The 115,343-nt window shown below is 72.0% G+C and carries 88 protein-coding genes, 6 pseudogenes and 1 riboswitch (2 of these 95 cut by a window edge); of the genes and pseudogenes, 61 read left to right on the plus strand and 33 right to left on the minus strand.

Annotated features, from left to right (window positions below; all coding sequences use genetic code 11):
• Positions 1 to 1,502, plus strand: partial view of a glycerol-3-phosphate dehydrogenase/oxidase gene (locus tag ACZ4UV_RS16010; protein ID WP_451019490.1) — the 3' portion only. Its footprint begins 205 nt before the window's first position; the window shows 1,502 of its 1,707 coding nt (coding positions 206–1,707); its start codon lies off the left edge, out of view; the stop codon is at positions 1,500 to 1,502.
• A gap of 226 nt (positions 1,503 to 1,728) precedes the next feature.
• Here the strand turns inward: ACZ4UV_RS16010 and ACZ4UV_RS16015 are convergent, their stop codons facing one another.
• Complete coding sequence (locus ACZ4UV_RS16015) at positions 1,729 to 2,772, minus strand: serine hydrolase domain-containing protein (protein ID WP_467838433.1); 1,044 nt, start codon at positions 2,770 to 2,772, stop codon at positions 1,729 to 1,731.
• A gap of 169 nt (positions 2,773 to 2,941) precedes the next feature.
• On the opposite strand from ACZ4UV_RS16015, the gene ACZ4UV_RS16020 reads away from it, so the two are divergent.
• A complete protein-coding gene (locus tag ACZ4UV_RS16020) occupies positions 2,942 to 5,023 on the plus strand; it encodes a serine/threonine-protein kinase (RefSeq protein WP_451019492.1) in 2,082 nt (693 codons plus the stop codon).
• Positions 5,024 to 5,057: 34 nt separating this feature from the next.
• On the opposite strand, the gene ACZ4UV_RS16025 is transcribed toward ACZ4UV_RS16020, so the two are convergent.
• Positions 5,058 to 6,278 (minus strand): RNA-guided endonuclease InsQ/TnpB family protein, encoded by a 1,221-nt coding sequence (locus ACZ4UV_RS16025; protein WP_467838435.1) that lies wholly within the window; start codon positions 6,276 to 6,278, stop codon positions 5,058 to 5,060.
• 423 nt (positions 6,279 to 6,701) lie between these two features.
• On the opposite strand from ACZ4UV_RS16025, the gene ACZ4UV_RS16030 reads away from it, so the two are divergent.
• Both ACZ4UV_RS16030 and ACZ4UV_RS16035 read left to right on the plus strand, forming a co-directional pair.
• Positions 6,702 to 9,587 carry a protein kinase gene (locus ACZ4UV_RS16030; protein ID WP_467838437.1) on the plus strand — a complete coding sequence of 962 codons (2,886 nt, stop codon included), beginning with the start codon at positions 6,702 to 6,704 and terminating at the stop codon, positions 9,585 to 9,587.
• A 222-nt stretch (positions 9,588 to 9,809) separates the two neighbouring features.
• Complete coding sequence (locus tag ACZ4UV_RS16035; RefSeq protein WP_451019495.1) at positions 9,810 to 11,525, plus strand: serine/threonine-protein kinase; 1,716 nt, start codon at positions 9,810 to 9,812, stop codon at positions 11,523 to 11,525.
• Between the two features lie 16 nt (positions 11,526 to 11,541).
• On the opposite strand, the gene ACZ4UV_RS16040 is transcribed toward ACZ4UV_RS16035, so the two are convergent.
• Positions 11,542 to 11,958 (minus strand): hypothetical protein, encoded by a 417-nt coding sequence (locus ACZ4UV_RS16040; RefSeq protein WP_451019496.1) that lies wholly within the window; start codon positions 11,956 to 11,958, stop codon positions 11,542 to 11,544.
• Between the two features lie 215 nt (positions 11,959 to 12,173).
• On the opposite strand from ACZ4UV_RS16040, the gene ACZ4UV_RS16045 reads away from it, so the two are divergent.
• The 9 genes from ACZ4UV_RS16045 to ACZ4UV_RS16085 all read left to right on the plus strand — a co-directional run bounded on the left by ACZ4UV_RS16045 (position 12,174) and on the right by ACZ4UV_RS16085 (position 32,684).
• Entirely contained in the window at positions 12,174 to 13,805 is a 1,632-nt protein-coding gene (locus ACZ4UV_RS16045) for a serine/threonine-protein kinase (protein WP_451019497.1), read from the plus strand.
• 500 nt (positions 13,806 to 14,305) lie between these two features.
• Entirely contained in the window at positions 14,306 to 15,862 is a 1,557-nt protein-coding gene (locus ACZ4UV_RS16050; RefSeq protein WP_390044084.1) for a VCBS repeat-containing protein, read from the plus strand.
• A 32-nt stretch (positions 15,863 to 15,894) separates the two neighbouring features.
• Positions 15,895 to 19,527, plus strand: coding sequence for a LamG-like jellyroll fold domain-containing protein (locus tag ACZ4UV_RS16055; RefSeq protein WP_467838442.1), 3,633 nt, complete (start codon positions 15,895 to 15,897; stop codon positions 19,525 to 19,527).
• Positions 19,528 to 19,676: 149 nt separating this feature from the next.
• Positions 19,677 to 26,039, plus strand: a complete 6,363-nt coding sequence (locus tag ACZ4UV_RS16060; protein WP_467838445.1) for an RHS repeat-associated core domain-containing protein — start codon at positions 19,677 to 19,679, stop codon at positions 26,037 to 26,039.
• A complete protein-coding gene (locus ACZ4UV_RS16065; protein WP_451022398.1) occupies positions 26,036 to 26,593 on the plus strand; it encodes a hypothetical protein in 558 nt (185 codons plus the stop codon). Before ACZ4UV_RS16060 ends, ACZ4UV_RS16065 begins: the two co-directional genes overlap by 4 nt.
• 146 nt (positions 26,594 to 26,739) lie before the next feature.
• The gene (locus ACZ4UV_RS16070; RefSeq protein WP_451020131.1) at positions 26,740 to 27,609 is read left to right on the plus strand and encodes a serine/threonine-protein kinase; all 870 of its coding nucleotides are present in this window, start codon (positions 26,740 to 26,742) and stop codon (positions 27,607 to 27,609) included.
• Positions 27,610 to 27,746: 137 nt separating this feature from the next.
• Complete coding sequence (locus tag ACZ4UV_RS16075) at positions 27,747 to 29,372, plus strand: succinic semialdehyde dehydrogenase (protein ID WP_467838449.1); 1,626 nt, start codon at positions 27,747 to 27,749, stop codon at positions 29,370 to 29,372.
• A 104-nt stretch (positions 29,373 to 29,476) separates the two neighbouring features.
• Positions 29,477 to 31,252: a GMC family oxidoreductase N-terminal domain-containing protein gene (locus ACZ4UV_RS16080; protein ID WP_467838451.1), complete on the plus strand. Its 1,776-nt coding sequence runs from the start codon at positions 29,477 to 29,479 to the stop codon at positions 31,250 to 31,252.
• A gap of 280 nt (positions 31,253 to 31,532) precedes the next feature.
• A complete protein-coding gene (locus ACZ4UV_RS16085; protein ID WP_467838454.1) occupies positions 31,533 to 32,684 on the plus strand; it encodes a hypothetical protein in 1,152 nt (383 codons plus the stop codon).
• Between the two features lie 621 nt (positions 32,685 to 33,305).
• Here ACZ4UV_RS16085 and ACZ4UV_RS16090 read toward each other — a convergent pair.
• Positions 33,306 to 33,587, minus strand: a complete 282-nt coding sequence (locus ACZ4UV_RS16090; protein WP_351491322.1) for a chorismate mutase — start codon at positions 33,585 to 33,587, stop codon at positions 33,306 to 33,308.
• A gap of 293 nt (positions 33,588 to 33,880) precedes the next feature.
• On the opposite strand from ACZ4UV_RS16090, the gene guaA reads away from it, so the two are divergent.
• The gene (guaA, locus tag ACZ4UV_RS16095) at positions 33,881 to 35,461 is read left to right on the plus strand and encodes a glutamine-hydrolyzing GMP synthase (RefSeq protein ID WP_390044098.1); all 1,581 of its coding nucleotides are present in this window, start codon (positions 33,881 to 33,883) and stop codon (positions 35,459 to 35,461) included.
• 206 nt (positions 35,462 to 35,667) lie between these two features.
• Positions 35,668 to 36,462 carry a class II aldolase/adducin family protein gene (locus ACZ4UV_RS16100; RefSeq protein ID WP_351491326.1) on the plus strand — a complete coding sequence of 265 codons (795 nt, stop codon included), beginning with the start codon at positions 35,668 to 35,670 and terminating at the stop codon, positions 36,460 to 36,462.
• A gap of 159 nt (positions 36,463 to 36,621) precedes the next feature.
• Here the strand turns inward: ACZ4UV_RS16100 and ACZ4UV_RS16105 are convergent, their stop codons facing one another.
• A complete protein-coding gene (locus ACZ4UV_RS16105; protein ID WP_467838460.1) occupies positions 36,622 to 37,503 on the minus strand; it encodes a DUF4429 domain-containing protein in 882 nt (293 codons plus the stop codon).
• A 188-nt stretch (positions 37,504 to 37,691) separates the two neighbouring features.
• On the opposite strand from ACZ4UV_RS16105, the gene ACZ4UV_RS16110 reads away from it, so the two are divergent.
• A complete protein-coding gene (locus ACZ4UV_RS16110; RefSeq protein WP_451020126.1) occupies positions 37,692 to 38,969 on the plus strand; it encodes a hypothetical protein in 1,278 nt (425 codons plus the stop codon).
• Between the two features lie 202 nt (positions 38,970 to 39,171).
• Entirely contained in the window at positions 39,172 to 39,711 is a 540-nt protein-coding gene (locus tag ACZ4UV_RS16115; RefSeq protein WP_451020125.1) for a DoxX family protein, read from the plus strand.
• 18 nt (positions 39,712 to 39,729) lie between these two features.
• Here the strand turns inward: ACZ4UV_RS16115 and ACZ4UV_RS16120 are convergent, their stop codons facing one another.
• Both ACZ4UV_RS16120 and ACZ4UV_RS16125 read right to left on the minus strand, forming a co-directional pair.
• A complete protein-coding gene (locus ACZ4UV_RS16120) occupies positions 39,730 to 39,939 on the minus strand; it encodes a hypothetical protein (protein WP_390044104.1) in 210 nt (69 codons plus the stop codon).
• Positions 39,926 to 41,350 (minus strand): PspC domain-containing protein, encoded by a 1,425-nt coding sequence (locus tag ACZ4UV_RS16125; RefSeq protein ID WP_467838465.1) that lies wholly within the window; start codon positions 41,348 to 41,350, stop codon positions 39,926 to 39,928. The genes ACZ4UV_RS16120 and ACZ4UV_RS16125 overlap by 14 nt, the downstream gene beginning before the upstream one ends.
• Positions 41,351 to 41,549: 199 nt before the next feature.
• Between ACZ4UV_RS16125 and ACZ4UV_RS16130 the strand changes: the two genes are divergently transcribed.
• The gene (locus ACZ4UV_RS16130) at positions 41,550 to 42,842 is read left to right on the plus strand and encodes an ATP-binding protein (protein ID WP_451020124.1); all 1,293 of its coding nucleotides are present in this window, start codon (positions 41,550 to 41,552) and stop codon (positions 42,840 to 42,842) included.
• Positions 42,839 to 43,552 carry a LuxR C-terminal-related transcriptional regulator gene (locus ACZ4UV_RS16135; RefSeq protein ID WP_467838469.1) on the plus strand — a complete coding sequence of 238 codons (714 nt, stop codon included), beginning with the start codon at positions 42,839 to 42,841 and terminating at the stop codon, positions 43,550 to 43,552. Before ACZ4UV_RS16130 ends, ACZ4UV_RS16135 begins: the two co-directional genes overlap by 4 nt.
• 67 nt (positions 43,553 to 43,619) lie before the next feature.
• Here ACZ4UV_RS16135 and ACZ4UV_RS16140 read toward each other — a convergent pair whose 3' ends face one another.
• Positions 43,620 to 44,678, minus strand: a complete 1,059-nt coding sequence (locus tag ACZ4UV_RS16140) for a C40 family peptidase (protein ID WP_451020123.1) — start codon at positions 44,676 to 44,678, stop codon at positions 43,620 to 43,622.
• A gap of 512 nt (positions 44,679 to 45,190) precedes the next feature.
• Between ACZ4UV_RS16140 and ACZ4UV_RS16145 the strand changes: the two genes are divergently transcribed.
• Entirely contained in the window at positions 45,191 to 45,544 is a 354-nt protein-coding gene (locus ACZ4UV_RS16145; RefSeq protein WP_362592005.1) for a hypothetical protein, read from the plus strand.
• A gap of 12 nt (positions 45,545 to 45,556) precedes the next feature.
• Here the strand turns inward: ACZ4UV_RS16145 and ACZ4UV_RS16150 are convergent, their stop codons facing one another.
• Positions 45,557 to 46,525 carry a tellurite resistance/C4-dicarboxylate transporter family protein gene (locus ACZ4UV_RS16150; RefSeq protein WP_451019519.1) on the minus strand — a complete coding sequence of 323 codons (969 nt, stop codon included), beginning with the start codon at positions 46,523 to 46,525 and terminating at the stop codon, positions 45,557 to 45,559.
• A 226-nt stretch (positions 46,526 to 46,751) separates the two neighbouring features.
• Positions 46,752 to 47,900 (minus strand): C40 family peptidase, encoded by a 1,149-nt coding sequence (locus ACZ4UV_RS16155; protein WP_451019520.1) that lies wholly within the window; start codon positions 47,898 to 47,900, stop codon positions 46,752 to 46,754.
• A 7-nt stretch (positions 47,901 to 47,907) separates the two neighbouring features.
• A riboswitch (cyclic di-AMP (ydaO/yuaA leader) is annotated at positions 47,908 to 48,082 on the minus strand.
• Between the two features lie 312 nt (positions 48,083 to 48,394).
• On the opposite strand from ACZ4UV_RS16155, the gene pcrA reads away from it, so the two are divergent.
• Positions 48,395 to 50,881, plus strand: a complete 2,487-nt coding sequence (pcrA, locus tag ACZ4UV_RS16160) for a DNA helicase PcrA (protein ID WP_451019521.1) — start codon at positions 48,395 to 48,397, stop codon at positions 50,879 to 50,881.
• Positions 50,882 to 50,951: 70 nt separating this feature from the next.
• On the opposite strand, the gene ACZ4UV_RS16165 is transcribed toward pcrA, so the two are convergent.
• Both ACZ4UV_RS16165 and ACZ4UV_RS16170 read right to left on the minus strand, forming a co-directional pair.
• Entirely contained in the window at positions 50,952 to 52,451 is a 1,500-nt protein-coding gene (locus ACZ4UV_RS16165; RefSeq protein ID WP_451019522.1) for a M23 family metallopeptidase, read from the minus strand.
• 243 nt (positions 52,452 to 52,694) lie between these two features.
• Positions 52,695 to 53,561: an esterase/lipase family protein gene (locus ACZ4UV_RS16170; protein ID WP_451019523.1), complete on the minus strand. Its 867-nt coding sequence runs from the start codon at positions 53,559 to 53,561 to the stop codon at positions 52,695 to 52,697.
• 324 nt (positions 53,562 to 53,885) lie between these two features.
• Between ACZ4UV_RS16170 and ACZ4UV_RS16175 the strand changes: the two genes are divergently transcribed.
• Positions 53,886 to 54,302, plus strand: a complete 417-nt coding sequence (locus ACZ4UV_RS16175) for a cobalamin B12-binding domain-containing protein (protein ID WP_294008099.1) — start codon at positions 53,886 to 53,888, stop codon at positions 54,300 to 54,302.
• A gap of 160 nt (positions 54,303 to 54,462) precedes the next feature.
• Here ACZ4UV_RS16175 and ACZ4UV_RS16180 read toward each other — a convergent pair whose 3' ends face one another.
• Both ACZ4UV_RS16180 and ACZ4UV_RS16185 read right to left on the minus strand, forming a co-directional pair.
• On the minus strand, positions 54,463 to 56,076 hold the full coding sequence (locus ACZ4UV_RS16180) for a DUF5691 domain-containing protein (RefSeq protein ID WP_451019529.1): 1,614 nt from the start codon (positions 56,074 to 56,076) through the stop codon (positions 54,463 to 54,465).
• 64 nt (positions 56,077 to 56,140) lie between these two features.
• Positions 56,141 to 57,496, minus strand: coding sequence for an SWIM zinc finger family protein (locus ACZ4UV_RS16185; protein ID WP_451019524.1), 1,356 nt, complete (start codon positions 57,494 to 57,496; stop codon positions 56,141 to 56,143).
• A 132-nt stretch (positions 57,497 to 57,628) separates the two neighbouring features.
• On the opposite strand from ACZ4UV_RS16185, the gene ACZ4UV_RS16190 reads away from it, so the two are divergent.
• The 7 genes from ACZ4UV_RS16190 to sucD all read left to right on the plus strand — a co-directional run bounded on the left by ACZ4UV_RS16190 (position 57,629) and on the right by sucD (position 66,605).
• On the plus strand, positions 57,629 to 58,747 hold the full coding sequence (locus tag ACZ4UV_RS16190; RefSeq protein ID WP_467838478.1) for an ATP-binding protein: 1,119 nt from the start codon (positions 57,629 to 57,631) through the stop codon (positions 58,745 to 58,747).
• The gene (locus ACZ4UV_RS16195; protein WP_467838481.1) at positions 58,744 to 61,152 is read left to right on the plus strand and encodes a DUF5682 family protein; all 2,409 of its coding nucleotides are present in this window, start codon (positions 58,744 to 58,746) and stop codon (positions 61,150 to 61,152) included. Before ACZ4UV_RS16190 ends, ACZ4UV_RS16195 begins: the two co-directional genes overlap by 4 nt.
• Complete coding sequence (locus ACZ4UV_RS16200) at positions 61,149 to 62,348, plus strand: VWA domain-containing protein (protein ID WP_451019526.1); 1,200 nt, start codon at positions 61,149 to 61,151, stop codon at positions 62,346 to 62,348. Before ACZ4UV_RS16195 ends, ACZ4UV_RS16200 begins: the two co-directional genes overlap by 4 nt.
• 235 nt (positions 62,349 to 62,583) lie before the next feature.
• Positions 62,584 to 63,471 (plus strand): hypothetical protein, encoded by an 888-nt coding sequence (locus tag ACZ4UV_RS16205; protein ID WP_451019527.1) that lies wholly within the window; start codon positions 62,584 to 62,586, stop codon positions 63,469 to 63,471.
• Positions 63,472 to 63,704: 233 nt separating this feature from the next.
• A complete protein-coding gene (locus tag ACZ4UV_RS16210) occupies positions 63,705 to 64,064 on the plus strand; it encodes a hypothetical protein (RefSeq protein WP_451019528.1) in 360 nt (119 codons plus the stop codon).
• A gap of 450 nt (positions 64,065 to 64,514) precedes the next feature.
• Positions 64,515 to 65,693, plus strand: a complete 1,179-nt coding sequence (gene sucC / locus ACZ4UV_RS16215) for an ADP-forming succinate--CoA ligase subunit beta (RefSeq protein WP_390044130.1) — start codon at positions 64,515 to 64,517, stop codon at positions 65,691 to 65,693.
• A 27-nt stretch (positions 65,694 to 65,720) separates the two neighbouring features.
• Positions 65,721 to 66,605, plus strand: coding sequence for a succinate--CoA ligase subunit alpha (sucD, locus tag ACZ4UV_RS16220; protein ID WP_093499555.1), 885 nt, complete (start codon positions 65,721 to 65,723; stop codon positions 66,603 to 66,605).
• Positions 66,606 to 66,896: 291 nt separating this feature from the next.
• Here the strand turns inward: sucD and ACZ4UV_RS16225 are convergent, their stop codons facing one another.
• Positions 66,897 to 67,739 (minus strand): sigma factor-like helix-turn-helix DNA-binding protein, encoded by an 843-nt coding sequence (locus ACZ4UV_RS16225; RefSeq protein ID WP_451022237.1) that lies wholly within the window; start codon positions 67,737 to 67,739, stop codon positions 66,897 to 66,899.
• A 96-nt stretch (positions 67,740 to 67,835) separates the two neighbouring features.
• Between ACZ4UV_RS16225 and ACZ4UV_RS16230 the strand changes: the two genes are divergently transcribed.
• On the plus strand, positions 67,836 to 69,545 hold the full coding sequence (locus tag ACZ4UV_RS16230) for a cell division protein PerM (RefSeq protein WP_451022236.1): 1,710 nt from the start codon (positions 67,836 to 67,838) through the stop codon (positions 69,543 to 69,545).
• Between the two features lie 31 nt (positions 69,546 to 69,576).
• On the opposite strand, the gene ACZ4UV_RS16235 is transcribed toward ACZ4UV_RS16230, so the two are convergent.
• A complete protein-coding gene (locus ACZ4UV_RS16235; protein WP_467838488.1) occupies positions 69,577 to 70,311 on the minus strand; it encodes a hypothetical protein in 735 nt (244 codons plus the stop codon).
• 336 nt (positions 70,312 to 70,647) lie between these two features.
• Between ACZ4UV_RS16235 and purN the strand changes: the two genes are divergently transcribed.
• Both purN and purH read left to right on the plus strand, forming a co-directional pair.
• Positions 70,648 to 71,277, plus strand: a complete 630-nt coding sequence (gene purN / locus ACZ4UV_RS16240) for a phosphoribosylglycinamide formyltransferase (protein ID WP_451022234.1) — start codon at positions 70,648 to 70,650, stop codon at positions 71,275 to 71,277.
• Positions 71,274 to 72,857 carry a bifunctional phosphoribosylaminoimidazolecarboxamide formyltransferase/IMP cyclohydrolase gene (gene purH, locus ACZ4UV_RS16245; RefSeq protein ID WP_467838492.1) on the plus strand — a complete coding sequence of 528 codons (1,584 nt, stop codon included), beginning with the start codon at positions 71,274 to 71,276 and terminating at the stop codon, positions 72,855 to 72,857. The genes purN and purH overlap by 4 nt, the downstream gene beginning before the upstream one ends.
• A gap of 79 nt (positions 72,858 to 72,936) precedes the next feature.
• On the opposite strand, the gene ACZ4UV_RS16250 is transcribed toward purH, so the two are convergent.
• Positions 72,937 to 73,527: an RDD family protein gene (locus ACZ4UV_RS16250; RefSeq protein ID WP_351497969.1), complete on the minus strand. Its 591-nt coding sequence runs from the start codon at positions 73,525 to 73,527 to the stop codon at positions 72,937 to 72,939.
• A 230-nt stretch (positions 73,528 to 73,757) separates the two neighbouring features.
• Here ACZ4UV_RS16250 and ACZ4UV_RS16255 point away from each other — a divergent pair, with 230 nt between their 5' ends.
• The 5 genes from ACZ4UV_RS16255 to ACZ4UV_RS16275 all read left to right on the plus strand — a co-directional run bounded on the left by ACZ4UV_RS16255 (position 73,758) and on the right by ACZ4UV_RS16275 (position 78,663).
• Entirely contained in the window at positions 73,758 to 74,612 is an 855-nt protein-coding gene (locus ACZ4UV_RS16255) for a bifunctional methylenetetrahydrofolate dehydrogenase/methenyltetrahydrofolate cyclohydrolase (RefSeq protein WP_351497971.1), read from the plus strand.
• Positions 74,602 to 75,030 carry a DUF3017 domain-containing protein gene (locus ACZ4UV_RS16260; protein ID WP_390044143.1) on the plus strand — a complete coding sequence of 143 codons (429 nt, stop codon included), beginning with the start codon at positions 74,602 to 74,604 and terminating at the stop codon, positions 75,028 to 75,030. The genes ACZ4UV_RS16255 and ACZ4UV_RS16260 overlap by 11 nt, the downstream gene beginning before the upstream one ends.
• 371 nt (positions 75,031 to 75,401) lie before the next feature.
• Complete coding sequence (locus ACZ4UV_RS16265; RefSeq protein ID WP_467838496.1) at positions 75,402 to 75,878, plus strand: helix-turn-helix domain-containing protein; 477 nt, start codon at positions 75,402 to 75,404, stop codon at positions 75,876 to 75,878.
• A gap of 354 nt (positions 75,879 to 76,232) precedes the next feature.
• Positions 76,233 to 77,273: a helix-turn-helix domain-containing protein gene (locus ACZ4UV_RS16270; RefSeq protein WP_451022309.1), complete on the plus strand. Its 1,041-nt coding sequence runs from the start codon at positions 76,233 to 76,235 to the stop codon at positions 77,271 to 77,273.
• Between the two features lie 400 nt (positions 77,274 to 77,673).
• Positions 77,674 to 78,663 (plus strand): malate dehydrogenase, encoded by a 990-nt coding sequence (locus ACZ4UV_RS16275; RefSeq protein WP_133028872.1) that lies wholly within the window; start codon positions 77,674 to 77,676, stop codon positions 78,661 to 78,663.
• A gap of 76 nt (positions 78,664 to 78,739) precedes the next feature.
• Here the strand turns inward: ACZ4UV_RS16275 and ACZ4UV_RS16280 are convergent, their stop codons facing one another.
• Complete coding sequence (locus ACZ4UV_RS16280) at positions 78,740 to 79,426, minus strand: siderophore-interacting protein (protein WP_451022308.1); 687 nt, start codon at positions 79,424 to 79,426, stop codon at positions 78,740 to 78,742.
• A 39-nt stretch (positions 79,427 to 79,465) separates the two neighbouring features.
• Positions 79,466 to 79,960 (minus strand): annotated as a pseudogene (locus ACZ4UV_RS16285) (MFS transporter); the annotation flags it as partial.
• 144 nt (positions 79,961 to 80,104) lie between these two features.
• Here ACZ4UV_RS16285 and ACZ4UV_RS16290 point away from each other — a divergent pair.
• The 17 genes and pseudogenes from ACZ4UV_RS16290 to ACZ4UV_RS16370 form a co-directional block, all read left to right on the plus strand.
• Positions 80,105 to 80,251: pseudogene (locus ACZ4UV_RS16290) on the plus strand (LysR family transcriptional regulator); the annotation flags it as partial.
• A gap of 254 nt (positions 80,252 to 80,505) precedes the next feature.
• Entirely contained in the window at positions 80,506 to 82,263 is a 1,758-nt protein-coding gene (locus ACZ4UV_RS16295) for a COX15/CtaA family protein (RefSeq protein ID WP_451022307.1), read from the plus strand.
• The gene (locus ACZ4UV_RS16300; protein WP_451022306.1) at positions 82,253 to 82,603 is read left to right on the plus strand and encodes a hypothetical protein; all 351 of its coding nucleotides are present in this window, start codon (positions 82,253 to 82,255) and stop codon (positions 82,601 to 82,603) included. Before ACZ4UV_RS16295 ends, ACZ4UV_RS16300 begins: the two co-directional genes overlap by 11 nt.
• A 10-nt stretch (positions 82,604 to 82,613) precedes the next feature.
• On the plus strand, positions 82,614 to 83,690 hold the full coding sequence (locus ACZ4UV_RS16305; protein ID WP_467838502.1) for a hypothetical protein: 1,077 nt from the start codon (positions 82,614 to 82,616) through the stop codon (positions 83,688 to 83,690).
• 192 nt (positions 83,691 to 83,882) lie between these two features.
• Positions 83,883 to 84,062, plus strand: a complete 180-nt coding sequence (locus tag ACZ4UV_RS16310) for a hypothetical protein (protein ID WP_390044159.1) — start codon at positions 83,883 to 83,885, stop codon at positions 84,060 to 84,062.
• Between the two features lie 21 nt (positions 84,063 to 84,083).
• A complete protein-coding gene (locus ACZ4UV_RS16315; RefSeq protein WP_390044161.1) occupies positions 84,084 to 84,785 on the plus strand; it encodes a DUF2637 domain-containing protein in 702 nt (233 codons plus the stop codon).
• Between the two features lie 196 nt (positions 84,786 to 84,981).
• Positions 84,982 to 86,493 (plus strand): aldehyde dehydrogenase family protein, encoded by a 1,512-nt coding sequence (locus ACZ4UV_RS16320; RefSeq protein ID WP_467838505.1) that lies wholly within the window; start codon positions 84,982 to 84,984, stop codon positions 86,491 to 86,493.
• 107 nt (positions 86,494 to 86,600) lie between these two features.
• The gene (locus ACZ4UV_RS16325; protein ID WP_390044163.1) at positions 86,601 to 88,124 is read left to right on the plus strand and encodes a GMC family oxidoreductase; all 1,524 of its coding nucleotides are present in this window, start codon (positions 86,601 to 86,603) and stop codon (positions 88,122 to 88,124) included.
• Positions 88,124 to 89,173: pseudogene (locus tag ACZ4UV_RS16330) on the plus strand (quaternary amine ABC transporter ATP-binding protein); the annotation flags it as partial. The gene ACZ4UV_RS16325 and the pseudogene ACZ4UV_RS16330, both read left to right, overlap by 1 nt.
• Positions 89,174 to 89,538: 365 nt before the next feature.
• Positions 89,539 to 91,464 (plus strand): ABC transporter permease, encoded by a 1,926-nt coding sequence (locus ACZ4UV_RS16335; protein ID WP_467838509.1) that lies wholly within the window; start codon positions 89,539 to 89,541, stop codon positions 91,462 to 91,464.
• Between the two features lie 2 nt (positions 91,465 to 91,466).
• Complete coding sequence (locus ACZ4UV_RS16340; RefSeq protein WP_451021089.1) at positions 91,467 to 92,417, plus strand: ABC transporter substrate-binding protein; 951 nt, start codon at positions 91,467 to 91,469, stop codon at positions 92,415 to 92,417.
• A gap of 105 nt (positions 92,418 to 92,522) precedes the next feature.
• Positions 92,523 to 93,389, plus strand: coding sequence for a tyrosinase family protein (locus ACZ4UV_RS16345; RefSeq protein ID WP_451021088.1), 867 nt, complete (start codon positions 92,523 to 92,525; stop codon positions 93,387 to 93,389).
• Positions 93,390 to 93,514: 125 nt separating this feature from the next.
• Positions 93,515 to 94,927: a condensation domain-containing protein gene (locus ACZ4UV_RS16350; RefSeq protein WP_390044173.1), complete on the plus strand. Its 1,413-nt coding sequence runs from the start codon at positions 93,515 to 93,517 to the stop codon at positions 94,925 to 94,927.
• 152 nt (positions 94,928 to 95,079) lie between these two features.
• Positions 95,080 to 95,325 carry a hypothetical protein gene (locus ACZ4UV_RS16355; RefSeq protein WP_390044175.1) on the plus strand — a complete coding sequence of 82 codons (246 nt, stop codon included), beginning with the start codon at positions 95,080 to 95,082 and terminating at the stop codon, positions 95,323 to 95,325.
• 35 nt (positions 95,326 to 95,360) lie between these two features.
• On the plus strand, positions 95,361 to 95,750 hold the full coding sequence (locus tag ACZ4UV_RS16360; RefSeq protein WP_451021087.1) for a hypothetical protein: 390 nt from the start codon (positions 95,361 to 95,363) through the stop codon (positions 95,748 to 95,750).
• 131 nt (positions 95,751 to 95,881) lie between these two features.
• Positions 95,882 to 96,199, plus strand: a complete 318-nt coding sequence (locus ACZ4UV_RS16365; protein WP_467838514.1) for a hypothetical protein — start codon at positions 95,882 to 95,884, stop codon at positions 96,197 to 96,199.
• A 164-nt stretch (positions 96,200 to 96,363) separates the two neighbouring features.
• Positions 96,364 to 96,708, plus strand: a complete 345-nt coding sequence (locus ACZ4UV_RS16370; RefSeq protein WP_467838517.1) for a hypothetical protein — start codon at positions 96,364 to 96,366, stop codon at positions 96,706 to 96,708.
• A gap of 68 nt (positions 96,709 to 96,776) precedes the next feature.
• Here the strand turns inward: ACZ4UV_RS16370 and ACZ4UV_RS16375 are convergent, their stop codons facing one another.
• The 3 genes from ACZ4UV_RS16375 to ACZ4UV_RS16385 form a co-directional block, all read right to left on the minus strand.
• Entirely contained in the window at positions 96,777 to 97,067 is a 291-nt protein-coding gene (locus ACZ4UV_RS16375) for a hypothetical protein (RefSeq protein ID WP_390044183.1), read from the minus strand.
• Positions 97,068 to 97,262: 195 nt separating this feature from the next.
• Positions 97,263 to 97,547, minus strand: coding sequence for a hypothetical protein (locus ACZ4UV_RS16380; RefSeq protein ID WP_451022406.1), 285 nt, complete (start codon positions 97,545 to 97,547; stop codon positions 97,263 to 97,265).
• 204 nt (positions 97,548 to 97,751) lie between these two features.
• Complete coding sequence (locus tag ACZ4UV_RS16385) at positions 97,752 to 98,225, minus strand: hypothetical protein (RefSeq protein ID WP_390044185.1); 474 nt, start codon at positions 98,223 to 98,225, stop codon at positions 97,752 to 97,754.
• 466 nt (positions 98,226 to 98,691) lie between these two features.
• On the opposite strand from ACZ4UV_RS16385, the gene ACZ4UV_RS16390 reads away from it, so the two are divergent.
• From ACZ4UV_RS16390 to ACZ4UV_RS16400, 3 genes are all read left to right on the plus strand, one after another.
• The gene (locus tag ACZ4UV_RS16390) at positions 98,692 to 99,483 is read left to right on the plus strand and encodes a hypothetical protein (RefSeq protein WP_390044187.1); all 792 of its coding nucleotides are present in this window, start codon (positions 98,692 to 98,694) and stop codon (positions 99,481 to 99,483) included.
• A 74-nt stretch (positions 99,484 to 99,557) separates the two neighbouring features.
• Positions 99,558 to 99,836 carry a hypothetical protein gene (locus tag ACZ4UV_RS16395; RefSeq protein WP_390044189.1) on the plus strand — a complete coding sequence of 93 codons (279 nt, stop codon included), beginning with the start codon at positions 99,558 to 99,560 and terminating at the stop codon, positions 99,834 to 99,836.
• A 130-nt stretch (positions 99,837 to 99,966) separates the two neighbouring features.
• Positions 99,967 to 100,620, plus strand: coding sequence for a chaplin (locus tag ACZ4UV_RS16400; protein ID WP_390044191.1), 654 nt, complete (start codon positions 99,967 to 99,969; stop codon positions 100,618 to 100,620).
• 65 nt (positions 100,621 to 100,685) lie between these two features.
• Here the strand turns inward: ACZ4UV_RS16400 and ACZ4UV_RS16405 are convergent, their stop codons facing one another.
• Positions 100,686 to 101,495, minus strand: a complete 810-nt coding sequence (locus ACZ4UV_RS16405; protein ID WP_451022409.1) for an isocitrate lyase/PEP mutase family protein — start codon at positions 101,493 to 101,495, stop codon at positions 100,686 to 100,688.
• The gene (locus ACZ4UV_RS16410) at positions 101,492 to 101,989 is read right to left on the minus strand and encodes a carboxymuconolactone decarboxylase family protein (RefSeq protein ID WP_351500229.1); all 498 of its coding nucleotides are present in this window, start codon (positions 101,987 to 101,989) and stop codon (positions 101,492 to 101,494) included. The genes ACZ4UV_RS16405 and ACZ4UV_RS16410 overlap by 4 nt, the downstream gene beginning before the upstream one ends.
• Positions 101,990 to 102,036: 47 nt before the next feature.
• Here ACZ4UV_RS16410 and pdxR point away from each other — a divergent pair, with 47 nt between their 5' ends.
• Positions 102,037 to 103,500 carry a MocR-like pyridoxine biosynthesis transcription factor PdxR gene (gene pdxR / locus ACZ4UV_RS16415; RefSeq protein ID WP_451022410.1) on the plus strand — a complete coding sequence of 488 codons (1,464 nt, stop codon included), beginning with the start codon at positions 102,037 to 102,039 and terminating at the stop codon, positions 103,498 to 103,500.
• A gap of 52 nt (positions 103,501 to 103,552) precedes the next feature.
• Positions 103,553 to 104,041, plus strand: a complete 489-nt coding sequence (locus tag ACZ4UV_RS16420) for a carboxymuconolactone decarboxylase family protein (RefSeq protein ID WP_451022411.1) — start codon at positions 103,553 to 103,555, stop codon at positions 104,039 to 104,041.
• Between the two features lie 143 nt (positions 104,042 to 104,184).
• Here the strand turns inward: ACZ4UV_RS16420 and ACZ4UV_RS16425 are convergent, their stop codons facing one another.
• The 6 genes from ACZ4UV_RS16425 to ACZ4UV_RS16450 are packed head-to-tail and all read right to left on the minus strand — an operon-like array spanning position 104,185 to position 112,063.
• Positions 104,185 to 104,982, minus strand: a complete 798-nt coding sequence (locus tag ACZ4UV_RS16425) for an aminotransferase class IV (protein ID WP_451021639.1) — start codon at positions 104,980 to 104,982, stop codon at positions 104,185 to 104,187.
• 19 nt (positions 104,983 to 105,001) lie between these two features.
• Positions 105,002 to 106,171 carry an FAD-dependent monooxygenase gene (locus tag ACZ4UV_RS16430; RefSeq protein ID WP_451021640.1) on the minus strand — a complete coding sequence of 390 codons (1,170 nt, stop codon included), beginning with the start codon at positions 106,169 to 106,171 and terminating at the stop codon, positions 105,002 to 105,004.
• On the minus strand, positions 106,168 to 107,727 hold the full coding sequence (locus ACZ4UV_RS16435) for a class I adenylate-forming enzyme family protein (RefSeq protein ID WP_467838528.1): 1,560 nt from the start codon (positions 107,725 to 107,727) through the stop codon (positions 106,168 to 106,170). Before ACZ4UV_RS16435 ends, ACZ4UV_RS16430 begins: the two co-directional genes overlap by 4 nt.
• Before the next feature lie 38 nt (positions 107,728 to 107,765).
• Positions 107,766 to 109,292, minus strand: coding sequence for a benzoate-CoA ligase family protein (locus tag ACZ4UV_RS16440; RefSeq protein WP_467838531.1), 1,527 nt, complete (start codon positions 109,290 to 109,292; stop codon positions 107,766 to 107,768).
• A complete protein-coding gene (gene pabB, locus ACZ4UV_RS16445; protein WP_467838533.1) occupies positions 109,289 to 111,445 on the minus strand; it encodes an aminodeoxychorismate synthase component I in 2,157 nt (718 codons plus the stop codon). The genes ACZ4UV_RS16440 and pabB overlap by 4 nt, the downstream gene beginning before the upstream one ends.
• A 30-nt stretch (positions 111,446 to 111,475) precedes the next feature.
• The gene (locus ACZ4UV_RS16450) at positions 111,476 to 112,063 is read right to left on the minus strand and encodes an antibiotic biosynthesis monooxygenase (RefSeq protein WP_351500245.1); all 588 of its coding nucleotides are present in this window, start codon (positions 112,061 to 112,063) and stop codon (positions 111,476 to 111,478) included.
• Between the two features lie 271 nt (positions 112,064 to 112,334).
• Between ACZ4UV_RS16450 and ACZ4UV_RS16455 the strand changes: the two genes are divergently transcribed.
• Positions 112,335 to 113,060 (plus strand): DUF3050 domain-containing protein, encoded by a 726-nt coding sequence (locus ACZ4UV_RS16455; protein WP_390044210.1) that lies wholly within the window; start codon positions 112,335 to 112,337, stop codon positions 113,058 to 113,060.
• On the opposite strand, the pseudogene ACZ4UV_RS16460 reads toward ACZ4UV_RS16455, so the two are convergent.
• A pseudogene (locus ACZ4UV_RS16460) lies at positions 113,041 to 113,544 on the minus strand (alpha/beta fold hydrolase); the annotation flags it as partial. The gene ACZ4UV_RS16455 and the pseudogene ACZ4UV_RS16460 sit on opposite strands and share 20 nt — an antisense overlap.
• Here ACZ4UV_RS16460 and ACZ4UV_RS16465 point away from each other — a divergent pair.
• A pseudogene (locus ACZ4UV_RS16465) lies at positions 113,539 to 113,658 on the plus strand (CGNR zinc finger domain-containing protein); the annotation flags it as partial. The pseudogenes ACZ4UV_RS16460 and ACZ4UV_RS16465 overlap by 6 nt on opposite strands.
• Before the next feature lie 174 nt (positions 113,659 to 113,832).
• Here the strand turns inward: ACZ4UV_RS16465 and ACZ4UV_RS16470 are convergent.
• Positions 113,833 to 114,660 carry a DMT family transporter gene (locus ACZ4UV_RS16470; protein ID WP_451021645.1) on the minus strand — a complete coding sequence of 276 codons (828 nt, stop codon included), beginning with the start codon at positions 114,658 to 114,660 and terminating at the stop codon, positions 113,833 to 113,835.
• A gap of 112 nt (positions 114,661 to 114,772) precedes the next feature.
• Positions 114,773 to 115,343: pseudogene (locus ACZ4UV_RS16475) on the minus strand (hydrolase); its annotated part runs 368 nt beyond the window's last position; the annotation flags it as partial.

Consider the following 115,343-nt stretch of genomic DNA (forward strand, 5'->3'; position numbering starts at 1 on the left):
ACGGCGGCCTGCGCTACCTGGAGATGCTCGACTTCGCCCTGGTCCGGGAGGCCCTCAAGGAGCGCGGCCTGCTCCTGGAGCGCCTCGCCCCGCACCTGGTCAAGCCGGTGCCCTTCCTCTACCCGCTCCAGCACCAGGGCTGGGAGCGCCTGTACGCCGGCTCGGGCGTCGCGCTCTACGACGCGATGTCGATGGCCCGCGGCCACGGCCGGGGCCTGCCGGCCCACCGCCACCTGAGCCGCCGTCACGCCCTGCGCGTCGCGCCCGCGCTGCGCAAGGACGCCCTGGTCGGCGCCCTCCAGTACTACGACGCCCAGATGGACGACGCCCGCTATGTGACGACCCTGGTGCGCACGGCGGTGTCGTACGGCGCGAAGGCGGCCAACCGCGCGCGCGTGACCGGTTTCCTGCGCGAGGGCGAACGGGTCGTCGGGGCCCGGGTGCAGGACGTGGAGGGCGGCGGGGAGTACGAGATCCGCGCCCAGCAGGTCGTCAACGCGACCGGGGTGTGGACCGACGACACGCAGGCGCTGGTCGGCGAGCGCGGCCAGTTCCACGTGCGTGCCTCCAAGGGCATCCACCTGGTCGTCCCCAGGGACCGCATCCACTCCACGACCGGCCTCATCCTGCGCACCGAGAAGTCGGTCCTGTTCGTCATCCCCTGGGGCCGGCACTGGATCATCGGCACCACCGACACCGACTGGGACCTGGACAAGGCCCACCCGGCCGCCTCCAGCGCCGACATCGACTACCTCCTCAACCACGTCAACTCGGTGCTCGCGGTGCCGTTGTCGCGCGACGACGTCCAGGGCGTCTACGCCGGTCTGCGTCCGCTGCTGGCCGGCGAGTCCGACGCCACCAGCAAGCTGTCGCGCGAGCACACGGTCGCGCATCCGGTGCCGGGGCTCGTGGTCGTCGCGGGCGGCAAGTACACGACGTACCGGGTGATGGCCAAGGACGCCGTCGACGAGGCGGTGCACGGGCTCGACATGCGGGTCGCGGAGTGCGTCACCGAGGACATCCCGCTGCTCGGTGCGGAGGGGTACCGGGCGATGTGGAACGCCCGGGCCAGGATCGCCGCCCGCACCGGCCTGCACGTGGTCCGGGTCGAGCATCTCCTCAACCGCTACGGCTCGGCGGCGGAGGAGGTCCTGGACCTCATCGCCGCCGACCCCGGCCTGGCCGAGCCGCTGTCGGCCGCCGACGACTACCTGCGCGCCGAGGTCGTCTACGCCGCTTCCCACGAGGGCGCCCGCCACCTCGACGACGTCCTGACCCGCCGCACCCGCATCTCCATCGAGACCTTCGACCGCGGCACCCGCAGCGCCCGTGAGGCCGCCGAACTGATGGCCCCCGTCCTCGGCTGGGACAAGGACCAGATCGAGCGCGAGGTCGAGCACTACGAGAAGCGCGTGGAGGCGGAACGCGAATCCCAACTCCAGCCGGACGACCAGACAGCGGACGCGGCAAGGCTGGGAGCCCCGGAGATCGTGCCGCGGTGATTCCCTGCCGGGGGTGGGGCGTGGGGCGTGGGGCCGGGTGGGGCTTGCGTGAGTCGGTGGGGTTCGGTGTTTGTCGGTCGACCGCCGGAGAGTTCTTCCCCGTCGCGATGGCGTCGAGTCACGACGGGGGTTTCCGGTGGTACCGGAGCGGCCGCGCCAGCCGACCGTCCGACATCACCTGATCGAGCGACCCCGCGTCGGGATCTCCCTCCGAACCCCAACCGTTCTACCCATCGCGAGGGCAGAACTCGGCAGCGAGCAGTGCGGGTTCGAGGGCCGGGTCTGCGATCGCCGTCGTGTTCACGCGGAACGTGAGGACATGCCGGCCGCCGATCGAGGCAGCGCTCCGCACATAGCTGCCCGCGATCCGGCCGTTGTGCCCCCACACCGTGGTCCCGCACGGCAGCTTCACAGGAAAGATCCCCAGGCCGTACGCGCCATGTGCGGCACGGGTGTCCAGCATCTCGCGCAGCCGGCGCGGGGGCAGCAGCTCGCCGTCCAGCAGCGCCGCGTAGAAGCGGTCCAGGTCGTCGAGCGTGGTCACCAGTTCACCCGCCGCGCCGGCCACGCGCGGGTCGAGCTCGGTGACGTCGGAGCCGTCGGTCGCGTAGGCGCGGCCGTGCGGGGAGGGCAGGGTGGTGCGGGCGCCGGGGAAGGACGTGCCCGTGAGACGGAGGGGGGTGATGATGCGGCGCCGGACCTCGGTGGCGTAGGAGTGGCCGGTGACCTGACGGATGACCATGCCGAGCACGACGTAGTCGGTGCTGGAGTAGGCGTAGTGACCCGGCCGGGTCGAAGGGAGGGCGAGTGAGACGCGTACGGCCTGAAGCGGGGTCAGGGGGACGGCCCCCCGGGTGACCGTCGTGAAGTCGGGGAGTCCGCTGGTGTGGCTGAGCAGGGCTCGCAGGGTGATCCTCCGCCCGTCGACACCGCGTCCGCGCAGCAGTCCCGGCAGATACCGCTCCACGGTGTCGGACAGGGAGAGCCGGTGTTCCGCGGCCAGTTGCAGGACGACGGTGGCGATGAAGGTCTTCGTGATGCTGCCGGCGCGGAAGCGGTCGGCACGGGCGATACCCGGACCGGCGGACGCATAGCGGACGTCGTCGCCGTCGTGGACCAGGAGAGCCGCGGCGGGTGCCCTGCCTTTGGTGACGAACTGTGACAGGAGAGGGTCCCTGGCCTCCGCCGAGGACGCGGAACCGCCCATCAGAGGGGCGAACATCAGGGCAAGAGAGGCCGGTATGGTCACCAGTGTCCGAAGCGACGGCATCCGGGTTCCTCCCTTCTCGGGACCCATCATCCCGCCCGCGTGACGCCCTCGTCACCGGGGGTTCCGACAGGCCGGCCCCGATACGCGGTCAGGGGGCCCCTGGGCGTCGGGCACTTGTCGGGTGAGGGACAATGGAGGCTCTGTCAGGGCGGGTTGCATGAGGGGACGCATGTCGGAGGCGGAGCGGGCGGGGACTTCTCGTCAGGAGACTCGTCAGGACAACAAGGAGCGTCTTCTCGCCGGGCGGTACCGGCTGGGAGGAGTGCTCGGCCGCGGCGGCATGGGCACGGTGTGGCGGGCCGAGGACGAGACCCTCGGCCGGACGGTGGCCGTCAAGGAGCTGCGGTTCCCGTCGAACATCGACGAGGAGGAGAAGCGGCGCCTGATCACGCGCACCCTGCGCGAGGCCAAGGCGATCGCCCGGATCCGCAACAACAGCGCGGTGACGGTCTTCGACGTGGTCGACGAGGACGACCGGCCCTGGATCGTGATGGAGCTGGTCGAGGGCAAGTCGCTGGCCGAGGTCATCCGGGAGGACGGCCTGCTGGAGCCGAAGCGGGCGGCCGAGGTCGGGCTGGCGATCCTGGACGTGCTGCGGTCGGCGCACCGCGAGGGCATCCTGCACCGGGACGTGAAGCCGTCCAACGTGCTGATCTCCGAGAGCGACGGCCGGGTCGTGCTCACCGACTTCGGTATCGCCCAGGTCGAGGGCGACCCGTCCATCACCTCCACCGGCATGCTCGTCGGCGCTCCCTCCTACATCTCCCCGGAGCGGGCCCGTGGTCACAAGCCCGGCCCGGCGGCCGACCTGTGGTCGCTCGGCGGCCTGCTGTACGCGGCGGTCGAGGGCGCGCCGCCGTACGACAAGGGGTCGGCGATCGCCACCCTGACGGCGGTGATGACCGAGCAGCTTGAGGAGCCGAAGAACGCAGGACCGCTGAAGGACGTCATCTACGGGCTGCTCACCAAGGATCCGGCCAAGCGGCTGGACGACGCGGGCGCGCGGGCGATGCTCGACGCGGTCATCAACGCGCCGGCGGAAGTGCCCGCGGACGCCACCCGGGTCGTACCGCTGCCTCCGCAGCCCGAGGCGCCGCAGGAGGAGAAGGGCACCGGGGCCAAGCGGGGCGAGGAGGCCGGGGAGAAGCTGCGCGGGGCGCTGCGGTCGGTACGGAAGGCCGCGGGTGCGGCGGGTGCCGCGGCCGCGACCCGCACGAAGAGCACCGGCGCGGGCGCCGAGGCGGGCGCGTCCGCGGCACCCGCCGCCCCGGTCGTGACCGGTTCGCCCTCGGGGCCGGTCGGGGGTGCGCGTCCGGCCGCCGCCGGCGGGTCCGGCGCCGCCACCGCTGCGGCGGGGAGCAAGCCGGCAGCGGGCAAGGCGAGTTCGGGGTGGCCCGTGATGACGCCGCCGGATCTGGATGTGGCGCCCAGGCCCGTGCCCAAGGCACCGCTCACCGACGTGGTGCCGAAGCGCACCCTGGTGATCATCGCCGTGGTGGTGGTGCTCGCGGTGCTCGGTACCGTGCTCGCCATCACGTTGAACGGTGACGACGGGGACAGCAAGGGGAGCGGCAAGAGCGGCGGTTCCAAGGCGGTGGCGTCCGCGGGGGCGAGCGCGAGCACCGGGTCCGGTTCCGGTTCCGGTTCGAAGTCCGGTTCCGGGGACTCCACCAAGCAGGACACGAGCGGCGGCACGCGGACGGACGGGGACGCCTCGGCGGCCGACCCCTCCGGGAGCGACGACTCGGCCGGCTCCGGCGACGACACGTCCTCGGCGTCGAACTCCAGTGGCAGCGCGAGCAACAGCGACAGTGGCAGTGCGCCGGTGGTGCGGACGTACAAGGGCGACCAGGGGTACTCGATCGGGCTGCCCAAGGGCTGGAAGTTCCAGACCAGCAGTTCCGCCGGAGACCGGTTCACCGGGCCCGACGGGCAGAAGCTGCTGATCGCCTGGACGAGCACGCCCAAGGACGACCCGGTGGCGGACTGGGAGAACCAGGAGCGTTACATGGTGCGCTCCCAGTACCAGAAGATCCGCATAGCCGAGGTGAGCTACCGCGGCTGGAACACGGCCGACTGGGAGTTCACCTACGTCGACGGCGGCACCAAGTACCGCACGATCGACCGGGGGTTCGTCGTCAGCTCCAAGCAGGGGTACGCGCTGATGTACACCGCGAAGGCCGACGACTGGAGCAGTGAGCTGCGCGAGGACACCTGGAAGACGCTGGCGGCGTCCTTCGAGCCCAATTGAATCCTCCCCTCCTTGAAGGGAGGGGATTCCTGGCTCAGGAAGCCGTCCGGGGCAGCGCCCCGGACGGTCTTACGCCCTCGGCGCCAGCCGGGTTGAGACCAGCCCGGACGAGCATCACGCGGGCGGAGTCCTTGTCTCTGGGGGAGGAGATTCCGCAGTGTGTGCAGGTGTAGGTGCGCATCCCCAGCGGCAGTGCGTGCTTGGCTCTCGCTCCGCAGTGCGCGCAGTCCATCGTGGTGTGCGCAGGGTGGACCAGGTGCACGGTGCGTCCGTGCTTGCGGCCCATCTCGATCAGGGCCTGTTTGGTGGCGCCGATGGCGGCGTCGGCTGCCTTGCTGGCCATCGAAGTCCTGGCGAGGAACTTGGGTTTGAAATTTTCGACGGCCAGTACGTCATGGTCGGTGACGATCTTCTTGGCCCACTTGCGGCCGGTGTCCTGTCGTTGTCGTGCGACTTTCTGGTGCGCCTTGGCGCGCAGCCGCTTCGCCTCGCGGTAACCCTTCGATCCGGCCTGCCCTTTCTTCGGCTTGCGGCGGGCCATCATGCGGTCGTACCGGATCAGTTTCGCTGCGGCCCTCCTGCCGTGCTGGGCGTGCGGGAGGTCGTGGGCTTCGGATGTGGTGGTCGCTGTCTCCTTCACACCCCAGTCCACACCGATCACCGCACCGGTCTCCGGCAGCGGCTCGACGGCGGCGGGCACGACGAAGCAGGCGTACCAGTGGCCGATGACGTCCTGGTAGACGCGCACGCTGGACGGGGCGGCACGCAGCTTGCGCGACCACACCACGTTCAGGACGATCCCGCCCGCCAGGTGGAGTACTCCATCGGTCAGCCGAAAACCGCGCCGGGTGTAGTTGAGAGTGGGCAGCGCCTCGCGTTTCTTCTTACACTTTGGCATCCCGGCTCGGCGTGCCGGAGGCAGCCGATTCTTGATGTCCTGCTGTGCCCTGGCGCGGGACCTGCCGAAGTCCCGGATGGTCTGCTGTTGCGGCACCGAGCTGCCGTCCCGCAGCCACGGGCTCGTCCTGCGCGCCCCAGTCAACATCTTGTCGAGCTGTGCCGGGCCGCACGTCTGCTTCCCACCGGTGGCCTTGTTGCGCAGGTGCACGGTCTGGGACTTGGCCACGCACTCGTTCCACACCCACCGGCACCGATCCCATTCCGCCATCAGCGAAGTGCGGGCAGTGGACGACACGCGCAGCCGGAACGTGTACCGGGCATGCCCCACTCCGTCGGTTCCAGCAGCTGCCGCCACACCACCACCCCCGCCCACGTTCCGGTCGCCCGTTCCTACTGGACGACCATACGTACGAGATCAGCACACCTGCCCCCACTTCGTCACGGTCACTCCAATTGGCGAACATGGATACACATGTTCGCGTCCACCCGGCTCTGTCGGTAGGCCACAGCGGCGCTCCGCGCCTGGCAGGCGGATGCGGCGACGGTCCGCGCCACCATCGCAGGATGCGATTCTGTGCCGCAGGCGGGAAGCACCCCCACCCGGCGTGAACGCCGGGGGCTCCTGGCAAGAGGCCCGGTGACAAATTCGCATCCCCACAATGAGACTTGCCTCCGGCACGTATCGTGAGTGGTTGCGGACCGTACGCATCCAGGTATGCATACAGAACGGGCCGCGAAACGAACGGATTTGACCAACCGGGCGGCCGGGGGAGGCAACGTGGACGACTACGCGGGTCGGGTGCTCGCCGACCGCTACCGCCTGCCGCTGCCCCCCTCCGACGAGTACGAACACACCGAGACCCGGGCCTTCGACACCTACAGCGGGCAGGAAGTGTTCGTCCGCCAGGTGCCCTTGCCGGAGGTCGTCGAGGCCGAGGTGCTGGACGCCGAGGGGTTGCCTGAGGGTTTCACTGCGCGTGACCGTGGCGCCCGGCGGCCGGCGACGGCGCGCACCGCGACACGCCGGCCCAGCGACCCGGTGGTGCGGCGCGCCGTCGAGGCCGCGCAGGCCGCCGCCCGGATCCCCGACCATCCCCGGCTCGACCAGGTCTTCGACGTGTTCGCCGAGGGCGGTTCGCTGTGGATCGTCAGCGAGTCGGTCGCCGCGCGGTCGCTGGCCGCCGTCCTCGCCGAGCAGCCGCTGAGCCCGTACCGGGCGGCCGAGGTCGCCTCCGACGTGCTGATGGCGCTGCGGGTGCTGCACGCCCACGGCTGGGTGCACCGCAACATCACCGCCCGCACGGTCCTCGTCTGCGACGACGGCCGCGTGATGCTCACCGGCCTCGCGGTCGGGGCGGCGGAGGAGGCGCTGTGCGGGTACGACCCGGTGCCGGCGCTGGAGGGCGAGGTCGGCGATGGCGGCGCGGGGACCGACGGCGGTCGGCGGGTCGGGGAGGCGGAAGGTTCCGCCACGCCCGGCGGTCTGCCGGGCCCGAACGTTTCGCCCGGTTCAGGCGTTTCGGGCGGTTCCGTCGGCTCGGGTGTCGTCGCGGTCGGGGGCATCGGGAGCGTCGGTGGTGCGTTCGGTGGTACGACCGGCGCGCAGCAGGCGCCCGGCGCGCCGGAGACCGATCCCGAGGCCGCACGGCGTGCCGCCATCCAGGCGCGGGCTGCCGGCGGGCTGCCGGGGGCCGGTCCGGACGAGGGACCGGGTGGCACCGGTCCGGGCAGTGCCGGTACGGGTGCCGTGGAGCGGCGGGCGCTGGAGACCGGCTCGGACATCCGGGCCGCCCGGGCCGGGGCGATCGCCGCGTACCGGGCGGGAGCCAGGGCCGCCGCCCGGGTCCAGGAGGCCCAGCAGAACGGGCGGGCCGCGCTGCCCGGCGCCCGGCCGTCGGCCGAGGGCGACACCGCGGCGCCCGCGCCGCAGCCGCCGTACGGCCCGGGACACGCCAACGGGGCGGCCCAGCAGCCGTACGCCAACGGTGTGGCGCAACCGCCGTACGCCTCGGGGCAGGCCAACGGCGTGGCGCAGGCGCCGTACCCGCAGCACGGGCAGGCGCAGGCGCCGGGCGGGGAGCAGCGGGCCGCCGGTGGCATGCCGCCCGGTCAGATAGCGGACCCGTACGGGGTGCGCGGCGCGCCGTCGCCCTGGCACGGCGCCGCACCCCGCCCCCGTCCCGGCACGCCCCCGGCGGTGGTCCCCGGCCAGGAACGCACCGCGCTCCCGACCGCCGGACCCGGCGCGGGCACTCCCCTGACCGGCACCGGCACCGGCACCGGCGCGGGCCTGCCCCGGACCGGCGCCGAGCTCCCCGGAGTCCAGGGGCAGCCGCACGCCGTCGTGCCCGCGCAGGGCGCCGGCCCCGCCGCGGCCCGCTGGGGTGAGCCCGGTGCCGCCGTCCCCGGACGGCGGGGGCCCGCCACCGCGCTGGCCGCCGAGCGGGCGCGGCAGGTGCGGATGACCGTCGTGGGGCCGGTGACCGAGCGCTGGGCGCCCGAGCAGGCCGTTCCCGTGCACGAGAACTGGCAGTTGGCGGCGCCCATCGGCCCGGCCACCGACCTGTGGGCGCTCGGTGCGCTGCTGTTCCGCTCGGTGCAGGGACACGCGCCGTATCCGGAGGAGTCGACGGCCGAGCTGGTGCAGCTGGTGTGCTCGGAGCCGCCCGCCTTCGCGGAGGAGTGCGGGTCGCTCCGGCCGGTCGTGGAGTCGTTGCTGCGTCAGGACCCCACCGAGCGGCTGGACTTCGAGGAGCTGCGCGGCTGGCTGCGCTCGCTGGTGCGGTCCGCGCCCGAGCCGGACGCCGGTACGCATGTCGTCGCCGCGCCGCCCGCCGACCCCAGACGGCTGCCGATCGTCCGGCGCCGCGGTGAGCTGGTGCGCAGGCGCAAGGCCGGGCTCCCGGCGACGCACGGCCGGCACAAGCGGGCCCGGGAGGAGGCCAGGTCCCCGCGCCGGCTGGGCCGTACGCTGCTCCTGCTGGTCCTGCTCCTGCTGGCCGCGGCGGTCGCGTACGCCATGCTGTTCCTGCCGAAGAAGGACACCGGGGACGAGGGCGGCGCGGCGACCGGCCGGACGGGTACGGCCGGCCAGGCGAGCCCCGCGCCGAGTCACGACCGGACGCCGACGCCGACTCCCACGTCGTCCCCCACGTCGACCCCGTCCACCGAGACGCAGACCACCGCCGGTTCGACCGGCGGCTCCACGGTCGCCGACGGGTTCACCCTGCGCGACGACCCGAACGGCTTCCGGATCGCCGTCGCCGACGGCTGGAGCCGCTCCCCGAAGAACAGCAGCGGCCAGGTGATCTACTCGCACGGGAAGTTCGAGCTGATCGTCGTGGCCGGGCGGGACGGCGCGGCGACCTACGGCAGCGACCCGATGGCGTACCAGCGGGACAAGGAACCGGAGCTGCAGCCCTACCGGGACTCCAGCTGGGCCACCGCCGGCGGGCTGCGGACCATCACGGTGGGTCAGCAGGTGTCGGCCGAGGGCCAGTTCACTTGGACGGACAGCCAGGAGGGCGACCTGTTCGTGCGCAACATGGTCTTTCTGATCAACGGGAGGTACCACATCGTGCAGGTGCGCGGCCCCGAGTCCGACCGTGACGAGGTCACCACGCTGTATGAGCAGGCGTCGGCGACGTACAAGTACACGGGCTGAGACGCGGCCGTAGCCGCACCCGCGCAAGGGGGCGGGCCGGGCGGAAGTCAACGCGTCCCCCGGGCGGTTGGTTCCCGTTCCGGTGCGGGGATTTCGTTCACATCCGGTGGCGAGAGCGAGAACCGTCACAGTGCTGTCTCCGTGGGACCCCCCTTGTTCCCTGACCGGTGGGCGGTCCTTAGTCTGACCCTGACAAGAGCATTGCGGGGCAACGTGAATCAGATGCAGGGCCTGCTCATCGCGGGCCGCTACCGGCTGGCCGACATCATCGGCAGCGGCGGCATGGGCCGGGTGTGGCGCGCCCATGACGAAGTGCTGCACCGTGCGGTCGCCATCAAGGAGTTGACGGCCGCGCTCTACGTCGCCGAGGGCGACCAGGCCATCCTGCTGGCCCGCACCCGGGCGGAGGCCCGGGCCGCGGCGCGCATCAACCACTCCGCCGTCGTCACCGTCCACGACGTGCTCGAACACGACGGCCGCCCGTGGATCGTCATGGAGTTGGTCGAGGGCCACTCACTGGCCGACGCGGTCAAGGAGCAGGGGCGCATCGAGCCGCGGGAGGCCGCGCGGATCGGGCTGTGGGTGCTGCGCGCGCTGCGCGCCGCGCACAGCGCCGGGGTGCTGCACCGGGACGTCAAGCCGGGCAACGTACTGATCGGCCGGGACGGCCGGGTCCTCCTCACCGACTTCGGCATCGCCCAGATCGAGGGCGACACGACGATCACCCGTACCGGGGAAGTGGTCGGATCCGTCGACTACCTCGCGCCGGAGCGCGTGCGCGGGCACGACCCGGGGCCGTCCTCCGACCTGTGGGCGCTGGGCGCGACACTGTTCACGGCGGTGGAGGGGCGCTCGCCGTTCCGTCGCACCTCACCGCTGACCACCATGCAGGCGGTCGTCGAGGACGAGGCCGGCGAGCCGCACAGCGCGGGCCCGCTGGCGCCGGTCATCACGGCCCTGCTGCGCAAGGAACCGTCGCAGCGGCCGAGCCCCGAAGAGGTCGAGCAGATGCTCGCCGAGGCGGCGGAGGGACGGCGGCCGAGCGGGGCGCAGAAGTACGTGCCGACGCAGTCGCACGCCGGTGGGTCCTGGCTGGACTCCGGGGGCTCGCAGGAGCGCCCGTACGGCGGTTCGCACGGTGAGGCGTACGGCGGCTCGCCGGGCGCGGCGTACGGCAGTTCGTACGGCGGGCACCGCTCCCCGGGGGGCTCCACGACCGCGCCGACGGCCGTCGGGGCGCCGTCCGGTCCCGTCGCCGTCCAGCCCAAGCGGCGTCGGCTGCGCACGCTCGCGCTCGTCGTCGCCGTGGCCGCGCTGCTCGGCGGTGGCACGGCCGTCGCCATGAAGAAGTGGGACTCGGGACAGCAGCAGGACGACACCGGCAGTGTGATCACGCCGGCCACGTCCGGTTCCACCTCTACGGGCGGCACGACCACGGCACCGGACGGCACGATTCCCGCGGGCTGGAAGCAGTACGAAGACCCCGTGGGCTTCACGCTGTACCTGCCCGCGGGCTGGAAGCGCTCGGTGTCCATCAAGAAGACGGACGGCCTGGAGCAGATCGACTACTCGCCCGACGGGGGCACGCACCTGGTACGCGTCGCTGTCGACACCTCACCCGACTACAGCAACGCGTACGACCACATGCGCAACCTTGAGGGGCTGCTCAGGAAGAGGCTGGTGGACTACAAGACGGTGAGCCTGAAGAAGGACACGTACCGCGATCTGCCGAGCTCTCGCTGGGAGTACACGTGGACCGCGCTGCCGAAGGACGCGAAGGTGCCGGGGCCGTACCGGGCCGTCGACGTCGGCTACTTCACCAGCGACGGCGTCGAGTACGCGATCTACACGGCCTCACCGACCGACGACTGGGCCACCACCAGCAAGCAGTTCACCTCCGTGCTCCAGGGCTGGCGAGAGGGCGAAGTCAAGCCGTGAGAGCGTCAAGTGGCGCTCAGGCCCAATCCGCGCAGGTGAGCCCGCTGACGATCTTGTCCCCTTCCCAGACCGCCACGTGCACACCGACATAGCGGAGCCAATTATCGGTGTCCGACGCGTGAGTGCTGAAGGTGAGAGTCGATCCGTTTCCGTTGTATTCGTAGTGCCAGGGCCAGTCCTTGAGGTTCTCGCCACCGTTGGAGGAGATGAGCTGAATGCCCACATGGTGACCATCGGCGGCGGTGTCCTTGACCCAACCGCTGATGTCCACATAATTGTCCGACCAGTTGGTGAACGTGAGGCTCCCCTTGGCGCCGGTCGTAGAGCATGATGCTCCGCCACTCGCCGCGCTGGCATCGGTCACTGTGGTCGTAGCGAATATCGCCGCCGCCGCGACACTGGTGACGGAAAGGCGCTTCAATGTGTTTCCCATAAAGAAACAATAAGGTTTCCATGATTCACATGACAGCGCGTTTCTGGCCACCTGTTCTACCTTGCGCAGGGCTTATGTCCGGATGATTTGCCATGCCCTGTATCCATTTCAAAATCCGATGTGGCTGAAAACGATCGCCCCTGACGTTGTCGCGGCGGCGCACTTGGCCGGTCACCGTGCCGGAAGGGGGCCGTCCGGTGCGGCATCATGGGGCCATGGGGACCGACGGGGACGCCGTCCGTCTGATCGCGGGGCGTTATCGCCTGCAGGCGCGGCTCGGGCGGGGCGGTATGGGTGTCGTATGGCGCGCGGCCGACCAGTTGCTGGGACGCCAGGTCGCCGTCAAGGAGCTCACCGTCGACGACTCCCTCCCGGAGGACGACGCCCGGCTGCGCCGTGAACGCACGCTGCGGGAGGCGCAGGCCGTCGCCCAGTTGCACCACCCGCACATCATCGTCGTGCACGACGTGGTCGAGGACGGCGGACGGCCGTACATCGTCATGGAGCTCATCGAGGGCGGTTCGCTCGCCGACCGGATCTCGCGGAGCGGGCCGGTGGACGTCGGCGAGGCCGCGCGGATCGGGATCGCGCTGCTGAGCGCGTTGCGGGCGGCGCACGGGGCCGGGGTGCTGCACCGGGACATCAAGCCGGCGAACGTGCTCGTCGAGGCCGCCACCGGGCGTGTCGTGCTCACCGACTTCGGCATCGCCCAGGTCGCGGGCGCCACCACGCTCACCGAGACCGGTTCCTTCGTCGGCTCGCCCGAGTACACCGCGCCCGAGCGGATGTCCGGCGGCCGGTCCGGTCCGGCGTCCGACCTGTGGTCGCTGGGGGCGCTGCTGTGCGCGGCGCTCAGCGGCGAGTCGCCGTTCCGGCGCGACTCGCTCGGCGGGATCCTGCACGCCGTGGTCTCCGACGAGATCCGGCCACCGGACCAGGCAGAGCCGCTGCTGCCGGTCGTACGGGGGCTGCTGGAGCGCGATCCCGAACTCCGGCTGGGCGCGGCGGAGGCCGAGCTGATGCTGCGCGGGTTCCTGGAGACGGGGGCCGTGACGGGCGCCGGTGGTGCGGCACAGAGCGCGGGCGTGGCGTCGTACACGCCGACCCAGCGGGACGTTCCGTTGCCGCCGCCTCCGGAACCCGCCGTGCCGCCCCGGACCTCCACCCGCGGGGTGCTGGTCGCCGCGCTGCTGGTCGCCGCGATGGCCGGGGCGGGCGTGTCGGCGGCCACGCTGCTGTTCCACGGGGACGGCGGCACCACCACACCGGGCCCCGGGGGAACGACGGCCGTCTCCGCGTCGCACCAGGCGCCCCCCTCGGCCACGGCCGCCACCCCGTCGCCCTCGTCCTCGACTTCTTCCTCTTCCTCGACCGCGCCGCCGCCTCCCACCACCCACTCCAGCACCGCGCCCTCCGGCTACCGCCTCGCGCACGACCCGGCCGGCTTCTCCCTCGCCGTACCGGAGGGCTTCACCCGCGACCCGCAGGGCGAGCGCGTCTTCTACATGTCGCCGGGGCAGACCTTCCGGCTCGGCATCAAGCTCTCCGAGACGCAGACCGGCGGACCTGGAGGGGTGATGCGGCGCGCGGCGGCCGAGGGGCCGAGCACGAACCCGGGCTACCACGACGGCCGGGTCACCGACACCACCCACTCCGGGCACCCCGCCGCGTTCTGGGAGTTCACCTGGAAGGGCTTCAGCGCGACGGAGGGACCGCGGCACACCTACGACCTCTGCTGGGAGGAGGGTGGCCGGCTGTACGACGTGTGGGTGTCGGCGCCGGTCGGGAAGGTGCGGGAGGCGCGGGAGTACTTCGACGTCGCCGTCGACACGTTCGCGGCGGGCTGACGAAGGGGCCGAGCCGTGGGGGAACGACGACGCCGGCCTTGATTCCCTGAATTCCGCGAATTCCGCAGGCCCTGCCGAGGGCGGATATTCCCGCCGACCTGCCGGGGGCCGGTGCGTGTAATTGGCTCGGTGGGTCGCGGCGGGGGAATTCGATGAAAAGAAAGGCGCGCGGTGATTTGCGGACTTGAACCTTCTTCTGGTCATGAACGTATCACGACCATCGCGAACCCGTCATGTGAATATTCGGTGAAGTACCGGTCGGTCGCCTCGCCTTGAGGGGTGGGAGGCGCTCCTTTTGTCCGTGTTCGACGCCCGGAGACCCCTTCCCGTTCGTTGCAGTGCATAAAGCAAAGATGGTCACACTCTGTGTGATTGCTGTGTGCAGCCGGTTTTTCGTCGGGGCTTGACGATCTTTATTTGGCTCGTATTTAGTCTCCTCTTACGTCATTCACAGGGTGGTCTTACCTTGGCTCGCCCGACGGGAAAACGAGGGGTGGAGTGTGCGTACGCGTACACATCTGGCGGGGAAACTGGTCGCTCTGGCCGGCCTTCTCCTGGCCGCGACGGGGGGCGTGACGCTGACCTCGCCGCAGGCGGCCGCCGCGACATGCACGGCGGGGACGGCGAGCGACTTCAACGGCGACGGTGTGCAGGACACGGTGATCGCAGACCCGGGCGCCACGGTGAACGGGGTCAGGCGGGCCGGTCTCGTGCGGGTGGTGCTGGGCGGCGGCAAGGGCGTCTCGGAGATCTCGCAGGCGACCAGCGGCATGGACGCGACACCCGAGGCCGGCGACGGCTTCGGTACGTCCTACGCCGCCTACGACGCCGACGGCGACGGCTGCAGCGACCTGGTGGTCGGCGCGCCCTACGAGGACGTCGTCAGGGACGGCAAGAACCTCGTCGACGCCGGGGCGATCTACATCGTCCACGGCACGCCCACCGGCATCGGGACGGGCTCGGCGATCGAGGGGTACAGCCAGAACGGGTTCGACACCGCCACCACGACCGAGGCGTACGACTGGTTCGGCTACGCCCTCAAGGCGGGCACGACCGCGAGCGGATCGCCGTACCTGGTGATCGGCGTCCCCGGTGAGGGCGTCACCTTCGGCGGCACGACGTACGCCGACGCCGGCTGCATCGAGTACGTGCAGGGCAGCACCAAGGTCGCCGTGAACCAGAACTCCACCGGCGTGCCGGGCGATCCCGAGGTGAACGACCGCTTCGGCTACTCGCTCGCCGGGACCAACCGCTACTTCGCGGTCAGCACCCCGGGCGAGGCCATCGGGGACGCGGAGTTCGCCGGCGGGGTCACGGTCTTCAGCCACACGCTCGCGAGTGGCATGCCCACGCCTCTCGTGGGGCTGTCGCAGGACAGCGACGGGATCGGCGGCGCGTCGGAGGCGGGCGACCGCTTCGGCTTCTCGGTCTCCATGACCGGCTACCGGCCCAGCGACCAGACGTACAACTCCGACGTGCTGCTGGCCGTCGGCGTTCCCGGTGAGGACATCGGGACCACGCAGGACGCGGGCGGGGTGGCGGTCGTCCGCATCCAGCCGTCCGGCGCCTACACGCAGGTCGCGGCGTTCGACAACAGCGTCGCGGACGTCGAGGGCGACGCGGTCGCCGGCGACTTCATGGGCCAGCGCGTGGTGATCGCCAACACCGACACCAGCGTCGTGACCACCACGTCCGTCGTCCGTCTCGCCGTCGGCGAGCCCGGCAAGGACACCTCGACGGTCAAGGACGCGGGCGCCGTGCACATCTTCCGGCCGCTCGACGCCGCACTCGGCACCAACGACAAGGAACTCTTCCGCGGTTCGGGACTGCCCGGCACCGCGACGGCCCGGGACTACACGGGCGTCGGGCTGGTGGGCGGCAGCGTCAACCTCTACGTCGGCGTGCCCTACAGCAAGGAACCGGCCACCTCCAAGGGCGTCGCGTACGTCATGCCGTGGTCCGACATCGACGGCACCACCAGCACCGGGACCACCGTCCACGTGCCCGGATCGGGCGGTCTGCCCGACGCGGGCTCGACGTTCGGAGTGATCGGGTGAACGGCCGGCAGAGGAACAGAGAGCACCGCAGCATGAAGATCCGCAGGAGATCCGGACGCCGTCCCCTGGTCGCGGCCGCCGCCGTCGCGGCCCTGCTGACGACCGCTCTGAGCGTCGCCCCCGCACCGGCCGCCGAGCAGACGCAGGCCGGCAAGAACAAGAGCACCTCCGCCGGCAGCGGCTCGTCGCTCTCCCCGAACGCGGCCCGGACCAAGGCGAAGAAGTCCGGCAGGCCCGTCGAGATCCAGAGCCTGCGCGACGAACGCAGCACCACCGTCGCCAACCCGGACGGCACGTTCACCGTCAGCGAGTACGTCCAGCCCGTCCGCACCCGCGTCGACGGGAAGTGGACGGACATCGACACCACGCTGGTCAGGCGGAAGAACGGCACCCTCGCCCCGAAGGCGGCGCTGGCCGCCATGTCCTTCTCCGGCGGCGGCGACACCACCTTCGCCGAGATCGAGAAGGACGGCCGCTCCGTCTCCCTCGACTGGCCGGACAGGCTGCCCCGGCCGAAGGTCGACGGCTCGACCGCCACGTACCCGAACGTGCTGGACGGTGTCGACCTCAAGGTCACGGCGAGCGCCGAGGGCTTCTCGCACGTGCTGGTCGTCAAGAACGCGAAGGCCGCGGCCGACCCGGAGCTGGCGAAGCTGAGCCTGCCGCTCGACACCTCCTCGGTGAAGCTGACGGAGACCGGGGCGGGCGGGCTGACCGCCACCGACACCGGCTCGGGCGGCGCGGTCTTCGAGGCGCCGCAGCCCGTGATGTGGGACTCCAGCCACGCGGCGCAGGACGACGCACCCGCCGCGGACTCCGCCGACGAGAACACCCAGACGCCCCCCGAGGGCGCCCGGGTCGCCGACGTCGGCGTGGACGTCTCCGCGGACACGATGACGCTCACCCCCGACACGGACCTGCTCACCGACGCCGACACGGTCTACCCGGTCTACATCGACCCGGTCGTCAAGACCGCCACGCGCTCCGGCTGGACGATGGTCTCCTCGCACTACTCGGGCACCTCGTTCTGGAAGTTCGACGACGACGAAGGCGTCGGCCTGTGCCCCTCCGACGTGTCGGTCCGGTGCAGCAGTTCGACGGACGTGAAGCGGCAGTTCTTCGCCATCCCGACGGGGACCTTCGCGGGCAAGGACATCGTCAGCGCCGAGTTCGCGGTGACGCAGGTCTTCACCTACAGCTCCACCGCGCGCGAGGTGCAGCTCGCCCGGGTCAACAGCACGGGCGCGAGTGCGATCAGCTCGAAGACCGACTGGGACAACCAGCCGGCCTCCAAGGCCACCCTCGGCACCGACTCGTCCACGGACACCGCCGGTTCGTGCAGCCCGGCCAACCAGAACGTCCGCTTCGACGTGAAGAGCACCATCCAGACCGCGGCCGACAAGGCGTGGGACACCACCACGTTCCGCCTCAAGGCGGCCAGCGAGTCCGACACCTCGAACTGGAAGCGCTTCTGCGGCAACGCGCACCTGGAGGTGACCTACAACCGGCCGCCGCTGGAGCCCGACCAGGACGACCTGCAGATGAAGCCGGGCGGCACCTGCGAGTACGGCGCCGCCACCGAGCACTACGTGACCGAGGCCCCGCGTGTCTCCGCCGTGATCCGGGACTACGACCACAACGACGTCCCCTCCAAGTCCGAGACGCTGCAGGCCCAGTTCAAGGTCTGGTGGACCGACTCCGGCGGCAACACGGTCACGCACTACGCGACGACCGCGAAGAAGTCCACGGTGGACTCCAGCTGGAGCGACCAGACCGGCGTGGCCACGTTCTTCTACACCATCGGCAGCGATGTCTCGGGTGACGGGGAAGCCGGCTTCAGCATCCCGGCGAACACCACCGTCGCCTGGTCGGTGCGCGGCTACGACCAGCAGGCGTACGGCGCCTGGTCCACCGACGGGGACCAGACCCGCTGCGAGTTCATCTACGACACCAGCAAGCCCAAGTCGGCCGCGGTCACCTCGGCCCAGTACCCCGACGACGAGGCCTGGCACACGGGCGTCGGCGACTACGGCGACTTCACCATGGACTCGCCGTCCGCCGACGTCACCAAGTACACCTACTACTTCACCGGCCCGCAGGCCGACAGCGCGAAGAAGACGGTGGCCGCCGACTCCACCGGCGGACCGGCGACGGTCCGCTGGATGCCGCCGAGCGAGGGCACGTACACCCTGCACGTGACCGCGATCGACGGCGCCGGCAACCCGCAGAAGACGCCGACCGTGCACATCTTCCTCGTCAGCGACGGCCGTGCCCCGGCCGTCGCCTGGACCCTCGGCGACGCCAAGGGCGCGACGAAGGCGGCCGGCGCCAGTGGCACGCCCGACGCGACCGCCGGATCCGGAGTGACGTTCGGCGCCGCGGGCCCGCTCGGCTCCACCGACACCGCCGCCTCCTTCGACGGCACCGAGAACGCCTACCTCGACTCGGGCACCGCCTCCGTCGACACCGGCAGGACCTTCTCGGTGAGCGCCTGGGTGATGCTGCCGACGCTGCCCACCCAGAGCATGACCGTCGTCAGCCAGGACGGCACCGCCCAGCCCGGCTTCGAGCTCGGCTACGACAAGGACACCGCCTCCTGGACCTTCCGCATCCCGGTCAGCGACATGGAGTCGCTGGGCACCTGGAAGGTCTCCGGCGCGGCGGCCGTCGCGGGCAGCTGGACGCACCTGATCGGTGTGTACGACGCCGAGCTCGGCAAGTTGATGCTGTACGTCAACGGCGTCCTGGTGGCCGACGACGTGCAGGCCCGGCACACCGTGTGGAGCGCCACCGGTGCCGTGCAGATCGGCCGCCGGCTCGACCTGGACGGCTACATCAACAACCTCAAGGGCAGTGTCGCGGACGTCAAGCTGCACGACCGCGTCATCCCGCCCACCGAGGGCCAGGAGCTCGGCGGCATCCAGCCGCACCAGCTGGCCTACTGGCAGCTGGACGAGGCGACGAACGGCGTCTCCCCGGAGATCGGCGGCGGCACCGGGCTGACCCTCGGCGGCGGCGCGTCCGTCTACACACCCGACGAGTCCTGCGACCCCGAGGCCGACCCGGACTGCACCCCGCCGGCCGCGCCGCTGTGGGGCGACGGACACCTGGCGCTGGACGGCGTCAGCGGCTACGCCACCCGCGCCGCCGCCGGACCGCTCACCGCCCAGGACAGCTTCACCCTCACCGCCCGCGCCCGGCTCGCCTCGGCGAGCCCGGCGACCGACGAGACGGTGCTGTCGCTGTCCGGCGCCAACGACACCGCGATCAAGGTCAGGTACTCGGCGGCCGACGCGCGCTGGCAGCTGGTGGTGACCGACGCGGACTCGGCGTCCCCGGTGACCGTCACCGAACTGGACAAGGGCGACGCCCCGAGCTCCGCGGGCGACGGCGACCACCTCGCCCTCGTCTACAACGCGGTCTTCGGTGACGTGCTCCTGTACGTCAACGGGGTCGCCGTCGTCGACGCCTCCTGGGACAACACCTGGGACTTCAGTACGACGAACCTCCAGATCGGCCGTGCGCTGACCGGGTCCTCGGCGGGCGAGTACTTCTCCGGTGCCGTGGACGAGGTGCGGATGTACCAGGGTCCGCTGGACGCCTCGCTGGTGGCGCTGGTCGCCGGCCTGCCGGGCGGCTCCAGCATCGACGAGACCTCGGCGTAACCGGTCCCCTGCGTGGGCGGGCGGCTCGACTGCGAGCCGCCCGCCCTTCTCGGCATGTCCATCCCTACCGATTAGGAGAGTTGATGTCCTCGCCTCCCTGGTTCCGGTCGGCACGACCGGCCTGGCGAAGCGGTCGCAGAAGGGCCGCGGTGGTCCTCGGACTGGCGCTGTCCATAGGGCTGCTCCCGCAGTACGCCCCCACGGCCACCGCCTCCGACAGCGGTGTCACGCGGCCCAAGACGCAGACCGACCTCGACAAGCCGGTGCGCGGAAAGAACGCCACCGCGAAGGCCTTCAAGAAGACCGACCAGGCCGAAAAGGCCGCGGTGAGGAAGACGTCCAGAGCGCACTGGCCCAAGGCGGCCGGCGCCGAGGTCGAGCTGTCCGGCAGGGCGGTCAAGGCCAAGGGCCTGCCGCTGACCGCCAAGGCGGCCGGCGGCACCAAGGGGGCCGGCTCCGTCCGGCTCGCCGTGCTCGGCCGCAAGGCCACCGAGGCGGCCGGCGTGAACGGCGTGCTGTTCACCGTCGCCCGCTCCGACGGCGCCACCACCGCGGGCCCGGCCCGGGTCACCCTGGACTACTCGGACTTCGCCGACGCCTTCGGCGGTTCCTACAGCTCGCGGCTGCGGCTGGCCACGTACCCCGCGTGCGTGCTGACGACCCCGCAGAAGAAGGCCTGCTCGACGCCGACCTATCTGAAGACGGCGAACGACCCGGCCGAGCAGACCCTGACCGCGACCGTGCAGGCCGCTGCCGACACCTCGGGACCCTCCGCCCAGCTCCTCGACGCGGACTCGGCCACGTCCTCCGCCACCGTCGTCGCGGCCACCGCGAGCAGCGGCGGCGACGGCGGCGACTACAAGGCGACCAGCCTCGCGCAGTCCTCGCAGTGGGGCGTCGACACCAGTTCGGGCGCGTTCACCTGGTCGTACCCGATGAACGTCCCGCCGGTCCCCGGCGGCATGCAGCCGACCGTCGGGCTGAGCTACAACTCCCAGTCCATCGACGGCCAGACGGCCACCACCAACAACCAGGGCTCGTGGATCGGCCAGGGCTTCTCCTACGACCCCGGTTACATCGAGCGCAGCTACAAGGCCTGCGCCGACGACGGCCACGACGACACCAACGGCGACGAGTGCTGGGCGTTCGACAACGCCACGCTGTCGCTGACGGGCGGCAGTTCGGGCCGGCTGGTCAAGGACGACAAGACCGGCGAGTGGCGGATCGGCTCCGACGACAACTCCAAGGTCGAGCACCTGACCGGCGCCACCAACGGCGACAACAACGGCGAGTACTGGAAGATCACGACCGGCGACGGCACCCAGTACTACTTCGGCCTCAACCACCTCACCGGCTACGCGAGCGGCAACGAGGAGACCAACTCCACCTGGACCGTCCCGGTCTACGGCGACGACGCCGACGAGCCCTGCTACAACTCCACGTTCGCCGACGCCTACTGCACCCAGGCCTGGCGCTGGAACCTCGACTACGTCGTCGACCCGCACGGCAACGCCATGTCGTACTTCTACGGCACGGAGACGAACTACTACACGCAGGGCCTGAAGACCACCGAGAACGGCAAGGCCTACATCCGCGGCGGCTACCTCAAGCGCATCGACTACGGCCAGCGCGACGGCTCGGTGTACTCCACCAAGCCCGCCGCCCAGGTCGTCTTCACCACCGCGGAGCGCTGCGTCGGCTCGCTGACCGACTGCTCCGCCGACGCCCTCAAGGACACCACCGCCGCCGACTGGCCGGACGTCCCCTGGGACCAGAACTGCGCGTCGGGCAGCAAGTGCCCCGGCCAGAACTCGCCGACCTTCTGGACCCGCAAGAAGCTCACGAAGATCACCACCCAGATCCGTACCGGTGACTCGACGTACACCCCGGTCGACGTCTGGGGCCTCACCCACGACTTCACCGACAACGGCGACGGCTCCAGGTCGCTGTGGCTGAGCAAGATCGACCACACCGGCAAGGTCGGCACCGACGCCTCGGTCCCGTCCGTCCAGCTGTACGGCACCCAGCTGCCCAACCGCGTCGACGAGACCGGCGACAACATCCAGCCCTTCTACCGGTTCCGCCTCTCCGCGGTGCAGAACGAGTCGGGCGGCGTGCTCAGCGTCAACTACGCCGACAACCAGTGCACGACGAGCAACGTCCCGGCGGAGGACTCCTCCGTCAAGCGCTGCTTCCCGGTGAAGTGGAACCCGCCCGGCGCCACCGACCCGATCACCGACTGGTTCCACAAGTACGTCGTCGCCTCCGTCGTCCAGACCGACCTGACCGGCGGCAACGCCGACCAGGTCACCTCGTACACCTACCTCGGTGACGCGGGCTGGCGGAAGACCCCGGCCGACGGCATCACCAAGACCGAGGACCGCACCTGGAGCGACTGGCGCGGCTACGGCAGAGTCCGGGTCGTCACCTCCGACGGCACCAACTCCGCCGCCAACACCCGCACCGAGCACGTCTTCTTCCGCGGTCTCGACGGTGACGTCGACAAGAACGGCACCACCCGCTCCGCGACCGTCACCGACTCCAACGGCGTCTCCTACGACGACTCCGACTGGAAGGCCGGCCAGGAGCTGGAGACCCTCACCTACAACGGCGACGACGTCACCGAGAAGTCGGTGACGGTGCCGTGGACCGCGGTGACCGCGACGGAGACGCGGGACTGGGCGACGTACAAGGCCCGTTACGTGGCGACGGGTTCGACCGACACCTACACCGCGCTCGCGGTGGGCGGCTGGCGGCACACCAAGTCGACCACGACCTACGACGACGCGACCGGCCGCGAGAAGACGGTCGACGACGACGGCGAGGTCGGCGTCGCCGACAACCAGTGCACCCGCACCGAGTACGCGGACAGCGCGAGCGCGCACATCTACACGATGGTCTCGCGGGTCGAGAAGGTCGGCGTCGACTGCGCGTCCACTCCCGACCGTTCCAAGGACGTCATCTCCGACGACCTCACCTACTACGACGGTTCGACGACGCTGGGCGCCGCCCCCACCAAGGGCGATCCCACCACGACCAAGCGCCTGTCGGCCCACGACGGCACGACGGCCACCTACCAGACGACCGCCGTGACGACGTACGACGCCTACGGCCGCCCGCTGGTGGTGAAGGACGCGGAGACGGCGTCGTCGTCGACGCAGTACACGTCCTCCACCGCCTACACGGACACCTACGGCCTGGCGACCAAGTCGACGGTCACGAACATCGACGGCTGGACGACGACCACGGAGTACGCCCCCGCCTGGGGCCAGCCGACCGCCAAGACCGACACCAACGGCCTGCGCACCGACCTCGCCTACGACGGCCTCGGGCGCCTGGTCTCGGTCTGGCTGCAGGACCGCCCCAAGGCGAACGGCTTCACCCCGTCCATCAAGTACGAGTACCTGATCCGCGGCGCCGACGGCCCGGCCGCCGTCCACACCCAGAAGATCGACAACGACGGTACGTCCTACGGCAGCGAGTGGTCGCTGTACGACGGCTGGCTCAGGCCCCGCCAGGACCAGACGGAGGGCGAGGGCGGCCGCATGGTCGCCGACACGCTCTACGACGGCTCCGGCCGCGTGGTGAAGGTCAACGACACCTACTACACCACCGGTGCCCCGTCCTCGACGCTCTTCGACCCGCTCAACTCGGACCTCGACGCCCAGACGGTCACCGAGTACGACGGCGCGGGCCGCGCCACGGCGTCGGTCCTCAAGGTCCAGGGCACGGAGAAGTACCGCACCACGTACGCCTACGGCGGCGACCGCGTCACGACCACCCCGCCGCAGGGCGGCGTCAAGACGACGGTGGTGAAGGACGGCCGGGACAACACCACGACCCAGATCCAGTACCCCGCCGACGGCGCCGCGGTCACCACGTCGTACGGCTACGACGACGCGGGCCGGCTGACGCGGGTCACGGACGACAAGGGCGACAACTGGACCTACACGTATGACCAGTTGGGCCGCAAGAAGACGGCGGTCGACCCCGACACCGGCTCGTCCTCGTACACCTACGACACCCTGGACCGCCAGACGTCGGTGACGGTGAACGGCGACAAGACGTCGACGGTCTACGACGAACTGGGCCGGGCGGTCTCCACCTGGCAGGGCGAGGCGACGACGGGCACCAAGCTCTCCGTCACCAAGTACGACACGGTCTACAAGGGCGAGCTGTACGGCGTCTACACCTACAAGGACGGCGCGGTCTACTCGTCGGTGACGTACCCGAGCCTCGACGCCGACAACGACTACGCACCGGTCTCGACCAAGTACTACCTCTCCAAGACGGCCGAGCCGCAGCTGGGCGGGACGTACGAGTTCACGGCCCAGTACAACGACGACGGCACCCTGCAGAGCCAGGGCCTGCCGGCGACGGGCGACCTGTCCGCCGAGGCGGTCGGGTACGTCTACGACGACCTCCAGCGGCCGACCGGACTCAACACCTCCCTCGGCGGCCTGAGTTACGTCACGGACGCGTCGTACTCGCCGACATCGAACCTGGAACAGCTGGAGCTGTACACGGGTGAGTCGACGGCGAAGAAGACGTGGATCACCAACGACTACGAGGCGGGCACCGACCGCCTGACCAACTCGCGGGTGGACGTCCAGGGCGCGTCGAGCGTCGCCTACGACGCGAACTACACCTACGACGCGGCCGGTGACATCCTCTCCGTCGCCGACACCCCGACCGGCGGCACGAGCGACGTCCAGTGCTTCTCGTACGACGGGCTGGGCCGCGTCTCGTCCGCGTGGACGTCGTCGGTGGCGTCGAACGACGCCAAGGGCACGGGCTCGACGGACGCGTCCTGCGCGTCGGGAGCGTCGACGTCGACGGTGGGCGGGGTCTCCCCGTACTGGACCGACTACGGCTACGACACCATCGGCAACCGCACGAGCGAGGTGCGCCACGGCCTGAACGGCGCGGCGACGTCGTCCCGCACGTACAAGTACGGCGAGACGGGCTCCGGCCCGAACGGCTCGGCCTCCGGCGCCCACACGGTGTCGTCGGTGACCGAGAAGACGGACGCGACCAGCACCACGCCCGCCGTCACCTCCCAGAACTCCTACACCTACGACGCGTCGGGCAACACGAGGACCCGCGTGCTGGACGGCGACACCCAGTCGCTGGCCTGGGACAAGCAGGGCGAGCTGACGACGGTCACGAACGCCGACAACTCGGTGACGACGTACAAGTACGACGCGTCGGGTTCCCGCGTCCTCCGGGACACGCCGACGGAGAAGACGTTCTACCTGCCCGGCACCGAACTCCACTACGACAAGTCGACGTCGAAGGTGACGGCGACCCGCTACTACTCCTTCGCCGGCACCACGGTCGCGATGCGCGAGGCGGGCGGCGTCCACTTCCTCGCCTCGGACAACCAGGGCACGGCGCAGCTGTCGGTCGACGCGAAGACGGGTTCGACGACCCGCCGCCGCATGGACGCGTTCGGCAACGTCCGCGACGACTCCACGTCCTCGTCCACGGGCTGGGTGAACGACAAGGGCTTCGTCGGCGGCACCGTCCAGGAGTCCACGGGCCTGACCACGCTCGGCGCCCGTGAGTACGACTCCGACACCGGCCGTTTCATCTCGGCGGACCCGGTGGTCGACTACACCGACCCGCAGCAGATCAACGGGTACGCGTACGCCAACAACAGCCCCGTCTCCAACAGCGACGCGTCGGGCCTGCGCCTGGCTGACTGCGTCGGCGGCTGGAACGAGTGCGGCCCCGGCCCGTCCACCCACCGCGGCGCGGTCGACACCCGCGACAGCAGCGGCTCGAACAGCGCCGCCACGACCACGTACACGCCGGCCCAGGCGAAGGCGGACGACGCCAGGGCGAAGGAGGACTCTGCCAAACAGCGCGCGATCGCGATCGCCAAGGAACTCGGCAAGATCGCGATGGACGAACTGGGCATCACCGACGCCCTGGACTGCTTCACCACCGGCAACCTCGGCGCCTGCGGCAACACGGCCCTGAACGTGGTGGGTTCGTTCCTGGGCGGCGGACCGCTGGCCAAGCTGGCGAAGAAGTACGCGGCTCCCTGGAAGTGGGCCAAGGCCGAGGCTCTGGGCAAGCGTATCTACGGGCTGGGCAAGGACCTGCTGAAGTCCTTCAAGGACTGGCGCAAGAGCTCCAAGATGGCCCTGTCCTACGAGGACGCGGCCGCAAAAGCCAACAAGACACTCAACTCCAAACTGGACGACATGCACGCCACGATGAGTCGATCGAAGATCCGGCAATACGCGATGGGATCGGCAGCGGTGGACAGACGCACCGGAAACGTGGCGGTCGGTCTCAAGAAGACCGGTGCCGGTGAGTTCTGCGCTGAGGACGTCTGTCGGGCCGAACTGGTGAAGCAGGGGGCGAATCCGGAGGATATCGTCTACAGCGTTCCCCAGCGGCCGCTGAAGCGTGAACCCGCACCGGTGTGTCCTCGCTGCGAGAGCCGCACTTCGCGCGGGCAGTTCGCCCCGGGCACGACGTGGGAGAGTGATCTTCAGTGAAAGGAAGCGGCCGATGGGACTGGTCGGCGCTCACCGGCCAGACCCTCCCGGGGGAGCGGATTCCCGGCTACCTGGAGCTGCTGCTGGACGAGGACGGCGGCGAGCGGCAGCGGGCCTACGGGGTTCTGTACTGCGAGGTCGCCAACCAGGGACAGCTGTACTCCGCGGCGGCGGCCTGCGTCGACGTGCTGGTCGAGCGTCTGGAGAACCGCGAACGTCTCCCCGCTGAGGCGGTGAGCCTGCTGGAGGCGGTCCTGAATGCTCGCGCCGCCGGGCTCCGGGTGGTGGTGGACGGGGCGGACACGGACGTCGCCCAGTACGCGCGTCGGCGCATCCTGGACGGCGTGCCGGCGCTGCTCCGCCACGCGGAGGACGAAAGCCTGAACTGGTACAAGGAGTTCTGTTTCCTCGTGCCGCAACTGGCCGACTCGTCCGCCGAGGTCGTCGACTACCTCAGGCGCTCGGCGGACCACCTCGACGGTGAGCGGCAGGCACTCTGCCGTGAGGCACTCGAAGAGGCCGAAGAGGTCGTGCGGGACGGGCACATGCCGTAACCCTCTGCTGCGCCCATCGGGCCCGTCGCGCCCGTGAGGCACGTTCATTCGGCCGGGGCCCCCTTCCACAGGGAGGGGGCCCCGGCCCGTACGCCTCTGACCGTGCCGCTTCGACAACGGCATGGTGTGCAAGGTACTCATGTGGCATGAGCGAAGACGGCGAACAGCCGGTCGAGGGACGGCTGATCGGTGGGCGTTACCGGCTCGTCGGGCGCATCGGCTCCGGGCCGGCCGGGACCGTGTGGCGGGCCCGGGACGAGCAGGACGGGCGGGACGTCGCGGTCAAGGAGCCGCGCCTGGCCGGAGAGCCGGACGGTGAGGAACGGCAGCGCGCCGCCCACCGGCTGCTGCACGAGGCCCGGGCCGCCGCCCGCGTCGGCCACCCGGCTGCCGTCGCCATTCACGACGTACTCCTCGATGACGAACTTCCCTGGGTCGTCATGGAGTTGGTGGAGGGGGAGGCGCTGCACTCGGTCCTCGCCGCCCGGGGCCCGCTGCCGTCCGCCGAGGCCGCCCGGATCGGGCTCGCCGTCCTCGGGGCGCTGCACTCCGCTCACTGTGTCGGCATCGTGCACCGTGACCTCAAGCCGTCCAACGTCCTGCTCGCGGCGGACGGCGCTCGTGTCGTCGTCACCGACTTCGGTATCGGCGGGGGACAGGGGTGCGGCCCCTTCGACGCCCCGGAGTGCGGTGCGGGGCGCGGGGCGGGTCCCGCCTCCGACCTGTGGTCCCTGGGCGCGTTGCTCCGCGCGGCCACGGACGGCGGACAGGGTCCCCTCGGACCGCTTCTCGACCAGCTCCTCGCCCCGGAACCCGAGGCCCGGCCGACGGCCCAGGAGGCCGCCGAGGCGCTCGCCGAAGCCGCCGGAGCGACCCTCCCGGCGTGGGTGACCGAACCCGCCGCCGCGCCGCCCCCGGCCCTGGCGCCCGTGCCGCCCCCGCCCCCCGAACCCCGCCGCCTCACCCCCCTCACCGCCCTCGGCCTCCTCCTCGCCAAAAAACCGGAACGCGGCTGATCGTCCCCACCCGAGGGCACCCGAGGGCGCTGATCAGCGCATTCTCTGCCAGTGATCACTGGCGTTGTGTGTGCGGTCGGTGAAACCGGGTTACCCACGGGTACCCAAAGGCTCCGCTCCCGAATACCCTGCGGCTCATGACGGACTCGCAGGCCCCGGCCCACGCACCGGCCCCCACCGGCACGAACCCGCTCGCCCCCGCCCCCGCAGGGGCCCGAACCGCCGCCGACGTGGTCACGCCCGAGCTGGTCGCCCAGCTCACCAAGGGTGTCGTCGGCTCCGGCCGTACGGCCAACCACACCCCCTTCACCGGCGAGAAGCTGGCCGACCTGCCCGAGTCCACCCCCGAGGACGTGGCCAAGGCCTTCGACGCGGCCCGTGCCGCGCAGGCCGTGTGGGCGAAGGTGCCGGTCCGGCAGCGTGCCGCCGTCCTGCTCCGCTTCCACGACCTGATCCTGGCCCGCCAGGCCGAGGTCCTCGACCTCATCCAGCTGGAGACCGGCAAGGCCCGCCTGCACGCCCACGAGGAGGTCCAGGCCGTCGCCGTCGCCAGCCGCCACTACGGCCGCAAGGCCCCCGCCTACCTCCGCCCCAAGCGGCACGCGGGCGCCATGCCCACCCTCACCCGGGTGACCGAACTTCGCCACCCCCGGGGCGTGGTCGGCCAGATCGCCCCCTGGAACTACCCGCTCGAACTCTCCGTCGGCGACGCGCTCCCGGCCTTCGTCGCGGGCAACGCGGTCGTCATGAAGCCGGACACCGAGACCTGCCTGACCGCCCTGTGGGCCCGCGACCTCCTCATAGAGGCGGGACTGCCCGCGGACGTCTTCCAGGTCGTCCTCGGCGAGGGGCCGGTCGTCGGCCCCGAGGTCGTCCGGCACGCCGACTACGTCTCCTTCACCGGCTCCACCCGCACCGGGCGCGAGGTCGCGCAAGGTGCGGCGGCCCGCCTGGTCGGCGTCTCCCTCGAACTCGGCGGCAAGAACGCCATGCTGGTCCTCGACGACGCCGACATCGAGAAGGCCGCCGCCGGCGCGGTCCGCGCCTGCTTCTCCTCGGCCGGCCAGCTCTGCATCTCCATCGAGCGGCTGTACGTCCACGAGTCGATCGCGGACGCCTTCGTCGAGCGGTTCGCCGCCCGCACCAGGGCCATGCGCCTCGGCCGCTCCCTCGCCTACGGCGCCGACATGGGGTCCCTGGTCGGGGAACGGCAGCTGGAGACCGTCAAGCGGCACGTCGAGGAGGCCGTCGAGAAGGGCGCGACCGTCGTCGCCGGCGGCACCGCCCGCCCGGACATCGGCCCCTACTTCTACGAGCCCACCATCCTCGACGGCGTCGAGGACGCGATGGCCGTCTGCACGGAGGAGACCTTCGGGCCGGTCGTCTCCATCTACCGCTTCAGGACGGAGGACGAGGCCGTCGAACACGCCAACGGCACGCCGTACGGCCTCAACTCCTCCGTCTGGTCGAAAAACGGCAGCCGCGGCCGTGCCGTCGCCGCCCGCCTGCGCACCGGCACCGTGAACGTCAACGAGGGCTACGCCCCCGCCTACGGCAGCGTCCAGTCCCCGATGGGCGGCATGAAGGACTCGGGCCTGGGCCGCCGTCACGGCTCGGAGGGCATCCTCAAGTACACGGAGGCCCAGACCGTCGCCCAGCAGCGCCTCCTGCCGATGGCCCCCTCGCTGGGCATGGACGACGAGAAGTACGCCCAGTTCATGAGCACCAGCCTGAAGGTGATGAAGGCACTGAGGCTGCGCTGAGGCGCGCCTTCAGGGGCGCTGGGGGTACCCCCGGCCGAAGGCCGGGGGAGGAACTGTGCGAGCAACCACGTACTACCCGCACGTACGCTCAAAGAGGAGAAATCGTGCCCCAGGATGCCTACGACTACGACGTCATAGTCGTCGGTTCAGGATTCGGCGGCTCCGTGTCCGCCCTGCGCCTCACCGAGAAGGGTTACCGAGTCGGCGTTCTTGAGGCGGGCCGCCGCTTCACCCGCGAAACGCTCCCCAAGAACTCCTGGGACATCAAGAACTACCTCTGGGCCCCGCAGCTCGGCTGCTACGGCATCCAGCGCATCCACCTCCTCGGCAACGTCATGGTCCTTGCCGGCGCAGGCGTCGGCGGCGGCTCGCTCAACTACGCCAACACCCTCTACGTCCCGCCGAAGCCCTTCTTCGACGACCCCCAGTGGCGCGACATCACGGACTGGCAGGAGGAACTGAAGCCGTACTACGACCAGGCCCAGCGCATGCTCGGCGTACGGCTCAACCCGACGATGACCCCGTCCGACGTCCACCTGAAGGCGGCGGCGGAGAAGATGGGCGTCGGCGACACCTTCCACCTCGCCCCCGTCGGCGTCTTCTTCGGCGACGGCAAGGACGCCGACGGCGAGGCGAAGGCGGCGCCCGGCGACCAGGTCGCCGACCCCTACTTCGGCGGCGCCGGCCCCGCCCGCAACGCCTGCACCGAGTGCGGCGAGTGCATGACCGGCTGCCGGCACGGCGCGAAGAACACCCTCAACGAGAACTACCTCCACCTCGCCGAGAAGGCGGGGGCGGAGGTGCACCCGATGACGACGGTCGTCTCCGTCACCGACGACTCCCGGGGCGGCTACGCGATCGCCACCCTCCCCACCGACGACAGGAAGGCGGAGGGCCGGATCTTCAAGGCCCGCCGGGTCGTCATCGCCGCCGGCACCTACGGCACCCAGACCCTCCTGCACCGCATGAAGGCCGGCGGCCGGCTGCCGTACCTCTCCGACCGCCTCGGAGACCTCACCCGTACCAACTCCGAGGCCCTGGTCGGCGCCCAGACCGACGACCGGCGCTACCGCAAGGCACACGGCACCCCGAAGGCCGACTTCACCAAGGGCGTCGCGATCACCTCGTCCATCCACCCGGACGAGAACACCCACATCGAGCCGGTCCGCTACGGCAAGGGCTCCAACGCGATGGGCGGCCTGTCGATCCTCCAGGTGCCGTACGCGGAAGGCTCCTCCCGCGTACGCGGCTGGCTCGCGAACGCGGCCCGCCACCCCCTCCTGGTGCTGCGTTCGCTCTCCAACCGGCGCTGGTCGGAGCGGACCATCATCGGCCTGGTCATGCAGTCGCTGGACAACTCCCTGACGACGTACCTGAAACCGGACGGCGTCGGCAAGGGCCTGCTCACCGCCCGGCAGGGCCACGGCGCCCCCAACCCCAAGCAGATCAGGGCCGCTTCGGAGGCGGCCAGTACGCTCGCGGCCGAGATCAACGGGTTCGCCGGCAGCAACGTCGGCGAGCTGATGGGCACCCCGCTCACCGCCCACTTCCTCGGCGGCTGCCCGATCGGCGACTCCCGCGAGACCGGGGTCATCGACCCGTACCACCGCCTCTACGGCCACCCGGGCATCTCGGTCGTGGACGGCGCCGCCGTCTCCGCGAACCTGGGGGTGAACCCGTCCCTCACCATCACGGCACAGGCCGAGCGCGCGATGTCGTACTGGCCCAACAAGGGCGAGGCGGACCCGCGGCCGCGGCAGGGCGAGCCGTACCGGCGCCTGCGGGCGGTCGAGCCGCACCGCCCGGCGGTCCCGGCCGAGGCCTTCGGCGCGCTGCGGCTGCCGTTCCTCTCGATCCCGGCCGTACCGCCGAAGAAGTAGAGCGGAGAGGCGGCCGGACAACGAAGAGGGACCTGTGCCCCCCTCCGAGCCCAGGTCCCTCTTAGATCGCGGCCGTGACCCGGCAAAGCCTCATCGGATGTCACCGCTGGTTCCGCAGATGTGACCGGTGAGTCCTGTGAATGGTTGCCTCCGCATTCACAGAACCTGCATGTGATGTGAGTCACTCCGGCTGTCGGATCGCTGGATCGCCGGATGGCATGGACACAGCCGATTCCAAGGTTATTCTCGCCCCCGTCGAACGGCCGAGCGAGAGAGTGTCATGTCTGACAGACGGTCCGAAGAATCGTCGGGGGACGAGCCGTCGTCCTCCATATCCGACGAGGTGTGGGAGCAGTTCCTCCGCGACAGTGAACGGGACATCCGCAAGTCCGCCCCCAAGGAGCCCTCCGCCCGGGCCCGTGAGGTGACCGAGCGGCTCAAGGGGCAGCAGGGGCAGCCCGAGGGATGGCGGACCGGGCCCGTCTGGCAGGAGCAGAACGGGCGGGCCGCCCGGCGCCGCAGGGCCTGGGCGGTCATCGGCGTTCCGCTGGCGATCGCCGTCGCCGTCGTGGCGATGCGACCGTCCCTGATTCCGGGCGATCCCTTCGGCTCGTCCGCCGGCACGGACACCGCGACCACGCCGCTGCCCGACGAGAGCACCACCCCGACCGCCCCGCCCTCCGCGGTCGCCTCCGACACCCCCACGCTCGCCCACCCGTTCGCCGGTTCCCCGGCGCTCCGCTGGGCCGACGGCGCGGCCGGCATCGTGCTGCCGAAGGCCACCGCGGTCGGTGCCGTCCCGAAGGACCGCGTCGAACTGGCCCTCCAGCAGACCAGGAAGCTGCTGGTGGACGCCAACCTGAACCCCGACGTGCTGGCCGGCGGCCGTCCCGCGGCCGCCCTCTCGGTGCTCGACCCCAAGCAGCCCGACGTGCTCGACAACCTCAACACCTCGCTGCGCAGCCCCAGCAAGACCCACGACCCGCTGTTCCTCTTCAGCCGCTTCGACCCGAAGGACGTGAAGCCGGCCGGGAAGACCGTCAAGGTGCGTGGCCGGATCACCTTCGCGAAGGGCAAGTACCAGGGCGTGGCCGTGCACGCCGACTACACCTTCGTCTATCCGGTCGTCCGCGCCGACGCCTCCGCCGACGGCTCCACCGAGGTCACCCGCACGATCGTGCGCCGCGTCATCGACACCGAACTCCCCGACCCCGCGCGATACCAGGTCACCGCCGGCCGCCTGACCCTCCTGCGCTACGACGAGGACGCCGGCAACTCGGCCTGCGGCATCAACGACGGCTACCTGCACCCGCAGTTCCCGACCCAGACGCCGACCGGCGGCGCCGCCCCGACCGGGCCGTCCGTCGATCCCTACGACCGCAGCCGCGACATCGGCAAGGAGGAGGCCTGCGGCACGGTCAGCCGGACGTAGTTCTCCGCGTCTGCTGCGCGTCTGCTGCGCGCAGGCGAAGGGCCCCGCGGGACGGAGCCGCGGGGCCCTTCTTTCGTCAGCACCGACGTCAGGGCAGCGTCGGTGCCTGGGAGCGGCGCCGGGGGGTTGCGCCGCTGGTCTCTGTGCCCTGTACCGCCGTCCGTGCCCCGGGTCGGCGCCCCGGCGCGCTCGGGGCGTACGGCAGGTCTCGACCTTTGGCGGACGGTCGGTACACGGCAATTCCGTTGCCTGAACTGGGACTTGGGAACTCCGAAGACCTTGCGGGCCTTCTACGCATCGTGCTGGATGTACGCGGCCTCCGCAACCGTTTGACCCAGCCCTTGTGCATTTTTGCAATTTTCCGCCGGTCGGCCCCGGGCGTCCCCGGAGCCGGCCGTCTCTTGGGTGACCGGGCTGCTGTCCCCTGCCGTCCGGTCACTTGACTGGAGCGAGGTCCCACGGCGCACGGTACGTCCCGTGCACCTCATCGCCCCAGCGAAGCCACGCGTGGTTCTTTCGGGCCCGCCCCTGGCTGACACGGACACCCCACCAACGAAGCGGCCCGCGGGCCGGTCACGCGCCGTACGGGTGAGAAGAGCCCCGAACTCAGATCCGCCCGACTCAGATGCGACCCCGGCACAGTTCCAGGAGGGTCATGGCCAGCGCCGTGCCGGGCCTGCCGAGTGCCGCGCTGTAGTGGCCGAGGATCTCCATCTCCCGGGAGAGGTTCACCCGGCGGCCGCCGGAGGCGATCCGGGCCTCCTGGACGACGGCGGAGACGGCCATCCGTTCCTGGATCAGACCGATGATCCGGTCGTCGAGCGCGTCGATGCGCTCCCGCGCGCCGGTGATCACCTCGGCGGCCTCGTGGGTGCGGGCACCGGTCACGTCGATCGCGTTCATGGGGGCTCCTCGTCTGTCCTTGCCGGAAGGGGTGCGGTGCCCCGGAGCGACCGGATCCGGAGAAACACCAGGCGCCCCGGACCTTGTCGGCCCGGGGCGCCTGGGGAAGTCGCTTGTCAGTTGCTCAAGCAGCACGACCATGGCAGCCGGTGGGCCGGTTGCCATAGGTAAAGAGGAAGGTCGTCTGGGTGAGCATGGGGGGAGTATGCCACAGGAGTACGGAGAGGTGTCCCGCGCCCACCCCGTTAGAATCGGTAACCACAGACCCCCGCCCGACCGCCGGAAGGCACCCCGTGTCATCAGCGACTCCCGCTGCCGCCGCTCCCGACACCGTCCTGGTCGTCGACTTCGGCGCGCAGTACGCCCAGCTCATCGCCCGCCGCGTCCGCGAGGCCCGGGTCTACAGCGAGATCGTGCCCAGCACCATGCCGGTCGCCGAGATGCTCGCCAAGAACCCGGCGGCGATCATCCTCTCCGGCGGCCCCTCGTCCGTGTACGAGGAGGGCGCCCCCCGCCTGGACCGCGAGCTCTTCGAGGCCGGCGTCCCCGTCTTCGGCATGTGCTACGGCTTCCAGCTGATGGCGCAGGTCCTCGGCGGCACCGTCGACAACACCGGCGCCCGCGAGTACGGCCGTACCGACCTGCACGTCTCCAAGACGGCCTCCACCCTGTTCGAGGGCACCCCCGCCGAGCAGCACGTGTGGATGTCGCACGGCGACGCCTGCTCCGCCGCCCCGGAGGGCTTCACCGTCACCGCGTCCACGGACGTCGTCCCGGTCGCGGCCTTCGAGAACGACGAGCGGAAGCTCTACGGCGTCCAGTACCACCCCGAGGTCATGCACTCCACGCACGGCCAGCAGGTCCTGGAGCACTTCCTGTACCGGGGGGCGGGCCTCAAGCCGACCTGGACCACCGGGAACGTCATCGACGAGCAGGTCGCCGCGATCCGTGAGCTGGTCGGCGACAGGCGTGCCATCTGCGGTCTGTCCGGCGGCGTCGACTCCGCCGTGGCCGCCGCCCTCGTCCAGAAGGCCATCGGCTCCCAGCTGACCTGCGTGTACGTCGACCACGGCCTGATGCGCAAGGGCGAGACCGAGCAGGTCGAGAAGGACTTCGTCGCCGCGACCGGCGTCCAGCTGAAGGTCGTCGACGCGGAGGCCCGCTTCCTGGACGCCCTCGCCGGCGTCTCCGACCCGGAGCAGAAGCGGAAGATCATCGGCCGCGAGTTCATCCGGGTCTTCGAGCAGGCCCAGGCCGAGATCATCGCCGACGCCGGCCCGGCCGTGGAATTCCTGGTCCAGGGCACCCTCTACCCGGACGTCGTGGAGTCCGGCGGCGGTACCGGCACCGCGAACATCAAGTCGCACCACAACGTCGGCGGTCTGCCGGAAGACCTCGAGTTCAAGCTGATCGAGCCGCTCCGTAAGCTCTTCAAGGACGAGGTCCGGATGGTCGGCCAGGAGCTCGGCCTACCGGAGGAGATCGTCCAGCGCCAGCCGTTCCCGGGTCCGGGCCTCGGCATCCGGATCGTCGGCGAGGTCACCAAGGAGCGGCTGGACCTGCTCCGCGAGGCCGACGCGATCGCTCGCGAGGAGCTGACCGCGGCCGGCCTCGACCGCGACATCTGGCAGTGCCCGGTGGTCCTGCTCGCGGACGTCCGCAGCGTCGGCGTCCAGGGCGACGGCCGCACCTACGGCCACCCGATCGTGCTGCGCCCGGTCTCCTCCGAGGACGCCATGACGGCCGACTGGTCCCGCCTGCCGTACGACGTCCTCGCGAAGATCTCCACCCGGATCACCAACGAGGTCCGTGACGTCAACCGGGTCGTCCTCGACGTCACCTCCAAGCCGCCGGGCACCATCGAGTGGGAGTAGGCCCGGTAAGAGGCCCCGAGAAGAGGTGGTACCGCTCCGGCGGTGCCACCTCTTCGACGTGTCTCGGACGAGCCACCCGGCTGTCGATTCCCGACATCTTCTGTCGCGATCTGCTCGCGCGCGTCATCTTTACAGAACAGCTCTGTTTTCCTGCGCTGACCGGCGGTAACTTCCGGCCGTAACACAAACCCAGTGCTGGAGGACCTATGCACGGGCCGACCCCGCCCCTGCCGCTGCCCACCGATCAGCTGCAGTTCGCGATGCCGCCGATGTACGACTCGCTCGACGACGAGCGCCGGCACCGCAAGGAGCGGCTCGCCGGAGCGCTGCGGATCTTCGGCCGGGCCGGACTGGAGGACGGGGTGTCGGGGCACATCACCGCCCGCGACCCCGAGTACTCGAACTGCTTCTGGGTCAACCCGTTCGGCATGCCGTTCAAGCACGTCACCGTCGGCGACCTCGTCCTGGCCAACCAGGACGGCCAGGTGATCGAGGGCCGCTACCACGTCAACCAGGCCGCCTTCACCGTCCACGCCCAGGTGCACGCGGCGCGCCCGGACGTCGTCGCCGTCGCCCACTGCCACTCCGTGCACGGCCGCGCCCTGTCCGCCCTAGGCGACCTGCTCGATCCGATCAGCCAGGAGAGCTGCGCCTTCTACGAGGACCACGCTCTCTACGATGCCTACACCGGCGTCGCCGTGGACGCAGAGGAGGGCCGCCGGATCGCCGCCGCCCTCGGTTCCCGCAAGGCGCTGGTGCTGCGCAACCACGGGCTGCTGACCGTCGGCGACTCGGTGGACGCGGCGGCCTGGTGGTTCCTGTCCATGGAGAAGTCCGCGCAGGTCCAGCTGACCGCGAAGGCGGCCGGCCGGCCGCTGCTGATCGACCACAAGCTCGCCGTCGCCACCCGGGAACAGCTCGGCGGCGACCTGGTGGCCTGGATCAACTACCAGCCCCTGTGGCAGGACATCAGCCGCAGCGAACCGGACCTGCTCAGCTAGGCGCTCCGCAAGGTGCTCCGCAAGGCGCTTCGCTGGAAGCGCCGCGGTCTGTCGTCTGGCGTCTGCGGCGCCGTCGTGGCTGGTCGCGCAGTTCCTCCCCCGGCCTTCGGCCGGGGGGGTACCCCCAGCGCCACTTCAGGGCGCTGCCCAGCCGTCGGCTCAGAAGCTCCGCAGTACGGCTGCCTTCGTCAGCGCGAACTCCTCGTCCGTGAGCACCCCGTCGCGGTGCAGTGCGCCCAGCTCCCGCAGCCTGCGCAGCAGGACGTCGTGGTGGTCGGCCGGCTGGCGCGGCACGGGCGCCGGGGGCCGGTCGGCGCACTCCGCGCCCGGCCGGGTCGACGGATGCGGCAGCCGGGCCGTGACCGCCGCCGCCACCAGCGCCGTCAGCAGGTCGCGGCGGACACTGCCCCACAGGTCGAGGGCGTACGGGTCGCGCTCGGCCGGCAGCTTCGAGAACACCGTCTCCCGGGTCACGAACCGCAGGAAGCCGTCCTCGTAGCCGGAGTTGGGCAGCCATTCCACCTGCACCAGATCGCCGACGCCGATGATCCGGGGCCCGGTGGCCCGCTTGACCCGGTCGGAGGTGTCGGCCCAGTCGATGCGCACCTGCGTACCGTCGAACGACACGGTGCCGTCCGAGGACCGCACCGACACCGGCACCGGCGGCCCCGGCAGCAGGTAGGTCCTCGCCGGCTCCTTCGGGACCTGGTCCAGCAGCAGCGACTGCCGGATCTCCGCCACGACGTACTCGGCCACCCCCGACCGGTCCCCGTCCACCGCCAGCCGATACGGATCCGCCGCCTCCGGCAACCGCCCGCCCGTCGCCTGCAGCAACGGGTCCGACCCCTCGCGCAGCCGCATCCTCAACCGCCCCCGCCTGCGCTCCGGCTCGTACACCACCCCCGCCACCGCCTCCAGGGGTACGGCGATCTCCCCGTAGGTCTGCCGGAACAGCGGCACGGACCGATGGCGTCCCGGCGTGATCCGGACCGTGCTGCCGTCGAAGGCCCAGGTCCCGTCCCGCTGGATGATCTCGGCCATGGGGAAATTCTCGCAGCCGGGTCAACACGTCTGCCGTATCTTCACCCGTCGTGACCGGCCCACTGAACGCGAACGGCGTGGCGTAGGGCACAATTCGCTCTCGACACAAGGGAGTTGCGCGACGGCGTCCGGCCCCGGGGAGGGCCCTGCGCGTCGCGCCCCGGGCGTGGGGAAGGCGGGCGTCGGGCGTGGCGGTGCAGGAGGCGAGGCAGGGCGCCGGTACGGGTGTCCACGGGGGCGGCTGCGCGTGCGGGGACTGTCCGCACGGGGCACGCGAGGGACACCGGCGGGCGGTCGCCGAATTCCTCCTCAAGCGGGAGGAGTTCGCGGCCGGGCACGGGCTGCCCGCGGCGGTGGCCCACTCGGCCTCCGCCTCCCGCCAGTGGGTCTCCGAGGAACTCACCCAGTCCGCCGAGGTGGTCGCCGAACGCGGCCGCGCCGAGGGCGAGGCCTGGCTCGCCCGCCTGTGGCTGCGCACCGCGTGCACCGTCTGGGCCGCCGTCGTGATCATGCTTCTCACCCAGGCCCTCACCGCCGTCGGTGCGGGCTGGACCAGCGCCCGCACCGCCGGGCTGCTCGCCGCCCTGCTCGTGGCCCTCGCCCTCACCGCCGCCTCCTGGTTCCACCGCTCGCGCGGTGGGGTGCTCGCCCCCGTCATCGGCGAGGACAACCGCATGTCCACCTCCCGCACCGTCGCCGCCTCCTGGGTGCTCTTCGTCGCCTACGCCGTCCTCGTCCTGGCCGGGCGCCTGGCCGCCGCCTCCTCTCCCGCCGACCGCGACGCCCTCATCTCCGGCCTCGACCTCGCCCGCGGCGCCGGCGCGGTCACCGTCCTCGCCGTGGTCTGCGCCATCGCCGTGCTGGTACGCCGGGTGGTCGGCCTGCGCATCGCCGGCCAGCGCCTGCAGAAGGTGCGCGCCCACCGCCCCCGCGCCGCCGACCTGCTCACCGACGACGCCGGCCGCGGCACCTTCGCCGACATCCAGTACGTCGTCATCAGCGCCGTCGCCCTGCTCTTCGCCGCCGTACGGCTCGCCCGCCGCCCCGACCAGCTCCCCGACCTGCCCTGGGGCCTCGCGACGGTGGTCCTGATCTCCGCCGCGACCTACCTGGCCGGCAAGTACGCCGAGGGCGGCCGCCCGGTGATCCTCTCCGTCGTCCGCGCCCGCGAGGCCGGTGACCTGGACGCCCCGATCCGCACCGGTGACGACATCGAGATCCGCGGCACCGGCTTCGTCCCGCCCGGCGCCCAGACCGCCGACCGCCTCTCCCGCATGGTGGTCCGCATCGGCGCCGTCAACGTCCACGTCCCCCTGGTCCCGGTCACCGGCGGCTTCAGCAACCCCACGGACCACGTCCTCACCGTCCCCGTCCCGGCCGACGTGGAGCCCGGCTCCGTCGAGGTCCAGGTGGTGACGGCGGCCGGAGTGGCGACCAACCGGTGCGTGGTCGAGGTGACGGAGTGAGAGCGCCGGCCGGTGAGGGGCGGAGCAGAAACGGCCGAGCCCGGCACCCGACCCTTCTTGCCCACCTTTCTCCACTCTCCCGGGTGTCACGGTCCGGCCGAAATTCGGAAAAACGTCCGGGAGAGGGTTGAGACGGCCGCGGTTGTCGTACGTATCGTCTGTTGAGGGGCCCGGGTACAGCGGCGAGAGGCGGCTACTGGCGATGACTCACGGCATTCGTTCGGACACGCAAACTCCGTATCTCGACGGCGACCGCGGACTGCGGGAGACCGCCACCCGATACGCCCTCCTTCCCTTGCGGGTCTTCCTGGGCGTCACCTTCATCTACGCCGGCCTGGACAAACTGACCGACAGCGCCTTCCTCAAATCCGGCGGCTCCGGGTCCATCGGCGACACCATGCGCGCCGTCCGTGACTCCGCCGCGATCCCGGCCCTGGTCGACCTGGCCCTGAAGAACCCCGTCGGCTTCGGCACCGCGATCGCGTTCGGTGAGCTGGCCGTCGGCCTCGGCACCCTCTTCGGCCTGCTGGCCCGGCTGGCCGCGCTCGGCGGCGCCCTGATCTCGCTCAGCCTCTGGCTGACCGTGAGCTGGGCCAACTCCCCGTACTACTACGGCAACGACCTCGCCTACCTGATGGCCTGGCTGCCCCTGGTGCTCGCCGGCGCCCCCTACCTCTCTCTGGACGCGGTGCTCCGCGCCCGACGCCGACACCGCTCCGCACGGGCTTCGCTGGGCCTCTAGCAGGCTCCTGATCGGCTCCTAGCCCTCCGGTGTGCCGCGGCGCCTGCGTATCGCCCGGGTCAGCGCCGCGGTCACCCCTGCCAGGAAGAGGCCGACCACCGTCACGGGGATGACCGCGAACCACTCGGTGTCCCACCAGCCGCCCGCGTCACCGGCGTAGGCGATCCCCGCTGCCGTCAGGAAGACACCGACGACCAGCCGTCCGGGCTGGAACTCATGCCGCAGCACGGGTCACCTCCACCTGTCCCGCGCCGACCTGGAGGTCCAGGTCGAGCGTCCCCGCGTTCTTCGCGCCGCTCGCCGGCGGCAGCGTCACGTCCTTGTGCCTGCCCGGTTCCACGTCCACGTCCTTCTTGTCGTCACCGGGCAATTGGATGTCGCCCACCCCCACGTCGATGCTCATCCGCACGGTCACGTCCGCCGGTACGACGATCTTCAGCTGGCCCGCGCCCACCTCGGCCGACGTCGACACCGTCCGCCCGTGGGCGACGCGTATGAGGGACAGGTCCAGGGTGGCCACGCCCGTCCCGAGGTCGTACGCCGACGACACCTCCGCCGCGGTGGCGGGCGTCCAGGACGCCCGCGTCCAGTGGGTGCTGATGTCGGACGGAAGGGCCGTCGCGACCGCCAGCAGGGCCGCCGTGAGCAGGGCCAGGAAGAGCGAGCCGGCTCCCGTGCGCCCGAGGAACGAGCTGAGCGCCGTCCCCAGCCCGAACACGATCAGCGCGCAGGCCAGGCCGGTCTGGAGGCTGGTGCCCAGCGGGTGCGTGTCCCACGTCAGACCCGTGCCCAGGCTGCCCGCCACCAGAGCGAACAGGAAGATCCAGCCGCCGATCCAGCGCGGTCCGCGCGGCTTCGGAGGTGGGCTCTGCCGGGCCCGGACGTCCTGGCCGTGGACCCACGGGGTGTTCAGCCGGAAGTCCAGCCCCGGGGCCTCCCGGCCGCGGACGTCGGCCGGGCCCCACAGGTAGCCGGTGCCCCCGACATGCGTGCCGTCCTTGACGATCGGGTCCCGCCACCACGAGGGGTAGGAGATCGGGATCGGCGGTGCCTGGGCCTCCGGCGGGGCGTCGGCGACGGCCTGGGCGGACAGCGGGTCGGGGTCGGGGGCGCCGCGCTGCCGCGACCAGTACCCGGCGCCGGCCAGCAGCAGGGAGAGGACGACGGCGAACGCCAGCACCTGGCCGTTCCTGACCATCGTCAGCAGCACTCCGCAGCCGACCAGCGCGAACAGCACGGCCGCCAGGGCCTGCCCGTCGACCCGGCCGGTCAGCAGCTTGCGGACCTCGTTCTCCTCGTCGTCCTCGTACGGCACGAAGAGCCAGGCGAAGCCGTAGAAGAGAAGACCGATGCCGCCGGTCGCGGCCAGCACGGCCAAGGTGATGCGGAAGATCACCGGGTCCAGGTCGGTGTGGCGCCCGAGCCCCGCGCACACGCCCGCGATCATCTTGTGCCGGCGGTCGCGCCGGAACCGGGGGGAGGCCGCGCCGACGGCTTCCGCGCCGGTGCCGGTGGCGTCGGCCCCCGTCGCGGCCGTCTGCGCCGCGGCGGGCGCGGCATCCGACGGCCCGGTGCCCGCAGCGGGCCGCGGGCCGGGGCCGGGTCCCGGACCCGTCGCGGCGTGCTCGTGATCAGTCATGAGTCAATGGTGACGGCCGTGCGGCCGCAGCGGCAGTCGGGATGACCCTGGCCGAACCCTGAAATCGGCCCCGAGTCCGGGCCGGGAAGCGTTCGAACGGCGCCGCGGCGCCCCGGAACCGGAGGAAATCCGAAGATCAGGGGAGTCTCGGGGGTCGACCCTGATGCTCCGCACCTGCGGGCGTGTGAACATCGATGGCATGCCGGAAGCCGCAGCAGTGCCCCTCGACGACCCGCGGCCGCCGCGCAAGCTCTACCGCAGCAGCGACGGCCGCTGGCTCGGCGGAGTGGCGCGGGGCCTCGCCGGGCATCTCGGCCTGCCTGTCGTCTGGGTGCGGCTGGTCTTCGTCGGCCTGTTCATGGCCAACGGCCTCGGCGCGCTGCTGTACGCCGCGTTCTGGTTCTTCGTGCCGCTCGGCGTCGGCGGGGTCGGCGGACAGAAGCCGCCGTCCCTGGTCGCCACCGAGACCTCGGCGGACGGCCGTCGCCGACTCGTCGCGCGCAAGCCCGACAAGGGCCAGATCGTCGCCCTGCTCCTCATGGTCGTCGTGTCCGTGGTGTTCGTGGGCAGTGTCAACCTGACCAGGGGCGCCAAGGCCTATCTCCTTCCCGCGGTCCTGGTCGCCGCCGGTGTCGCCCTGGTCTGGCGCCAGGCGGACAACGCCCGCCGGGCCCGCTGGGTCGAGGTCGGCAGCCGGCGCCGTACGCTCAGCCTGCTGCGCGCGGGCGTCGGCGTCCTGCTCGTCACCGCGGGCGTCTCGGGCGTCTTCGTCATGCAGGGCTCCGCCGCGCACATCGGCGCGGTGCTCCAGGCGGCCCTCGCCGTGCTCGTCGGCATCACGCTGCTCGCCGGTCCGTATCTGGTCCGGATGACCCAGGACCTCTCCGAGGAGCGGCTGATGCGCATCCGGGCCCAGGAGCGCGCCGAGGTCGCCGCCCATGTCCACGACTCCGTGCTGCACACCCTCACCCTGATCCAGCGCAACGCGGAGAACGCGGGCGAGGTACGCCGCCTCGCCCGCGCCCAGGAGCGCGACCTGCGCACCTGGCTCTACAAGCCCGAGGGCACCGGCAAGGACGAGGCCGACGAACCCGCCACCCTCGCCGAGGCCGTCCGGCGCAACGCGGCCGAGGTGGAGGACAAGCACGGCGTCCCCATCGAAGTCGTCGTGGTCGGGGACTGCCCGCTCGACGAGCGGACGGGCGCGCAGATGCAGGCCGCGCGCGAGGCGATGGTCAACGCGGCCAAGTACGGTGGCGAGGGCGGCGCCGTCCAGGTCTACGCCGAAGTCGAGGGCAGGACGGTCTTCGTGTCCGTCCGCGACCGCGGTCCCGGCTTCGACCTCGACTCGATACCCGCCGACCGGATGGGTGTCAGAGAATCGGTCATCGGCCGCATGGAACGTCACGGGGGCACCGCACGGCTGCGGTCCGTGCCGGGCGGCGGCACGGAGGTCGAGCTGGAGATGGAGAGGGCGGAGAAGACGTCATGAGCGACGCGACCGAGGCGAACGGCCCGGCGGAAGGCGCGGAGAAGGCCGGGCGTCGGGTGCGGGTGGTCCTCGTCGACGACCACCGGATGTTCCGGACGGGCGTCCAGGCCGAGATCGGCCAGACCGAGCAGACCGGCGTCGAGGTGGTCGGCGAGGCGGCCGACGTCGACCAGGCGGTCTCGGTGATCACCGCGACCCGGCCCGAGGTGGTCCTCCTGGACGTGCACCTGCCGGGCGGCGGCGGGGTCGAGGTGCTGCGCCGGTGTGCCCCGTTGATGGCGGACCCCGAGCAGCCGGTGCGTTTCCTCGCGCTGTCCGTGTCGGACGCGGCCGAGGACGTGATCGGCGTGATCCGGGGCGGCGCCCGGGGCTACGTCACCAAGACGATCACCGGCACCGACCTGGTCGACTCGATCTTCCGGGTCCAGGAGGGCGACGCCGTCTTCTCGCCGCGGCTCGCCGGGTTCGTCCTGGACGCCTTCGCCTCCACCGACGCCCCGCCGGTCGACGAGGACCTCGACCGCCTCACCCAGCGCGAGCGCGAGGTCCTGCGCCTCATCGCCCGCGGCTACGCCTACAAGGAGATCGCCAAGCAGCTGTTCATCTCCGTCAAGACGGTCGAGTCCCATGTGTCGGCGGTGCTGCGGAAGCTGCAGCTGTCGAACCGGCACGAGCTGACCCGCTGGGCGACGGCACGCCGCCTGGTCTGAGGCCCGCGCCCGCCCGGTCCGCCCGGTCTGCCGGTCCGTGGCCGCCCGGACGGCCGCGTGAGGCCGCTCAGACGACCCGCGTCGCCCCCGCGAACGGCATCTCGTCGATCGGGGCGATCCGTACCGGCGCCGACGGGTTGGGCGCGTGGATCATCTGGCCGTTGCCGATGTAGATGCCGACGTGGCTGATGCCCGAGTAGAAGAACACCAGGTCGCCCGGCTGGAGTTCGGAGCGCGAGACGCGGCGGCCGGCGTTGATCTGGGCGTAGGTGGTGCGGGGGAGGGAGACGCCGGCGGAGCGGTAGGCGGCCTGGGCGAGGCCCGAGCAGTCGAAGGCGTCGGGGCCGGTCGCGCCCCAGACGTAGGGGCTGCCGAGCTTCGAGTAGGCGTAGGCGATGGCGGCCGCGGCGCGGGAGTCGGTGGCGGCGACGCTGCCGGCGGTCAGCGGGGCGCGGGCGTCCGACGCGGAGCGTGAGGCGCGTTGGGTGCCGTCGTCCGCCGCGACCGCCGACCGCTGCTGGGGTGACAGCCGGTCCAGGAGCTGTCGCGCCTCGCCCAGTTTGCCGTTGACGGCGGCCTTCTCCCGCTTCAGCTCGGCCTGCCGGGACCGCAGCGACGTCAGCTCGACATGTGCGGCACCCTGCAACTGCTCGATCTCCCGCAGCTGTTGCCGTACCCGTGCCACCGCACCGGCCTGCCGGTCACCGGCCCGCTCGGCGAACGCCGCGTCGTCCAGGTACCGGTCGGGATCGCTGGACAGCGCCAGCTGCCAGGCCGGGTCGATGCCGCCGTCGCGGTACTGCGCGGCCGCGAAGGAACCGAGCGCGTCCCGGGCGGAGTTGAGCTTCTCCTGCGCGCGGGCGGTCTCGTCCTGCAGCGACTTCAGCCGATGCTGGGCCGTGTCGGCCCTGTCCTTCGCTCCGTCGTACTTCTGGGTGGCCTCCTCGGCCTCCTGGTACAGCTGGTCCACCTTGGCCTTCACCTGCGCCGGTGTCAGTTGCGGCTCGGCGTTTCCGGTCCCTTCGAAGGCCGTCGCGGTGGCCGCGCCCGCGAGGGCGAGGGTTACGGCCGTGCGGGCCGTGTTGCCGCCGAGCGAGCGCTGTCGGGGCTTGCGGTGCGCTGCCACCTGGACTGTCCCGTCCTTTCGTACGACCGCCGTCTCGTCCGTGGGCACGCCGGGGGGAGCGTCCGTACGGCCGCGGGGAGTGCGGATTGCGCGTCCGGCGGCGGCCCGCACAGGGGGAGCGGGCCGCCGCCGGACCTTCTCGGCGGTGGTGTCCGACTGCCGCCCCTGGCCCGGGCGGCGGTGGGGAGTCGTTCACCTGGGGGAGGACGCTAGGCCCGGGTGTGTCGGCTTGGTAACGCGATGCACGGAATTGGCGTGACTGGATCGTTACCGGACGGTATGTGAACGGGATTCCGGTCCGGAGTCGTCGGCTTCTCGGGGCGGGATGACCGAAGCGGCGGTTCCGGGGCTGATGGGGGACGCGGGGTGCTATGGGGTGCATGTATGCGGGTGCCGGGTGCCGGGTGCCGGGTGCCGGGTGCCGGGTGCCGGGTGCCGGGTGCCGGGTGCCGGGTGCCGGGGGAGGGGCCGGTGGCCGGTGCCCCCGGGGGCCCTGATTAGGCTCCGGGGCCATGGACGTACTCATCCATCTCTTCGTCGGCCTGCACATCATCGGCATCGCCGCGCTCCTCGGCGGCTTCCTCACCCAGATGAAGGCGATGGGCCAGGGCACGGCCCGGTTCGTCCCCGGGATGCTGCACGGCGCGTTCACCATGCTCGCGACCGGCGTGATCCTGGTCGGTCTCAACGAGGCCGACGACCACCACGTCAACACCATCAAGATCGGCGTGAAGCTCGCCCTGCTGATCGTGATCCTCGGGCTCGTCTACGTGAAGCGGGACGACGAGAAGGTCGAGAAGGGCGCTTTCGGCCTGGTGGGCCTGCTCACGGTGGTGAACATCTTCATCGCCGTCCTGTGGACCTGATCCCCGGCATCCTCAGCGGGTCTTCCTGAGAGCGGCACGGGCGTCCGCCGCCGCACCGGCCGCCACCGTCAGCCAGGCCGCCACCGTGACCCACACCAGCACCCGCCCCGGCCACCTCAGCCACGCGCCGCCGACGGCGGCCGCGACCGACAGCGTCGCCGTCGCCGTCATCCCCATCGGGAACACCGTCGACCAGCGGCGCATGTCGTAACGCGGGCGGGGCCACGCCACCTCCGCGGCCAGCAGGACGACGTACCAGGCCAGGTCCAGGACCAGCAGCGCCACCGTCACCACGCGCAGGACGCCCTGGTCGTCGTCGTTCCACAGGTACAGCCGCGCACTGTCGGCGGCCAGCAGCCGTGCCCCGGCCAGCGCCGAGATCGCGAGCGCGCCGCCCGCCACCCACTGGTCACCGGGCCCCTGGGCGATCTGCCGCCACTCGAACCGGGGCACGGCGAGCCCGTACATCGCCAGCCCCACCCAGAACAGGACCAGCGAGAGGTGTGCGAGCCATGCCGTGGTCACGGCCGCCGCCAGCGTCGCACCCAGCACGGCCGGCCCCTGCGTGGCCACACAGGCCAGGAACACCGCGCCGGGCATCCGCGGCTTCCAGTGCCGCACGACGAGGACCAGCAACGGCAGCCACAGCGCCACCGACAGCGCCAGCAGGGCCTCGGCCAGGGTCTGCCACCCGAGCGCCGAGAACCGCGTCCCCAGCACCGTCGTCGCCGCCACGGCGGTGAGCGCGCCAGGCGTCCGCGCCTCCCGCGCCCACCGCAGGCGGTCGCGCGCCAGCCGTACGACGAAGTCCGCCGCCAGCGCCGCCCACATCACGCAGGTCAGTACCAGCGCCACCCGGGACACGGTCTCGGCGCCCGCCAGGTGCAACCCCACCGACATGATGCCGGTGGCCATCACGGCGGCCCCGGCCGCCGGCGGACGCTGCGCCCACCAGCCGCGGAGGGGTGAAATGCCGGACATGCCCCTGATGCTAGGGAGTGCCGCCCGCTGGACGAGCGGGGCACGCGCGCGTGCGGCCCGAAACGGCGCCGACCGCGCGAGCCGTACGGTCGCGGCGGACGGGAGCGCGGGGGGATGTGGGGGAGCGGCTGCGGGTGCGTGGCGGGCGGCGGGCGCCGCTGTGCGTGCGGGGCCGGCGAAGAGAAGCGGGAGGCGGCGCCCCCGGGGTGGTGGGCGCCCCGTCGGGTCAGGCCGGGCGCACCACGCTGTGGATGATCGACTCGCCGCCGTAGTAGATCGACTCCTCCCGGACGTAGGCGCCGGGCTTCGGGGCGTGGATCATCATGCCGTTGCCGATGTAGATGCCGACGTGGCTGACGTCGTCGTAGAAGAAGACCAGGTCGCCGGGCTGGGCGTCGGCGAGGGGGACGGTGGTGCCGGCGTTCACCTGGTCGTAGGTGGTGCGCGGCAGGGAGACGCCCGCGGCCTTCCAGGCGGCCTGGGAGAGCCCGGAGCAGTCGTAGGAGCCGGGGCCGGTGGCGCCCCAGACGTAGGGCTTGCCGATCTGCGCGCGGGCGAAGGCGATCGCCTTGGCGGCCTTCGTGGCGTAGGCGGAGGACGAGCTGCTCGACGTGCCGGAAGAGGAGCTGCCCGACGCGGTGGACGACGACGTCGCCCGGTCGGCCGCCGCGGCCTGCTGCTTCGCCAGCTCCGCCGCCTTGCGGTCCGCCGCTTCCTGCTGCCGCTTCTCGATCGCCGCCAGCCGGGCCTTCTCCGCGGCCGTCAGCTGGGACAGCAGCTCCCGCGCGGAGGCCAGCTTCGTCTGCACCGTGGTCTTCGCGGTCCTGAGGTCGTCCTGCGTCTCGGTGAGCGACTCGAGGCTCCGGGTGGCCTCCTGCCGCTTCTTCATGGTCGCGGACTGCTGGGTGACGTAGTCGTCGACCGCGCCCTTCTGGCGCGCGGTCAGGCGGCTCATCAGCTGGTCCTGGTCGAAGTAGCCCTGGGGGCTGTCCGCGAGCAGGAAGGTCGCCGTGTCGGGAACGCTCGCCCCGGTCCGGTACTGGGCCGCGGCGAACGAACCCAGTTCCTCACGCGCCTTGTTGAGCCGGTCGGTGCGTCTGGCGACGTCGTCGAGCAGGGTGTCGACCTGCTTGCGCTGACTGCCGGTCCGCTCCTTGGCGGCGTTGTACTTCTCGGTCGCCGACTCCGCCTGCCGGTAGAGGGCGTCGACCTTCTTCTCGACCTCCTCCAGGCTCGGCTTGCCGTCCGAGGAGGGCGCGGCCTCGGCCGTCTGGGAGAACAGGGCCATGGAGGTGAGGGCGGCGGTGGCCAGTGCGGGGGTGCGTATGCCTGCCGCGCGTGTTCCTGACGGCCGGGACTTGCGGTGCGACGCCAACGGGGGCGACTCCTTCCAGCGGTCCGCCTACCGAGTTAGCTGTCGGGTTCGGGCGGGTGGTTCGGAAGGGTTGCCCTACGGTCCGTTCCCCGGAGGGGAGTCGGGACCGATTCACCCCGGGATCGGTGTGGGTCCCCGGCTCCGGATGCGCGGTGGCGCCCCGGACTCGGCGGAGGCCGTGCGGCCCGGCGACGTTCGCCGGTGGGGGTCGTACGGCCTGCCCGGCACGCTAGCCAACTCGTGTGGTCTCTGTGAAGTTTGATGTGCGATATGCCCGATACATTTTCGTGACCTTGGCGTCGGGATTTGTTCAGGCGGGGTGATCCGGGACGTTATGGGTAACTTGCCATGGATTGTTGAGAGGTTCGTGGTGGGCCTTCGCGGCCGTGTGACGCGCGTCGACCTGCTGTGACCGAACGGATCTGTTCGGTCACCGGGGCGAGTTTTCGGGGCGGCGGCCGGTTGTCGGTGGGGCGCCCTAGACTCGGAGAGCGATGAGCAGCCTCTTTGACGACAGCTTCCTGGCGAGCCTCCAGGCCCCCCGCGGCCATGACGAGGAACCCCCGCCGCCGCCCGAGGACGAGCACGCTCCGGAGTCGATTCCGGACGATCTGTTCGGCGGGAAGTTCGACGTGCCCCCGGACCGGGACGCCTACTACCGCGACGGCGCCGCCCGCCCGGCCCTGGACCCGGCCGCACTCCTGGAGGGGCTGAACGACAACCAGCGGGCCGCCGTCGTGCACGCCGGCTCCCCGCTGCTCATCGTGGCCGGCGCCGGTTCCGGCAAGACGCGCGTGCTCACCCACCGCATCGCCCACCTGCTCGGCGCGCGCAATGTGCACCCGGGCCAGATCCTCGCGATCACCTTCACCAACAAGGCCGCGGGCGAGATGAAGGAGCGGGTCGAGCACCTCGTCGGCCCGCGCGCGAACGCGATGTGGGTGATGACCTTCCACAGCGCCTGCGTGCGGATCCTCCGGAGGGAGAGCAAGAAGCTCGGCTTCACCTCCTCCTTCTCGATCTACGACGCGGCCGACTCCAAGCGCCTGATGGCCCTGGTCTGCCGAGACCTGGACCTCGACCCCAAGAGGTTCCCGCCGAAGTCGTTCAGCGCCCAGGTCAGCAACCTGAAGAACGAGCTGGTCGACGAGGAGGACTTCGCCGCCCGGGCGAGCGACGGCTTCGAGAAGACCCTCGCCCAGGCCTACGCCCTCTACCAGTCGCGGCTGCGCGAGGCGAACGCCCTCGACTTCGACGACCTGATCATGACGACGGTCAACCTGCTGCGCGCCTTCCCGGACGTCGCCGAGCACTACCGCCGCCGCTTCCGGCACGTCCTGGTGGACGAGTACCAGGACACCAACCACGCCCAGTACGCGCTCGTGCGCGAGCTGGTCGGCACCGGCGCGCACGACGAGAGCACCCCGCCCGCCGAGCACGACCTGCCTCCCGCCGAGCTCTGCGTCGTCGGTGACGCCGACCAGTCGATCTACGCCTTCCGGGGCGCCACGATCCGCAACATCCTGCAGTTCGAGGAGGACTACCCGAACGCGACGACGATCCTCCTGGAGCAGAACTACCGCTCCACCCAGACGATCCTCTCCGCCGCCAACGCGGTCATCGAGCGCAACGAGTCCCGCCGCCCGAAGAACCTGTGGACCAACGCGGGCGCGGGCGCGCAGATCACCGGCTACGTCGCCGACACCGAGCACGACGAGGCGCAGTTCGTCGCCGAGGAGATAGACCGTCTGACGGACGCGGGCGAGGCGAAGGCGGGCGATGTCGCCGTCTTCTACCGCACCAACGCGCAGTCCCGTGTCTTCGAGGAGATCTTCATCCGCGTCGGCCTGCCCTACAAGGTCGTCGGCGGCGTCCGCTTCTACGAGCGCAAGGAGGTCCGGGACGTCCTGGCGTACCTGCGGGTGCTGGCCAACCCGGAGGACTCGGTCCCGCTCCGGCGCATCCTCAACGTCCCCAAGCGCGGTATCGGGGACCGCGCGGAGGCGATGATCGACGCCCTCGCCCAGCGCGAGAAGATCAGCTTCCCGCAGGCGCTCAGGCGCGTCGACGAGGCGTACGGCATGGCCGCGCGGTCGACGAACGCGGTCAAGCGGTTCAACACGCTGATGGAGGACCTCCGTACGGTCGTGGAGTCCGGCGCCGGACCCGCCACGGTCCTGGAGGCGATCTACGAACGCACCGGTTACCTGGCCGAGTTGCAGAGCTCGACGGACCCGCAGGACGAGACCCGCATCGAGAACCTCCAGGAACTCGCCTCCGTGGCGCTGGAGTTCGAGCAGGAGTCCGGCGAGGGAGAGCAACCGGGCGGGCTCGCCGACTTCCTGGAGCGGGTGGCCCTGGTCGCCGACTCCGACCAGATCCCCGACGAGGACGAGAACGGCGACGGCGTCATCACCCTGATGACCCTGCACACCGCCAAGGGCCTCGAGTTCCCGGTGGTGTTCCTGACCGGTATGGAGGACGGCGTCTTCCCGCACATGCGCTCCCTCGGCCAGACCAAGGAGCTCGAGGAGGAACGGCGCCTCGCCTACGTCGGCATCACGCGCGCGCGGGAGCGGCTCTACCTCACGCGGTCGGCGATGCGCAGCGCCTGGGGTCAGCCGTCGTACAACCCGCCCTCGCGCTTCCTGGAGGAGATCCCGGGCGCGTATCTGGAGTGGAAGCGGACCGGGGCGACGGCGCCGGTCTCCTCCGGGCCCGTCGCGGGCGTGGCGGCCTCGCTCTCCTCGACCCGCTCGCGCTCCTCGGCGTCGGGCGCGTCCGGCTTCGCCACCCGGCGGACCTCGGAGAAGCCGGTGGTCTCGCTGGTGGTCGGCGACCGCGTGACCCACGACCAGTTCGGCCTCGGCACGGTCGTCGCGGTGAAGGGCACGGGCGGCAACGCGGAGGCGACGATCGACTTCGGCGACGCCAAGCCGAAGCGGCTGCTCCTTCGGTATGCGCCGGTGGAGAAGCTGTAGTGGAGAAGGCGTAGCGGCGAAGGCGCGGTACCGGGCCCCGCTGCGGCGGGGCCCGCCGGTATCGGCCGGCTCAGGTCGGGTCGAGCCCGTGGCTGCGCAGCCACGGCAGCGGGTCTATGGCGGCGCCGCCGGCCGGCCTGACCTCGAAGTGCAGGTGCGGGCCAGTCGAGTTGCCGGAGTTCCCGGAGTACGCGATCGGGTCGCCGGCCTTCACCGTCGTACCCGCGGCGACGCGGTACGACGAGAGGTGGCAGTACCACGTCTCCGTGCCGTCCTTGGCCGTCACGATCATCATGTTGCCGTAGGCACTGTTCCACTTGGTGGAGACGACGCCGTCGGTCGCGGCCATCACCGTCGTGCCGTAGGAGACGGGGAAGTCGATGCCCGTGTGGACGGACATCCAGTTGACGCCGGCCTGGCCGAAATAGGCGCTGAGGCCTTTCTGCGTGACCGGCAGCACGTACTTCGGGCGCAGCCGCTCCTTGCGGGCCGCCTCCGCCGCCGCCTTCTTCTTCTCGGTCTCCTGCTGGGCCTTGAGGTCGATGCGCTCCTGCGTCCGGCTGGCCCGGTCGGCGAAGTCGTCGGCGCCCGCCGAAAGCGTCCGCAGCTGGGCGTCCAGCTTGCTGTTGGCGGCGGACGGTTTCACCGACTGCGCGTCGGAGGCGGAGGCGGTGGTGTCCTTGCCGTCGTCGGTCAGGCTGCCGACCGAGGCGGCCGCGATTCCGGCGACCCCCATCACGCACACGGAGGGCACGGCGACGGTCAGCAGGGCGGACCGCTTGGGAGGCGTACGGCGGCGGGAACGCGCCCCCGCGCGGGAGCCTGCGCGAGTCGCGGGCGTGGCCGGGGTGACCTCTTCCTGGTCCTCCAGCAGTGGCGTTACTGCAGGCAGTTCACCGGTCGCGGCCGGCTCCGTATCGTCCGGGGAGTCCACCGTGGACTCCTCGAACGCGTCGTGTCCGCCGTACTCCCCGTACTCCGCCTGCTCCCCGTACGGCCCGTGCTCCGCCTGGTCCCCGTGCTGCTCGAAGTCCGCGTAGGGCTCGTGCTGTTGCCCGTGTTCGGGTTCGGGGGCCTGCGCCGGGGTGCCGTCGGAGTTCCACTGCGTGGCGTCGTACACGCCGGTGTCGAAGGCCTGGGTGCCCCACTCCCACTGCTGGGTCGCACCGGCCATGCCCGACTGGTCGGGCTGGACCCAGGCGTTCGCGTCCCAGTGGCCGCTGGTGTCGGCGGCCGTGCCCTGCGCCGGGACGGTCCATGCGGTGCTGTCGTAGGCGCCGGAGTCGTAGGCGGCGTGGTGCTGGGCCGCGTACGGGTCGTAGTTCAGCGTCTGGCCGCCGGAAGTCTGCCACTGCGTGGTGTCGTACGCCCCGGTGGCCTGGCCCTCGCCGGGGAGGCTGCCGAAGAGCGGGTCGCTGTGGAACGCGGTACCGGTGGCGGTGTGGTCGCCGTACGTGGTGAAGTCGCCGTACTGGGCTTCCTGCGTGCCGTACGGCGCGTAGTGCGCCTCATCGGCGTCGGAAGCCGGGGCCGGGGTGGTCATGGTCCCCGACGGGTGACGGTCGTTCACCAACTTCTCTTTCGCCTCGACAACAGGGGCTGCCAGAGCAGTGCGGCGACTGTACCCGGCGGTATGCGGGCGCGACAATCTTCAACAGGTTTCGCTGTTTCGGGAAACGGGCATTCGGCCGTGTTTCGGGGGACGACGGGCGCGGGTTTGGCCTTGTGTTCGAGGAGTGTTCGAGGTGAGTGGTGGTCCTCGGCGGTCCCCGACGGCCCCCGGCGACCCCGAACCGGGCGCTCCGGTACGTCCTCAGGCCACCGTCAAGCCGCCCGCGATCCGCTCCTCCGGATGTGTTTCGTCGAGGGCCTGCCGTATACCGGTCGCGACCGCCGGGTGGACGGGCAGGGCGAGGTGGCCGATCCCGGTCACCCGCACGTTCGTCGCCATGAGGTCGGGATGGTCGATGCGGGCCGTCTCCACCGGCTCCATCAGTGAGTCGAGGTCGCTCCAGAAGCTCACGAACCGGGTACGGCAGCCGGGCGCGGGCCGGGTCAGGTCCTCGATGACGTCCGAGCCGGGGCGCATCTGCCGCACGATCGGGTGCGCGTCCGCCAGCGGCGCCACCCGGGTGCCGGAGTGCGGGGTGCCGAGCGTCACCAGCGTGCGGACGCGCAGGTCACCGCCGAGGCGCTGGACGTAGTAGCGGGCGATCAGCCCGCCGAGGCTGTGCCCGACGATGTCGACCCGGCCGTTGCCGGTACGCTCGCAGATCTCCTCGATGTGCCGGCCGAGAAGCTCGGCGGCGGTGCGGATGTCGCAGGTCAGCGGCGAGTAGTTGAGTGACTCGACGCGCTGGCCGCCGTGCTGGGCGAGGGCGCGGCGCAGCAGGACGAAGACCGAGCGGTTGTCGATGAAGCCGTGCAGCAGTACGACCGGCGGGGCCGCGCGGACCGGCAGCCGGGCCGTGCCGTCGAGCTCCGCGGACGGTGCGGGCGGTACGGCCGGTCGGCGCTCGGGGGTGAGGCCGGTCGGGTAGAGCAGCAGGTGCCCGGCCAGGATCGCGGCCTCCAGGGCGGTCGACTTCAGGAGGGCGAGCGACAGGCCGGCGAGTCTGCTGGGCAGGAAGCGGCGGCAGAACGGGAGAAAAGGCTCCAGCAGTACCTCGGTGACCTTCATCGGCCGACCTCCTGTCGGCACGCCGAGGACGGCTCCGTCCCCCGTGTGCCCTCATGGGGAGGCCGGGCGGAGGCGGCGGGGGCGGCCGGCTGCGACGACTGCCGCGTCGCGTGTCCGTACCGTCCCCGCGGACCACGCTGCGGCTCCCCGACGTGTCCCGCTGTGTGTGATTTCCCCCTCTGTAACCTCCGCGAAACTGCCGGTTGCGGGATGCTGGAGATAACGTTCGTTCACTTGGGGTGGGTGGCGGAACGCGCTGAATGTGCGGTACTTCTCGGTACGCATGGATGTTGGCGTGTTCGTTTCGTGGTCATGGAGGCAGTGATGGGTGTGGCAGCCGGTCCGATCCGTGTGGTGGTGGCCAAACCGGGGCTCGACGGCCACGACCGTGGGGCGAAGGTCATCGCGCGGGCGCTGCGCGACGGGGGCATGGAGGTCATCTACACCGGGCTCCACCAGACGCCGGAGCAGATCGTCGACACGGCCATCCAGGAGGACGCCGACGCCATCGGCCTCTCCATCCTCTCCGGCGCCCACAACACCCTCTTCGCCGCGGTCATCGACCTCCTCAAGGAGCGTGACGCCGAGGACATCCTCGTCTTCGGCGGCGGCATCATCCCCGAGGACGACATCGCCCCGCTCAAGGAGAAGGGCGTCGCCGCGATCTTCACGCCGGGGGCGACGACGGCGTCGATCGTGGAGTGGGTCCGGGAGAACGTGCGGCAGCCGACCCAGGCGTAGGCCGCGTTCGCGGGGGGCCGACTTCGGGGGTCCGGCTGTCGGGCGGGTGCGGGTCGTGTGTCGGCTGCGGGCTGGTGGGGGCTGGTCGCGCAGTTCCTTCCCCAGCCTTCGGCCGGGGGTACCCCCAGCGCCCCTTTCGGGGCGCCATTGCTTGCGTTTCCTATGGGGCGCGGTCGTCGAGTTCTGAGAGCATTGCCGCCCGCAGTCTCAAGGTCGTGACCAGGCGCTGGAAGGCTTCTGCCCAGTAGCCGCCGGCTCCCGGTGAGGCGTCCTCGCGTTCGTCCGGTATGGCGAGGAGCGCGTCCAGGCGGCCGGCTTCCGTGGGGTCGAGGCAGCGCTCGGCCAGGCCCATCACCCCGCTGAAACTCCACGGGTAACTCCCGGCGTCCCGCGCGATCTCGAGGGCGTCCACCACGGACCGGCCGAGCGGGGCGGACCACGGTACGGCGCACACGCCGAGCAGCTGGAACGCCTCCGACAGACCGTGTGCCGCGATGAAGCCGGCCACCCAGTCGGCGCGCTCCCCGTCCTCCAGCGTGCCCAGCAGCTTGGCCCGCTCGGCCAGGGACACCGCGCCCGGACCGCCCGCCTCCGGTGCCGCCGGCGCCCCCAGCAGGGCTCTCGCCCACTGGGCGTCCCCCTGCCGTACGGCGGCCCGGCACCAGGCCGCGTGCAGCTCGCCCTGCCAGCCGTCCGCCACCGCCAGCGCCACGATCTCCCGGGGCGTCCGGCCGCCGAGCCGGGCCGGCCACGCGGAGAGCGGGGCCGCCTCCACCAACTGCCCCAGCCACCATGACCGTTCGCCGCGTCCGGTCGGCGGTTTGGCCACCACGCCGTCGCGCTCCATCCCCGGGTCGCACTCCGGCGGTGCCTCCACCGCGATCACCGGTCCGTCCCCGGTGTGATCGACCGCCACGCACGCCCCGGCCCGCACCGCCATCCGTCCGGCGAGCGCCGAGCCGGGCAGCGCGGACAGCAGCTCGGCCGCCGTCGTCCGCACGTTACGGCTGCGGTCCGACAGCGCCTGCTCCAGGAACGGCTCGTCTCCCGCGGCCAGTCCGGTGCGCAGCGAGTCGAGGAACATCAGCCGGTCCTCGGCCCGCTCGGTCGACCAGGTCCCGGCCAGCAGCTCGCGCGCCGCCTCCGGCGAACGGGCCCGCAGCGCGGCCAGCAGGGCGACCCGCTCGGCGAACAGCCCCTCCTGCCACAGCTGCCGTATCGCGTCGGTGTCCTCGGGGCCGGGCAGCGCCGCACCGCCGCCCGGGGCCGCGCGCAGGGCGAACCGCCAGTCCTGGTTGAGCCGGGCCAGCCACAGGGCGCGCGGTCCGGCGAAGGCCAGCGCGGCGGGCCGCAGGTCGGTACGGCCCCGGGCCGCGTCCAGCAGCGCGGGCAGCACCTGCGGGGGCGCGGCGAACCCGCGTGTGTTGGCCGCAGCGAGCCACTGCGGCAGCAGCTCCATCAGGTCGGGCGAGGTGCCCCGGCGGCCACCGGCCGCGGTGCCGGGGCGGTCGGACAGCAGCATCGCCAGTCTGCGTGCCGCGGCGGCCGGCAGCGCGGGGCGCGGGTCCCCGGGGGCCGGATCGGAGCGGCGCGCGGCCGGTGCCGGACGCAGCCCGGCCCGCCGCCGTACGGTCGCCACGGCCGCCTCGTCCAGCAGGGCCACCGGGGCCTCGCGGGCCGGCCCGCCGGTCGCGGGCGGCCGCCGGTCCGTGCCCAGCAGAGCCGTGGTGACGAGATCCTCCCAAGCGGTCACGGGGTTCCCCTTCCACGAGATCCAGGAGTTCTGCGGGTTCTTCGGGTTCTACGAGTTCTGCGAGCCGGTTCGGGGGCCGGCCGGGTCAGCACAGCGGTACCGCCTCGCCCGCTTCCTCCGGCCAGGCCGTCAGCGGGGTGAAGCCGCGGTGGCCGCACTCGCCGAAGACCGTGACCGGGGCGCCGCCCGAGAGCGCGACGAGCCGCCACAGACCCGGCCCGGAACGGGCGCCGGGAGCCAGGGGCAGCGCCGACTCGGCCTCGGCGTCCGCCAGTTGCCAGGAGTCGCCGTCCGGGACCGGCACGACCCGGTCGAGCGTGACCGGCACCGAGTCCAGCCACGGGTCGTCGCGCAGCGCCTCCCCGTACCGGGCCGCCGCCTGAGCCGTCGGTACGCCCGGCGGCCGTGCCGACAGGGGCGCGGGTGCGGCGAACCGCTCGCCCAGCGCCGCCCGGTGCTGACCCGCGCCCGGATAGGCGGACAGCTCCGCGTCCAGGGCGAGGCCGACCGGCAGCGCCAGCTCGGGGGCGCGGCCGGCCGCGCCGTAGGAGAGGAGCAGCGCCGTACGGCCCGAGTCGGCGCCGTGCAGCCAGATCCGGCGGGTCGTCAGCTTCGCGTCCGCCGTGTCGTACTGGGCGAGGACCAGCCAGCGGTCGCGCACCGGCGGGCCGTCCGCCGGGGCGGGCAGGCCGACCCGGGAGCGGACCGTGGCCGCGAGACCCGCCGGGAGCCGGTCGCGGTGCAGCCAGCCCTGGTCGAGCAGGTGCAGCAGCGCGCACTCCTCGAGCAGCCGCACCGGCCAGCCCGGTCCGGAGCCCGGTATCGCCCCCAACTCCCGCACCCGCGCCGCCAGTCCGGGGGCCTGGGCGTCGACCATGCGGGCCGCCGTCTCCTCCCACAGCCCGTACCCCGCCTGCTCGGCCGCGGCCAGCCCGCCGCGCAGCAGGTCGGACAGCCGCTGCTCCAGCTCCGTGGCGCCCGCCGTGACCCGCTCGGCCCGCTGCTCCGCCCGGCGCCGGGCCGCCTCCGGATCAGCCGCGGCCGGGGAACTCCCGGTGCCCGCCGCCCGCTTCCCCTCCGCGCGCTCGCGTCTGCCCGCGATCCACTGCTCGGCCCAGTCCGGCGGCTGCTGCGCAGCCGGCACCGAGTCGTCCGCGCCGGCCCAGAGCAGGAGCAGCCCGAGGGCGTGTTTACAGGGGAACTTCCGGCTCGGGCAACTGCACTTGTAGGCCGGCCCCGCCGGGTCGGCGATGTCCACGATCGTCTGGTACGGCTTACTGCCGCTGCCCTTGCACAGTCCCCATACCGTCCCCTCCTCGCAACTCCCGGCCCCGGACCACGGCCCCGCCGCTCCGAGCCTGCTTCCCGCTTTGCGTGACGCGGCGTCAGGCGCCAGGGCCAGCACCTGGTCCGCGCTCCAGCGCACCCCCTGCTGAGTCATGTCATCGAAGGTAGATCCCGCCACTGACAATCGCCCCGGCGAGCACGTCTGCGCAGGTCAGAGCGATTGTCAGTGGCGTGGTGCACGGTGGACACCAGATCCGAACCGGCCGAGCTGGAGGGGGCCTCAGCCATGACTGTGTCCGTGGAACCGACCGACCCGACGACCGTCGAGAGCGCACTGCGACCGCACGCCGAGCATGCCTTCGCCGCCGAACTCGCGGCACTGGCCGCACAGGACGACCGGCCGCGTCCGGCCCGCTGGAGGCTGTCGCCGTGGGCGGTGGCCATCTATCTGCTCGGCGGCACCCTGCCGGACGGCACGGTGATCACGCCGAAGTACGTCGGCCCGCGCCGCATCGTCGAGGTCGCCGTCACCACCCTCGCCACCGACCGCGCCCTGCTCCTGCTCGGCGTGCCCGGCACCGCAAAGACCTGGGTCTCCGAGCACCTGGCCGCCGCCGTCAGCGGCGACTCGACCCTGCTGGTGCAGGGCACGGCCGGCACCCCGGAGGAGGCGATCCGCTACGGCTGGAACTACGCGCAGCTGCTCGCCCACGGCCCGAGCCGGGACGCCCTCGTGCCCAGCCCCGTCATGCGGGCCATGGCGGAGGGCATGACGGCCCGGGTCGAGGAGCTCACCCGGATCCCCGCCGACGTCCAGGACACGCTGATCACGATCCTGTCCGAGAAGACCCTGCCGATCCCCGAGCTGGGCCAGGAGGTGCAGGCGGTCCGCGGCTTCAACCTGATCGCCACCGCCAACGACCGCGACCGGGGCGTCAACGAGCTCTCCAGCGCCCTGCGCCGCCGCTTCAACACCGTGGTGCTGCCACTGCCGGAGAGCCCGGACGCCGAGGTCGACATCGTCGCGCGCCGCGTCGACCAGCTCGGCCGCTCCCTGGACCTGCCGGCCATGCCCGACGGCATCGAGGAGATCCGCCGTGTCGTCACCGTCTTCCGCGAGCTGCGCGACGGCGTCACCGCCGACGGCCGCACCAAGATCAAGTCACCGAGCGGCACGCTCTCCACGGCCGAGGCGATCTCCGTCGTCACCAACGGCCTCGCTCTGGCGGCCCACTTCGGGGACGGCGTGCTGCGGGCCGGCGACGTGGCGGCCGGCATCCTCGGCGCCGTCGTCCGCGACCCGGCCGCCGACCGGGTCGTCTGGCAGGAGTACCTGGAGACGGTCGTCCGCGAGCGGGACGGCTGGAAGGACTTCTACCGCGCCTGCCGCGAGGTGAGCGCGTGAGCGACGACACGGCGTGGCGGCGGTCGCCCGGCCCCGGACCGCTGCTGCTGGGGGTACGCCACCACGGCCCCGGCTCCGCGCGGGCGGTTCGGGCCGCGCTGGACGCCGCCCGGCCGCGGGTGGTGCTGATCGAGGGCCCGCCCGAGGCCGACGCACTGGTCCCGCTGGCCGCCGACCCGGAGATGCGGCCACCGGTCGCGCTCCTCGCGCACGCCGTGGACGAGCCCGGCCGCTCGGCGTTCTGGCCGCTGGCCGACTTCAGCCCCGAGTGGGTGGCGCTCCGCTGGGCCCTGGAGCACGAGGTCCCGGCCCGCTTCATCGACCTGCCGGCCACGCACACGCTGGCGTGGGAGCGGCAGGAGGACCCGCGCGAACCGGAGGACCGCTCCGGCGCCGGGCAGCAGCAGGTCCGCCTCGACCCCCTCGCCGCGCTCGCCGAGGCCGCCGGCTACGACGATCCCGAGCGCTGGTGGGAGGACGTCGTCGAGCACCGCGGCGGGGCCGGGGAGCGGGACGTGTTCGCGCCGTTCACCGCGGTGGCGGAGGCGATGGGGGCGCTGCGGGAGACGTACGGGGGCGGTGGCCGCGACCGGGATCCCGTGCGGGAGGCCCACATGCGGCTCCGGCTGCGCGCCGCACAGCGGGAGTTCGGGGAGCAGATCGCGGTGGTGTGCGGGGCGTGGCACGTGCCGGCGCTGCGCGCGAAGAGCACCGTCGCCGCCGACCGGGAACTGCTGAAGGGGCTCCCCAAGGTCAAGGCGGACATGACCTGGGTGCCGTGGACGAACCGCCGGCTGGCCCGGGCGAGCGGTTACGGCGCGGGCATCGACTCGCCGGGCTGGTACGGACATCTGTTCCGAGCCCCGGACCGGCCCGTGGAGCGATGGCTCACCAAGGTGGCCGGACTGCTCCGCGAGGAGGACCGGATCGTCTCCTCGGCCCATGTCATCGAGGCGGTCCGGCTGGCCGAGACGCTCGCGGTGATGCGCGGCCGCCCGCTGCCCGGCCTCGGTGAGACGACCGACGCGGTGCGGGCGGTGCTCTGCGAGGGCTCGGACGTCCCGCTGGCGCTGGTGCACGACCGGCTCGTGGTCGGGGACGTGCTGGGGGAGGTGCCGGAGGCGGCGCCCGCGGTGCCGTTGCAGCGGGACCTGGCCCGGGAGCAGCGCCGGCTCAGGCTGAAGCCGGAGGCGCTGGAGCGGGAGCTGGAGCTCGACCTGCGCAAGGAGGGCGACGCCGGCCGCAGCCGGCTGCTGCACCGGCTGCGGCTGCTCGGTGTCGGGTGGGGGGAGCCCGCGCAGTCGCGGGGGAGCACGGGCACGTTCCGGGAGACGTGGCGGCTGCGCTGGGAGCCGGAGCTGTCGGTGCGGGTGGCCGAGGCCGGGGTGTGGGGGACGACCGTCGAGGGCGCGGCGACGGCGAGGGCCGAGACCGACGCGGTGCAGGCGAGCGCCCTCGCCGACGTCACCGGGCTCGCCGAGCACTGCCTGCTCGCCGGGCTGCCGGACGCGCTGCCGGTGGTGATGCGGGCGCTCGCCGACCGGGCCGCGCTGGACACGGACGTCGGCCGGCTCGCCCAGGCACTGCCCGCCCTGGTCCGCTCCCTGCGCTACGGCGACGTCCGGGGCACCGACACCCGGGCGCTCGCGGAGGTCGCCGCGGGTCTCGCCGAACGCGTCTTCGTCGGGCTCCCGCCGGCCTGCACCGCCCTCGACGCGGACGCGGCCGACGAGATGCGCGGCCATGTGGACGCGGTGCACACGGCGGTGGGACTGCTCGGGGAGGCGGCGGCACCGGCCGGATCCGGCCACTCGGACCTCCGCCCCCGCTGGCGGGCCGTGCTGCGCACGCTCTCCGGGCGGGACACCGTGCCCGGGGTGCTGCGCGGGCGGGCCGTGCGGATCCTGCTGGACGAGGGGGAGCTGGGGCCACAGGAGGCGGCGCGGCTGATGGGGCTGGTGCTCTCGCCGGGAACCCCGCCGGCGGACGCGGCCGCCTGGATCGAGGGGTTCGTCGGCGGGAGCGGCGGAGGCGGGATGCTGCTGGTGCACGACGAGCGGCTGCTCGGCCTGGTCGACGCATGGCTGACCGGGGTGCCGGCGGAGGCGTTCACGGACGTGCTGCCGCTACTGCGCCGGACGTTCTCGGTGTACGAGCCGGGGGTGCGCCGGACGATCGGCGAACTGGTGCGCCGTGGCCCGGGGGAGCGGCTCCAGGGGGCGGGGCAGGCCGGCGGGACACCGGGTTTCGGCGCCGAGCCGGACGCCGGGCGCGCCGACGCCGTACTGCCGGTGCTGCGGCTGCTGCTCGGCCTCGATGAACTCGATGCGGCGGAAGACGCATCGGAAGACGCGGTGGAAGACGCGGCGAATCCGGACAACGACCTTGTGGAGGCGGGGAGATGACACCGGATACTCCGGATACTACGGACGCAGCCGTCGGCACCGGCACCGCTGAACCCGCGCGGGAGCGGCTGCGGCGGTGGCGGTTGGTGCTCGGGGGTGAGGCCGCCGACGGGACCGGGTGCGCGCTGTCGGGGCGGGACGCGGCGATGGACGGGACGCTGGCCGCGCTCTACGGGAAGGGGGACAGGGCGCAGTCGGGGCGGGAGCGTTCGGCGGGGCTGGGCGCGTCGGCGCCGTCGGTGGCGCGCTGGCTCGGGGACATCCGGACGTACTTTCCCTCCTCCGTCGTGCAGGTCATGCAGCGTGACGCCATCGACCGGCTCGGGCTGGCCTCGCTGCTGCTCGAACCGGAGATGCTGGAGGCGGTGGAGGCGGACGTGCACCTGGTCGGCACCCTGCTCTCGCTCAACAAGGCGATGCCGGAGACGACGAAGGAGACGGCCCGGGCGGTCGTGCGCAAGGTCGTCGAGGACCTGGAGAAGCGGCTGGCCACCCGTACCCGGGCGACCCTCACCGGCGCCCTCGACCGCAGCGCCCGCATCAGCCGTCCGCGCCACCACGACATCGACTGGAACCGCACCATCGCCGCCAACCTCAAGCACTACCTGCCCGAGTACCGGACGGTGGTGCCGGAGCGGCTGATCGGGTACGGCCGGGCGTCGCAGTCGGTGAAGAAGGAGGTGGTGCTCTGCATCGACCAGTCCGGGTCGATGGCAGCCTCGGTGGTGTACGCCTCGGTGTTCGGGGCGGTGCTGGCGTCCATGCGGTCGATCGACACCCGGCTCGTCGTCTTCGACACCGCGGTGGTCGACCTCACGGACCAGCTGGACGACCCGGTGGACGTCCTGTTCGGCACCCAACTCGGCGGCGGGACGGACATCAACCGGGCGCTGGCGTACTGCCAGTCGCAGATCACCCGGCCTGCGGAGACCGTCGTCGTCCTCATCAGCGACCTCTACGAGGGCGGGATACGCAACGAGATGCTGAAGCGGGTCGCGGCGATGAAGGCGTCGGGCGTCCAGTTCGTGGCGCTGCTCGCGCTGTCGGACGAGGGCGCGCCGGCGTACGACCGGGAGCACGCGGCCGCGCTCGCGGCACTGGGGGCACCGGCGTTCGCGTGTACACCGGACCTCTTCCCCGAGGTGATGGCGGCGGCGATCGAGAAGCGGCCGATCCCGGTGCCGGACACCGTGTGACGACCGCACGGGAGGGGGACTTGTCGACTCGGCGATGTCCGCCACGGCCGCCAAAAGGGACATGAGTACCCATCGGTAACGGGGGGCTTGCGCACCCTCGGGAGTCCCGTGCAAGGATCGAAGTCTCCACTGGTCTTTCACCGGCCTTCACGCCGTTGGACCCCTTCTGCTCTGTTCCGCCGCACGGAGGATCCTCCCCGCCTTGACCTCGCCAGCAGTTCTGTCCGGTGCCGCCGTGCGCGTGTTGCGCACGGCGCCCGGTCGGCGTGCGCTGCAACTGGCGCTGCTGGTCGGCGGACTGCTCGCGCTCGGCTTCCTCTGCGGGCAGCAGGCACAGGCGGCCGAGGGAGTGCCGTCGACGCCGCCGTCGTCGACGTCGTCGGCACCGTCGTTGACGTCCGCGGTGACCCGGCGGCTCCCGCTGCGGGACGTGGTGACGCCGCATCGGGAGCCCGGGGCGGCGCCGAAGTCCGTCGTCAAGGCCGTGCCGGTGGTGGACGGCGTCGGCGACGTCCTCCGGTCCGTGACCGGCACGGTGAGCGACACGGCGACCGGGACCGTGACCTCTCCTGTCGTCTCGGCCTTGACCGAGACGCTGACCGAGACGGTGCGGCAGGTGACGGAGCTGCCCGCCGTGCCGGTGGTGCAGGTGCCGGGGCTTCCCGTCGTCTCCGACCCGCCGGCCGAGCCGGACCCGGACCCGGTGACGCCGGTGCCCGGACGCACGCAGGCACAGCCGCGGACACCGGTCGCGCACGAAGCGGGGCACGAGAAGCCCCGTACGCAAGCCGCGACGGCAGCGGCGGCGACCACCGCTGCGTCGTACGGGCCGCGGATCACCACCGCCGCCACCGTGGCCTTCGCGTCCGGCAAGGCGCCGCACACCGGCACCCACCGTGCCGGCCGCGCCGCCGACGCTCCCGCCCACCCCGCGCCCGCCGGTGACCCGGACGGCGCGCTGGGCAAGTCGGCCGTGGACGGCGCCGCCTCCCGGCACGGCGACGCACACGCCGTGACCTCCGCCGGCCGGGCGCCGCTCAGGCTCGCGCCCGGTGCCGCCGCGCGGCTCGACGCGGCGGGGACCCGGGACAGGTACCGGGACATCCCCCTCTTCCCCGGCTAGGACCGGCGACCACCCTCCCCGCCACTGACCTGCCGCGCGGGGGCGGAACAGGTCCGCCCGCCCGCCCGGACCCTCGCGGATCCCCCTCCGGACTCCGCGAGCACGCCTCGGTTCCCCCTGCCGAGCGCTCCGGGCGGCGATGTCCCCAGCCGCGCTTCCGGCCCCACCGGAAGCTCTCCCGGCTCCGTGTGCGCGTGGAAGACGCGCCGGAGCCCCGAAGGACTGACGCACGCATGAACGAGTACATCGGCCGTTCCATGGTCACAGCCGCCGGCGGCACCTGGGCGTGGGCGTTCGGCCGGCCCGCAGCGGCCGGCGCCGAGGAGCCGCCCGCCGTGTCGAGCCGGGCGGCCCGGATCCGCGGTGCCCAGGCCATCCAGGGCGCCCGTGCGGCCCGTGCCGCGACGGCCACGGCCAAGGCGCAGGCCACCGCCCGGGCTCACGCCCAGGCCCTCCAGAACCGCGCGATGACCATGCTCACGGACGCCGCCCCCGGCCATCACCCCTTCCCCTCGGCCTACCCCTCCGCCTTCCCCTCGGCCTGTCCCTCGGCCGCCACCCCCCTCACCCCGGAGGCCGGCCACGGGGCGTAGGCCCGCGTGACCGGTTCTCTGCGACGCCGTGGGCCGCTCGGTGCGGACGGCCGAATGCCGTCGGTCCGTCCGACCGGAAACCCACGGTTCGGGCCGGCCCTCTCCCCTGGGGCGGGGTGCGGCCGCCCGGCCCGAGGACCGGAAGTCCTCGGGGCCTGAGGCCTCACCGGGCCAACCCCAGCCCGGTGAGGCCTCGCACTTCGCCCGCAAGGCGGCACGCCGTGCCACGAGAACCCCGGATACCAGGCATCATGTGACAGGTATCACCGCTCAGGTGTGACTCCCGATTTAGAGACCCTCAGCGAGCGGCGATAATCTGCGAGACGGACATGCCGCGCGCTCGGACACCGTGTGCGCACCCCTTGTGACACATTGCGGACGTCACGTTGCCCTTCGCGGCACGCCCACGCATCCAACGAACCGCGAGATCACTGATAGGGACGGAAGCGCGTGGACCTGTTCGAGTACCAGGCGAGGGACCTCTTCGCCAAGCACGATGTACCGGTGCTGGCCGGTGAAGTCATCGACACGCCTGAGGCGGCGCGCGAGATCACCGAGCGGCTGGGCGGCAAGTCCGTCGTCAAGGCGCAGGTGAAGGTCGGTGGTCGCGGCAAGGCCGGTGGCGTCAAGCTGGCCGCCTCCGCGGACGAGGCCGTCGCCCGTGCGACGGACATCCTCGGCATGGACATCAAGGGCCACACGGTCCACAAGGTGATGATCGCCGAGACCGCCCCGGAGATCCTCGAGGAGTACTACGTCTCCTTCCTCCTCGACCGTGCCAACCGCACCTTCCTCTCCATCGCCTCCGTCGAGGGCGGCATGGAGATCGAGGAGGTGGCGGCCACCCGCCCCGAGGCCGTCGCCCAGACCCCGATCAACGCGATCGACGGTGTGGACCTGGCCAAGGCCAAGGAGATCGTCGCCGCGGCGAAGTTCCCGGCCGAGGTCGCCGACAAGGTCGCCGACGTGCTGGTCAGGCTGTGGGACACCTTCGTCAAGTCGGACGCCCTCCTCGTCGAGGTCAACCCGCTCGCGAAGGTCGCCTCCGGTGACGTCATCGCCCTGGACGGCAAGGTGTCGCTCGACGACAACGCCGAGTTCCGTCACGACTGGGACGAGCTGCACGACAAGGCCGCGGCCAACCCGCTCGAGGCCGCCGCCAAGGAGAAGAACCTCAACTACGTCAAGCTCGACGGCGAGGTCGGCATCATCGGCAACGGCGCGGGTCTCGTCATGAGCACCCTGGACGTCGTCGCGTACGCCGGTGAGAACCACGGTGGCGTCAAGCCCGCCAACTTCCTCGACATCGGCGGCGGCGCCTCCGCCCAGGTCATGGCGAACGGCCTGGAGATCATCCTCGGCGACCCCGACGTCAAGTCGGTCTTCGTCAACGTCTTCGGTGGCATCACCGCCTGCGACGAGGTCGCCAACGGCATCGTCCAGGCCCTGAAGCTCCTGGAGGACCGCGGCGAGGACGTCTCCAAGCCGCTCGTCGTCCGTCTCGACGGCAACAACGCCGAGCTGGGCCGCAAGATCCTCACGGACGCCAACCACCCGCTGGTGCAGCGCGTCGACACCATGGACGGCGCGGCCGACAAGGCCGCCGAGCTGGCAAACGCCGCCAAGTAAGCACTCAGGACGAGGACACAACACACCATGGCTATCTGGCTCAACAAGGACAGCAAGGTCATCGTCCAGGGCATGACCGGCGCCACGGGCATGAAGCACACCAAGCTCATGCTGGGCGACGGCACCAACGTCGTGGGCGGCGTCAACCCGCGCAAGGCGGGGCAGACCGTGGACTTCGACGGCACCGAGGTACCCGTATTCGGTACGGTCGCCGAGGCCATCGAGAAGACCGGCGCCAACGTCTCCGTCATCTTCGTGCCGGAGAAGTTCACCAAGGACGCGGTCGTCGAGGCCATCGACGCCGAGATCCCGCTGGCCGTCGTGATCACCGAGGGCATCGCCGTGCACGACTCGGCGTCGTTCTGGGCGTACGCCGGCAAGAAGGGCAACAAGACCCGGATCATCGGCCCGAACTGCCCCGGCATCATCACCGTCGGCCAGTCCAACGTCGGCATCATCCCGGGCGACATCACCAAGCCGGGCCGCATCGGCCTGGTCTCGAAGTCCGGCACGCTGACGTACCAGATGATGTACGAGCTCCGTGACATCGGCTTCTCGACCGCCGTCGGCATCGGTGGCGACCCGATCATCGGCACCACGCACATCGACGCGCTCGCCGCGTTCGAGGCCGACCCCGACACCGACCTGATCGTCATGATCGGTGAGATCGGTGGCGACGCCGAGGAGCGGGCCGCGGACTTCATCGCGAAGAACGTGACCAAGCCGGTCGTCGGCTACGTCGCGGGCTTCACCGCCCCCGAGGGCAAGACGATGGGCCACGCCGGCGCCATCGTCTCCGGTTCGTCGGGCACCGCCCAGGCGAAGAAGGAGGCCCTGGAGGCCGCGGGCGTCAAGGTCGGCAAGACCCCGACCGAGACGGCGAAGCTGGCGCGCGAGATCCTGGCCGGCTGAGCGTCGTTCTCGACGCCGGTTGACCGAACGTCGGTAGGCCCGTCCCCGGGGTGGGGGCGGGCCTACCGACGTTTCGCTCACCGGCGCTTGCCGGGTGCCGCCCGCGCCCACCCTCCCCCACTCTCGGCTTCGCTCGAGCGGGGGGACCCCCATCGCCCCAGCGGCACGACTGCCCGCAGCTAGGAAGCCGACGCGACTGCAGCGCCCCGTCAGGGGCGCTGGGGGTACCCCCGGCCGAAGGCTGGGGGAGGAACTGCGCGACCAGCCCCCACCGGCCCGCGGCCGACGTACTCACCTCGCTACCGGCACCAGTCTCTCCGGGCCGTTGTGAACAAGCCCCTGCAGTTTCAGCCGCAACGCCCGCTCCCCCGCCGACAACGGCCCCAGCCCCACCTCCGCCGGCACCCCGCTGATCGCCTGGGCCGGGCCGATCGGTGCCTCGTAGTGCGTCGGCGCCGTCCGCAGCGTGAGGGTGGTCGCCGCGATGATCGTCGCCGTGAAGGCGAGCGCGGACCGGGTCCAGAAACGGGTCCGCTGTTCGGCGTACGTCCGCACGGTGGGCGGCTGGGCCGCCTGCAACCGCTCCGTCGAGGCCAGTTCGGCCAGCCGGCGGTGCAGCGCGGCGGGGTCGGCGAGTTCCGGCACCCGGTCGGCGACCAGCCGCCGCGCGCGGGTGAGCCGGCCGGCCGCCGCCGGCGTGCTCGCCTCCGTCTCCGCCGCGGTCTCCGGCAGGTCGAGGCCGACGCCGTCGTACAGCAACAGCGTGCGCCGGTACGTCGGCGGCAGCTTCAGCAGCGCCTCCAGGAGCGCGTGGTCCGCCGCGTCGGCCGGCGGTGGTTCGGGGCGGCGGTAGCGCAGCCGGAACCGGTGCCAGGGGGAGAGCGCACACTCGTGCGCCACCGCCCGCACCCAGCCGGCCGGGTCCCGGTCGCAGGCCACCTGCGGCCAGTTCTGCCAGGCGAGTTGGAAGGCCCGCTCGACGGCTTCCTGTGCCAGCTCCCGGCGGCCGGTGAGCAGGTAGGCCTGCCGCACCAGGGCCGGGGCGCAGAACGCGTAGAGCGCGTCGAAGGCCTGAGCGGGCGTCAGCGTGGGGGACGGTCCGGCCTCGTCGGTACGGGCAGGGCTCTGCGTCATCGGGCGCACCTCCCTTCGAAAAAGCACATAAACATATATTGAGCGACACTTCGGCTGTTCATCGGTTACGACGGAAAAGCGCGTGTCGTTGGGAGCATGGCGGTCGTGATTCGGATGACCGCCCGCCGACCGTCGTTGCCGTCCCGCCGACCGTCGTCGCCGCCGCTGCTCAGCCGGGTGCGCGACCGTTCCCCGGGACTGGGCGCGAGCCTGGCGGCCGGTGCGCTCGCGGCCGGACTCGGGCTCGGCGCCTTCGCCGTGCTGACGATCGCGCTGTGGGTCAGCTCGCCGTACCCCGACAGCGGCCCGGGCGGCGCGCTGCACGTCGCGGCCGCGCTGTGGCTGCTCGCCCACGGCGTCGAACTGGTCCGTACCGACACGCTGTCCGGAGTACCGGCCCCGGTCGGGGTGACGCCGTTGCTGCTGATCCTGGTGCCGGCGCTGCTGCTGCACCGGGCGGCGCGGTACGCGGTGGACGCGCCGGACGTCGACGACCCCGACGCGCCGCCGCCGGTCCGCGCCCGTACGGCCTGGGCCGGTGTCGTCGCCGGCTACCTCGGCGTCGGCGGCTGCGCCGCCCTGTACGCGTCCGGCGGGGAACTGCGACCCCAGTGGGCTTGGGTGGCGGTGTCCCCGCCGCTGCTCGCGGCGTGCGCGGCGGGCGCCGGGGTGTGGACGGCGTACGGCCGTCCGCGTGAACCGCTGCTGCGCCTGGTGCCGGTACTGCCGGGTGCGGTACGGCGGCGGCTGCTCGGGCGCGACACCCGGGTGCGGTGGGGTACGGCCCTCCGCGCGTCCCTCGCCGGGACGGCCGTGTTCTTCGGGGGCGGGACGCTGCTGCTCGCGGTGTCGCTGGTGGTGCACGGAGGCACCGCGCGGGCCTCGTTCCTGCAGCTGACGGAGGGCTGGACGGGCCGGTGCGCGGTGCTGTTCCTCTGCGTCGCGCTGATCCCGAACGCGGCGGTGTGGTCCGCGTCGTACGCCGTGGGCCCCGGCTTCGCGCTCGGCGCCGGGCATCTCGTGAACCCGCTGGCCTCGCATCCGGCACCGCTGCTCCCGCCCTTCCCGCTGCTGGCGGCCGTGCCGGAGCACGGTCCCGGAGCTCCGCTGAACTGGGCGGCCGGGGCGGTGCCGGTGGCGGCCGGGGCGACGATGGCGTGGTTCGTGGCGGCACGGGCGGCCGGGCGGCGCTGGTCGGCCGAGCGCACGGCGGGGGTGGTGGCACTGGCGGCACTGCTGTGCGCGCTCCTGCTCGCGGCGCTGGCCGAGCTGGCGGGCGGCCCGCTGGGCGTCGCCGCACTCACCGCCTTCGGTCCGGTCTGGTGGCAGACGGGTGCGGCGGCCGGCGGCTGGCTCCTCGCGGTGGGCCTGCCGGGAGCCCTGACGCTGCGGGCGTGGCGGCGGGAGGGCGCCGTCTCACTCGCCGCATGGCTGGGGTTCGCCGGGCGGAAGCCGCGGGACGGACAGGACGCGGAGGAGGAGCAGACGCACGGGAGCCGTACGCCGTCGGCCTCGGCCCCCGCCCCGACCTCGACCCCCGCCTCGACTCCGGCCTCGGCCGCCACCCCGGCCTCGGTCATCGTGGTCGGACTGCTGTCCGATCAGGCCGACGGCGACGGCGACACCTCCGAGCGGTACGAGGCGCTGCCGGCCGAGCCGCACGAGGTGCTGCCGGTCGACCCGCCGCCCGGCCCCTGGGAGGACGAGGCGGCGCGCAAGGCCCGCTGGACGACGCTGCGGAAGCTGTCCGAGCCGACCGGGACGTCCGAGCCGGCCGAGCCGGCCGAGGACACCGACGGCCCCTGACCCTCCCGGCTGCGCGTCACCCCCCGTCCCGTCAGCTGTTCCCGCTCCCCAGTACCCCCCGCAGCTCCTGCGGCAGCAGGTGGTCGCAGGACTGCTTGGCCTCGTTGGTGAGGGCGTCCGAGACGCAGGTGTAGTAGTCGCGGTAGACCATCTGAGCCGTGAAGTTGGCCGCCACCAGGGCCAGTGCCAGGGACGCCGTGACCAGGCCGCTGATCGCCGCCGTCGTCTGGGGGCGGCCGGTGGCGGCCTCGTCCGGGTTGCGGGGCTTGACGCGGAGCGCGCTGATGCCCCAGTAGAGAGCCAGGGCACCGAGCAGCAGTGCCACGTACGGCCAGCTGAAGAGCGCGAAGAGGAAGGCCCACATGCCGCACAGCAGCGCGTACCGCGCCCGCCGCTGGGCCGGGTCGGTCGGGTCCCAGCGCATGCCGGGTCCGCCGGGGCCGTTCTGGCCGCCGCCGCCCGGGCCGCCGTCGGGACGCTGGCCGAAGCCGCCGGACTGCCGGCCGGGCTGGCGGTCGCTCCACTGACTGCCCCAGGGCGTTTCCCCGTCGTCGTCACCGGCCGGGCGGCGCGGCCGCCACGGGCTGTCCGGCGTGCCCTCCGGCGGCGGGGCGAAGGGGTTGTCGTCCTGCTGGTCGCCCTTCGGCCGGTCCGAGGGCGCGTCCGGCGGCGAGGCCGGCCGCTCCCGCAGCAGCACGGCGAAACGCGTCCCTCCCTGTACCGACTGCGGGGGGAGCATGCGAAGTCCCAGGCTGCGGTCCGGCATCAAGTGAGCGTCTTCCCCTAGATCAAGATGAACAGAACAGAGCTGATGGCTGGATACGGCGGATGGCTGCGGGCGATCGGCACGGCAGCCGAAACGACCGCCTACCCGGTGAACGCGTCGTATCCCGGACGCGTTCCCGCCTCGGTACCTCCCAGACGCTACCTTCCGGCCACGCCCCCGTCCCGTGGGGGCCGCCCGGTGTGCCGGTATCGTTGCTGACGGTCGGCCGCTTCGTAGACTTCCCCGTATCCCGGGGCGCGAAGCACTCGTACGAATGTACAAAGCGGGTGCGAGTCCGGCCGCCGTACCGACGCTTCCCCGAGAAAGGGCCCCACCGTGGCCGCCAAGCCCGTGGCCAAGCGCCTCGTCGTGCTGGTCTCCGGATCCGGCACCAACCTCCAGGCGCTCCTCGACGCGATCGCCGAGAACGGCGCCGAGGCCTACGGCGCCGAGGTCGTCGCCGTCGGTGCCGACCGAGCCGGCATCGAGGGGCTCGCGCGCGCCGAGCGGGCCGGGATCCCGACCTTCGTGACCAGGGTGAAGGACTTCGGGACCCGGGACGAGTGGGACCGGGCACTGGCCGACGCCGTGGCCGCCCACGAACCCGACCTCGTCGTCTCCGCGGGGTTCATGAAGATCGTCGGGAAGGAGTTCCTGGCGCGGTTCGGGGGGCGGACCGTCAACACGCACCCCGCGCTGCTGCCCAGTTTTCCGGGGGCCCACGGCGTACGCGACGCGCTCGCGTACGGCGCCAGGGTCACCGGCTGCACCGTCCACTTCGTCGACGACGGCGTCGACACCGGGCCGATCATCGCTCAGGGCGTGGTGGAGGTCCGGGACGAGGACGACGAGAGCGCTCTGCACGAGCGCATCAAGGACGTCGAGCGAAGGCTGCTCGTCGAGGTCGTGGGGCGGATCGCCCGCAACGGCTATCGCATTGAGGGACGAAAGGTAGTTATCCAGTGACCGCCGAGAGCACTGTCACGGCCGAGAGCGGCAAGCGGGCCATCCGTCGCGCGCTCGTCAGCGTCTACGACAAGACCGGGCTCGAAGAGCTCGCCCGCGGGCTGCACGAGGCCGGTGTCGCACTCGTCTCCACCGGCTCGACCGCCGCCCGCATCGCCGCCGCCGGCGTCCCCGTCACCAAGGTCGAGGAGCTCACCGGCTTCCCGGAGTGCCTGGACGGCCGGGTCAAGACCCTGCACCCCAGGGTGCACGCCGGCATCCTCGCCGACCTGCGCCTGGAGGACCACCGGCGCCAGCTCGAAGAGCTCGGCATCGAGCCGTTCGACCTCGTGGTCAGCAACCTCTATCCGTTCCGCGAGACCGTCGCCTCCGGCGCCACCCCCGACGAGTGCGTCGAGCAGATCGACATCGGCGGCCCGTCGATGGTCCGCGCGGCCGCCAAGAACCACCCCTCGGTCGCGATCGTCACCAGCCCCGCCCGCTACGCCGACGTCCTCAAGGCCGTCGCCGAGGGCGGCTTCGACCTCGCCACCCGCAAGCGGCTCGCCGCCGAGGCCTTCCAGCACACGGCCGCGTACGACGTGGCGGTGGCCTCCTGGTTCGCCTCGGAGTACGCCCCGGTCGACGACTCGCGGTTCCCCGACTTCCTCGGTGCCACCTGGGAGCGCGAGAACACCCTGCGCTACGGCGAGAACCCGCACCAGCCCGCCGCCCTCTACGTCGACGCCGTCGGCGGCGGCCTCGCCAAGGCCGAGCAGCTGCACGGCAAGGAGATGTCGTACAACAACTACACGGACACGGACGCCGCGCGTCGTGCCGCGTACGACCACGACGAGCCGTGCGTCGCGATCATCAAGCACGCCAACCCCTGTGGCATCGCGGTCGGTTCGGACGTCGCCGAGGCGCACCGCAAGGCGCACGCCTGTGACCCGCTGTCGGCGTTCGGCGGGGTCATCGCCGTCAACCGGCCGGTGAGCAAGGAGATGGCCGAGCAGGTCGCCGAGATCTTCACCGAGGTCATCGTCGCGCCCGACTACGAGGAGGGCGCGCTCGAAGCCCTCGCCAGGAAGAAGAACATCCGGGTGCTGAAGGCGCCGGGCGCCCCCGCCAACCCGGTCGAGGTCAAGCCCGTCGACGGCGGTGTGCTGCTCCAGGTCACCGACCGCCTCCAGGCCGACGGCGACGACCCGGCCAACTGGACCCTCGCGACCGGCGAGGCGCTGGGCGCGGCGGAGCTGGCGGAGCTCGCGTTCGCCTGGAAGGCCTGCCGGGCCGTGAAGTCCAACGCCATTTTGCTCGCCAAGGACGGCGCCTCGGTCGGCGTCGGCATGGGCCAGGTCAACCGCGTCGACTCCGCGAAGCTCGCCGTCGAGCGGGCGGGGGAGGAGCGGGCGCGCGGCTCCTACGCCGCCTCCGACGCGTTCTTCCCGTTCCCCGACGGCCTGGAGATCCTCACCGCGGCCGGCGTCAAGGCCGTGGTGCAGCCGGGCGGTTCGGTCCGTGACGAACTCGTCGTGGAGGCCGCCGAGAAGGCGGGCGTGACGATGTACTTCACCGGGACGCGGCACTTCTTCCACTGAGCCGCCGCACCAGAAGCGCAAACGCAAGGGCCGTGTCCCCCTCGGCGGGGGACACGGCCCTTGGGGTACCGGCGAACGCTCAGTTGCTGCGGATCACGATCGTGCCGCAGACCTTGTCGGCGAACGTCTGGCGCTTGGCGTCCCACGCCGGCCACAGCCAGCCCAGGTAGCAGGCGAGGCTGTCCAGGATGTGCGCGATACGGCGCACGAAGGCCATGCCGACGCCGATCGGCTGGCCGGTGGCCTCCTTGACCAGGCGGATGCCCAGCGCCTTCTTGCCGATGGTCTGGCCGGTGCGGCCCTCCATGATCAGCTGCCAGATCGCGAGGCCGAGGATCGCCAGGCCGCCGATGATCCCCAGCACCGCGGCCTTGCTGCTGAAGAGCACCAGGATGTACGGCACCAGGAAGACCAGGCCGTCGACGATCGTGCCGCCGAAGCGCTGGCCCCAGTTCGCGTACGGCGGCGTCGCGCCGTAACCCTGCTGCGGGTAGCCGTAACCGCCCTGCTGCGGGTAGCCCGGCTGCTGGGGGTAGCCGTAGCCCTGCTGCGGGGGGACGCCCTGCGGGGCCTGCTGGTAGCCGGGCTGCTGCGGGTAGCCGTAGCCGGGCTGGCCCTGCTGCGGGTCCTGCGGCTGACCGTAGGGGTTGTTGGGCGCGCCGAAACTCATGACGGGTTTCCTCCGTTTGACCTGCGGGGACGACGCGGACAAGGACGGAGGTACGTCATGAACTGAGCGGTTTTGCCCCCCACCGGACCGCGATACTGCGCCGTTCATCGTTAAGTACGGGCGAGTTGTTGTCCAGTCCGATTCGCGATGTGTTGTGCAAGTGCAACATCATTGATCATGACCGCACACCCGACTGGAACCGGGAGACCGGCATCCGCGAGGATGGAGCCATGACCGCCCAGATTCTCGATGGCAAGGCCACCGCAGCCGCGATCAAGTCCGATCTGACCGCCCGCGTGGCGGCGCTGAGGGAGAAGGGCGTCACGCCCGGCCTCGGCACGATCCTCGTCGGGGACGACCCCGGCAGCCAGAAGTACGTCGCCGGCAAGCACCGCGACTGCGCGCAGGTCGGCATCGCCTCCATCCAGCGCGAACTCCCGGCCACCGCGACCCAGGAGGAGATCGAGGCGGTCGTCCGCGAGCTCAACGACGACCCCGCCTGCACCGGCTACATCGTCCAGCTGCCGCTGCCCAAGGGCATCGACGAGAACCGCATCCTGGAACTGATGGACCCGCACAAGGACGCGGACGGCCTGCACCCGATGAACCTCGGCCGGCTGGTGCTCGGCGAGCCCGCGCCGCTGCCCTGCACCCCCAACGGCGTGCTCACCCTGCTGCGCCGGTACGGCGTCGAGATCAAGGGCGCCGAGGTCGTGGTCGTCGGCCGCGGCGTGACCATCGGCCGCCCGATGCCGCTGCTGCTCACCCGGCGCAGCGAGAACGCCACGGTGACCCAGTGCCACACCGGCACCCGGGACCTCGCGTCGCACCTGAAGCGCGCCGACATCATCATCGCCGCCGCCGGCTCCCCGCACCTGATCCGCCCCGAGGACGTCAAGCCGGGCGCCGCCGTCCTCGACGTCGGTGTCTCCCGCAACGCCGACGGCAAGATCGTCGGGGACGTGCACCCCGGGGTCGCCGAGGTCGCCGGGTGGCTCTCGCCGAACCCCGGCGGTGTCGGGCCGATGACCAGGGCGCAGCTGCTCGTCAACGTGGTCGAGGCGGCGGAGCGCAGTGTCGGCTGACCGCGGTCACGAGCAGAGTGCGGGGCGCCGGGCGACCCGGCGCTTCCCGCTGTTCACCCGGGACACGGCGCGCCCCGAAGGGGGCGGCAGGGCCGCGTCGGGGGATCTGCCGGCACCGGCCCGGCAGTGGCCGATGCTGGTGGTGCTGTCGACCGTCGCGGTCGGGCTGCTGCTGACCTCGCTGGACCAGTTCCGGGTCGGCGCGCTGCTGATCGGGGCGGCGCTGCTGGCCGGGGCGGTGATGCGGTGGATTCTGCCGAGCGTGGGGATGCTCGCGGTGCGGTCGCGGTTCACGGACATCGCGACGTACGGGGTGCTGGGGCTGGCGATCGTGCTGCTGGCGTTGATGGCGCAGCCGAAGCCGTGGCTGGTGATCCCGTATCTGAAGGACACGCTTCATTTCACGATGAAGAGCTGAAGGGTTCGGGTTCGCTCTCGCTTTCGGGTGTGGGCGCGTGGGGGCTGGTCGCGCAGTTCCTCCCCCAGCCTTCGGCCGGGGGTACCCCGGCGCCCCTTCGGGGCGCTCCCGTGGACGGCGCTGAAAAGACTCCCCCTGGCCGAAAGGCGGCCCGTCCCCTCCCCCGAGCAGGACGGACCGCTGTCGGGAATCAGCCTTCCACCGCGCGGCCGCTGTTCAACGGCTGTCCACCGGCTGTGGCAGAGAGGTGACAGTTCCGGTACGGGCCGCCCGCACTGCCACTGCCTGCGGGAACCGGCGGGCCGCCCGCCGTCGTCACCCGCTCTGAACTGGCAACGAACTGGCAACGAGGCAGGCCGTGGAGGTGCGTGATGGGCGGCTGGCAGCCGCTGCCGGAGGGGCTCCCGCCGGAGGTGCGGCACTTCGTGGAGCAGCTGCGGCTCCTCAAGGACGACACCGGCCTCAGCCTCGTCGCGCTGGGTGCCCGTACCGCGTACAGCAAGTCCTCCTGGCAGCGCTATCTCAACGCCGTGCAGCCACCGCCCCGCCAGGCCGTCGTCGCGCTGTGCCGGGTCGCGGGCCTGGCCGACACGGACGCCGAACGGCACGCCGTGCGCTGGGAGCTCGCCGTCGAGGCCTGGCCGCGCCCGGCGACCGCGCCGGACCCGGACCGGCCGCCGGGCGCGGGGGAGGCGGAGGGGTACGAGGACGATCCGACCCTCCCGTGGTGGGACCGGCCGGAACAGGACCCGGCGCCCCGCCCGCACGGCCGCCTGCTGCTGTACGCGGTCCTGCTGCTGCTCGCCCTGCTCCTCGTGGCCGTCGTCGGTGCGGTGGCTCTCGGGTGAGGTGCGCCCCCTGTGACCTGCTGTGACCTGCGAGGTCACGGCCGGATGACCGGTGTGTCGATGTGTTGACAAGTTCGCGGATATGTCACGGAGTCGACTCACAACCGGGCTAACGTGTCCATTCGGGACGAGCCGAGGGCCCGTTGGACCGTACGGCGGTCGGCGTGCAACGGTGCATGCCGGACGGGTCAGTGCTCCTGTGCGCCCCCTTCCCGGGGACTGTTCCCCGGGGCCGCCGCATCCCGCTGGGTAGCCAGACGGGGACCGGCGCGGGGGGCACCGCGCGAGGGGAAGCGCGGGGGAAGACACGGCACCGAACCGGGGGAAGAGGACCGGGGGAAGAGGGGGGAAGCAATGCCTCGTTGGAAAGCCCTGCCGGACGAACTCGATCCGCAGGTCAAGGAGTTCGCGACCCAGCTGCGGCGGCTCGTGGACCGCAGCGGCCTGAGCGTCGCGGCGCTGTCCGACCGCACCGGCTACGCCAGGACGTCCTGGGAGCGCTATCTCAGCGGCCGCCTGCTGGCGCCGAAGGGCGCGGTCGTCGCGCTCGCCGAGGTCACCGAGACCGATCCCGTCCACCTCACGACCATGTGGGAGCTGGCCGAACGGGCCTGGAGCCGTTCGGAGATGCGCCACGACATGACCATGGAGGCGATCCGGATCTCCCAGGCGCGGGCCGCGCTGGGGGAGTTCGGGGCACCGCCCGCCACGTCCTCCTCCTCCGGCGGCGGCAAGGCGCGGCGCCGGACGGGCAGCGCGGTGGCGATGCCGGGGATCGCCGGACCGGCGGGCGTCTCGCCCACCATCCCGCCCCAGCCGACGGCACCCGACGCCAACCGCCGGGAGGGCCCTGGCTCCCGCGGCCCGGCCGCGTCCCCGCCCCCGGCCCCGCCCGGCGGCGGCAGGCGGCGGCTGACGATGTTCCTCGCCGGGGTCGTCGGGGTGGTCGTGGTCGTCGCCGCGGTCCTCTTCTTCACCGGAGGCGACGGCGGCGGCAGGAAGAACCAGGGCAACGCCGCCTCGGCCACCCCGTCCACCGCCACCGGCAGCGACCTCCCGGCCGGGGTGAAGTGCGCGGGCGCCGGCTGCACCGGCAAGGACGCGGAGGCCATGGGGTGCAGCGGCGACCTCGTGACCACCGCGAAGACCGTCACGGTCGGCGCGACCACCCTGGAGGTCCGCTACAGCCGGACCTGCGGCGCCGCGTGGGGCCGTATCACCGGGGCCGCCCGGGGCGACTCGGTCCGGGTCACGGCCGGCACCACCACGGAACGCGGCGACATCACGGCCGCCGGCGACACGATCGCGTACACGCCGATGGTGGCGGTGCGGGACGCGGCGGCAGCGAAGGCCTGCGCCACGCTGGCCTCGGGGCGGACGGGGTGCACGACGTAGGCCCGAATGTCAGGCCGTCCGGCGTTCGCGGACGAGCCCGGAGGCCGACAGCGGGGACCCGGGGGCGGCAGCCCCCGGACCTCGCACAATGCCGGCCCGCGAAGAAATCGGCGGCACACAGGAATGCCCGCCTCCTGTCTGGGCACGCGACACGTATCCCCCCACGGGAGTCCGGATACCGGTACCCCCGAGTGGCGGCCGTCCTGTCCCACCTCTCCCGGACAGGCGGCCGCCTCTTTTGTGGGGTGAGCCACACGGACCCCTCGCCCTCCGGCATCCTTGATGCGCGATAGCCTGACCGGTGGATCTCTTGATACCAAGAGATCGATCATTTGTACGTCCGCACCCCAGGGCACCCAGGGCAAGGACGCCCACCGCCAGCTGTCATACGGAGAACGCCATGACCCGCACTCCCGTGAACGTCACCGTCACCGGCGCGGCCGGCCAGATCGGTTACGCCCTGCTCTTCCGCATCGCCTCCGGCCAGCTGCTCGGCGCGGACGTGCCGGTCCGGCTCCGCCTCCTGGAGATCACCCCCGCGCTCAAGGCCGCCGAGGGCACCGCCATGGAGCTCGACGACTGCGCCTTCCCGCTCCTGCAGGGCATCGACATCTCCGACGACCCGAACGTCGCCTTCGACGGCGCCAACGTCGCCCTTCTGGTCGGTGCCCGCCCCCGCACCAAGGGCATGGAGCGCGGTGACCTCCTGGAGGCCAACGGCGGCATCTTCAAGCCGCAGGGCAAGGCCATCAACGACCACGCCGCGGACGACATCAAGGTCCTGGTCGTCGGCAACCCGGCCAACACCAACGCGCTGATCGCGCAGGCCGCCGCCCCGGACGTACCGGCCGAGCGCTTCACCGCGATGACCCGCCTCGACCACAACCGCGCGCTGACCCAGCTCGCGAAGAAGACGGGCTCCACGGTCGCCGACATCAAGCGCCTGACCATCTGGGGCAACCACTCCGCCACCCAGTACCCCGACATCTTCCACGCCACCGTCGCCGGCAAGAACGCCGCCGAGGTCGTGAACGACGAGAAGTGGCTGGCCGAGGAGTTCATCCCGACCGTCGCCAAGCGCGGCGCGGCCATCATCGAGGCCCGTGGCGCGTCCTCCGCGGCCTCCGCGGCCAACGCCGCGATCGACCACGTCCACACCTGGGTCAACGGCACCGCCGACGGCGACTGGACCTCCATGGGCATCCCGTCGGACGGCTCCTACGGCGTCCCGGAGGGCCTGATCTCCTCCTTCCCGGTCACCACCAAGGACGGCAAGTACGAGATCGTCCAGGGTCTGGAGATCAGCGACTTCTCCCGCGCCCGCATCGACGCCTCGGTGCAGGAGCTGGCGGAGGAGCGCGAGGCGGTCCGCGCCCTCGGCCTCATCTGAGCCTCCCCGCACCTCACGGGCCCCGTTCGGACTCCTCCGGAACGGGGCCCGTTCCCGTCCGCCCGGCTGCCGGGCGTCACTCCATCCCCCGCTTCCCCGGCGTCCAGAACGGCTTGGTGAGGACCGCGCGCCGGTCCCACCCCGCCTCCTGGACCAGCACCTTCCGCACCTCCTGCACGGCCCGCGCCTCCCCGGCGACATACGCCACCCCGCCGGGCTCGGGAGCGAGCCGCCGGACCGCCTCCGGCAGCGAGGTCTCGGTCCGGAGCACCCAGTCGAGGCGCTCCGCGTGGGTGAGCGGCAGCCGGTCGGCGGCCGTCTCCGTCTCGACGCAGCCGGAGACGCGGGCCTCCCCGGGCAGTGCCGCGAGCATCGCGCCGAAGGCGACCGCGGCCGTCTCGTCGCCGACGAAGACGTGGTGGGCGGCGTCCGGGCGCAGCGTGAAGGTGCCCTCCGGCCTGCGCAGCCGCACCTGCTCCCCCTTCCCGACGGTCCGGCCCCACCGGGCGCCCGGTCCGCCCTCGGAGTGGTCGAGGACGCACAGCTCGACGACGCCGGACGGGTCGTACTGCCAGACCGAGTACGTCCGCAGGGTCAGCCCGGTGACCAGGACCCGGACCTGCTGGCCGGGCCGGACGTCGAGGCCGGCGAGCTGGTCGCCGTCGATGCGCAGCCGGCGCATCCGGGCGGTGATCTGCTCGGCATCGGTGACGGTGCCGCGCAGGGTCAGCAGGTCGAGGACGGGGTTCAGGAGGGCGGGCATCGGGGGCTCCTCAACGGGCCGGGGTACGGGGGGAGTTGCTCAGGCGCCGGTAGAACGCGATAGTACGCGTTCCGGGTCGGACGCGATAGTACGTGTCGAGGTGCGGTCGCCGTGGCCGGCCACCACGAGCGCCGTCGCCGCGAGCACCAGCAGGGCGACGGTACGCAGGGCCGGGCCCATCCCGGAGCCGAGGTCGCCGTGCGCGGACAGGATCGTGCCGGTGACCGCGACCCCGAGGGCGGCGCCGGTCTCGCGCGCCGTGGTGCCGAGCCCGGAGCCGAGCCCCGCCTGGTGCGACGGGAGCGAGCTGACCACGCCGAGGGTGAGGGCGGGCATCGACAGACCGGTGCCGGCCGAGATGACCACCAGCCAGCAGGCGTACGTCCAGTACGGCGTGGCCGCGTCGACGGTGGAGGCGCCGAGCAGGCCGAGGCCGATCAGGGCGAGTCCGGCTCCGACGACCGCGCGCGGACGGCCCGCCCAGCGGGCGGCGAGCCTCGGGACCAGGGCCATGCCGATCGTCAGCGGCATGAGGCGCACAGCACGAGCAGGACAGGGCGTTTCAGGGCGTGCGAGGGCACGGCTCCTCCCGGGGAGCTGGTGGGTGTGGTGTGGGCTGCCCTGTCACCGTAGGCTCGGCGCCGACCTGCTTTCCAGTGCAACCTTTGCAAGGGGCGAGTGCGTATGACGCAATCCGCGGGATCCCCCGCCGGCCTCGACCTGAACCTGCTGGTCGCGCTGGACGTGTTCCTGGAGGAGGAGAGCGTGCAGGGCGCCGCGCGGCGGCTGCACCTGTCCGAGCCCGCCATGAGCCGCACCCTCGGCACGACGCCGACCCGGCCCACGCCTGGCTGCGGCGCTGTGTCAGGGAGGTGATGACCGACGCCGGAACCTGAGGTCCGGCGGCTCCGGGGCGGTTGCCGGCGGCGGCCCGCAGCCTCCGGGGCATGACCGCCGGCCGACTTCTGACCAGCGGTGCCTTCCGGCAAATCCGTTCCGCCGGTCACCGTCGCCCCCCTATGCTGATGGCTCGTCAACTTGACGTCCAGCACCGCATTTCACACGCATCGGGGGATGGCGTGAGCACTGCTTACGTGCCGCAACAACCGCAGCGGGCGACGCCCGAGCCGGCACCGCCCGCACAGCCGGCCGTGCCGCCGTACGCCAGCGAGGCGACCCGGCTGCTGTGCGCGGGCGCCTACCTGGACCCCGGCTACCGGGACCGGGTCATCGAGGAACTCGACCTCAACGAACAGCGGTTCGTGGCCCCCTCGCTCGGCTTCGACGCCGCCCGCGTCCTCGCCCACGCGCTGCGCGCCCGCCGCCAGGAACTGCTGTGGGCGGCCGCGATCCTGGGCCTGTGGGCGGTAGGACTGCCGCTCAGCGGCTGGCTGCTCGCCTTCTTCCTGCTGCCCGGCATCGCGCTCGCCGTCGCCCCCTGGATCCAGGGGCTCACCGTGGTGCCGCCGCTCTACCGGGCGATCGGCGCCTTCCTGGTCCGCTGGTGGGGCCGGGTCTTCTTCGCGACCGCCCTGGTCCTCACCCTGGTCATCGCCTTCGGCGGCGGCTCGGACAGCGGCACCTCGTACCAGTCGTACCCGGACGACGGCTCCTACGGCTCCGGCTACTCGCACTCCACCGGCCTCGCCGACCTGCTGGTCCCGGGCAGCGGCGACCTCGGCGGCCTCGCGAAGCCCTGGCACGCCTGGCTCGCGCTCGCCGTGCTGGCCGGCGTCGCCCTGTGCGGGCACGCCCAGCGCACCCGGTTCAGCCGGGCCCTGGCCGGCGAACTCTCCCCGCAGCGCTTCCCGGACGCGGCGAACGACCCCGCGGAGAAGACCGAGAGCGCCCGCTTCCAGCGGCTCAGGCAGCGCATCCGGACCGAACAGCACGCCCCGCTGATCATGTACAACGAGGCCGATCCGTTCTGCGGGGCCGGCACCGCCTACAGCACCTGGGTGCTCGCCGTCGAGCTGCGGCCCGACGAGCTGAAGAAGGAGCACCTGCCGCTCAGCAACCGCGCCGTCCTGGAGCGGATCCGCCCGTTGCTGGAACGGCTCCGCATCCCCGCCGAGTACGCGGGCCCCGGCGCCCGCGACCGGCTGCGCCAGCTGGAGATCGACGAGTGCGTGTTCCTCCCGGCCGAGGGGCTGCTCAGCCGGGAGCAGGCGCCCTACACCCCGCAGGCCTTCGAGGAGCACCGGGCGCGGGCCGTCGAGGAGGGCGCCGAGAAGCGCCGGCACTTCCTGCGCATCCGGGTCGACGGCTGGGAGGAGGAGCTCGTCGTCACGGTGTTCGTGCGCGTCCACACCCAGGGCCGGATGCTCGTCCTGGAGATCGCCCCGCACGTCCTCACGCCGGTCCGCGCGGACTTCAAGCAGGCCGACCGGGTCGCCCACCGGTTCCGGAACAACAACCGGCTCGGCAAGACCGCCGCCGCGCTCGTCCTGCTCCCCGGCTCCGTGGGCCGCTCGCTGGTCCAGCTCGGCCGGGGCGCGGTGTACGTCTGGCGGCTGCTGACCGGCGGCCACGCGGGCGCGCTGCCCGAGGGGCCCGCGCTGTCCGTGCGCGAGCTGGCCGCGGTGGACGTCGGCTCCCACTTCCAGGAGATGGACGTGGCCCGCTATCTGCGCAGCATCCAGGACCGGGTGGCGAACGGCGTACGGGCCGCGCTCGCCGACGCCGGGTACGAGACCGGCGAGTTCGTCCAGAAGATCGTCAATGTCAGCAACGACGTGAGCATCGGCCGGGTCGAGGGCTCCACGTTCGCGGTCGGCAGCCACGCCACCGCCGGCAGCGTCGTACAGGAGAAGGGGGCCGACACCCATGGCCGGTGACGAGCCGCAGGTCAGTTTCGGCAGCGTGTCGGGAAGCACGTTCGCCATCGGCAGCCACGCGCATGCCGAGAGCCACCACCACGGCGCCGGGGCCGACCGGGCCGACGAGGAACTCCTCGCCGCGGTACGGGAGCTGCGCGCCGACCTGGAGCGGGTGCGGGGCACCGAGCAGACCGCGGCGCTGGGCGCGGCGCTCGCCGAGACCGAGGAGGAGATCACCAGCACGGGCCAGGCGGGTCCCACCCGCCGGCAACGCCTGCGCGAACTCCTCACCGACTCCCAGGCCCTCCTGAACGTCCTGGCCTCGGCGGGCGCCCTGGCCGGTCTGCTCGGAATCTGAGAGGCCGACGATGACGAACGGGGGAACACGCCACTGGAACGAGGACGCCCAGCGCTGGGAGGAGGGATCCACCGCCCCCGCCCCGGCACCCACGCCCGCGCCCATACCCACACCCCCGCCCATGCCCATGCCCACACCCCCGCCCCCCGCCACGACACCGCCGGTACCGGCTCCGCCCTCGGTCCCCGCCCCCGCTCCGGCGGCCGAGTGGTGGTCGGACGGGGGGAGCGGCTGGGCGTCCGGGGAGGCTGCCGCGGAGACCGTGGTCGCCTCGGGGGGTGCCGGGAGCGGTGGGGGCGGGGTCTCCCGGCCGTCCTCCGGTCAGTGGGCGCCCGCCGAGCCGCCTCGGGTGACGGCGGTGGGGGGACGGCTGCCCGGCCGTAGGACCGTGTGGTCCGTCGTCGTCGGGGCCGCCGTCGTCGGTGTGGCCGCGAGCCTGGTGCTGACGCTGGTGGTCGGCAAGGGGGACGGCCGCAAGCCCGCCACGGCCGCCGTCTCCGTCACCCCGACCCCCTCCGCCCCCGTCACCCCCACCCCCTCCGCCCCCGGTACCGGGGGCGGGGAGCCGTCCACGGACACCGGCTCCCCCGCACCGTCGGCCGGGTACCAGTTGCGCCAGGACACCGAAGGCTTCCGGGTCGCCACCCCCGAGGGGTGGACGCGGTCCGCCGTCGCCTCCTCGTACGGGTTCGACGTGGTCAACTACCGCAGCCCCGACCGCACCCACCGGCTGCAGGTCTACCAGGTCGCGGAGGCCTCCCCGGACGCCTCCTTCGAGCTCTACCTCTCCGACGAGACCCCCAAGCCGGACGGCTTCCAGGAGCTCGGCCTGACCAGCCTCGACGGCGGTCCGTTCACCGGCGCCCGACTGGAGTACGTGGCCGGCACGATCAGCGGCGAGCCGGACATCGGCACCTGGCACGTGTACGACGAGCGGTTCGTCGCACAGGACGGCAGGGTCTACGCCATCGCCTCCTACGGCCCCGACTCCGACGGCGGAGACGACGAGCTGGCCTACCTGACGACGGCGGTGGACTGGTTCTGCCCGCCGGACACGACCTGCGACGCGGACCCGGCGGCGGACTGAGTCACGGGCCGCCGCACCGCCTCCCCGCACCGGTCACGTCGCCGTTCATTTAAATTCAGTATTCCCGGAGCGCAATCCCGCGCATATTCACAGATTCTTCAATTGTGAGCCGACGGGCATTCTATAACTTCTCTTCCGGGTGACTGAATTCCCCCGAACGCTCCAAATCCCGCCCCGTCCGACGGTCGTTAGGTGACCGTGACGCGATTGGACTGGTGCGCAGCCGAAGATCATCCGACAACTGTGCTCCGTTGGCCCGGTGGTATGGATATCACCTCATGCTCGGACCTGCTCGATGATTTCCTGAAGAGAATCAATGCGATGGAAATTGAATATCGGCGGACCATGGCAGATCTGTACGGAGCGTTCTGAGGCAGGGTGCGGAGGTATTCGATGGACGGGATTCAGCACGACTCGGGGCCGGGTCTCTATGATCACACCGGTTTCTACGACCATCCCGGTCTCTACGACCACGCCTGGGGTGCCCCGGAGCCGGACGTCGCGCCGAGCGACTGGGACCCGGTCGAGGAGCTGGCGCAGATACTGTCCGCACCGACCGGTGTGACCGCGGCCCCCACCCTGCTGGACGTGCCGGCCCAGCGCCGGGGCAGCCGTCGGCGGGTCCGCCATCGGGTCCGCCACGACTCCCACCTGCTCGACGGCGGCCGGAGCGTCACGCACATCACGCTCCTGATCGCGACGGTCTCGCTGTGCGCGGTGTCCATGCTCGCCTGGTCGCTCTGCTACTCCTACGCGCAGCTGCGCGGCATCGCCTCGTCGGTGCTCCCCGGAGGGCTGGCACAGTACTGGCCGCTGACGGTCTACGGCCCGTGGTTCGTGGCGGCGCTGTCCGTCCTGCGGGCCACCGCGCAGCGCCGGAGCGCGCGGCGGTCCTGGTGCGTCGTGCTGGCCGCCTCCGTCGTGGCCGTGGCCCTGTGTATCAGCCACTCCTCCCATGCGCTGTTGTCCTTAGTCATCTTCGGGATTCCGCCCGTCACCGCCCTGGTCTGCTTCTGGGAGCTCGTCGGCCAGATCTCGACCAAGAACGGGCCCCGGCACGCCACGCCCGCCGCGTCGGCGAGCACGACGCCCTGAGCTCGAACACGAACACGAGGGTCATCGCCCTCTCTGGATGGTTTGTGCCGTCTTGTCCGACTGTTCAGTGACGCCGCACACTTTCGACCGCTGATTGCGCATGCAATGCGAGGTCGAGGGCAGGTGCCGGCGGTCCCCGAGTGTGACCCGAACGTCACGCAGGGGCACCGAACAGGAACGGAAGGCAATACCGATCATGGCGGACAGTACGGCACGAGCGACCATCCATGCCGGAGGCGACTGGCTGGCAGCGGTCTCCGGCGCGACACGCGAGATCATCGACCCCGCGGACGGCCTGCCCTTCACCGTGGTCGCCGAGGGCGACGAGAAGGACGCCGAGGCGGCGGTGGCCGCCGCCCGGCGCGCCTTCGACACCGGCGACTGGCCCCGGACCCCCGTCGCCGAGCGCGCCGCCCTGCTCCGCCGGGTCGCCGACCTCCTCGTGCGCGACCGCGAACAGCTCGGTCTCCTGGAGAGCCGGGACGCGGGCAAGACCGTGGCGGAGGGCCGCGTCGACATCGACTGCGTCGCCGACGCCTTCCGCTACTTCGCCGACCTGGTCGCCGCGGAGGGCGCGGGCCGGGTGGTGGACGCGGGCTCGGCCGACGTCCACAGCGTCGTCGTATCCGAACCGGTCGGCGTCTGCGCGTTGATCACGCCCTGGAACTACCCGCTCCTCCAGGCGAGTTGGAAGATCGCCCCGGCGCTCGCGGCCGGCAACACGTTCGTGGTCAAGCCGAGCGAGCTCACCCCGCTGACGACGGTCGCGCTGATCGGACTGCTCGCCGAGGCCGGGCTTCCCGCCGGAGTCGCCAACCTGGTCACCGGCCCCGGTCACACCGTCGGCGCCCGCCTCGCCGAGCACCCCGACGTCGACCTGGTCTCCTTCACCGGCGGTCTGGTCAGCGGCACCAAGGTCGCCCGGGCCGCCGCGCCCACCGTCAAGAAGGTCGCCCTCGAACTGGGCGGCAAGAACCCCAACGTCGTCTTCGCCGACGCCTGCGCCACGCAGGAAGGTTTCGACACCGCCGTCGACCAGGCCCTCAACGCCGCGTTCATCCACAGCGGCCAGGTCTGCTCGGCCGGCGCCCGACTGATCGTCGAGGAGCCGGTCCGGGAGCGGTTCGTCGCCGAACTCGCCCGCCGGGCCGCCAGGATCCGGCTCGGCCGGGGCACCGCGGACAGCGTCGAGTGCGGCCCGCTCGTCTCCGAGCAGCAGCGCGCCAAGGTCGAGGCGTACGTGGCGTCGGCGCTGGCGGAGGGCGCGGTGCTGCGCGCGGGCGGCAAGCGCCCCGAAGCGTCCGCCGACCGCCCGGCCACCGGCTACTTCTACGAGCCGACCGTCCTCGACCAGTGCCACCGCGAGATGCGGGTCGTGCGCGAGGAGGTCTTCGGCCCGGTCCTCACCGTCGAGACCTTCCGCACCGAGGACGAGGCGGTCGCCCTCGCCAACGACACCGAGTACGGACTCGCGGGCGCCGTCTGGAGCACGGACGCCGGGAAGGCCCGCCGGGTCGCGGGGCGGCTGCGGCACGGCACGGTGTGGATCAACGACTACCACCCCTATCTCCCGCAGGCGGAGTGGGGCGGCTTCGGAAGGAGCGGGACCGGCCGCGAGCTGGGACCCGCCGGGCTCGCCGAGTACCGCGAGACCAAGCACGTCTACCAGAACCTCGCGCCGAGGCCGGTGCGCTGGTTCGCCGGCTGAGCCCTCCCGACCGCCGTACGCCAGAAGCCTCGCAGTGAGCCAGTGAGCCAGTGAGCCAGTGAGCCAGTGAGCCAGTGAGCCTGTAAGCCCTTTGGAGCACCCCCCCCATGTCCCACCACACCTACGACTACGTCGTCATCGGCGGCGGAACCGCCGGTTCCGTCATAGCCTCCCGCCTCACCGAGAACCCGGACGTCACCGTCGCCGTCATCGAGGGCGGCCCCAGCGACGTCGGCCGCGACGACGTCCTCACCCTGCGCCGCTGGATGGGCCTGCTCGGCGGCGAGCTGGACTACGACTACCCGACCACCGAGCAGCCGCGCGGCAACTCCCACATCCGGCACAGCCGAGCCCGGGTGCTGGGCGGCTGTTCCAGCCACAACACCCTCATCTCCTTCAAGCCGCTGCCCTCCGACTGGGACGAGTGGGAGGCGGCGGGAGCCAAGGGGTGGGGCGCGGTGCCGATGGAGGCCTACTACGCCCGCCTCCTCAACAACATCGTCCCGGTCGACGAGAAGGACCGGAACGCCATCGCCCGCGACTTCGTCGACGCGGCCCAGGAGGCGCTGGGCGTACCGCGCGTGGAGGGGTTCAACCGGCGGCCGTTCACCGAGGGCGTCGGCTTCTTCGACCTCGCCTACCACCCCGAGACCAACAAGCGGTCGAGCGCGTCGGTGGCCTACCTCCACCCGGTGCTGGACGAGCGCCCCAACCTGCACGTCCTCCTCGAGACCTGGGCGTACCGGCTGGAGCTGGACGGCACCCGTGCCGAGGGTGTGCACGTCCGCACCAAGGACGGCGAGGACCTGCTGATACGGGCCCGCAACGAGGTCGTCCTGTGCGCGGGTGCCGTCGACTCCCCGCGCCTGCTGCTCCATTCGGGCATAGGCCCGGCGGCGGACCTCGAAGCCCTCGGCATCCCGGTCGCGCACGACCTCCCGGGCGTCGGCGAGAACCTCCTCGACCACCCCGAGTCGGTGATCGTCTGGGAGACGAACGGCCCGATCCCGGAGAACTCCGCGATGGACTCCGACGCGGGCCTGTTCGTCCGCCGCGACCCCGAACAGGCGGGTCCGGACCTGATGTTCCACTTCTACCAGGTCCCGTTCACGGACAACCCCGAGCGCCTGGGCTACGAACGCCCCGCGCACGGCGTCTCGATGACCCCGAACATCCCCAAGCCCCGCAGCCGCGGCCGTCTCTACCTGACCAGCGCCGACCCGTCCGTGAAGCCCGCGCTCGACTTCCGCTACTTCACCGACGAGGACGACTACGACGGCCGCACCCTCGTCGACGGCATCCGCCTCGCCCGCGAGATCGCGAAGACCGAGCCGCTGGCGGGCTGGCTGAAGCGCGAGGTGTGCCCCGGCCCGGAGATCCTCGGCGACGCCGAGCTCAGCGAGTACGCCCGCAAGGTCGCGCACACGGTCTACCACCCGGCGGGCACCTGCAAGATGGGCGCGACCGACGATCAACTGGCGGTCGTCGACCCCGAGTTGCGGATCCGTGGCCTGGACGGCATCCGTATCGCCGACGCCTCCGTCTTCCCGGCCATGCCGGCCGTGAACCCGATGATCGGAGTGCTGATGGTCGGCGAGAAGGCCGTGGACCTCCTGAAGGGCGGTGCGTGATGAGTGGTACGACCCCTGTCTTCTCCGTCGAGGGCCTGTGGAAGGTCTTCGGCCCCAAGGCCGACCGCGTCCCGGCGGACCCCGGGCTGACCGGCCTCGCACCCGCCGACCTGCGCGCCCGCACCGGGTGCACGGCCGCGGTCCGCGATGTCTCCTTCGACGTGCGCAAGGGCGAGGTCTTCGTGGTGATGGGCCTGTCCGGCTCCGGGAAGTCCACCCTGGTCCGCTGCCTGACCCGGCTCATCGAGCCGACGGCCGGCCGGATCGCCATCGACGGCGAGGACGTCCGCGCGATGGACAGGGGCCGGCTGCGGGAACTGCGCCGGCACCGGGCCGCGATGGTCTTCCAGCACTTCGGGCTCCTCCCGCACCGGTCCGTCCTCGACAACGTGGCGTACGGCCTGGAGATCCAGGGCGTCGGCAGGTCCGAGCGGCGTGCGCGGGCGGCCGAGGTCGTGGCCAAGGTCGGCCTGGAGGGCATGGAGCAGCGCCGCCCCGGCCAGCTGTCCGGCGGCCAGCGCCAACGGGTCGGCCTCGCGAGGGCGTTGGCGGTCGATCCCGAGGTGCTCCTCTTCGACGAGCCGTTCAGCGCGCTCGATCCGCTGATCCGGCGGGACATGCAGGAGGAGGTGGTCCGCCTGCACCGTGAGGAGGGCCGCACGATGGTCTTCATCACCCACGACCTGTCGGAGGCGCTCAAGCTCGGCGACCGCATCGCCCTGATGCGGGACGGCAGGGTGGTCCAGCTGGGCACCCCGGAGGAGATCGTCGGCAACCCGGCCGACGACTACGTCCGGGAGTTCGTCCGGGACGTGCCGCGCGAGCAGGTGATGACGGTTCGCTCCGCGATGAGGCCGACGGAGGACGGGGAGGCCTTGACGGGACCTGCGGTCAGCCCGGTCGCAACGGTTGCCGAGGCGATCGAGGCGGTGGCGGGGGCCGGCGTTCCGGCGCGCGTCGTGGACGGGGACCGGTGCGTCGGCGTGGTCGACGCGGACACGCTGCTCGGCGTCGTGGCGAAGGGGGCGAAGGGGGCCGCGGCCGGTACTTCGCCTGCGGGCGGCGATGGGCCGGTCGCGCAGTTCCCCGCGCCCCTGGGTGGGGATGCACAGCCTTCGCTGGAAGGTTCGGGAGCCTCGGGCTCGGATGCGGGTAGTGGTTCGGCCGCGGGCGGTGGCGGGCCGGTCGCGCAGTTCCCCGCGCCCCTGGGCGGGGATGGGCGGCCCCCGTTGGAGAGGCCCCCAGCCGCGGGTGCTGCCGACACTGACCCAGCCGCGGGCAGTCGTGCCGCTGGGGCGATGGGGGTCCCCCCGCTCGAGCGAAGCCGAGAGTGGGGGAGGGCGGGCGCGGCGGCACCCCGTCAGCGCGGGCAAGTGACACCCCCCGCCCCCAGCACCAACCCGGAGGGCGTCTGATGGCGACGATCAGTGTGCCCACTCCGCGAGCGATGCGCACGGTCCATCCCGCCGTACGCAAGCTCCTCGCCCTGGCCGTCGCCGCCGCGATCCTCGTTCCCCTCGCCGGCGCCCACGGGTCGTCCTGGCCCCACCACCTCACCGTCGACCTCTCCTCCCCCCTCTCCTCCGCCAGCAACTGGGTCATCGACAACCGGGACACCCACCCCCTCTTCCTCTACTTCTTCGGCTACATCAGCAACGCCGTCGTCCTCACCGTCCGCGCCGTCTACCTCACCCTCCTCGCCGCCGGCTGGCCCGGTGTGACGGTGGTCGCCGCCGCCGTCGCCCACCGGGTCGCCGGTGTCAGGCTCGCCGTCGGTACGGGTGCCGCCTTCCTCGCCTGCGGCGTGCTCGGCATGTGGGTGCCGACGATGCAGACCCTCGCGCTGATGGTCGTGGCCGTGCTCGCGTCCGTGGCCGTGGGTTTCGTGCTCGGGCTCGGCGCCGGGCTCTCCGACCGCCTGAACCGGGCCCTGCGCCCGGTCCTGGACACCATGCAGGTGCTCCCCGCCTTCGCGTACCTCCTCCCCGTCGTCCTGGTCTTCGGCATCGGCGTCCCCGCGGCCGTCCTCGCCACCGTCGTCTATGCCGCCCCGCCCATGGCCCGGCTCACCGCCCTCGGCCTGCGTGGCGCCGACCCCGAGGTCCTGGAGGCGGTGGAGTCGCTCGGCGCCACGCGCGCGCAGCGGCTGCTGACGGCCCGCCTCCCCCTCGCCCGCAGGGAACTCCTCCTCGGCCTCAACCAGACGATCATGATGGCGCTGTCGATGGCGGTCATCGCCTCCGTGATCGGTGCCGGCGGCCTCGGCGACCGCGTCTACCAGGCGCTCGCCTCGGTGGATGTCGGCGCGGCCCTCGCCGCCGGCATTCCGATCGTGCTCCTCGCGGTCGTCCTGGACCGCATCACCGCGGCGGCCGGCGAACGCGGCGACACCCGCAAGCCCGCCGTCGGCCTCCTGTACGGCCTCGGCGCCTCCGTCGCCGTCGCGCTCGCCGCCCGCCTCCTCGGCCGCCTCGACTGGCCCACCGCCTGGACCCTGGACTTCGCCGGACCCGTCAACCGTGCCGTGGACTGGATGACCGCGCATCTGTACTCGGGTGTGCCGGTCGTGGGCGGAACCGCGGACTGGGCGGGGCACTTCACCACCTGGGTCCTCGACCCGGTCCGCTCCGGGCTGCAGTGGCTGCCCTGGTGGGCGGTGCTGTTCGTGGTCGCCGCACTGGCCTGGCTGATCGGCACCTGGCGCACCGCGCTCACCGCCGTCCTCGCGATGGCCGCGATCGGCGTGCTGGGGGTGTGGGAGCCGTCGCTGGACACGCTCTCCCAGGTCCTCGCCGCCGTCGCCGTGACGCTCGTCCTCGGCTTCGCGACCGGTGTCGCCGCCGCCCGCAGCGACCGTGTGGAGCGCGCGCTGCGTCCGGTCCTGGACGTGTTCCAGACCATGCCGCAGTTCGTGTACCTGATCCCGGTCGTCGCGCTGTTCGGTGTCGGCCGCGCGCCCGCCGTCGCCGCCGCCGTCGTCTACGCGCTGCCGGCCGTCGTACGGATCACCGCGCAGGGGCTGCGCCAGGTGGACCCGGCCGCCCTGGAGTCCGCGCGGTCGCTCGGCGCGACCGGACGTCAGCAGCTGCTGCAGGTCCAACTCCCGCTCGCACGGCCCGCGTTGCTGCTCGCCGTCAATCAGGGCGTGGTACTCGTCCTCGCCGTCGTCATCATCGGCGGGCTGGTGGGCGGTGGCGCCCTCGGGTACGACGTCGCCTTCGGCCTCGCCCAGGGCGACCTGGCGACCGGGCTGGTCGCCGGTGCCGCCATCGTCTGCCTGGGGCTGATGCTCGACCGGGTCACCCAGCCCACGGAACGCCGTACGCGGAAGGGAGCGTGACCATGCGCCGTACGACACTCGTCGCCGCCGCCTCCGTCCTCGTCCTGGCCACCGGCTGCGGTGCCGCCGACATGACCAGGCAGGCCTCGCCGTTCGCCAACGCGCAGGGGTCGAGGACCGTGACCCTGTCCGTGCAGTCCTGGGTCGGCGCGCAGTCGAATGTGGCTGTTGCCCAGTACCTCCTTGAGCACAAGCTCGGCTACCGCGTCGACACCGTGCAGGTCGACGAGGTCCCGGCCTGGGACGCGCTCAGCCAGGGGCGCGTGGACGCGATCCTGGAGGACTGGGGGCACCCGGACCAGGAGAAGCGCTACGTCGACGACAAGAAGACCATCAGCCGGGGCGGAGAGCTCGGGGTCACCGGGCACATCGGGTGGTTCGTGCCGACCTATCTGGTCAAGCAGCACCCGGACATCACCGACTGGAAGAACCTGAACAGGTACGCCTCGCTCTTCCGTACCGCGGAGAGCGGCGGCAAGGGGCAACTCCTGGACGGCTCACCGTCGTACGTCACCAACGACAAGGCGCTGGTGAGCAACCTGAAGCTGGACTACCAGGTCGTCTTCGCCGGTTCCGAGGCCGCCCAGATCACCCAGATCAAGCAGTTCGCCAAGGAGAAGAAGCCCTTCCTCACCTACTGGTACGCGCCGCAGTGGCTGTTCAAGAAGGTGCCGATGACCGAGGTGCGGCTGCCCGCGTACAAGGAGGGCTGCGACGCCGACGCGGCCAAGGTCGCCTGCGCCTATCCGCACACCCCGCTGCAGAAGTACCTCAACACGGACTTCGCGCACAGCGGCGGCAGGGCGGCCGCCTTCCTGAAGAAGTTCAAGTGGACGACCGAGGACCAGGACCAGGTCTCCCTGATGATCGCCGACCAGAAGCTGAGCCCCGAGGAGGCCGCGAAGAAGTGGGTGGACGGCCACCCCGACGTGTGGAAGCGGTGGCTGTCCTGAGCCGACCGCCGGGCGTGCCGCCGCGTCACCGGTCCGGCCGTAGACCGGTGACCCGAAGGTATGTCCGGCGGTTACCCCTCCGGCCGATGCCCGAGGGAGGCGCACGTGGTCTACACGCGCAAGAACGTCAACCAGCTGACCCGAGCCGAGCGGCGCCGGTTCGTCGAAGCTCTGCTGGAGGTCAAACGCCGCGGTGAGTACGACGAGTTCGTACGGATCCACATCGCGCACAACTCCGCCGACCGGGAACACCGGTTGCGCACCGCCCACATGGCGCCCTCGTTCCTGCCCTGGCACCGCAGGCTGGTGCTCGAACTGGAGCGGGCGCTGCGCAGGGTGGACGCGTCGGTGACGGTGCCGTACTGGGACTGGACCCGTGACCGGGCACCGAACTCCCTGCCGTGGACCGATGATCTGCTCGGCGGCAACGGCCGCCCCTCGGACCGGCAGGTGATGACGGGCCCGTTCGCCTACCGGGCGGGCCACTGGAAGATCACCGAGAACGTGACCGACGTGCAGTACCTCACCCGGGATCTCGGCCACGCCCGCGCCCCGATCCAGCTGCCCACCGGAGGCGACGTCGAGTCCGCGCTGGCCGACCCGGTCTACGACAGCTGGCCCTGGAACTCGGCCGTCACCCGCGGCTACCGCAACAAACTGGAGGGCTGGGGGAGCGGCCGGGGCAGCGTCTCCTGGCAGAACCACAACCGGGTCCACCACTGGGTCGGCGGGGTGATGGTCAGCGCCGCGTCCGTCAACGACCCGGTCTTCTGGCTGCATCACTCCTTCGTCGACCTGCTGTGGACCCGCTGGCAGCAACGGCACCCCGGCCACACGTACCTTCCCGCTCAGCCCCCCGGCGCGGGCGACCCCCAGCGCGGCCGGATCGTGGCCCGGCACGAGCAACTGCCGCCGTGGAACGTCACGCCGGCCGAACTGGAGGACGTGAGCGGGATCTACAGGTACGAGTGAGGCGGGGCGCTTGTCCGTTCGACATGTCACACATCCCGTTGAAATCACGGCGACACAGCGATCATCGCGCGCGTACGGCTTGCCGTTGTTGATGAAGCTGGTGTCTTCTGCGAAGGAGAGCCACCGTGCGTATTTCTGACATCCAGCGCTGTGAGATCCGGCCCGGACGGCTCGTCGAGTGGAGGTTCAGCCCGGTGACCATCGCGGCCGCGGCGGCGCTGCCGCCGGATCCGCGACCGCCGGCGTACATCCAGGAGTCGCACATCAGAACGGCCCGGTCGGTGCGGGAGGACGGACTGTTCGTACCGACCTGGCTCGGCGCGGCGTTCGACCTGCCGGGCCCGGTCGATCTCGACGCGCTGGAAAGGGCGTTGCGCGGCTGGACACTGCGGCACGAGACGCTGCGCAGCGGCTTCCGGTGGGCCGGGGACGAGATGCAGCGGTTCACGCTCGCCGAGAACGACGTGTCGCTGCACCGTGAGGTGGTCGGCGAGTTCACCGACGCGGGGGCGCTCACCCGTTACCTGCAGGATCGGTTCGACGCCGCGGCGGACGCGCTCGGCTGGCCGAACCTCATCTACACGGCGGTCGTACGCGAGGACTCCACCAGCGTGTACATGGCCTTCGACCACACCAACGTCGACGCCTACTCGATCCACCGGCTCCCGGAGGAGATCCACGGACTGTACGCGGCGGCCGTCGAGGGAAGCCCCGTCACCGGTCCGTCCGTGGGGAGTTACGTCGACTTCTGCGAGCAGGAGCGGGCGAACGCGGACGGCATCGACGACGCCCACGCGACCGTCGCGCGCTGGCGGGAGTTCATCGCCCGGTGCGGCGGCCGGCTCCCGGAGTTCCCCGTCGACCTGGGGCTGGAGCCCGGCGGAGCGCTGCCTACCCAGAAGCTGGTGTGCGAGCCGCTCGTCGACGCGGACGCCGCCGCCGCGTTCGAGGCGTACTGCCGCCCCTACGGCGGCAGTCTGGTGGGCATCCTGGCCGCGACCAGTCTGATCGTCCACGAACTCGGCGGCCAGCCGGTCTACCGCACCGTCGTGCCGTTCCACACCCGGCTGAAGTCCGCGTGGTCGGACTCCGTGGGCTGGTACGTCGGCGGCGCCCCCATCGAGGTGCCCGCGGCGCGCGACCTGGAGGGCGCGCTCGACACGGTCCGCGCCGAGTTGCGGGCCAACCGGTCGCTGGCGCGCATCCCGCTCGCCCGCGTACTGCGGCTGCTCGGCTCGGACTTCCGTCCGACCTCGCCGGACATGTACTCGATCATCTCGTACGTGGACGCCCGTCTCATCCCCGGCGCGGCGGACTGGACCGAGCAGAAGGCGTACGGGCTGCTCCGGGTGTCGTACGGCGACCAGGTGTGCGCCTGGGTCAACCGGCTGCATGAGGGGCTGTGGTTCGCCTGCCGCTACCCGGACACCGACATCGCCTACAAGAACGTGCGGCGGTATGTCGAGCGACTGCGGGACCTGATCCTCTCCGTGCCCGCACCCGACCGCCCGCGGCCCGCGGAACTGGCGCTCTCCTGACCCAACTCTCCCCGTCCATAAGGTGATTATGTGTTGCTATATCACCCTCGGGATGGATGTCCGTTGTGGAACCCCTTGTCTGGCTACTGCTAGTGTTCATGCAATCACGCTAGGCAACCAATTCGCCGTATGAGCAAAGGACCGAGGGTTCCATGCGCAAGCTTCAGCAGGTCGTGATCGCAGCAGTGGCGGCCGCCGGCGGCCTGTCCGCCGTCGGCGCCTCCCCCGCCGTGGCCGACGCCTACGACAGTGGGCCGCAGGTGTCCAACCACTACCGCCCCTACCAGGAGTGCAGCCCGCAGACGGTCGCCGAGAACGACGTCCCGATCGGCGTGCTCGGCCTCGCCGACACCTTCGACACCACCTGCGGCCAGTACAACCAGGCCTTCACCGGCTGAGGTCGGCGGTGTCCTCGCGAAGGAAAGCGCAGCAGATGTCCATCGGGAAGATCAGCGGGAAGAGGATCGCGGCCGTCTCGGGGCTCGTCGGCGGCCTCGTCGTGGCCTGTGCCGGCCTCGCCCCGGCGTACGCCGCGGCGGGTCGAGGGTGTACCGACGATCTCATGGGCAACCTCACCTGCACCCAGCGGATCAGGGGCGAGGTTCCCGAGGGCGGGGCCATTCCGCACCAGGAGACCTGCAAGCCGGTGCAGCCCGTGCAACTGCCCGCCGTCCTCGGGCAGGGGACGGAGCGGCTCGGGCCCGAGGTGACCTGTTCCCCCGCGACCGTCGGGGTGGCGCCCCCGGAGAAGGGTGAGGAGGCGGAGTCGCCCGGCGGCCCGTTCGGTGTCATGAGCCGGATCCTTCCGGTGGGCGGCCGGTAGCCCCAGTACGGCAGACGGGGCTGACGCGCAACTCGGCGGCTGTAGATCCTCGGTTAGCTACGGAGTGTGTGTATATGCTCACATTAAGTAGTCGAGCCGGGCGGTTCCGCCTGGACCAGAAAGGGTCAATCATGCGTAAGTTTCAGCGCGTCGCACTCGTAGCGGCGACGGTTGCGGGGCTCTCCTTCCTCGGTGCCGGGGTCAGCTCCGCCGCCGGTGGCGAGGACGCGCCTCCGCAGATCACCGCCGTGGCCAACTCGTCGGCCAACGCCCTGGCCGTCGGCGGGGGTTACTACACCACCACTCCGGAGGCTGGGCCCGAGGCCCAGCCGCAGGCTGCGCCCGAGGCCCAGCCCGAGGCCCAGCCCGAGGCCCAGCCGCAGGCCCAGCCCGAGGCCCAGCCGCAGGCCCAGCCCGAGCAGGGTGACCAGAACCAGGGTGGCGAGTAAAAACGCACCCCGCACGAACTCGGTACCCCGCACCGGCACCGCTTCGGCCCGCTCGCCGGTGTACTGAGTGACCACCATGGCGAAGGCAGCCCGGACGCACCCCGACTCTGTCGAGGTATGCGTCCGGGCTGCTTTGCTTCGCCCTACGCAGAGGAAGACAACTCATGTTCACTGCACGGAAGATCGCCACCGTCTCGGGGCTCGTCGGAAGCCTCGCCGCGCTCTGTGTCGGCGCCGGGCACGCGTACGCGGACCCGTCCCCGGGCGACTGCAGGACCACCGCCCAGGGCGGCACCGTCTGCGTCCACAAGAGCGAGTCGCGTATCGACAAGAACGGTACGCATGTCCTCAGGCAGGCGCAGGACTGCTCGACCTCCGACCGTCCGCGCGTGCTGTTCCCGGACGACCAGGCGGCGGGTGACGGATCCGCCAGGGCCGGGGAGGTCGTGGACTGCTCCAACAAGGCGGAGCTGCCCAAGGGCTTCAAGAGGCCGCACATCGAGTTCTGAGGGCCGCACAAACGACAGTCCCCGGTTTCCCGGCCGTTGGCCGGGAAACCGGGGACTGTCGTTCTGCCTTACCTGCCGAGCGCGCTGTTGTTGCAGCCCATGCTCGACCCCATGGACGACTGCTGCGCACCCGAGTTGCCCTCGCCGTTCAGCAGGTTGCCGCCCAGGCCGTTGAGGATGCCGACCTCGCCGAGGATGTCGAGGTTCAGGTCGTGCGACTTACAGCTGCTGCTCTGCTGGATGTTGAATTCGTCGCCCTTCTTGCCCCAGCCCTGGTCGGCATGGGCGGCGCCGGCGCCGAGGAGCCCGAGGCTTCCGAATGCGGTGACGAGAACGGCGGCGGTGCGGAGCTTGTGCATGTCATCTCCGATGAATGAGGTGGATGCGATCTGCGGGAAATCGCGATCTGTGTCATAAAGGCTGATACGAAATACCCGAGATGGCCGTGCGACGCGCCGATTACGGTTGTATTTCGCCACCTTGGCGCCCTGTCGACATACACGAATGGTCCCGGCGCCGGGCGCCGGGACCATTCACTGCTGTTGCTGCCGGCCTCAGAAGGCGCTGTTGTTGCAGCCCATCGTCGAACCGAGGTTGGTGGCCTGGGCGCCCGGGTTGCCCTCACCGTTCAGGGCGCTGCCCAGCAGGCCGTTGAGCAGGCCGACCTCGCCGAGGACGTCGAGGTTCAGGTCGTGCGACTTGCAGTGCGAGCTCTGGGTGATGTTGAACTTGTCGCCGCCGTGCCCGTGGCCCTCGCCGCCGGCGTAGGCCGTGCCGCTGACGAGGCCGATGCTGCTGAGGGCGGCGACCAGGACGGCGGCGTTGCGAAGCTTGCGCATGTCATCTCCGTGGAGTGGGGGGTGCGATCTGTGCGAGATCGACTTTTTACAGTTACGGGAGATTAGTACGTAATACGCCAATTCCGGCAGCGACGCGCTGTTGTCCTGAGCACGTGGCAGAAACACCCGAAAAGTCGTATGGCCCGTGAACGGGCTGTCGCCGCGGCTCCCGAAATGCCCGTGCGGGGCCGCGACTTCCGGTCGTCAGCCCAGGCGCTGTGCGCTGGCGAGCGCGTTCGACTGGCTGTTGGCCTGCGTGCAGTCGACGCCCCGGGTCTGGGAGGCCGCGAGCAGGGCGACCGGGACGTTCGCGTCGAGCAGGGACTGCGGGCTGCACTCCTGGTACGGACGGAACAGGTTGTTCTGCTCCACCGGGCCGCCCTGCACCGACTGCGGGGCCTGGGGCGAGATCTGGGGGTTGATCTGCGGGTTCAGCTGGGGGTTGAGCTGCGGGGCGACCTCGGTGCCGCGCTGCGGGGCCTGTTGCGGGGCCGGCGCGCCGTACGTCTGCGCGGTCGCCTGGGCGGAGGTGGCCGCGGCGGCCTGGGCGTCCGGCTGCGAGACCGGGGTCGGCCCGGTCCCGTAGGAGACGGGGGCGGCGGAGCTGGGGCCGGCACCGACAGCGGTCAGACCGCCGGCTGCTGCGACGATGAGCGCGACCTGGCGAAACTTGCGCATGGAATCCTCGGCCCTTCATGTGATCTGTGTGCGGAACCTGATGAAATGACTGATGAGACAGCGCGGTTATCGCTTTGTCACTGCCCCGGGCGGCTGGGATGCCCCCTCGCCCTCACTCCGTGGGGAACGAGAGGTGTGCGGAACCGGATACGGGCGTGGTGCCGCGTCACCCGTTTGCCGAAAGGCATATGAGCGGCAATACCTGTGTCGGTGACGGCAATTGGGTGACACGACTCCGAATTCCCGTGACCACGGCCGGGCGATCCTCGTTCCGGTGGGGAGAGGGCGGTGGCCGAGGACCCGACGAGAACGAGGCGAATCGCTGCCGGCTCCGATGCGAAGTCCGCGTGCTGCTCAGAAGTACCGCTGCTGAAAGTGCAGTGTCATCACCGCACCATCTGCACGCGCGACCGCACTGAACGCAATGGGCTTTCTCATCTCCAGGTATCGAAGGGCCGAGGGTTTCATGCGCAAGCTTCACAAGGCCGCGCTCGTTCTGGCGGCGGCCGGTGGTCTGTCCGCCATCGGTGCGGGCGTCAGCTATGCCGACGCTCCCGTCGGATACGGCGGTGCGGCCCCGGTGCCGGCTCCGGACCAGCCGTATCCCCAGGCCTCGCCCCCGGCACCTGCTCCGCAGCAGGCCCCCTACGCCGCCGGCCAGACCCAGGGCTCGGCGCAGGCCAGCGTCCCCGCGTACCCGCAGCAGCAGGCCGCGCCGCCGCAGTACCAACAGCAGGCCCCGCCGCCTCCGCAGTACCAGCAGGCGCCGCCGCCCCAGCAGTACCCGCAGCAGACCGGTTACGCCGTCGCCTCGGCCTCGTCGCAGGGCTCGGCCCAGGCGACCACCGGCCCCGCGTACCCGCAGCAGCAGGCCGCGCCGTCTCCGCAGTACCAGCAGGCACCGCCGCCCCAGCAGTACGCCCAGCCGCAGGCCGCTCCCGCGTACCCGCAGCAGCAGTACGCCCCGGCGCCGCAGTACTCCCAGCCCCAGCAGCAGGCCGCCCCGCCGCAGGTCGTACCGCAGGTCATGCCCCAGGTCATGCCGCAGGTCGCCCCGCAGCTGGCCGTTCCGCAGGGCTACGCACCGGAAGGCCCGACGCGTGTCACCCCGCAGGTGAACCCCCAGGTGAACCCGCAGGTGAACCCGCTCATCAACCCCGTACTCGGAGCGCCGGGCGTGCCGGGGCTCGCGCCGGTCGGCCTCGGCCAGGTCGCGGCGCCGCCCGTCGGCCAACTGGGGCTTCCCCGCCTCGGCTGACGCCGTCCCGCCACCGTCCGCACCTTCCCCCCGATCCGCAGCGGATCCCCGTCCGCTCGACCAACGGAGAACCCATGCGCAAGTTCCACAAGGCGGTCCTCGTGGGCGCCGCCGTCCTCGGCAGCGTCTGCTCGATCGGCGGCAACACCGCCTTCGCACACGGTGAGCCGGGCCACGACATCGACGTCACCCAGGGCACCGAGTGCCGCTCGCACGACATGAACATCGAGGTGCTCGGCAACATCGGTGCCCTCACCGGTCTGGCGGGCAACCTGCTCAACGGCGAAGGGAACCCGGGTGCGCAGCAGAGTCATCTCGGCTCCGACATGGGCTGCAACAACCAGGCTCTCTGACCTGAGCGGCCACTTCGCTTCTCCACTCAGCCATTTCCCCAACATTTCACCGAGTCCGGGTGACTGCCCGCGACGCGTCTGGAAGGGCAGGTACCCCATGAAACGGGTTACCCGGAACAGTGTGATCGCCATGGCCGTCGCCTCTGGCGCGATGGCCGTCGCGGGGACGGCGCATGCCGACTCCGCCGCCGAAAGCTCCGCGAGCGGCTCGCCCGGGCTGGCGTCCGGGAACAGCATCCAGTTGCCGGTGGACATCCCGGTGAACGTCTGCGGGAACACCGTGGACGTGGTCGGGCTGCTCAACCCCGCGATGGGCAACAAGTGCGCCAACGAGGGGCACAAGGCGCCGGGGAAGGCGGGCTCCAAGACGTCGGGCCGGGCCACGGCCGGCGGAAGCACCCACGACTCGCCGGGAATCCTCTCCGGCGACCTCGTCGAGATCCCGGTCCACGTGCCCGTGAACATCAGCGGCAACAGCGCGAACCTGGTGGGTGCCCTCAACCCCGTCTTCGGCAACCAGTCGAGCAACGGCTCGGACGACCAGCCCGACACGCCCGGACCGTCCACGCCGTCCACGCCGCGGGTCCACCACGAGCCGCAGCACCCGGCCAAGGCGCAGCCGAGGCGGACCACCGTCGTACGGCAGCGGACGACCGACACGCTCGCCCACACCGGCGCGGCCAGCCCCTGGGCACCGGCCGCCGTGAGCCTCGCCTCGCTGGCGGCCGGCGCGGTGCTGTACCGCCGCTTCCGGCCCGGGACGAACAGCGGATCGTACGCCTGAGCGCTCCGCTGGAAGTGCCGCGATGTGCCGTCTGCCGTCTGCCGTCTGCCGTCTGCCGTCTGCCGTCAGTCGACTGCGGCGCCGTCGTGGCTGGTCGCGCAGTTCCTTCCCCAGCCTTCGGCCGGGGGACCCCCAGCGCCCCTTCGGGGGCGCGCCGGCCCCGCTCCGTGTGGGATCGCGTGCAGTGACCGCAGGGCCAGCCGCAGCAGGCCCGGTCCGAACGTGATGCGGGTGGCCCCGAGTTCGCCGAGTCCGGCGGGCGAGGGGCCGTCGCCGTCCACGCCGGCGTACGTGTTCAGCGGGCCCTCGATGCCGGAGCGCAGGAGGGGCAGCACGGCGGTCGGGGCGTGGATCGGGTAGACGCAGTCCGCACCCGCCGCCACGTACAGCGCGGCCCGCTCGACGGCCCTTTCCGGGTCACCGGCGCCGCATGCGAAGGTGTCGACGCGGGCGTTGAGGAAAAGCCGGTCACCGGCGGCCGAGCGGACCTCGGCCAGCCACTCGGCGTGCTCGTGCGGGTCCTTGAGGACACCCCCGCTGGAGTCCTCGAGGTTGCAGCCGACCACGCCCGCCTCCAGCAGGCGCTCGACCAGTTCCCCGGGCGCCAGCCCGTAGCCGTCCTCCACGTCCGCCGACACCGGCACCTCCACGGCCCGCGCGATCCGCGCGACCGCCGCGAACATCTCCGCCGCCGGGGTCCCGCCGTCCGCGTACCCCAGACTCGCCGCCACCCCGGCACTCGGCGTCGCCAGCGCCGGGAACCCGGCCGCCACCAGGGCCCGGGCGCTCGCCGCGTCCCACGGGCCGGGCAGGACCAGGGGGTCGCCGGGCGGGCGCCCGTGGTGCAGCGCCCGGAAGACCCCGGCCTTGCTCACCCGTGCTGTCCCGGCGTGTAGTGCCCGGGGACCATACGGGTCGTCACGGCGAACCGGTTCCAGGAGTTGATCACGATGATCGAGGCGATCAGCTGCGTCAGCTGCACCTCGTCGAAGTGCTTCGCGGCCCGCTCGTAGACCTCGTCGGGCACGAAGCCGTCGGTCAGCACGGTGACGGCCTCGGTCAGCTCGATCGCGGCGAGCTCCTGCTCGGTGTAGAAGTGCTTCGACTCCTCCCACGCGCTGAGCTGGACGATGCGCGCGATGCTCTCGCCCGCCGCGAGCGCGTCCTTGGTGTGCATGTCGAGGCAGTACGCACAGTGGTTGAGCTGCGAGGCGCGGATCTTCACCAGCTCGAACAGCTTGGCGTCCAGGCCCTTACGGGCGGCTCCGTCCAGGCGGACCATCGCCTTGTAGACCTCGGGAGCGTGCTGTGCCCAGGAGAGGCGGGGGGTGTGCTCGGGGGCGTACTCGGCGTTTTCCTGATTGCTCATGGTGCCGACACTAGGTGCCAGGCAGCCCAGAGGTATGGTCCATTTCCATGGAGAAAGCATGGGCCACTCCGTCCGCGCCGCCCGCTTCGCCCACCCGGCCCACCCGGGCCGCTCTGGGCATCGACCTCCACCTGGAACCGGCGGCCGGTCCGGGCCTGCGCCGGGGCCTGACCGACGCCCTGCGCGAGGCCGTGCGCAGCGGCCGGCTGCTCCCCGGCACCCGGCTGCCCTCCTCCCGCTCCCTCGCCGCCGACCTCGCCATCGCCCGCAACACCGTCGCCGACGCCTACGCCGACCTGGTCGCCGAAGGCTGGCTGACCGCCCGGCAGGGTTCCGGCACCCGGGTCGCGACGGGCGTACCGCCGGTGCGGCGGGCGGAGACCCCCGCGGGTACGGCAGCCCACCGGCCCGCCTACGACCTGCGCGCCGGCTTCCCCGACGTCTCCGCCTTCCCGCGCACCGAGTGGCTGAAGGCCGCCCGCCGCGCCCTCACCGCCGCCCCCAACGAGGCCTTCGGCTACGGCGATCCGCGCGGCCGCGCCGAACTGCGCACCGCGCTCGCCGCCTACCTCGCCCGCGCCCGGGGCGTCCGCGCCGACCCCGAACGGATCGTGATCTGCGCCGGGTTCAGCCACGGCCTGAGCCTGCTCGGTGAGGTGCTGCGGGCCCGCGGGGCGGACACGGTCGCCGTGGAGTCGTACGGCCTCGACGAGCACTGGCAGCTGCTGACCTCGGCCGGTCTGCGCCAGGTCCCGCTGCCCTTCGACGAACTCGGCACGGACACCGGGGAGCTGTCCCAGGGGCCGGCCGCCGTACTGCTGACCCCCTCCCACCAGTTCCCGATGGGCGTGCCGCTCCACCACGACCGGCGGACGGCCGTCGTGGACTGGGCGCGGCGCACCGGCGGCCTGGTCCTGGAGGACGACTACGACGGCGAGTTCCGCTACGACCGCCGGCCCGTCGGCGCCCTCCAGGGCCTCGCCCCCGACGAGGTGGTCTACCTGGGCACCGCCAGCAAGTCCCTGGCGCCCGGGCTGCGGCTGGCCTGGATGGTGCTGCCGCCGGCGGTGGCCGGGGAGGCGACGGCGGCCAAGGGCGGCGTGGACACCTGCGGGGCGCCGGACCAGCTGACACTGGCCGAGTTCATCACCTCGGGCGCCTACGACCGACACGTCCGCGCCGCCCGCTCCCGCTACCGGCGGCGCCGGGACGCCCTGGTCCGGGCCCTCGCAGAGCGCGCCCCGGCGATCCGGGTCACCGGCATCGCGGCGGGCCTGCACATCGTGCTGCGGCTGCCGCCCGGAACCCAGCACCGGGTGGTCCGGGCCGCCGCGGACCGCGGCCTCGCCGTCGAGGGCCTCACCCCGCGTCACCTCCACCCCGACGCGGCCACCGCACCCCCGGACGCCCTCGTCCTCGGCTACGGCACCCCGCCCGACCACGCCTGGTCGGGCGCGCTGGAGATCCTGTGCACGGTGCTGTCCGACCCGGCTGTGATCAGCGTCGCCTGAATTCCCCGTCAACCGCCCCCGTAATTCAATTACGGAGGCTAGAGTCTCTCTCATGAGCAATGGTGATCAGATTACTCGCGTAGCCCTCAAGAAAATCACCCCGGACGTCTCTTCCGCGATGGGTTCCCTGCATGCCGCCGCCGTCACCGCGGCCCAGGACGCAAAGGTCGAACCGGAAATCCTCGAACTGGTCAGAATCCGCGCCTCCCAGCTGAACGGCTGCGCGTTCTGCCTCGACATGCACACCAAGGACGCTCGCGCGCAGGGCGAGACCGAGCAGCGGATCTATGCGCTGAACGCGTGGCGGGAGACGCCCTTCTTCAGTGAACGGGAGCGGGCGGCACTGGCGTTGGCCGAGGCCGTGACGTTCGTGGCCGACGGCCACGTGCCGGACGCGGTGTACGCCGAGGCCGCCGGGGTCTTCGACGAGGCCCAGGTCGCCGCCCTCGTCTGGGCGGTCACCGTCATCAACGCCTACAACCGGATCGCCATTGCGACGCGGATGGTGCCGGGGGCTTATCAGCCCAAGCGGGCCGAATAAGAAAGCAGCCCGATATCCGGCCCGGTGAATTATTGCCGGGCCGGTTTTGTTGTGTACTTCGGCTGCGGGTGGGTGGGGGCTGGTCGCGCAGTTCCTCCCCCCTTCGGCCGGGGGTACCCCCAGCGCCCCTAAAGGGGCGCTATTCAGCCGCTTCCAAGCGGCTCAGGTACCTCCTCGTCGAGCCACTTTCGCCACTCCGGTGCCCGTACCGCCGTTCCGGCGGTTGCCGGGCCACCCGCCCACCGCGTCACCGGTCTGATCCCGTGCAGGGCGTTCACGAGCCACACCTCGCGGTCCGCCAGTTCGGTCAGGGTGCGTTCCCGGTGGGCGATGCCGATGCCGAGTCGCTTCGCGCGGTCCTGGATCAGGGCGACCGTCACCCCGGGCAGCACCGGCAGCCGAGGTGGGGGCAGGCACAGGGTGTCGTCCTCCCACCAGAGCACGCTGGTGGTGGCCGCCTCCAGGACCACCCCGGACGGGTTCACCAGCACCGCCTCCTGGGCTCCCGCCTCGGCCGCCCGGGCGCGCAGCCGGGCCAGGGTGTCCAGGTCGGGTCCCTTGCGGCGGGGTGCGGTGCGCGGGTCCGGCTGGCCGACCGCCCAGACCTCGACCGCGGAGCCGAGCGGTGGGGCGTGCCGCAGCCGAAACCGCACGTGGTGGGGCGTGAGTTCGACGCGCGGGAACCACTCGCCGGTGCGGGGCAGCGCCGCCGTCATGGCCCGCCAGAACTCCGGCAACCGGTGCTCCGGCGGCCCGTCGCACTCGGCGCAGGACCGCACGAAGCGGTCCCGGTGGCGGTCCAGGCCGCGCACCCTGCCGTCCCGCACCAGCCAGGAGTCCGCGACCAGCAGCCGCTCACCGGTTCCCGGGTCCTCGACGGGCCGCAGGCCGGCGGCCGGTGACCACGCGAACACGCCTTCCGCCACGGCCGGTCGTGTCATGACTCCTCCTTCGCCGTGCTCAGTATTTACGGCCCGACAGCGCCGGTGCCCCGCCCCGCGGCCCGTACGGGGCGTGCTCCAGCCAGGATCCGCAGGACGGCAGGACCGGCGCCAGCGCGGCCGCCGCGCGCTGCCGCAGCCGGATGATCCGGCGCCGGGGCCGCAGATGGTCCAGGGCGGCCCCGGCCGCCTCGCTGTTGAAGAGCGCCGCGGCCCGCCGTACCGCCGCGAAGTCCGCCACCGTGCCGTTCGCGATCGCCTCCGCCGCGGCCGCCGCGTCCGCGATGCCGCTGTTCATGCCCCGCGCCCCGAAGGGCGGGAAGAGGTGCGCGGCCTCCCCGGCGAGCAGCACCCGCCGGTGCGGGTCGGTGAAGGAGGCCGCGACCTTGCGCAGGAAGCGGTACGTCGACACCCACAGGATCCGGTCGTCGTATCCCTCGCCCACCACCCCGGGCAGCCAGCGGCGGACGGCCTCCTCGGTGCCGTACTCCTCCGCCCGGTCGTGGGCGTGGCACTGGAGGTCCACCTGGAAGCCCCCGGTGAACGGCACCCGCATCACACTGCGGCCGCCGACGCCGGGGTGCTCGTAGTGGAAGACCCGTTCCAGGGGCAGTTCGGCGTCCGGCCGGTCCGCCACGTCGACGACCACGTGGAAGCCCTCGCCGTGCGTGCCCTCCATGGGGATGCCGAGCCCGGCCCGGACGGCGGACCGGGCGCCGTCCGCCGCGATCACGTACCCGCACGTCAGCTCCCTGCCGTCCGCGCAGCTCAGCGCGGCGCCCGTGGCGGTGGTGCGGACACCGATCACGCGTGCGTTCCACACGGACTCCACGCCCGCTGCCGCGCAGGCCTCGCGCAGGAAGCGCTCGGTGTCGACCTGGCGCAGGCTGGTGAAGGGCGGCCGGCCGAACGGGGCCGGGAAGGTGCGGGAGTACACCTCCCGGCCCCGGTACAGGGTCCGTCTGGTGTGCCAGGTCCGGCCGTACGAGGTGATCTCCCCGGCCAGCCCCGGCCGCATCCCGTCGAGCAGCGCGAGGGTCTCGCGGTGCACGAACAGGGCCCGGCTGCCCGGCCGTTCGCGGTCCTCCGGGTCGGCTTCCAGGAGCATCACCGGCAGCCCGTGCGCGCGCAGCGCCAGCGCCGCCGACAGGCCCACCGGCCCGGCGCCGACCACCACGACCGGGGTCACGCGCGGACACCCGCCGACAGCATCCGGGTGATCTCCACCCGCTTCACCTTCCAGGTCGCCGTCATCGGCAGCTCCTCGAACCGCCACTGCCTCGGCTCCGCCATCGCCGGCAGGTCGGCGGTCGCCGCCCGCCAGCGCTCCGGGTCCAGCGGCCGTTCCCCGCGGACGCACACCACCGGGACCGGCTCGCGGTCCGCGCCCGGCACGATGACCACCTCACGGAGTTCCTCCAGCCGGTCCATGAGGGTGTCCTCGACCTCCAGGTTGCTGTGCACGGAGTCGATCCGGTCGATCTCCCGGTCGATCAGGTACAGCGCGCCCAGCCGGCTCCGGTAGCCCATGTCGCCCATCTGCCACCACTCGCCGTCCAGCTGGCGCTCGTACTGGTCGCGGGCGCCGAGGTAGGTGAGGATGCGGCCCCGGGTGCGGGCCTCGATCCGGCCGGGGGTGCCGGGCGCGGCGGGCTGCCCGTCGGGGCCCGTGACGCGGACGCTCGTGAAGCCCGGGATCCCGATCCCGACCCGCCGCCCGTCCGCGCGGGACACGCTCCGGCGCGTGAACCACTGGAAGGCCACCGGCCCGGTCTCGCTCTGCCCGTACAGCTGGAGCAGCCACGGGCTGCGCCGCTTCGAGGCGTCCAGCAGCCGTCGTACCGTGCGCGGGTGGATGGCGTCGAAGGTCGAACCGTACGACTTCACGCGCGACAGCGGGGCGCCGGGCGCGTCCGCCAGCTCCTCCCACAGCACGAAGGTGTTGGGGTGGGTCTCGACGATGCCGGGGCGGTGCCGGGCCAGCATCGGACCGACCTTCGCCGGGTCCGGGTCGGTGATCAGCAGCAACGGGCTGCCGTAGTGCAGCAGGACGCCGAGCAGGTGGTAGAAGCGGGAGTGCACGAAGGACATGTGCAGGGCCGCGACCTCGCCGCGGGTGGGCCAGCCCATCGCCTGCTGCGGGACCAGCCGGTTCCACATGGTCTGCGGGCAGTGCACCGCGAGTTTGGGGACGCCGGTGGTGCCGGAGCTGTGGGTGATCAGGGCGGGTTCGCGCGGGTGCAGCCGGACCGCCGGCGGGACCTCGGCGCCGGTGTGCTCGGCCAGGGACACCACGCCGGGCACGCTGTCCACGGTGAGGGTCTGCCGGACCAGGCCCTTGACCTCCAGGCCGGCCAGTTTCGCCGCGTCCGTGACCAGCCACGGCTGCCGGAGCCGGGCGAGCAGCTTGCCGACCACCTCGCCGGCCAGCGCGGGGGAGAGCAGCACGGGCACCGCGCCGATCCGGGAGACCGCGCAGGTCAGCAGCACGATGTCGACGTTGTCGGTCTTGTGTACGACGACCTGTTCGGCCGGCCGTACGCCGGCCGCCCACAGGCGCGCCGACAACTCCTCGACCGCGTCGGCGAGTTCCGGGTAGCTCAGACGGACCCCGAGGTCCGGGTGGGTGTCCAGGGGACGGTCCAGGGTGACGAACACCCCGCCGTGCCGGTCGGCCGCCCGCCGGAACAGCGGGCCGAGGTAGAACCCGCGGTCGCCGACGAGGGACACCTGCGACTCCTGCATGGGGACGTTCCTTTCGGTCGGGTCGGTCGGGGCCGGGGTCACCAGGCGCCCCGGCGGACCAGATGGCGGCGGAGTTTCCCGGTGGGGGTGCGGGGCAGCGCGGGGAGGAGGCTGACGCTGCGCGGGACCTTGAAGGCCGCGAGCCGCTCCCGGGCCAGCCGCAGCAGCTCCTCCTGGAGCCCCTCCGGCGCGGGGGTGGTGGCGGGGACGACGAAGGCACGCAGGCGTCCGGCACCCGTCCCGTCCGGGACCGCGGCCACCGCGACCTCCCGGACCGCCGGATGGGCGCGCAGCACGGCCTCCACCTCCAGCGGGGAGACGGTGATCCCGCCGACCATCTCCATGTCGTCGGTGCGGCCCAGATGCCGGTAGGCGCCGTCCGGTTCGCGGACCGCCCGGTCGTGGGTGGCCAGCCAGCCGCCGACCAGGGTCCGCGCGGTCTCCTCGGGCCGGTTGAGGTAGCCGGGCGTCAGCGTGGGGCCGCGTACCCACAGCTCGCCCTCGTGGCCGTCCGGCACCGGGCGCCCGTCGCGGTCGCGCAACTCCACCTCGAAGCCGGGGACGGGACGGCCGACGGTGCCGGGGTGGTGGTGGCCGAGGCTGTTGGCGCAGAAGGCGTGCCCGGCCTCGGTGGAGCCGATCTGCTCCAGGACCGGGGCGCCCAGCAGCTCCGTGACCCGGTCGCCCAGCCCGTCCGGCAGCCCCTCGCCGGCCGACACGGCGGCCCGTACCGAGGCGAAGCACGCCTCGTGCCCGGTGCCCCGGTCGGCGACCAGCGCCGCGTAGGCGGACGGGACCGAGTAGAGCAGGGTCACCCGGTGCCGGGCGATCAGCTCGTCGACGGCGGCCGGGTTCGGGCGCCGGTCCACCAGGACCGCACTCGACCCCGAGAAGAGCGGGAAGACGAAGGCGTTCCCGAAGCCGTAGGCGAAGTACAGCTTGGAGACGGACAGGGTGACGTCGTCCGCGGTGATGCCGAGCAGCCGCCGTCCGATGAGGTCGTGGTACGCGGCCGGGTGGGCGTGGGTGTGGACGACACCCTTGGGCCTGCCCGTCGTCCCGGACGTGTACTGCACGTACAGCGGGCCGTCCGCGTCGGCCGGCCGGGCGGCGGCGGGTTCGGCGGCCGGGGCGAGGGCGAGGAGCTGGTCGGCGCCGAGGCGGGCCCGCCCGGGGAAGCGGTCCTCCAGGCCCGGTCCCGTCAGGCACAGCACCGCCTCCGTGTCGGCGGCCATGAACGCGTGGTCGGCGGCGGGCAGTTCGGGGTTGACCAGGACGGCCACGGCGCCGAGCCGGGCGACCGCGAGAAAGGTCACCACCCAGGCGATCGAGTCCGGCAGCGCGAGCACCACCCGGTCGCCGGGGGACACACCCTGGGCGGCGAGCACGGTCGCGGCCCGCGCCCCGAGGTCGTGCACCTCGCCGTGGGTCCAGGCGCGATGGCCCTGGTGGAAGGCGGGACGGTCGCGCCAGCCGTGCCGTTCTGCGAGTTCGGCGAGACGGGCGGCGAGGTTGCCGGTGCCGGTGCCGGTGCGGGCGGGGGCGGGGGCGGGGGCCTGGGTCATCGGGCGGCCTCCTCGACGGCGTCCGCCGCGGCCGACGGCGTGTGCTCCCGCAGCGCCCGCATCTGCGCGGCCGTCTTCAGCAGCATCTCGTCGTACTCGGCGGCCGGGTCGGAGTCCAGGACGATCGCCCCGCCCGCGCCCAGCTGCATCCGGCCGCCCGCCATCACGGCCGTACGGATGACGATGTTCAGGTCCGCGCCGCCGCTGCACCCGAGGTAGCCGAGCGCCCCCGAGTACACGCCCCGCGCCTCGGTCTCCAGACCGTCGATGATCTCCATCGTGCGCAGCTTCGGGGCGCCGGTCATCGACCCGCCCGGGAAGCAGGCACGTACGCAGTCCACGGCGTCCGTCCCGGCCCGCAGCCGTCCGGTCACGGTGGAGACCAGCTGGTGCACGGTCGCGTACGACTCGGTGGCCATGAGGCGGGGGACCCGCACGGTTCCGGTACGGCAGACCCGGCCCAGGTCGTTGCGGAGCAGGTCGACGATCATCAGGTTCTCGGCGCGGGTCTTGGCGTCCGCCGCCAGCGCGTCCCGCAGCCGCGCGTCCTCGAACGGGGTCGCCCCGCGCGGCGCGGTCCCCTTGATGGGCCTCGCCTCGGCCACCCCGTCCCGGGTGATCCGCAGGAACCGCTCCGGCGAGGAACCCGCCACGTCCAGGTCGCCGAAGCGCAGGAAGGCCGCGTACGGCGCCGGGTTGACGCGGCGCAGCTCCCGGTAGAAGGCGTACGGGTCGGGCGGGGCGGGCAGCCGGGCCGCGTCGGTCAGGCAGACCTCGTAGCTGGTGCCGGCCCGCAACTCCCGCCGGCAGGCCTCGATGTCGGCGAGGTAGGCGGCCCGGTCGCGCACCAGCCAGGGCTCGGCGGCCGCCAGGTCCGGCTCCGCGGCGGCGGGCGGGGCGGACGGGGGTGCGGCCGGGGCCAGGAAGCTGAGCTGGGCCAGCGTGTCCGTCAGCCACTCCTCGGCGGCCCGCGCGGCCTGCGGGGAGTTCTCCGCCAGGCAGACCGCGTAGGTGACGTCCTCCTCGTGGTCCACGGCGATCAGCCGGTCCGCGAACAGCCAGCAGGCGTCCGGGGTGTCGGCCCGGTGCCGGTTCGGGGAGCCGCAGTCGGCCTTCGTCTCGTAGCCGAAGTAGCCGACATAGCCGCCGGTGAAGTCGAAGGGCAGCCCGTCGGCGTCCACCCGGCGGCTGCTCAACTGCCTCTTCAGATAGTCGAAGACGCTCGCGGACACCTTGCGCGGCGGCCGTCCGGCCCGCTCGACCGCACACCGGCCGGCCGTGACGTCGTACCGCACGAACTCGGCGAGCGGACCGCTGTCGTCGCCCAGGAAGGAGAAGCGCGAGCGGCCCTCCTCGACGAGCGAGCTGTCCAGCCAGAACGCGCGGGACGAGGCGGCGAAGAGGCGGGTGAAGGCGGCCTCCGTGTCGACGGCGCCGGCGATCTGCCGGGTGTGCAGGCGGTACGCGGGCGCTTCGGCGTGGTGGCGGGGGCGGGGGACGGCCGCGCTCGGGATCCTCGGCCGGGGGAGCGCCGCCTCGGCCGGTGGGACGGCGGTGTTCTTGGTCCGCGCTCTGCGGGCCCGGCGGGCGGTGAGGTTGCGGAAGTTCACCAGCATGCGGTGGCCGTACTCGGTGAGCACCGACTCGGGGTGGAACTGCACGCCCCACAGCGGCCGTTCGCGGTGGCGCAGCCCCATCAGGACGCCGTCCTCGGACCAGGCGGTGGCCTCCAGCGTGGCGGGCAGTGGCTCGTGTACCGCGAGGGAGTGGTAGCGGACGGCGGTGAAGCCCTGGGGCAGCCCCTCGAAGAGGTCCCGCCCGTCGTGCCGCACCCGGGTCAGGTGCCCGTGCCGCGGCTGCGGGGCGGGTGCCACCCGGGCCCGCTCCCCGAGCGCGATGCCCTGGTGCCCCAGGCACACCCCGAGCACGGGGACGGTGGTCTCGGCGATCATCCGGGCGCTGATGCCGAAGTCACGGCCGTCGCCCGGATGGCCGGGCCCCGGAGACACCACCACGTTGTCGAACTCCGCGAGAGCGGGCGGCGCCGGCTCGTCATTGCGGATCACCACCGGTTCCTCGCCGTTGACCTCGGCGATCAACTGGAACAGGTTGTAGGTGTACGAGTCGTAATTGTCGATGAGCAGGGTCTTCACCCGCCCACCTCCCTCGGGTCGTTCCCGGGCCTATGCGGCCCGTCGTTTGTGCCGCCCGCGCAGCGCCTGGAGCGGGGGATACAGCCATTTCTTGAAGAAACGCTGAAGTCGCGGCATGAGAATCCACGTGACAAGCGCTGTCACGCAGAGGCAGAGCACCAGAGTGCGAATGAGCGGATTGAGCCCGCCGAGATGGGGGATCACGATGATGTTGAAGAGCAGGACCGGCGGAAACACCGCGCTCATGTTGATGAACCACAGTTTCCATTTCGCCGGAGGAACGGGCGGCGGCGGCACGGGCGGCGGCCCGGCCAGCGAGTCGAACCACTCCTTCGACCCCCGTACGCTACGGCGCCCGGTGGGCCGGGCGATGCCGTCCGCGCGGGTCTCCCACTCGCCGCGGTCCGGGGAGTTCTCCCAGGCCAGCGCCGAGTCCTCGGTGGCGAAGCGATACACGACATGCCATTCCGTCTCCTGGTCGACTAGGACACCACCGCCGAGGAACCCCGGCCGGCGGGCGCTCGCGCCCAGCATGGCCCACCCCCAGGAGTGGAAGTCGGCCTCGCGACCCGGCATCACGTGATAGGCCACGGTGACGGTGACGGGATTACTGGTCACAGCGTTCTTTACGGAATGGACACAACCCGCGTTCAAAGTTTAAACGAGTTTTTTCGTGTCCGGATCGTAACTCTTTATAGCGCTTTCTATGTGCTTGCTGTGTTCTGCTACCCGGTACTTCCGGTAACCCGCCCGTAATTCTGGAAAGTGCTTGCCGGGGCGGCCGCGGAAGTTGCACGATCGCGGTCCAAGAACGAAGGAGGCCGCCATGTCGAGGTACGTCTGGAATTTGACCGAAGAGGGTCGACAGGCAATCGATCAGGCGCGTTCCGTGATCGAACCGGCGCGAAAAGAAGTGACCGCCCACCCGCTTTACCGGCGAATATCAGGCCGGGAACACCTGGCCACGTTCATGGCCCACCACGTGTTCGCCGTCTGGGACTTCATGTCCCTGCTCAAGTCGCTCCAGCGGGAGCTGACCTGCGTCGACGTCCCCTGGGTGCCCCGCGGCTCCGCGGTGGCCCGCAGGCTCGTCAACGACATCGTGCTGGTCGAGGAGAGCGACGCCCTGAACGACGGCTTCACCAGCCACTTCGAGCTGTACCGCGCCGCCATGGCCGAGGCGGGTGCCGACACCGCCCCCGTCGACACCTTCGTCGCGCTCCTCGCCGAGGGCCACGACGTGCCGGCGGCCCTGCGCGTGGCCCAGGTCCCCGCGCCGGCCGCCGAGTTCGTGCGCACCACCTTCGGCATCATCGCCGACCGCCCGCTGCACTGCCGGGCCGCCGCCTTCGCCTTCTCCCGCGAGGACCTGATCCCGGACATGTTCGACCAGGTCATCGGCGAGGAGGGCACCGACCGCTTCCCGCTCTTCCGGGACTACCTCGCCCGGCACATCGAGGTCGACGGCGAGGAGCACACCCCCATGGCCCTCCAGATGGTCGCCGACCTCTGCGGCACCGACGACGCCCGCTGGCAGGAGGCCACCGAGACCGTTCTCGTCGCCCTGGAGGCCAGGTCCCGGCTGTGGGACGGGATCACGGCCGCGATGGGGTGAGCGCGACAGGTCGGTTGAAGGTGCGGCCCAGGAAGTCGCGGATGCGCTCGGTGATGACGCCGAGGTGGCTCTCCAGGGCGAAGTGGCCGGTGTCGAGGAGGTGGATCTCGGCGCCGGGCAGGTCCCGGCGGAACGCCTCCGCGCCGGCGGGGCCGAAGATCTCGTCGCCCGCGCCCCAGACCGCCAGCAGCGGGACCTGCGAGTCGCGGAAGTACTGGTGGACCTTCGGGTAGAGGTCCACGTTGGTCGGGTAGTCGCGGAAGAGCCTGAGCTGGATCTCGGCGTTGCCCGGGCGGTCCAGCAGCGCCTGGTCGTGGACCCAGTTGTCGGGGCTGACCGGGCTCGGGTCGGCGACCCCGTTGAGGTACTGCCAGCGGGTGCTCTCCAGGGTCAGCGCGCCGCGCATCGGGGCCTCCGTGTCCGGCCCCGGGTTGCCGGTGTAGGCGAACACGGCGTCCCGGAACGGCTTGACGAAGCCCTCCTCCTCATCGACCGCAGCAGGACCAACAAGGCCCGCTGGTGCTCGATGGCCGTGTGCGGCAACCGGATGAAGACACGACGCCACTACCAGCGCACCCGCGACGCCGCGACCGACTGACGGGCCGCGCGTGCGGACGTGGCGACGGAGGCCCGGCGCCTGTGAGTGTGACCGACCGGTGCCCGGCGCGTGTGAGCGTGACCGGCCGATGCCCGGCGCGTGTGACGGTGACCGACGGAGGCTCGGCGCGTGCGGACGTGGCCGACGGACGTCGGGTGCCCGTGAGCAGGAGCCTCAGGCTTCCTCGGCCGTGACCGGTGCCTCCCCGAACCGGCCCAGGGCCAGCGCCCCCGCCACGGCCACCGCGAATCCGAGCACCGCGAGCCAGGTCAGCCCCTCCCGGGTGCGGTCCCCGAGCCACACGACCCCCACCGCCGCCGGGCCGATCGTCTCCCCGATGACCATGCCGGCCGTCGCCGTGGTCACCGAGCCGCGTTGCAGCGCCGAGGTCAGCAGCATGAAGGCGCCGCCGCCCCCGATCAGCAGGGCGTAGGCCGCGGGGTTGGTGAACAGCTCGGCCGGCCGCAGCGTGTCGATCAGCCGCACCGACACCTCCACCACGCCGAACCCGAACCCCGCCCCGAGGCCTAGGACCAGCGCCCGCCCCGGCCCGGTCAGCCGCCCGCCGGCCAGGCCGAGCAGCAGCACCCCCACCGCCGTCCCGAGCATCACCCACTTCAGCGTCATGGACCCGGCCCGGTCCCCTTCCGGCCCCGACGCCAGCCCCAGCATCGCGAGCCCCGCGCACACCACCCCCACCGCGGTCCACTCCACCCCGCTCAACCGCACCCGCAGCAGCCGCGCCGCGACCACCGCGGTCACCGCGAGCGACGACGCCAGGGCCGCGCTCACCGCGTAGATGGGGAGCGAGCGCAGCGCCAGGATCTGGAACACGAACCCGAGCCCGTCCAGCCCCAGCCCGACGACATACCGCCACTGCCGCACCGCGCGCAGCAGCAGCGCGGCCTCGCCGCCGGCGCCGTCACCGGCCGCCCGCGCGGCCATCGCCTGCAGGACCGTCGCCGTACCGAAGCAGATCGCGGCCGCGAGGGCGCACACCATTCCGAAGAGCACAGAGGGACTGTAGGGGAGGGGAGTGTGCGGTGATCGAGAGGAGAGCAAGAAGCGGGTCCGGGGCGACCCCGGACCCGCTTCTCGGGCCTCTCGGACGTCAGCTCGCGCCGGTGAGCCAGGCGGTGGCGTTGAGGGCGAGGGCGGCGTTGGTGGCGCCGCTGTCGTTCCAGCCGTCGTACAGCGTGTTGCCGGACTGGCCGGTGCCGTCGTCGATGGGCGAGCTGTCGCCCCAGAACGCGACCCGGCCGCTGCCGAAGGTGCTGGTGGCGAAGAAGGCGCCGGTGTTCCCGGAGTAACCGCTGCGGTACACAAGGCCCTTGACGGCGGAGTTGTCGGAGGGCTTGAGCGTGGCCGTCGTGCCGTCGGCGATCAGGCTCTTGGTGACGGTGCCGAAGGAGCCGTTCAGCACCGCGTTGCTGCTGTCGCTGATGGCCTTCGGGTAGCCGGAGCCGATGTCCAGCGAGTCGATCGAGAACCCGAACGGGTCGGTCGAGTCGACGCTGTTGTTGGTCATCAGGTCGTTGAGGATCTCGACCGCGTCGTAGCCGTCGTTGTTGCGGTCGGCGCCGGTGTGGTCGGAGATCATGAACAGGCCGCCGCCCGCCTTCACGAAGTTCATGATCGCCGTCTTCTCGGCGGTGCTGAACTTGGTGTTGGGTTCGGGCAGCACC

It is taken from the genome of Streptomyces sp. NPDC028289 (assembly GCF_055565975.1).

Coding starts and splice junctions, on each gene's coding strand:
- ACZ4UV_RS16015 (WP_467838433.1), bottom strand. CDS start 2,772: ATGCCGTCGCTTCGGACACTGGTGACCATACCGGCCTCTCTTGCCCTG.
- ACZ4UV_RS16020 (WP_451019492.1), top strand. CDS start 2,942: ATGTCGGAGGCGGAGCGGGCGGGGACTTCTCGTCAGGAGACTCGTCAG.
- ACZ4UV_RS16035 (WP_451019495.1), top strand. CDS start 9,810: ATGCAGGGCCTGCTCATCGCGGGCCGCTACCGGCTGGCCGACATCATC.
- ACZ4UV_RS16040 (WP_451019496.1), bottom strand. CDS start 11,958: ATGGGAAACACATTGAAGCGCCTTTCCGTCACCAGTGTCGCGGCGGCG.
- ACZ4UV_RS16045 (WP_451019497.1), top strand. CDS start 12,174: ATGGGGACCGACGGGGACGCCGTCCGTCTGATCGCGGGGCGTTATCGC.
- ACZ4UV_RS16055 (WP_467838442.1), top strand. CDS start 15,895: ATGAAGATCCGCAGGAGATCCGGACGCCGTCCCCTGGTCGCGGCCGCC.
- ACZ4UV_RS16070 (WP_451020131.1), top strand. CDS start 26,740: ATGAGCGAAGACGGCGAACAGCCGGTCGAGGGACGGCTGATCGGTGGG.
- ACZ4UV_RS16075 (WP_467838449.1), top strand. CDS start 27,747: ATGACGGACTCGCAGGCCCCGGCCCACGCACCGGCCCCCACCGGCACG.
- ACZ4UV_RS16085 (WP_467838454.1), top strand. CDS start 31,533: ATGTCTGACAGACGGTCCGAAGAATCGTCGGGGGACGAGCCGTCGTCC.
- ACZ4UV_RS16090 (WP_351491322.1), bottom strand. CDS start 33,587: ATGAACGCGATCGACGTGACCGGTGCCCGCACCCACGAGGCCGCCGAG.
- ACZ4UV_RS16100 (WP_351491326.1), top strand. CDS start 35,668: ATGCACGGGCCGACCCCGCCCCTGCCGCTGCCCACCGATCAGCTGCAG.
- ACZ4UV_RS16105 (WP_467838460.1), bottom strand. CDS start 37,503: ATGGCCGAGATCATCCAGCGGGACGGGACCTGGGCCTTCGACGGCAGC.
- ACZ4UV_RS16115 (WP_451020125.1), top strand. CDS start 39,172: ATGACTCACGGCATTCGTTCGGACACGCAAACTCCGTATCTCGACGGC.
- ACZ4UV_RS16125 (WP_467838465.1), bottom strand. CDS start 41,350: ATGACTGATCACGAGCACGCCGCGACGGGTCCGGGACCCGGCCCCGGC.
- ACZ4UV_RS16130 (WP_451020124.1), top strand. CDS start 41,550: ATGCCGGAAGCCGCAGCAGTGCCCCTCGACGACCCGCGGCCGCCGCGC.
- ACZ4UV_RS16135 (WP_467838469.1), top strand. CDS start 42,839: ATGAGCGACGCGACCGAGGCGAACGGCCCGGCGGAAGGCGCGGAGAAG.
- ACZ4UV_RS16145 (WP_362592005.1), top strand. CDS start 45,191: ATGGACGTACTCATCCATCTCTTCGTCGGCCTGCACATCATCGGCATC.
- ACZ4UV_RS16150 (WP_451019519.1), bottom strand. CDS start 46,525: ATGTCCGGCATTTCACCCCTCCGCGGCTGGTGGGCGCAGCGTCCGCCG.
- pcrA (WP_451019521.1), top strand. CDS start 48,395: ATGAGCAGCCTCTTTGACGACAGCTTCCTGGCGAGCCTCCAGGCCCCC.
- ACZ4UV_RS16170 (WP_451019523.1), bottom strand. CDS start 53,561: ATGAAGGTCACCGAGGTACTGCTGGAGCCTTTTCTCCCGTTCTGCCGC.
- ACZ4UV_RS16175 (WP_294008099.1), top strand. CDS start 53,886: ATGGGTGTGGCAGCCGGTCCGATCCGTGTGGTGGTGGCCAAACCGGGG.
- ACZ4UV_RS16185 (WP_451019524.1), bottom strand. CDS start 57,496: ATGACTCAGCAGGGGGTGCGCTGGAGCGCGGACCAGGTGCTGGCCCTG.
- ACZ4UV_RS16190 (WP_467838478.1), top strand. CDS start 57,629: ATGACTGTGTCCGTGGAACCGACCGACCCGACGACCGTCGAGAGCGCA.
- ACZ4UV_RS16200 (WP_451019526.1), top strand. CDS start 61,149: ATGACACCGGATACTCCGGATACTACGGACGCAGCCGTCGGCACCGGC.
- ACZ4UV_RS16210 (WP_451019528.1), top strand. CDS start 63,705: ATGAACGAGTACATCGGCCGTTCCATGGTCACAGCCGCCGGCGGCACC.
- sucD (WP_093499555.1), top strand. CDS start 65,721: ATGGCTATCTGGCTCAACAAGGACAGCAAGGTCATCGTCCAGGGCATG.
- ACZ4UV_RS16225 (WP_451022237.1), bottom strand. CDS start 67,739: ATGACGCAGAGCCCTGCCCGTACCGACGAGGCCGGACCGTCCCCCACG.
- ACZ4UV_RS16230 (WP_451022236.1), top strand. CDS start 67,836: ATGGCGGTCGTGATTCGGATGACCGCCCGCCGACCGTCGTTGCCGTCC.
- ACZ4UV_RS16235 (WP_467838488.1), bottom strand. CDS start 70,311: ATGCCGGACCGCAGCCTGGGACTTCGCATGCTCCCCCCGCAGTCGGTA.
- ACZ4UV_RS16250 (WP_351497969.1), bottom strand. CDS start 73,527: ATGAGTTTCGGCGCGCCCAACAACCCCTACGGTCAGCCGCAGGACCCG.
- ACZ4UV_RS16255 (WP_351497971.1), top strand. CDS start 73,758: ATGACCGCCCAGATTCTCGATGGCAAGGCCACCGCAGCCGCGATCAAG.
- ACZ4UV_RS16265 (WP_467838496.1), top strand. CDS start 75,402: ATGGGCGGCTGGCAGCCGCTGCCGGAGGGGCTCCCGCCGGAGGTGCGG.
- ACZ4UV_RS16270 (WP_451022309.1), top strand. CDS start 76,233: ATGCCTCGTTGGAAAGCCCTGCCGGACGAACTCGATCCGCAGGTCAAG.
- ACZ4UV_RS16275 (WP_133028872.1), top strand. CDS start 77,674: ATGACCCGCACTCCCGTGAACGTCACCGTCACCGGCGCGGCCGGCCAG.
- ACZ4UV_RS16280 (WP_451022308.1), bottom strand. CDS start 79,426: ATGCCCGCCCTCCTGAACCCCGTCCTCGACCTGCTGACCCTGCGCGGC.
- ACZ4UV_RS16300 (WP_451022306.1), top strand. CDS start 82,253: ATGGCCGGTGACGAGCCGCAGGTCAGTTTCGGCAGCGTGTCGGGAAGC.
- ACZ4UV_RS16305 (WP_467838502.1), top strand. CDS start 82,614: ATGACGAACGGGGGAACACGCCACTGGAACGAGGACGCCCAGCGCTGG.
- ACZ4UV_RS16315 (WP_390044161.1), top strand. CDS start 84,084: ATGGACGGGATTCAGCACGACTCGGGGCCGGGTCTCTATGATCACACC.
- ACZ4UV_RS16320 (WP_467838505.1), top strand. CDS start 84,982: ATGGCGGACAGTACGGCACGAGCGACCATCCATGCCGGAGGCGACTGG.
- ACZ4UV_RS16325 (WP_390044163.1), top strand. CDS start 86,601: ATGTCCCACCACACCTACGACTACGTCGTCATCGGCGGCGGAACCGCC.
- ACZ4UV_RS16335 (WP_467838509.1), top strand. CDS start 89,539: ATGGCGACGATCAGTGTGCCCACTCCGCGAGCGATGCGCACGGTCCAT.
- ACZ4UV_RS16340 (WP_451021089.1), top strand. CDS start 91,467: ATGCGCCGTACGACACTCGTCGCCGCCGCCTCCGTCCTCGTCCTGGCC.
- ACZ4UV_RS16355 (WP_390044175.1), top strand. CDS start 95,080: ATGCGCAAGCTTCAGCAGGTCGTGATCGCAGCAGTGGCGGCCGCCGGC.
- ACZ4UV_RS16360 (WP_451021087.1), top strand. CDS start 95,361: ATGTCCATCGGGAAGATCAGCGGGAAGAGGATCGCGGCCGTCTCGGGG.
- ACZ4UV_RS16365 (WP_467838514.1), top strand. CDS start 95,882: ATGCGTAAGTTTCAGCGCGTCGCACTCGTAGCGGCGACGGTTGCGGGG.
- ACZ4UV_RS16370 (WP_467838517.1), top strand. CDS start 96,364: ATGTTCACTGCACGGAAGATCGCCACCGTCTCGGGGCTCGTCGGAAGC.
- ACZ4UV_RS16375 (WP_390044183.1), bottom strand. CDS start 97,067: ATGCACAAGCTCCGCACCGCCGCCGTTCTCGTCACCGCATTCGGAAGC.
- ACZ4UV_RS16380 (WP_451022406.1), bottom strand. CDS start 97,547: ATGCGCAAGCTTCGCAACGCCGCCGTCCTGGTCGCCGCCCTCAGCAGC.
- ACZ4UV_RS16385 (WP_390044185.1), bottom strand. CDS start 98,225: ATGCGCAAGTTTCGCCAGGTCGCGCTCATCGTCGCAGCAGCCGGCGGT.
- ACZ4UV_RS16390 (WP_390044187.1), top strand. CDS start 98,692: ATGCGCAAGCTTCACAAGGCCGCGCTCGTTCTGGCGGCGGCCGGTGGT.
- ACZ4UV_RS16395 (WP_390044189.1), top strand. CDS start 99,558: ATGCGCAAGTTCCACAAGGCGGTCCTCGTGGGCGCCGCCGTCCTCGGC.
- ACZ4UV_RS16400 (WP_390044191.1), top strand. CDS start 99,967: ATGGCCGTCGCCTCTGGCGCGATGGCCGTCGCGGGGACGGCGCATGCC.
- ACZ4UV_RS16410 (WP_351500229.1), bottom strand. CDS start 101,989: ATGAGCAATCAGGAAAACGCCGAGTACGCCCCCGAGCACACCCCCCGC.
- pdxR (WP_451022410.1), top strand. CDS start 102,037: ATGGAGAAAGCATGGGCCACTCCGTCCGCGCCGCCCGCTTCGCCCACC.
- ACZ4UV_RS16420 (WP_451022411.1), top strand. CDS start 103,553: ATGAGCAATGGTGATCAGATTACTCGCGTAGCCCTCAAGAAAATCACC.
- ACZ4UV_RS16425 (WP_451021639.1), bottom strand. CDS start 104,982: ATGACACGACCGGCCGTGGCGGAAGGCGTGTTCGCGTGGTCACCGGCC.
- ACZ4UV_RS16435 (WP_467838528.1), bottom strand. CDS start 107,727: ATGCAGGAGTCGCAGGTGTCCCTCGTCGGCGACCGCGGGTTCTACCTC.
- ACZ4UV_RS16440 (WP_467838531.1), bottom strand. CDS start 109,292: ATGACCCAGGCCCCCGCCCCCGCCCCCGCCCGCACCGGCACCGGCACC.
- ACZ4UV_RS16470 (WP_451021645.1), bottom strand. CDS start 114,660: ATGGTGTGCGCCCTCGCGGCCGCGATCTGCTTCGGTACGGCGACGGTC.